The 115,343-nt window shown below is 59.0% G+C and carries 89 protein-coding genes, 1 tRNA gene and 1 riboswitch (2 of these 91 cut by a window edge); of the genes, 50 read left to right on the forward strand and 40 right to left on the reverse strand.

The genetic code is table 11. The features are described from left to right. From LOC68_RS01140 to LOC68_RS01170, 7 genes are all read left to right on the forward strand, one after another. Positions 1-1,489, forward strand: the 3' portion of a protein-coding gene (locus LOC68_RS01140; protein ID WP_230214601.1) for a PrkA family serine protein kinase. It extends 554 nt beyond the left edge of the window; 1,489 of the gene's 2,043 nt are visible here — the last part of the coding sequence; its start codon lies off the left edge, out of view; the stop codon is at positions 1,487-1,489. Positions 1,490-1,569: 80 nt separating this feature from the next. Beyond that, a complete protein-coding gene (locus tag LOC68_RS01145) occupies positions 1,570-2,673 on the forward strand; it encodes a DUF444 family protein (RefSeq protein ID WP_230214603.1) in 1,104 nt (367 codons plus the stop codon). Positions 2,674-2,699: 26 nt separating this feature from the next. Then, entirely contained in the window at positions 2,700-2,897 is a 198-nt protein-coding gene (locus tag LOC68_RS01150) for a hypothetical protein (RefSeq protein WP_230214606.1), read from the forward strand. Between the two features lie 45 nt (positions 2,898-2,942). After that, positions 2,943-4,484, forward strand: coding sequence for a SpoVR family protein (locus tag LOC68_RS01155; RefSeq protein ID WP_230214608.1), 1,542 nt, complete (start codon positions 2,943-2,945; stop codon positions 4,482-4,484). A gap of 32 nt (positions 4,485-4,516) precedes the next feature. Next, the gene (locus tag LOC68_RS01160; protein WP_230214611.1) at positions 4,517-4,975 is read left to right on the forward strand and encodes a hypothetical protein; all 459 of its coding nucleotides are present in this window, start codon (positions 4,517-4,519) and stop codon (positions 4,973-4,975) included. Positions 4,976-5,279: 304 nt separating this feature from the next. Beyond that, positions 5,280-6,122, forward strand: coding sequence for a hydrogen peroxide-dependent heme synthase (hemQ, locus tag LOC68_RS01165; protein WP_230214614.1), 843 nt, complete (start codon positions 5,280-5,282; stop codon positions 6,120-6,122). Positions 6,123-6,156: 34 nt separating this feature from the next. Further along, positions 6,157-6,648, forward strand: a complete 492-nt coding sequence (locus LOC68_RS01170) for a hypothetical protein (RefSeq protein ID WP_230214617.1) — start codon at positions 6,157-6,159, stop codon at positions 6,646-6,648. Between the two features lie 202 nt (positions 6,649-6,850). Here the strand turns inward: LOC68_RS01170 and LOC68_RS01175 are convergent, their stop codons facing one another. Then, positions 6,851-7,744 carry a YdjY domain-containing protein gene (locus LOC68_RS01175; RefSeq protein WP_230214620.1) on the reverse strand — a complete coding sequence of 298 codons (894 nt, stop codon included), beginning with the start codon at positions 7,742-7,744 and terminating at the stop codon, positions 6,851-6,853. A gap of 130 nt (positions 7,745-7,874) precedes the next feature. On the opposite strand from LOC68_RS01175, the gene LOC68_RS01180 reads away from it, so the two are divergent. From LOC68_RS01180 to LOC68_RS01190, 3 genes are read left to right on the forward strand one after another with little or no spacing between them, the layout of a single operon-like run. Next, the gene (locus LOC68_RS01180) at positions 7,875-9,695 is read left to right on the forward strand and encodes a hypothetical protein (RefSeq protein ID WP_230214632.1); all 1,821 of its coding nucleotides are present in this window, start codon (positions 7,875-7,877) and stop codon (positions 9,693-9,695) included. A 13-nt stretch (positions 9,696-9,708) separates the two neighbouring features. Next, the gene (locus tag LOC68_RS01185; RefSeq protein WP_230214641.1) at positions 9,709-10,407 is read left to right on the forward strand and encodes a YggS family pyridoxal phosphate-dependent enzyme; all 699 of its coding nucleotides are present in this window, start codon (positions 9,709-9,711) and stop codon (positions 10,405-10,407) included. A gap of 3 nt (positions 10,408-10,410) precedes the next feature. Further along, positions 10,411-10,713 (forward strand): DUF167 domain-containing protein, encoded by a 303-nt coding sequence (locus LOC68_RS01190; RefSeq protein ID WP_230214643.1) that lies wholly within the window; start codon positions 10,411-10,413, stop codon positions 10,711-10,713. A 64-nt stretch (positions 10,714-10,777) separates the two neighbouring features. Here LOC68_RS01190 and LOC68_RS01195 read toward each other — a convergent pair whose 3' ends face one another. From LOC68_RS01195 to dnaG, 6 genes are all read right to left on the reverse strand, one after another. Continuing rightward, positions 10,778-11,440: a hypothetical protein gene (locus LOC68_RS01195; RefSeq protein WP_230214646.1), complete on the reverse strand. Its 663-nt coding sequence runs from the start codon at positions 11,438-11,440 to the stop codon at positions 10,778-10,780. A gap of 105 nt (positions 11,441-11,545) precedes the next feature. Next, entirely contained in the window at positions 11,546-12,511 is a 966-nt protein-coding gene (locus LOC68_RS01200; protein ID WP_230214649.1) for a DUF6807 domain-containing protein, read from the reverse strand. Positions 12,512-12,651: 140 nt separating this feature from the next. After that, positions 12,652-13,134, reverse strand: a complete 483-nt coding sequence (greA, locus tag LOC68_RS01205; protein ID WP_315858821.1) for a transcription elongation factor GreA — start codon at positions 13,132-13,134, stop codon at positions 12,652-12,654. A gap of 171 nt (positions 13,135-13,305) precedes the next feature. Beyond that, positions 13,306-14,022, reverse strand: coding sequence for a zinc ribbon domain-containing protein (locus tag LOC68_RS01210; protein ID WP_230214656.1), 717 nt, complete (start codon positions 14,020-14,022; stop codon positions 13,306-13,308). A 150-nt stretch (positions 14,023-14,172) separates the two neighbouring features. After that, positions 14,173-15,846 carry a sigma-70 family RNA polymerase sigma factor gene (locus tag LOC68_RS01215; RefSeq protein ID WP_230214659.1) on the reverse strand — a complete coding sequence of 558 codons (1,674 nt, stop codon included), beginning with the start codon at positions 15,844-15,846 and terminating at the stop codon, positions 14,173-14,175. 91 nt (positions 15,847-15,937) lie between these two features. Beyond that, entirely contained in the window at positions 15,938-17,776 is a 1,839-nt protein-coding gene (gene dnaG, locus LOC68_RS01220) for a DNA primase (protein WP_230214660.1), read from the reverse strand. A 287-nt stretch (positions 17,777-18,063) separates the two neighbouring features. Here dnaG and aat point away from each other — a divergent pair, with 287 nt between their 5' ends. Then, positions 18,064-18,771, forward strand: coding sequence for a leucyl/phenylalanyl-tRNA--protein transferase (gene aat, locus LOC68_RS01225; RefSeq protein ID WP_230214662.1), 708 nt, complete (start codon positions 18,064-18,066; stop codon positions 18,769-18,771). A 162-nt stretch (positions 18,772-18,933) separates the two neighbouring features. Here aat and LOC68_RS01230 read toward each other — a convergent pair whose 3' ends face one another. The 5 genes from LOC68_RS01230 to LOC68_RS01250 form a co-directional block, all read right to left on the reverse strand. After that, entirely contained in the window at positions 18,934-20,139 is a 1,206-nt protein-coding gene (locus LOC68_RS01230; protein WP_230214672.1) for a CinA family nicotinamide mononucleotide deamidase-related protein, read from the reverse strand. 284 nt (positions 20,140-20,423) lie between these two features. Beyond that, complete coding sequence (locus LOC68_RS01235) at positions 20,424-20,888, reverse strand: DUF4198 domain-containing protein (protein ID WP_230214675.1); 465 nt, start codon at positions 20,886-20,888, stop codon at positions 20,424-20,426. Next, the gene (locus LOC68_RS01240) at positions 20,888-21,868 is read right to left on the reverse strand and encodes a DUF1559 domain-containing protein (RefSeq protein WP_230214678.1); all 981 of its coding nucleotides are present in this window, start codon (positions 21,866-21,868) and stop codon (positions 20,888-20,890) included. Before LOC68_RS01240 ends, LOC68_RS01235 begins: the two co-directional genes overlap by 1 nt. 180 nt (positions 21,869-22,048) lie before the next feature. Further along, complete coding sequence (locus tag LOC68_RS01245; protein WP_230214681.1) at positions 22,049-23,272, reverse strand: hypothetical protein; 1,224 nt, start codon at positions 23,270-23,272, stop codon at positions 22,049-22,051. Positions 23,273-23,332: 60 nt separating this feature from the next. Then, positions 23,333-24,760: a TlpA family protein disulfide reductase gene (locus LOC68_RS01250; protein WP_230214690.1), complete on the reverse strand. Its 1,428-nt coding sequence runs from the start codon at positions 24,758-24,760 to the stop codon at positions 23,333-23,335. Between the two features lie 528 nt (positions 24,761-25,288). Between LOC68_RS01250 and LOC68_RS01255 the strand changes: the two genes are divergently transcribed. After that, positions 25,289-26,119 (forward strand): YkgJ family cysteine cluster protein, encoded by an 831-nt coding sequence (locus LOC68_RS01255; RefSeq protein WP_230214692.1) that lies wholly within the window; start codon positions 25,289-25,291, stop codon positions 26,117-26,119. Positions 26,120-26,328: 209 nt separating this feature from the next. Here LOC68_RS01255 and LOC68_RS01260 read toward each other — a convergent pair whose 3' ends face one another. Next, positions 26,329-27,252 (reverse strand): hydroxypyruvate isomerase family protein, encoded by a 924-nt coding sequence (locus tag LOC68_RS01260; protein WP_230214695.1) that lies wholly within the window; start codon positions 27,250-27,252, stop codon positions 26,329-26,331. Positions 27,253-27,437: 185 nt separating this feature from the next. Between LOC68_RS01260 and murB the strand changes: the two genes are divergently transcribed. The 3 genes from murB (at position 27,438) to LOC68_RS01275 (ending at position 31,560) form a co-directional block, all read left to right on the forward strand. Then, positions 27,438-28,316 carry a UDP-N-acetylmuramate dehydrogenase gene (gene murB, locus LOC68_RS01265; protein ID WP_230214698.1) on the forward strand — a complete coding sequence of 293 codons (879 nt, stop codon included), beginning with the start codon at positions 27,438-27,440 and terminating at the stop codon, positions 28,314-28,316. Between the two features lie 219 nt (positions 28,317-28,535). Further along, positions 28,536-29,432, forward strand: a complete 897-nt coding sequence (locus LOC68_RS01270; protein ID WP_230214703.1) for a cell division protein FtsQ/DivIB — start codon at positions 28,536-28,538, stop codon at positions 29,430-29,432. A 1,021-nt stretch (positions 29,433-30,453) separates the two neighbouring features. Then, a complete protein-coding gene (locus LOC68_RS01275; RefSeq protein WP_230214706.1) occupies positions 30,454-31,560 on the forward strand; it encodes a hypothetical protein in 1,107 nt (368 codons plus the stop codon). 257 nt (positions 31,561-31,817) lie between these two features. Here LOC68_RS01275 and LOC68_RS01280 read toward each other — a convergent pair whose 3' ends face one another. Then, the gene (locus LOC68_RS01280; RefSeq protein WP_230214708.1) at positions 31,818-33,206 is read right to left on the reverse strand and encodes a hypothetical protein; all 1,389 of its coding nucleotides are present in this window, start codon (positions 33,204-33,206) and stop codon (positions 31,818-31,820) included. Positions 33,207-33,510: 304 nt separating this feature from the next. Here LOC68_RS01280 and LOC68_RS01285 point away from each other — a divergent pair, with 304 nt between their 5' ends. The 3 genes from LOC68_RS01285 to LOC68_RS01300 all read left to right on the forward strand — a co-directional run bounded on the left by LOC68_RS01285 (position 33,511) and on the right by LOC68_RS01300 (position 35,523). Next, positions 33,511-33,723: a hypothetical protein gene (locus tag LOC68_RS01285; RefSeq protein ID WP_230214710.1), complete on the forward strand. Its 213-nt coding sequence runs from the start codon at positions 33,511-33,513 to the stop codon at positions 33,721-33,723. A 390-nt stretch (positions 33,724-34,113) separates the two neighbouring features. Continuing rightward, entirely contained in the window at positions 34,114-35,019 is a 906-nt protein-coding gene (locus LOC68_RS01295) for a DUF1559 domain-containing protein (RefSeq protein WP_315858818.1), read from the forward strand. A gap of 102 nt (positions 35,020-35,121) precedes the next feature. Beyond that, positions 35,122-35,523: a hypothetical protein gene (locus LOC68_RS01300; RefSeq protein WP_230214712.1), complete on the forward strand. Its 402-nt coding sequence runs from the start codon at positions 35,122-35,124 to the stop codon at positions 35,521-35,523. A gap of 75 nt (positions 35,524-35,598) precedes the next feature. Here the strand turns inward: LOC68_RS01300 and LOC68_RS01305 are convergent, their stop codons facing one another. Beyond that, positions 35,599-36,462, reverse strand: coding sequence for a sugar phosphate isomerase/epimerase family protein (locus tag LOC68_RS01305; protein WP_230214714.1), 864 nt, complete (start codon positions 36,460-36,462; stop codon positions 35,599-35,601). Between the two features lie 203 nt (positions 36,463-36,665). On the opposite strand from LOC68_RS01305, the gene LOC68_RS01310 reads away from it, so the two are divergent. Continuing rightward, a complete protein-coding gene (locus LOC68_RS01310) occupies positions 36,666-36,917 on the forward strand; it encodes a hypothetical protein (protein ID WP_230214721.1) in 252 nt (83 codons plus the stop codon). Between the two features lie 25 nt (positions 36,918-36,942). On the opposite strand, the gene LOC68_RS01315 is transcribed toward LOC68_RS01310, so the two are convergent. Continuing rightward, positions 36,943-38,355, reverse strand: a complete 1,413-nt coding sequence (locus tag LOC68_RS01315) for a serine hydrolase (RefSeq protein ID WP_230214724.1) — start codon at positions 38,353-38,355, stop codon at positions 36,943-36,945. Positions 38,356-38,585: 230 nt separating this feature from the next. Between LOC68_RS01315 and LOC68_RS01320 the strand changes: the two genes are divergently transcribed. Next, positions 38,586-38,942: a hypothetical protein gene (locus tag LOC68_RS01320; RefSeq protein ID WP_230214726.1), complete on the forward strand. Its 357-nt coding sequence runs from the start codon at positions 38,586-38,588 to the stop codon at positions 38,940-38,942. An 8-nt stretch (positions 38,943-38,950) separates the two neighbouring features. Here the strand turns inward: LOC68_RS01320 and LOC68_RS01325 are convergent, their stop codons facing one another. The 6 genes from LOC68_RS01325 to LOC68_RS01350 all read right to left on the reverse strand — a co-directional run bounded on the left by LOC68_RS01325 (position 38,951) and on the right by LOC68_RS01350 (position 49,332). Then, a complete protein-coding gene (locus tag LOC68_RS01325; RefSeq protein WP_230214738.1) occupies positions 38,951-39,310 on the reverse strand; it encodes a ribonuclease E inhibitor RraB in 360 nt (119 codons plus the stop codon). 210 nt (positions 39,311-39,520) lie between these two features. After that, complete coding sequence (locus tag LOC68_RS01330; RefSeq protein ID WP_230214742.1) at positions 39,521-40,978, reverse strand: DUF7133 domain-containing protein; 1,458 nt, start codon at positions 40,976-40,978, stop codon at positions 39,521-39,523. Positions 40,979-41,008: 30 nt separating this feature from the next. After that, positions 41,009-43,735, reverse strand: a complete 2,727-nt coding sequence (locus LOC68_RS01335) for a PA14 domain-containing protein (protein ID WP_230214746.1) — start codon at positions 43,733-43,735, stop codon at positions 41,009-41,011. Between the two features lie 121 nt (positions 43,736-43,856). Continuing rightward, on the reverse strand, positions 43,857-45,992 hold the full coding sequence (locus tag LOC68_RS01340; RefSeq protein ID WP_230214749.1) for an ATP-binding protein: 2,136 nt from the start codon (positions 45,990-45,992) through the stop codon (positions 43,857-43,859). 20 nt (positions 45,993-46,012) lie between these two features. Continuing rightward, positions 46,013-47,458 carry a sigma-54-dependent transcriptional regulator gene (locus tag LOC68_RS01345; protein ID WP_230214751.1) on the reverse strand — a complete coding sequence of 482 codons (1,446 nt, stop codon included), beginning with the start codon at positions 47,456-47,458 and terminating at the stop codon, positions 46,013-46,015. 281 nt (positions 47,459-47,739) lie between these two features. Then, a complete protein-coding gene (locus LOC68_RS01350) occupies positions 47,740-49,332 on the reverse strand; it encodes an alginate export family protein (RefSeq protein ID WP_230214753.1) in 1,593 nt (530 codons plus the stop codon). 496 nt (positions 49,333-49,828) lie between these two features. Here LOC68_RS01350 and LOC68_RS01355 point away from each other — a divergent pair, with 496 nt between their 5' ends. The 7 genes from LOC68_RS01355 to LOC68_RS01385 all read left to right on the forward strand — a co-directional run bounded on the left by LOC68_RS01355 (position 49,829) and on the right by LOC68_RS01385 (position 59,403). Then, positions 49,829-51,289 carry a CmpA/NrtA family ABC transporter substrate-binding protein gene (locus LOC68_RS01355; RefSeq protein ID WP_390623332.1) on the forward strand — a complete coding sequence of 487 codons (1,461 nt, stop codon included), beginning with the start codon at positions 49,829-49,831 and terminating at the stop codon, positions 51,287-51,289. 62 nt (positions 51,290-51,351) lie between these two features. Continuing rightward, entirely contained in the window at positions 51,352-52,911 is a 1,560-nt protein-coding gene (locus LOC68_RS01360) for an ABC transporter permease (RefSeq protein WP_230214757.1), read from the forward strand. After that, the gene (locus tag LOC68_RS01365) at positions 52,908-53,789 is read left to right on the forward strand and encodes an ABC transporter ATP-binding protein (RefSeq protein ID WP_230214768.1); all 882 of its coding nucleotides are present in this window, start codon (positions 52,908-52,910) and stop codon (positions 53,787-53,789) included. Before LOC68_RS01360 ends, LOC68_RS01365 begins: the two co-directional genes overlap by 4 nt. 21 nt (positions 53,790-53,810) lie before the next feature. Then, entirely contained in the window at positions 53,811-54,698 is an 888-nt protein-coding gene (locus LOC68_RS01370; protein WP_230214771.1) for an ABC transporter ATP-binding protein, read from the forward strand. Between the two features lie 18 nt (positions 54,699-54,716). After that, positions 54,717-55,541 (forward strand): hypothetical protein, encoded by an 825-nt coding sequence (locus LOC68_RS01375; protein ID WP_230214774.1) that lies wholly within the window; start codon positions 54,717-54,719, stop codon positions 55,539-55,541. 11 nt (positions 55,542-55,552) lie between these two features. Next, positions 55,553-57,163, forward strand: a complete 1,611-nt coding sequence (locus tag LOC68_RS01380) for a DmsC/YnfH family molybdoenzyme membrane anchor subunit (RefSeq protein ID WP_230214784.1) — start codon at positions 55,553-55,555, stop codon at positions 57,161-57,163. A gap of 59 nt (positions 57,164-57,222) precedes the next feature. Next, positions 57,223-59,403, forward strand: coding sequence for a molybdopterin oxidoreductase family protein (locus LOC68_RS01385; RefSeq protein ID WP_390623333.1), 2,181 nt, complete (start codon positions 57,223-57,225; stop codon positions 59,401-59,403). Between the two features lie 149 nt (positions 59,404-59,552). Here LOC68_RS01385 and LOC68_RS01390 read toward each other — a convergent pair whose 3' ends face one another. Both LOC68_RS01390 and LOC68_RS01395 read right to left on the reverse strand, forming a co-directional pair. Beyond that, on the reverse strand, positions 59,553-60,851 hold the full coding sequence (locus tag LOC68_RS01390) for a hypothetical protein (RefSeq protein ID WP_230214787.1): 1,299 nt from the start codon (positions 60,849-60,851) through the stop codon (positions 59,553-59,555). 308 nt (positions 60,852-61,159) lie between these two features. Next, the gene (locus LOC68_RS01395; protein ID WP_230214800.1) at positions 61,160-62,389 is read right to left on the reverse strand and encodes a DUF6666 family protein; all 1,230 of its coding nucleotides are present in this window, start codon (positions 62,387-62,389) and stop codon (positions 61,160-61,162) included. 309 nt (positions 62,390-62,698) lie between these two features. Here LOC68_RS01395 and LOC68_RS01400 point away from each other — a divergent pair, with 309 nt between their 5' ends. Then, a complete protein-coding gene (locus LOC68_RS01400) occupies positions 62,699-63,319 on the forward strand; it encodes a hypothetical protein (RefSeq protein WP_230214802.1) in 621 nt (206 codons plus the stop codon). A gap of 240 nt (positions 63,320-63,559) precedes the next feature. Here LOC68_RS01400 and LOC68_RS01405 read toward each other — a convergent pair whose 3' ends face one another. Together LOC68_RS01405 and LOC68_RS01410 are read right to left on the reverse strand one after the other, a co-directional pair. Next, entirely contained in the window at positions 63,560-64,702 is a 1,143-nt protein-coding gene (locus LOC68_RS01405) for a trans-sulfuration enzyme family protein (RefSeq protein ID WP_230214804.1), read from the reverse strand. Between the two features lie 346 nt (positions 64,703-65,048). Next, positions 65,049-66,257, reverse strand: coding sequence for a trans-sulfuration enzyme family protein (locus tag LOC68_RS01410; RefSeq protein ID WP_230214805.1), 1,209 nt, complete (start codon positions 66,255-66,257; stop codon positions 65,049-65,051). A gap of 317 nt (positions 66,258-66,574) precedes the next feature. On the opposite strand from LOC68_RS01410, the gene LOC68_RS01415 reads away from it, so the two are divergent. From LOC68_RS01415 to LOC68_RS01430, 4 genes are all read left to right on the forward strand, one after another. Next, positions 66,575-67,729 (forward strand): hypothetical protein, encoded by a 1,155-nt coding sequence (locus LOC68_RS01415; RefSeq protein ID WP_230214807.1) that lies wholly within the window; start codon positions 66,575-66,577, stop codon positions 67,727-67,729. A 358-nt stretch (positions 67,730-68,087) separates the two neighbouring features. Beyond that, positions 68,088-68,699, forward strand: coding sequence for a glycine zipper domain-containing protein (locus LOC68_RS01420; protein ID WP_230214809.1), 612 nt, complete (start codon positions 68,088-68,090; stop codon positions 68,697-68,699). Positions 68,700-68,787: 88 nt separating this feature from the next. Next, entirely contained in the window at positions 68,788-72,048 is a 3,261-nt protein-coding gene (locus tag LOC68_RS01425; RefSeq protein WP_230214810.1) for a PVC-type heme-binding CxxCH protein, read from the forward strand. Between the two features lie 20 nt (positions 72,049-72,068). Beyond that, the gene (locus tag LOC68_RS01430; protein ID WP_230214812.1) at positions 72,069-73,775 is read left to right on the forward strand and encodes an outer membrane protein assembly factor BamB family protein; all 1,707 of its coding nucleotides are present in this window, start codon (positions 72,069-72,071) and stop codon (positions 73,773-73,775) included. A 70-nt stretch (positions 73,776-73,845) separates the two neighbouring features. Here LOC68_RS01430 and LOC68_RS01435 read toward each other — a convergent pair whose 3' ends face one another. Further along, positions 73,846-74,982 (reverse strand): hypothetical protein, encoded by a 1,137-nt coding sequence (locus tag LOC68_RS01435; RefSeq protein ID WP_230214814.1) that lies wholly within the window; start codon positions 74,980-74,982, stop codon positions 73,846-73,848. Between the two features lie 166 nt (positions 74,983-75,148). Here LOC68_RS01435 and LOC68_RS01440 point away from each other — a divergent pair, with 166 nt between their 5' ends. From LOC68_RS01440 to LOC68_RS01465, 6 genes are all read left to right on the forward strand, one after another. Beyond that, positions 75,149-75,934: an SDR family NAD(P)-dependent oxidoreductase gene (locus tag LOC68_RS01440; RefSeq protein WP_230214815.1), complete on the forward strand. Its 786-nt coding sequence runs from the start codon at positions 75,149-75,151 to the stop codon at positions 75,932-75,934. Continuing rightward, complete coding sequence (locus LOC68_RS01445) at positions 75,934-77,337, forward strand: DUF6513 domain-containing protein (RefSeq protein WP_230214817.1); 1,404 nt, start codon at positions 75,934-75,936, stop codon at positions 77,335-77,337. Before LOC68_RS01440 ends, LOC68_RS01445 begins: the two co-directional genes overlap by 1 nt. Further along, on the forward strand, positions 77,334-78,740 hold the full coding sequence (locus LOC68_RS01450) for an anthranilate synthase component I family protein (RefSeq protein WP_230214819.1): 1,407 nt from the start codon (positions 77,334-77,336) through the stop codon (positions 78,738-78,740). The genes LOC68_RS01445 and LOC68_RS01450 overlap by 4 nt, the downstream gene beginning before the upstream one ends. Continuing rightward, positions 78,737-79,396, forward strand: a complete 660-nt coding sequence (locus LOC68_RS01455) for an anthranilate synthase component II (protein ID WP_230214821.1) — start codon at positions 78,737-78,739, stop codon at positions 79,394-79,396. The genes LOC68_RS01450 and LOC68_RS01455 overlap by 4 nt, the downstream gene beginning before the upstream one ends. A 9-nt stretch (positions 79,397-79,405) precedes the next feature. Continuing rightward, the gene (locus LOC68_RS01460) at positions 79,406-79,987 is read left to right on the forward strand and encodes a DUF447 domain-containing protein (protein ID WP_230214829.1); all 582 of its coding nucleotides are present in this window, start codon (positions 79,406-79,408) and stop codon (positions 79,985-79,987) included. 295 nt (positions 79,988-80,282) lie between these two features. Beyond that, positions 80,283-81,281 (forward strand): hypothetical protein, encoded by a 999-nt coding sequence (locus LOC68_RS01465; RefSeq protein ID WP_230214831.1) that lies wholly within the window; start codon positions 80,283-80,285, stop codon positions 81,279-81,281. A 16-nt stretch (positions 81,282-81,297) separates the two neighbouring features. Here the strand turns inward: LOC68_RS01465 and LOC68_RS01470 are convergent, their stop codons facing one another. From LOC68_RS01470 to LOC68_RS01480, 3 genes are all read right to left on the reverse strand, one after another. Further along, entirely contained in the window at positions 81,298-84,219 is a 2,922-nt protein-coding gene (locus LOC68_RS01470; protein ID WP_230214833.1) for an Ig-like domain-containing protein, read from the reverse strand. Between the two features lie 59 nt (positions 84,220-84,278). Beyond that, positions 84,279-87,818 carry a protease inhibitor I42 family protein gene (locus tag LOC68_RS01475; RefSeq protein ID WP_230214839.1) on the reverse strand — a complete coding sequence of 1,180 codons (3,540 nt, stop codon included), beginning with the start codon at positions 87,816-87,818 and terminating at the stop codon, positions 84,279-84,281. A gap of 218 nt (positions 87,819-88,036) precedes the next feature. Beyond that, positions 88,037-89,467 carry a hypothetical protein gene (locus tag LOC68_RS01480; RefSeq protein WP_230214840.1) on the reverse strand — a complete coding sequence of 477 codons (1,431 nt, stop codon included), beginning with the start codon at positions 89,465-89,467 and terminating at the stop codon, positions 88,037-88,039. Between the two features lie 292 nt (positions 89,468-89,759). Here LOC68_RS01480 and LOC68_RS01485 point away from each other — a divergent pair, with 292 nt between their 5' ends. Further along, complete coding sequence (locus LOC68_RS01485; protein ID WP_230214841.1) at positions 89,760-90,626, forward strand: poly(ADP-ribose) glycohydrolase domain-containing protein; 867 nt, start codon at positions 89,760-89,762, stop codon at positions 90,624-90,626. Between the two features lie 52 nt (positions 90,627-90,678). Further along, positions 90,679-91,116, forward strand: coding sequence for a hypothetical protein (locus tag LOC68_RS01490; protein WP_230214845.1), 438 nt, complete (start codon positions 90,679-90,681; stop codon positions 91,114-91,116). Positions 91,117-91,138: 22 nt separating this feature from the next. Here LOC68_RS01490 and LOC68_RS01495 read toward each other — a convergent pair whose 3' ends face one another. Both LOC68_RS01495 and LOC68_RS01500 read right to left on the reverse strand, forming a co-directional pair. After that, complete coding sequence (locus LOC68_RS01495; protein WP_230214847.1) at positions 91,139-91,819, reverse strand: DUF2461 domain-containing protein; 681 nt, start codon at positions 91,817-91,819, stop codon at positions 91,139-91,141. Between the two features lie 343 nt (positions 91,820-92,162). Continuing rightward, the gene (locus tag LOC68_RS01500; RefSeq protein ID WP_230214849.1) at positions 92,163-93,161 is read right to left on the reverse strand and encodes a DUF4200 domain-containing protein; all 999 of its coding nucleotides are present in this window, start codon (positions 93,159-93,161) and stop codon (positions 92,163-92,165) included. A gap of 532 nt (positions 93,162-93,693) precedes the next feature. Between LOC68_RS01500 and LOC68_RS01505 the strand changes: the two genes are divergently transcribed. The 4 genes from LOC68_RS01505 (at position 93,694) to LOC68_RS01520 (ending at position 97,473) form a co-directional block, all read left to right on the forward strand. Beyond that, positions 93,694-94,434 carry a pyridoxine 5'-phosphate synthase gene (locus tag LOC68_RS01505; RefSeq protein WP_230214850.1) on the forward strand — a complete coding sequence of 247 codons (741 nt, stop codon included), beginning with the start codon at positions 93,694-93,696 and terminating at the stop codon, positions 94,432-94,434. A 338-nt stretch (positions 94,435-94,772) separates the two neighbouring features. Beyond that, on the forward strand, positions 94,773-95,660 hold the full coding sequence (dapA, locus tag LOC68_RS01510) for a 4-hydroxy-tetrahydrodipicolinate synthase (protein ID WP_230214852.1): 888 nt from the start codon (positions 94,773-94,775) through the stop codon (positions 95,658-95,660). A gap of 216 nt (positions 95,661-95,876) precedes the next feature. After that, positions 95,877-97,004: a glycosyltransferase family 4 protein gene (locus tag LOC68_RS01515; RefSeq protein WP_230214854.1), complete on the forward strand. Its 1,128-nt coding sequence runs from the start codon at positions 95,877-95,879 to the stop codon at positions 97,002-97,004. A gap of 127 nt (positions 97,005-97,131) precedes the next feature. After that, complete coding sequence (locus LOC68_RS01520) at positions 97,132-97,473, forward strand: hypothetical protein (protein WP_230214856.1); 342 nt, start codon at positions 97,132-97,134, stop codon at positions 97,471-97,473. A gap of 263 nt (positions 97,474-97,736) precedes the next feature. Here the strand turns inward: LOC68_RS01520 and mgtE are convergent, their stop codons facing one another. Continuing rightward, the gene (mgtE, locus tag LOC68_RS01525; protein WP_230214858.1) at positions 97,737-99,089 is read right to left on the reverse strand and encodes a magnesium transporter; all 1,353 of its coding nucleotides are present in this window, start codon (positions 99,087-99,089) and stop codon (positions 97,737-97,739) included. Positions 99,090-99,357: 268 nt separating this feature from the next. Between mgtE and rnc the strand changes: the two genes are divergently transcribed. The 3 genes from rnc (at position 99,358) to LOC68_RS01540 (ending at position 101,612) form a co-directional block, all read left to right on the forward strand. Then, positions 99,358-100,089 carry a ribonuclease III gene (gene rnc, locus LOC68_RS01530; RefSeq protein WP_230214860.1) on the forward strand — a complete coding sequence of 244 codons (732 nt, stop codon included), beginning with the start codon at positions 99,358-99,360 and terminating at the stop codon, positions 100,087-100,089. Between the two features lie 21 nt (positions 100,090-100,110). Beyond that, positions 100,111-101,046, forward strand: coding sequence for a hypothetical protein (locus LOC68_RS01535; protein WP_230214862.1), 936 nt, complete (start codon positions 100,111-100,113; stop codon positions 101,044-101,046). Positions 101,047-101,171: 125 nt separating this feature from the next. Further along, positions 101,172-101,612: a response regulator gene (locus LOC68_RS01540; RefSeq protein ID WP_230214864.1), complete on the forward strand. Its 441-nt coding sequence runs from the start codon at positions 101,172-101,174 to the stop codon at positions 101,610-101,612. 103 nt (positions 101,613-101,715) lie between these two features. On the opposite strand, the gene LOC68_RS01545 is transcribed toward LOC68_RS01540, so the two are convergent. Next, complete coding sequence (locus tag LOC68_RS01545) at positions 101,716-102,459, reverse strand: hypothetical protein (protein WP_230214866.1); 744 nt, start codon at positions 102,457-102,459, stop codon at positions 101,716-101,718. 109 nt (positions 102,460-102,568) lie between these two features. On the opposite strand from LOC68_RS01545, the gene LOC68_RS01550 reads away from it, so the two are divergent. Continuing rightward, a complete protein-coding gene (locus LOC68_RS01550) occupies positions 102,569-103,087 on the forward strand; it encodes a methylated-DNA--[protein]-cysteine S-methyltransferase (protein WP_230214868.1) in 519 nt (172 codons plus the stop codon). Between the two features lies 1 nt (position 103,088). Here LOC68_RS01550 and LOC68_RS01555 read toward each other — a convergent pair whose 3' ends face one another. Next, positions 103,089-106,712 (reverse strand): family 16 glycoside hydrolase, encoded by a 3,624-nt coding sequence (locus tag LOC68_RS01555; RefSeq protein WP_230214870.1) that lies wholly within the window; start codon positions 106,710-106,712, stop codon positions 103,089-103,091. A gap of 5 nt (positions 106,713-106,717) precedes the next feature. Further along, positions 106,718-107,326, reverse strand: a complete 609-nt coding sequence (locus LOC68_RS01560) for a sigma-70 family RNA polymerase sigma factor (RefSeq protein ID WP_230214872.1) — start codon at positions 107,324-107,326, stop codon at positions 106,718-106,720. 335 nt (positions 107,327-107,661) lie between these two features. On the opposite strand from LOC68_RS01560, the gene LOC68_RS01565 reads away from it, so the two are divergent. Then, on the forward strand, positions 107,662-108,891 hold the full coding sequence (locus LOC68_RS01565) for a PDZ domain-containing protein (RefSeq protein ID WP_230214874.1): 1,230 nt from the start codon (positions 107,662-107,664) through the stop codon (positions 108,889-108,891). Between the two features lie 287 nt (positions 108,892-109,178). On the opposite strand, the gene metE is transcribed toward LOC68_RS01565, so the two are convergent. Next, a complete protein-coding gene (gene metE / locus LOC68_RS01570) occupies positions 109,179-111,476 on the reverse strand; it encodes a 5-methyltetrahydropteroyltriglutamate--homocysteine S-methyltransferase (RefSeq protein WP_230214876.1) in 2,298 nt (765 codons plus the stop codon). 255 nt (positions 111,477-111,731) lie between these two features. Then, positions 111,732-111,954, reverse strand: a riboswitch (cobalamin riboswitch). 279 nt (positions 111,955-112,233) lie between these two features. On the opposite strand from metE, the gene LOC68_RS01575 reads away from it, so the two are divergent. Then, positions 112,234-112,307 (forward strand) — tRNA-Arg (locus LOC68_RS01575). A gap of 624 nt (positions 112,308-112,931) precedes the next feature. On the opposite strand, the gene LOC68_RS01580 is transcribed toward LOC68_RS01575, so the two are convergent. The 3 genes from LOC68_RS01580 to LOC68_RS01590 form a co-directional block, all read right to left on the reverse strand. Further along, positions 112,932-113,780 (reverse strand): hypothetical protein, encoded by an 849-nt coding sequence (locus tag LOC68_RS01580; protein ID WP_230214878.1) that lies wholly within the window; start codon positions 113,778-113,780, stop codon positions 112,932-112,934. Between the two features lie 69 nt (positions 113,781-113,849). Further along, entirely contained in the window at positions 113,850-114,521 is a 672-nt protein-coding gene (locus tag LOC68_RS01585) for a polysaccharide pyruvyl transferase family protein (RefSeq protein ID WP_230214880.1), read from the reverse strand. A gap of 117 nt (positions 114,522-114,638) precedes the next feature. Then, on the reverse strand, positions 114,639-115,343 hold the 3' portion of the coding sequence (locus LOC68_RS01590) for a glycosyltransferase (protein ID WP_230214883.1). 360 nt of this gene lie beyond the right edge of the window; the window shows 705 of its 1,065 coding nt (coding positions 361-1,065); the start codon falls outside the window, past its right edge; its stop codon occupies positions 114,639-114,641.

A 115,343-nucleotide genomic window follows, 5' to 3' on the forward strand; every position in this document is an offset into this window, starting at 1 on the left:
CACGGACGCGCCGCACCTCCGCTACCCGGTCAAGATCACGGGCGACTTGTGCCCGTTCTGCCGCTTCATGTTCAACGAAGCGCTCCACCAGAAAGGTGGCGACTGGGGAAGCGTCGTTAAAGACGTCCGGGTACGCCGGATCTTGCTCAGTGAGCAGGACCGGGTCGGCATCGGCACCTTCCAGCCGAAGGACGAAAAGAACCAGGACTCGACCGAACTGACCGGCGACATCAACTATCGCAAGATCGCTGAGTACGGTACCGACAGCGATCCCCGGGCCTTCAACTTTGACGGTGAATTCAACGTCGCCAACCGCGGCATCGTGGAGTTTATCGAAGTCTTGAAGCTCGATGTGGCGTTCCTGTACGACCTGCTCGGCGCGAGCCAGGAACATAAGGTCAAGCCGAAGAAATTCGCCCAGACCGACATCGACGAAGTGATTCTCGGTCATACGAACGAGCCGGAATATCGCCGCTTGCAGAATAACGAGTTCATGGAAGCGCTCCGCGATCGTACGGTCAAGATCGACGTTCCGTACGTCACGCGATTGTCGGACGAGATCAAGATCTACGAGAAGGACTACAACAGCGAACGAGTCAAAGGGAAGCATATCGCACCGCACACCATTGAGATGGCGGCAATGTGGGCGATTTTGACTCGGCTGGAAGAGCCGAAAAACGCCAACTTGACGCTCATGCAAAAGCTGAAGCTGTATGACGGCAAGACTTTGCCAGGCTTCACCGAAGAGAACGTCAAAGAGCTGAAGACCCAGACGAAGCGGGAAGGGATGCTTGGCATTTCGCCACGGTACGTCCAGGACAAGATCTCCAACGCCTTGGTGGCTCATCCTGACGCCACTTCGATTAACCCGTTCATGGTGCTCAACGAACTCGAGACAGGGCTGAAGAATCACTCCCTGATTACGAGCGAAGAGCAGCGTGACCACTATCGCGAACTGTTAGAAGTGGTGAAGGAAGAGTACGAGAACATCGTGAAGAACGAAGTTCAGCGTGCCATCGCCGCCGACGAAGACGCGATGCAGCGTTTGTGCGCCAATTACATTGACAACGTCAAGGCGTACACGCAGCGGGAAAAGGTCAAGAACAAGTTTACCGGTCAATACGAAGAGCCTGACGAACGCTTGATGCGGTCGATCGAAGAAAAGATCGACATTCCGGATAGTCGCAAAGACGACTTCCGCCGCGAAATCATGAACTACATCGGCGCTCTCTCGATCGACGGCAAGAAGTTCGACTACAAAACCAACGAACGCTTGTACAAAGCGTTGCAATTGAAACTGTTCGAGGATCAGAAGGACTCGATCAAACTCACTAGTCTCGTCTCGAACGTGATCGACCAAGATACGCAAGAGAAGATTGACGTGGTGAAAGGTCGGCTGATTCGCGATTACGGCTACGACGACGAAAGTGCGACCGACGTGTTGAACTTCGTCGCCAGCATCTTTGCCCGAGGAGACGTCAAGAACTAACGTTCTACTGCGGCTGGGTGCGAAAGAATCCGCTTGTTTAGATTCGTCGGCAAGACTGCTGACGAGAAGGAGCCCTGAACGTGTCGTTAAAGATTGACCGTGATGCGTCTCGTTTCAAGGAGATTGTGCGAGGACGTATTCGCAGCAACCTCCGGAAGTACGTGACGCATGGCGAGATGATCGGCCGCAAGGGGAAGGATCTCGTCAGCATCCCCGTACCGCAGCTCGACGTTCCCCATTTTCGCTACGGCAAAAATGAAGGAGGCGTCGGGCAAGGGGAGGGGAAGGTCGGCGATCCGGTCGGTCGCGGTCAAGATGGCGACGGCGCCGGCGAAGCCGGCTCGGAACCAGGGCGTCACCTTCTGGAAGTCGAAGTATCGCTCGATGAACTCGCGGCGATGCTCGGCGACGAGCTGGAGCTGCCGAAGATCCAGCCCAAAGGGGACGCCAATCTGAAGCAAGAGCGGCATCGCTACGACAGCATCCGCAGCAGCGGTCCTGAATCGCTCCGCCACTTCCGCCGGACGTTCGTCAAAGCGCTTCGCCGGCAAATCGCTTCCGGCGGGTACTCGCCCGACAAGCCGGTCATCATTCCGATCCGGGAGGATACTCGCTATCGCGCCTGGTCGACGATCGAGCAGCCGGAAGCGAACGCGGCGATCATCTACATGATGGACGTCTCCGGTTCGATGACCGACGAGCAAAAGCAAATCGTGCGAACCGAAGCGTTCTGGATCGACACTTGGTTAAAGAGCCAGTACAGCGACGTCGAACGTCGCTACGTGATTCATGACGCGGCGGCCAAGGAAGTGGACGAAGAGACTTTTTATCACACGCGGGAAAGCGGCGGGACGCGGATCAGCACCGCTTACAAAACGGCGGCCGAGATCATCGATCGCGACTTCCCGGCGAGTCAGTGGAACATCTACTGCTTCCAGTTCTCCGATGGAGACAACTGGGGCGAAGATAACCAGCGTTGCATGCGAATGCTGGAAGAGAAGTTTTTACCCATCTGCAACCTGTTTTGTTATGGCCAAGTCGAGAGCCCTTACGGCAGCGGCGAATACATTCGTTCGCTCGCCGGTCACTTCGGCCGCGGTCACGAGAACTTGATCCTTTCCGAGATCGAAGATCGCGCTGCGATCTACGAGTCGATCAAGACATTCTTGGGAAAGGGGAAGTAGTTCGTTAACTCAATAAGGAACCAATGATGGATACCCATGCAGAACGTCACAAATACCAGGTGAGCGTCGGTCACACCTCGGTCATCGTGCAGTCCAACTCGCCGACGGATGCGATTCGGGCCGCGCGAGAAAAAATGTGCCGCGATTTTCCCCGCTTGTGGGACGTGATCTCCAAGCTGGCCGACAGTCGCTTTCAAGTATTGGATCTCTGGCCTGCGGCCTAATTGACCGCAGTCGCCGGCGAAAAATCGTTGGGAGAAAGACGGATCATGCCCATTACCAATCGGACCTTTGCGAATCTTCCCGCGGAGCTGGTCGACGTCCAGCTGCAGATGGAAGAATATGCCGCCGGGTATGGGCTCGACTTTTTCCCGACGATTTTTGAGCTGGTCAACGTCGACCAGTTGAACGCGATCGCCGCTTACGGCGGCTTCCCGACTCGCTATCCGCACTGGCGGTTCGGGATGGAGTACGAAAAGCTGTCGCGCGGCTACCACTACGGCTTGCAGAAGATCTACGAGCTGGTGATCAATAACGATCCCTGCTACGCCTACTTGTTGTCGAGCAACGAGTTTTCCGACCACAAGCTGGTGATGGCCCACGTCTATGGGCACTGCGACTTCTTCAAGTGCAACTATTGGTTCAGCCAGACCAATCGCAAGATGATCGACAACATGGCGAATCACGGCAACCGGATTCGTCGCTACATGGATCGATTTGGGGTCGAAGAGGTCGAGAACTTCATCGACAACTGCCTCAGCATTGAGGACCTGATCGACATCCACTCGCCGTTCATCCGTCGGTACGCGCCCGACGAATCAAGTCAATTCAAGTCGCCGACCGACGCGGGCGAAGCTGAGCTTCCCCAGTCGCGGCGACTACCGGCCAAAGGGTACATGGATTCGTTCATCAATCCCGCGCCGCGCGGCGGAGACGATCTGCCGGCGATGCGCGAGACCAAAGCGATCCATGCGCCCGCCGAGCCGATGAAGGACGTCATGCTGTTTCTGCTGCAATATGCGCCGCTCAGCCAATGGCAACTCGACGTCCTCTCGATCATTCGGGACGAAGCGTACTACTTTGCCCCGCAAGGGCAGACCAAGATCATGAACGAAGGTTGGGCCACCTACTGGCACTCGACCATCATGACGCGGCACGGCCTGAACGCGTCGGAGGTGATCAGCTACGCCGACCATACCTCGGGCACGCTTGCGACCAGCCCGTCACGACTGAATCCGTACAAATTGGGGCTGGAACTCCTCCGCGACGTCGAAGATCGCTGGAACCGCGGCTGCTTTGGTCCCGAGTACGACGACTGCGACGACATGCGGGAGCGAGCCGACTGGGACAAACAACTGGGCCTGGGACGTCAAAAAATCTTCGAGGTCCGCCGGATCCATAACGACCTGACCTTTATTGACGAGTTCCTGACGCTCGACTTCTGTCGGCAGAACAAGCTGTTCCAGTTCGGCTACAACAAGCACGCCGACTATTACGAAATTGAAAGCCGCGAGTTTCCAAAGGTGAAGCAGCAACTGCTCTTCAGCTTGACCAACATGGGGCGGCCCGAAATCTACGTAAAGGATGGAAACTATAAGAACCGAAGCGAACTTTACCTTCAGCATCGTTTCAACGGAGTGGAGCTGAAGCTCAATTACGCACATGACACGCTCAAGAATCTGTACGCCCTGTGGCGTCGGCCGGTCCATATCGAGACCGTCTTGGACGATCATGTGACCATTGTCTCGTTCGACGGAACGAATCACGAGATCAAGAAAACGGATGAGAAAGTGGTCGCGGCGGAAGGCTAACCGCCACGCACGACCCAGAGGGCAAAACCATCATGTCGCAATCCATTCAAAAACAACTCGACGCGCACGGAACAAAACCTCGCGATCTCGACATTTCGCTCCCCGGCGGCAAGCTCCGCTTGAAAGACGCCTCGGTCGAAGCGGTCGGCGTTTCGGCCAGCGGCGCCCACTACGCCCCCAACAAAAACTGGGACGTCGGCGGCGATGCAGGCCAACGCCTGGCCGGCAAGCTGAAGAGCCGCGTCAATTATCTGCTCGAGCCGCTCGAAGTGATCGAGACCGAAGAAGATTCGATCTTGCTGCGTTCCGACAAGCCGCACCAATCGGAGGAAGACCGCAGCTACTACGAAGGTTGGGCCAAGCCCGACGGCTTCGATTTGCACCGCTATGCGGCCGCTCCGAAACAACCGCGGCAATCAACGCCGCTGCGGATGACGCGAGACGTCGTCGAGCGATTAGCCCGCGACCTGGATGGCCTTTCTGGCGAATAGAAGAATAGAACACGGATGCCACGGATAAATCACGGATTTTCACCGTAAGGCAGAAAAAAGGGATCGATTCGTAAGCGTGGGAGATTGCCATTCGTTTCACCCCCTTTTCAAGATTCAAATCCCTACTTTCTTACCGTGGCTTTCCGTGTCGTCAGCTGTGGCTTCCGTGTTCAATTCTTCACGACCTGCCGTAAGGCCAAGTTTGCCCGAAAGCAGGCATCTACTTCTGGAGAGTTGGGCGATTTGCTACGATTGGGGATGTCGTTTTGGACTGCATCCTGTCATCTAGCAAAGCTGTTTTCGCATGAGTCACGGTCGCCCTGGTCAAACGCCTCCCCCCCCGCCGTCGATTATTCCGACCGAAGGTTGGCATTGCGCTCACTTCTTCTACTCGTTCGATCGGGCCCTGTTAGGGGCGTTCGACTTTGACGAAATGGAAGCGGGACGAGCCGAACTGATGCAGATCCTCAATCCCGAGGAAGGCGCCGTCGAGCGACTGCAGACTTCGATCGTCAGCGGACACAAGGCTGACTTCGGCGTGATGATCATGGATCCTGATCCGCTCAAGGTCGACTCGATCCATCAGTCGATTCTGGCGTCGACCCTCGGTCCGGCGATTCAAGCGACTTACTCGTTCATCTCGCTGTCGGAAGTCTCGGAATACGTTCCGTCGGTCGAGCAGTATGGCGAACGTCTGGTGCGCGACGGCGAAGTCGCCGGCAGCGAAGCGTACGAAGCGAAGGTCAACGCCTATCGTCAGCGCGAGCCGATGATGCGGAAGCAGCGGCTGACGCCGGAGTTTCCTCAGTGGCCGGCGACCTGCTTCTATCCGATGAACAAAAAGCGCAAGGTCGGCGAGAACTGGTTCACGCTCCCGTTCAGCGAACGGAACGCGCTGATGGCTGAACATGCGCAAAGCGGCATGCAGTTCGCCGGGCGGGTGTCGCAGTTGATCACGGTCAGCGTCGGACTCGACGATTGGGAATGGGGCGTGACCCTGTGGGCCCGCAATCCCGAATACCTGAAAGAGATCGTCTACAAGATGCGGTTTGATGAAGCGAGCGCCCGCTACGCCGAATTCGGACCGTTTTACACCAGCTACGTCTGCACCGCGGAAGAAATGCTCAACCATTGCCGCGTTCGCTAAAAGCGGGCGGCCTTTTTCGAGTTAGGCGAACGGGATGGCAAAAGACAATCGGCCGCTGCGACTCAGCGATATCGCTCGCCCGGAACTGGGCGAAGGGGAGGCCAACCCGTTTGCCGAACGCCACGATCCCGAGCCGGCGAGCGAACAACAATTCGCAGCTGGCGAAACCTATCGGACCGGCGACTTTGAAACGACGGTCGGTCATCGCGGCGGCTTTTTGCTGGTGCTCGGCCTGGTCGGCGTCGTCGTGGCGATCACTCCCTTGGTCCTGGCCTTCTTCTTCCCCGACGACCGCGTGCTGCTCCTGCTCGTTCAGCCCTTTTTGGGGCTGTTGTTCGGCGGGCCGGCCTGGCTGATGGGGCGCAGCGATTTGAAGGCGATGCAAGTTGGCGCGATGGACAACCGCGGACGGGGCAGAACTCGCGCTGCGATGATCTTCGGCGCCATCGCCACCGCCAGCGTATTCTTGATGCTGCTCGGCGTAGTGACCTGGATCTTCGCCAGCATCTTGGGCGTGAACGTTTAGAAATCGGTTAGCCCAGGTAGCTCCGCTACCTGGGACGACGAAGTCGGCAGGAAGCATCAATCCGACCCGACCTCAATAGCGGCGGAAATTTACCGTTTGAGATTGCAGTACTATTCTTTGCCATGCGCCGCCAATTGATGCTTCCTGCGGCTGCGCCGCCCTGGTAGCAAGAGCTACCACGGCTAACCGTGTAACTGGGACGTTACTCGGTCGCTACTTCCTTCTCTGCCGGCTTTTCCGCTTCGCTTGTTTCGGCTGCCGGTACTTCGGTCTCGGTCTTCGGCTCTTCTTTCGTTTCCGACTTCGGTTCTTCCTTCACCTCTTCCTTCGGCATCGGTTCCGGCTTTTCGATCGGCTGCGGATTCTTTTCGTCGATCGCCGGTTTGGCTTCTTCCTTCTTGAACTTCGGGACGAAGAAGAGTCGGACCTTGGTTCCTTCCGGCGGGATGCGGTCGGTGAACGCTTCGTAGCTCAGGTTGGCGTTTTCCTGGCTGCTTTCGATCGGCAAGTCGAGAGTCGCCGTCGGAAAGTTGCTGACGCAGACCAGGTCGCCCGATTCGGCAGTGTAGACCTTTTCGCCGTTCCGTTCGTCGTTCCAGAAATAACTGCCGGCGAACACCCAGTTCGTGTCGAGGGTATCCTTCGTTCCTGTCTTGCGAACCCAATCCTTGGCGTTGGCGATTTGCGTCTTCCCTTTGTCGTCTTTCCACTGGACGTAGATGGCGATTTCTTCGCCGCTCGCAGGCTTGAATTCCGGCGAGAATTTCACCGGCGTCCCTTGTTGGGCGCCGATCGCGATCAGCCCGGCATGCAACATCATCGCCTTGATCGGGACCGATACGATCGATTCGTGCTCTTTGGTTCCCTGCAGACAGGCGAACATCTCCAGCGTCCCTTTCCGCAGGCAGATTTCGCCGTCGGCGATCACCATTTTTCGTCCCCGGTCAAACCAGATCGGATGCTGGTCCGAGAGTTTGCGGACCTCTGATTTCTCGGGGGGCTGCTCCTTGGCGTCGGAGGCGTCTTTTTGGGCCCAAACGACCGAAACGAGGCCGCAAAAGAGGATGCAAGTCGCCGCAATTTGGCTGGTACGCATGGTGGAGCCCCATTTTCTGAGCTGAAGGGGGAAGGCAATCAATTGGCACACTGTTAAGATAGTGCGGTTCCGCGTTTTGGTCTACGTCGAGCATTATTTCGTTTCCCGGTACGAAAGACGTTAAGAAAAAATGATTCAGTCAACCGCCTCGACCCATTCGATGGGCGTCGCCACGGAAGAATCGGTTGCCGAGAGCAAAAAGTGGGCTGTCTGCGCGTCGAAATTTCGCCGCCGCTGTAAGCTCGACGACTGGAAAAGCTGGGGCGAATATCTGACCGAGCGAAAGCTGCCGACGCCGCTGCAAGAGTTGGTCAGCGGCAAGAAAGAATCGCCGCTCGCGTGGGCTTACTTGCCGGACGAATCGATCGATGCGCGGACCTTTGATTGGATCGAATCGCTCAGCAAAGTCGCTCGCGGCAAATCGGTCAAATGCGATTGGCAAGCGACTGCCGACGAGTGGCTCTCAATCGCCGGCAAGCGAGCCGCCGAGCGGAACCTGGCGATCGAAATGATCGCGTGGGGACACGCATTGCCGAAGCTGACCGGCAAGCTGAGCGAATCAACCTGGTGGAGCCTCTTGAGCTTCCTCTATCAAACGGCTCAAGACGCGCTCGCCGCCAATTTTGAAGACCATGTGCCGGAACAATTTCTCGCCGGCGAACTGCCGCTGACCCTGGCGTATCAATTCCCGGAAATCCAAGCGTGCGCCGAACTGGCCAAGCCAGCCGCGGCGGTGATCAGCGACGGCATCGACAATCTGCTCGACGGCCAAGGGATGCCGTCGGTCGAGAATCTGCCGAGCCTGCGGGGGCTGCTCGCCTGTTGGACCCGCTCTCTGGTCCTCGGAAAAGAGCTGAAGGAAGCGAAGTTCCACAAAGATGCGATCTCGCAATACTCGTGGGCCGTCCGTCAGGCGATTCGCGTTACTCGCGGCGACGGTAGCCAGGTCCTCTCAAGCGGCATCGGCAGCCGTTACGCCAAACATCTGTTCCAAACGGCGCTGCTGTTGGCGGACGACGCCGAAGATCTGCAAATCGCCGAGTTTGCGCTTCCCGGTAAGACGACCAAGGAAAACGTCTCGGAGTGGTCGCTCGACGAGTCGTCGTACGAATCGGAATGGGCTCAATTGGCGATCCTGCGGACTGATTGGTCGCAGCGTTCTCCCCGCCTGGCGATTGATTACTCCGGCGACGACGTGAAGATTGAGCTCGAGTCGGAAGGGGAGATTCTGGCCGCCGGACTTTGGAAGCCGCGGATCTCGCTCGACGGTCAGGAGCTCGCTTGCAAAGACGAGTGGCAGCAAGTTGGTTGGCTCGCCGATGAAGATGGCGATTACCTCGAACTGGAAGTCGACCTGACCGGCGGTCATCGCCTGCAACGGGCGTTTTTCCTGGCTCGCGAAGATCAATTCCTGATCATCGCCGACGCGGTGATGCTGAAAGACCAGTCTGGCGATATCGCCTACGAACTTCCGCTCCCGCTCGCCGGCGCAGTCGAAACGACCGTCGCGGACGAAACGTGCGAGATGGAGCTGAAAAAAGGAAAGGGTTGGAGCCGCGTCCTGCCGCTCGCGCTACCAGAATGGCGAATCGACACCAGCCGCGGCCGCTTTGAGCGAGAAGAAGGACAACCGATCCTGCAAATTCGCTCGCAAGCGAAGAACCTCTACGCGCCGCTCTTGTTCGATCTGAAGCGTGGCCGGCGGATGAAGCATTACACCTGGCGGCAGTTGACCGTCGCCGAGAACCTGGAGATTCAATCGCGGGAAACGGCGGTTGGATATCGGTTCCAGCTGAACGACCAGAACTGGATGCTTTATCGCTCGTTTACCGAAAAGGCGAACCGAACGGTCATGGGGGTCAATCTGACGTCGGAATGCGTCATCGCTCGTTACGACGGCGAGGACGGGATCAACCGCATGTTGGAAATTGAGCACGCCGATACGGAGTAGTGCGAGACCCGTCATGCAAACGGCTCAGCAAAAGCGCTTGGCGGAAAATCTGGCGGAGGTTCGGGGACGCATCGCCGACGCCGCCGATCGCGCCGGTCGATCGGAGAGCGACGTTCGCCTGATCGCCGTCACCAAGTACGTCGACGTCGAAACGGTCGAAGCGCTGCTCGATCTGGACTGCCACGATCTAGGAGAGAGCCGGCCGCAGCAACTTTGGCAGCGGGCCGAGCAGTTCGCCGATCGCGTGGTGCGCTGGCACATGATCGGCCATCTGCAAACCAACAAGGCGAAACGGACCGCCGCGGTCACATCGCTGCTCCATTCGGGCGACAGTTTGCGTCTGTTGGAAGCGCTCGACGCCGCAGCGCCCGAGCGCCCGCTGCAGACCTTGCTCGAAATCAACATCTCTGGCGACGCCGCCAAACATGGGATCGCTCCAGACGAAGCGGCGCAGGTGCTGGAAGCGGCGGCGAAACTGCCGCATCTCTCGATCCGTGGGCTGATGGGCATGGCGGCGCTCGAGGGAGGCGTCGACGTCGCCCGACGGAATTTCGCGGCGCTCCGCGAACTACGCGACAAGTTGGCGATCGACGCCCCAGAGAACGTGCGTCTCGACGAACTTTCGATGGGAATGAGCGGCGATTTTGAAGCGGCGATCGAAGAAGGCGCCACGATGGTTCGCGTCGGATCGTCTCTCTTCGAAGGAATCTAAACGGTGATCGACTTGCAGCCGCATGCCAGCGGCGTCATCTTGCCGGTTCGTGCGCTCCCTGGCGCCAAAAAGAATGAACTGCGGGGAGAGCAGGAGGGGGCGCTGAAGGTTTCGGTCACCGCCGCTCCGGAAGATGGAAAAGCGAACAAGGCGATCGTCGAACTGCTCGCCAAAAAGCTGAAGCTACGCAAGTCGCAGCTCGAAATTATCTCTGGGCAAACGAGCCGGCAAAAGAAGGTGCTGGTCGCCGACGTTGAGCTAACCGACCTGCAAGAGAAGATCGCCGCCGTGCTGGAAAGCGGTTAACGAGAAAAGGGGAGCCGAAATTCGGCTCCCCTTCGTCATTCTGTCGATTTGACGTTGGCGGCGACTACTGGGCCAACGCGTCGTCGATCGATTTCTTCAGTTCGGCGACGATGTCGACCTGGAATTCTTCATCCGGGATGCCATGTTCGTCGCAGATCTTCTTGGTTTCGGCAACGAACTCTTTCAGCTCATCGTCGGAGACGTTCGATTTGATTTCCCAGTTTCCTTCCGGGCCCCGTTCGGCGATCTTTTCCATGGCCGGATCGAGGTTGTCCATGGTGATCGTCTTGTCAAACAAACCATGGGCGGCGCGGTCGAGCTGCTTCTTGGCGTCCGCCTTTTCTTCTTCCGACAGCCCCGAGTTCTTCAGGTAGGTCGATTCGACGACGATCACCGGAATCGCCGAGATGACCGGCGATTCGCCGATGTTCTCGAAGATCTTGCCGAGCTGTTCGTCGCTGATTTCGCCCGACTTGTAGCCCGACGCGATCCGGTCGATCTGCTCCTTCATGCCGATCTTCTGGTCTTCCGGCAGTTCCGACTCGTCGATGGCCTGCGTGACGACGCTGGCGAACAGCCCAACCCCGAGCGACTTGATGTTCGACATGATGTAGTAGCCAACGCCGCAGGCGATGACGACCATCAGAATGATGGCCACCAAGCAGCCGAGCAATACTTTCGGTACGGCGCTACCGCCGCTTTTTTGAGGTGCGTTTCCTGTCGCCATGTTGCTTCTCCCTGAAGTCTTTGTTTTGTGGGGGGGCGGATTGGACTATCGATCAGTTCGTCAGAAGGGACGAAATCTTTCCGACAATTCTCAAATCATAGCACTTTATTGGGGAGCGGTTGAAGCGGACCGAGGTGCGATTTTTCCGAATTTGTCATATTGGGCCGCGATCTCCGTTTGGGAGAGGACGTCTTTATGGATGTAGATGCCGTATCGCGCGGTCACGCTTTCGCCTTTCTTCAGGGTCTGCGGCCGCTCGTGCGAAAAGCACGCGCCCATCCATCCATCATCACGCACATGAAACGGTGCGGTCGGGTCGGCGTTGTCGGCGGCGCTCATCAACGTGATGCCGGCCAACTCATCGCGCGCTGCTGCGCCACTATAGTCGACCCAGTTTGCGCGTTTTCGGAACGCTTCTTTTTCGTCGCGTTCGCCGGCTGAGTTGAGGATGCGTCCGCCGCCATCTTTCACGCCGATCGTCTTCGCCATTCGTACGCCGACCAGACCGAACGGCGTGTCGCCGAGCGTCACTTCGGGCTGCTGAGCGGTCAGCACGCTTTTCAAATCAAGGAGCCACTCGTTCTCTTCAAGCGGATAGAAGGTCATCGTGCGGGTTTCAGTCAGCAGCGTAGCGCCGTTGGATGAGTCGATCCAGTTGGCGACGATTTCGATCGTCGCGTGATCGTCTCCATCTTCATATCTGTTGATTTTCATGCATTGGATCCGTCCTTTACCGGCGTCTCCCCAAAAGTCGACGCCGCTCACGTCATGATGCGAGATCCAGATCGAGTTGTGGTGGCTGTGGCCGTTAGGATCGTGCGGATGTCCCATCCGGGTCAACCGATTGCCTGCCGGGCTGATCACCGGATAGAGAAACGGACGATGCAGATCGCGGCCGAAGTGGAAGCGGGTGATCTCACGACCCGCAACCTGGACCGACGCTTGATCGTACGGAAGGGGAATGATCTGCACGCGCGGGATCGGTTTCGGACGTAGCGGCGGCTCTTCAGCGCGGAGCGAAGTGATCAAACAGGTCGACGACACGAGTAGAGCGAGCAGAAGGCGCGACATGGCAGGAACTCGGCGGGCTTGAGGAAGGGAGAAGAGGCGCTTCCAGAATACCCGTGCCCGCGGCGAATCGCAAATTTACGAAAAAACGCCGCTTGGAGATCCAAGCGGCGCTCGTGGTTCGAACTCTAGCGCGAAAGGCGTTAGTCGAAGTTGTATTCGATCTTCAGGATCTTCAATTCGTACGCGCCCTTGGGAGCTTGAATCTCGACGACATCGCCCACTTTGTGACCAAGCAGGCTTTGGGCCATCGGGCTGTCGATGAGGATCTTGTTGTTCATGAAGTCCTCTTCGCCGTTGCCGACCAAGGTGTAGGTCTCTTCTTCATCGAGATCGAGATCTTCGACCGTGATCGTGGCGAAAAAGCCGACGGTCGTTTGATCAATCGACGCAGGATCGATGATGTAGGCGCGGGAGAGTTTCGACTTGATCGCGTTGATCTTCGCTTGGATCATTCCTTGCGATTCGCGAGCGCCGTGATACTCGGCGTTTTCTTTGAGGTCGCCTTCTTCACGCGCGGCGGCGACTTTTTCGGTGATGCGAGGCATCTCGACCGTTTCGAGATGTTCGAGATCCGCCTTGAGCTTTTCAAAGCCTTTTCTCGACATCGGATTGCGATCTGCCATGCTCGACATTGGAACTCTCCCGCAGCTGAAAAAAAAATGCGACCCTCCAGGAAGGATGGTCGCCGATCGATTCAAGTTTTCCCCATTATCGGTAGTCCAGCGTGAAGTGTAAAGAGAGCTTCACGATATCGCTGGGAAGCCCAGTTTAGGGCATTCGCTACCGAAAGGGCCCTATTCTCCAGGCTTAAGGTAGAGCATGGCTCCACAAGAGGAGCAGTAGACGATCCGCCCCATGAGCAAGTCTTGATACGCCTGGGGTCGCATCGAGACGTAACACTGACCGCATTCTTCGCCGTCGACCATCGCCAGGGCGTCTTCGCCACGGGCCTTGGTCAAACGTTGGTAGTCGGCGCGAACGTCAGCCGGCAGCTTCTTCTCGACTTCGGCGAGTTCGGCTTGAGCGACTGCGACTTCACCTTCCAGCACTTCCCGTTCGGCGTCGGCGGCGTCCTGAACTTTCTTCAGTTCCGCTTCGGCGGCAGCGATGTTCAGCTTTTCGCTTTCGGCTTGCGTGTTGAGCTGGTCGATCTTCTCGAGCGCTTCCAAGATCTCATCCGCCAAGACGCTGTTGGCCATCTCGGCCGCCGCAATCTGATCTTTGAGAATCTGGTACTCTTCGTTCGTCTTGGCCGCGTTCAACTTCCCTTGCGTGTTGACGATCTTCGCTTCGCTTTCTTTCAGCTGCAGCTGTTTGCGATCGGCCGTCATTTTGGTCTTTTGAGTCGCGTCTTTGGTCGCCGCCAAATTGGCTTCGATCGCCGCCAGCTTTTGGCGGGACATCGAGACTCTCGCCGGTCCCCGCGCGAGTCGCGTACGGAGTTCCGAGAGTTGCTGGTGAATGCGATGGAGTCGCGCCAGCGTTTCGCCAAACTCTTTACCTGCCGTCATCGACGGAAACCTCTCTCGGGAAATGAAATCACTTCACTAATGTTAACATTCCCCCCGAAGTCCGAATACCAGAGCGCATGAAAAAGGCCGCCCGGCGAACCAGGCGGCAATTCGTAGTTTTCGGTTTCCAGCGGGGGGAGACTCCGCGAATTAGTCGGCGGCGGCGCCGGCCAAAAAGCCTTCCAGCTGCTGGCTGCGAACCGGGTGTTGCAGCTTGCGAACCGCTTTGGCCTCGATTTGGCGAACGCGTTCGCGGGTCACTTTGAAAATGCGGCCCACTTCTTCGAGGGTGTAGGTATAGCCGTCCCCCAGACCGTAGCGAAGTTTGATGATTTCTCGTTCGCGATAGGTCAAGGTTTTCAAAAGTCCTTGAATTCGGTCACGGAGAATCTGGTTGGTGGCGCTGCGGATCGGCGTTTCTTCGTGGCTATCTTCGATGAACTCGCCGAAGCTACTGTCTTCGCTCTCGCCGATCGGACGATCAAGGCTGACCGGTTGGCGGCCGATGTCCATCACGCGGCGAACTTCTTCGATGTCGATCTCGGCGCGACGCGCGATTTCGTCCATGGTCGGTTCGCGACGGAGCTCTTGCAGCAGACGCTTCTGGACGTTTCGCAGTTTCGACAGGACGTCGATCATGTGGACCGGGATGCGAATGGTGCGAGCCTGATCGGCGATTGCGCGGGTGATCGCCTGGCGAATCCACCACGTCGCGTAGGTCGAGAACTTGAAACCGCGGCGATATTCGTACTTGTCGACCGCACGCATCAGGCCGGTGTTTCCTTCCTGAATCAGGTCGAGGAAGCTCAGACCGCGATTGCGATATTTCTTGGCGATCGAGACGACCAGACGCAAGTTGCCGCTCGACAGTTCGCGCTTCACCTTTTCGTATTCGTCAAACTGGCGACGATAACGTTCGCAGCGTTGACGCAGACCGCGCGGGCTTTCCAGCGTCAGGATCATCAGGTCGCGCAGTTCTTGTCGCAGGTTGGCGCGTTCGTCCTTGCAGGCCGATTGATCTTCGATCACGTCGAGACGACGACGGATTTGCTCCATCCGCGACGCGAAGTCTTCCAGCTGCTTCATGACCGGCAGCACGCGACGCGTACGCAGGCTCATCTCTTCGACCAGCTGCAAGCACTTTTGACGACGACGCATGAAGCGACGCTTGGCGGCGTTACGATCTTCGCGCGAGGTCGACTTGCGGAGCAGGATCTTGAAGTCGCGCTGGTTTTGTTCCAGCAGGTGATTGAGCGTCTTCAGGTTGTGCGGCATGCGGGCCTGGATCTGCTCTTTGGTCAGCTGTTCGGTCAGCGAGACCTTGATGGTCCGGTCGAACGGCAGTTCGCCGCGATGAACCTTGGTCAGAATCTCGACGGTCGTTCGCATCGCGAAGTCGCAAGCCAGGACCGAGCGGCGGAATTGCTTGCGGGTCACTTCGATCTTCTTGGCCAACGCGATTTCCTGCTCGCGGGAGAGCAACGGAATCGAGGCCATCTGCGAGAGATACATCCGGATCGGATCGTCGTTCGACTTCGAGATTTCCTCGGGAACGAAGCAATCGGTTCCTTCTTCGTCTTCCAGCGCTTCGCGAAATTCTTGGGCCGACGGAGCACGCGAGGTGGGAGCGTCGTCAAACTCTTCTTCCGGAGCGGTCGTGACCAGCTCGATCCCCTTGTGTTCCAGTTCGGTCAGAAGCTTGTCGAGCTTCTCCGGAGTGGACGCCTCGTCGGGGAGGTAGTTGTTGACTTCGTCGTAGGTGAGATAACCCTGGGTCTTGCCGCGCTCGATGAGCGCAATCAAATCCTGATCACAGAATTCCACGTGAAAAGCCTCCTTGCCTTTCAAGTTCATCAGGTTGTAAGCCGTCGAAAGAGCGTGCGGGCGCCGATTCAACAGCAGTGCGTCGACAGTTCTACCCGTCCGTGGGAGAAACGATTCCCTGTCGACTTCGTTGACGTTCGATCATTTGTTGCAGGAGATCCATTTCGTCCTGCCCATGCATCGTTTTGTCATCGAGAGCGGCAACGTTGTTGCGATGCTCTCGTTCTTCAAAGCGGCGTTGGTAATCCGCGATGAATGATTTCAGCAGCGTTTCGGGATCGGTGATATTCTTCGCCGCCGCTTGCTCGTCGAGTTCCACCAACAAGCCTTTGAGCGACTCTGATTCGATTCCGGAAAGCAATTGATTGAATTCCACCGGCGAGCCGTCCTGGCACGCAGTGATAAATGTCTGGTAAAGCCGGCGAGCCGGTTCGCTGCTCATCTCGTCGACGCCCACTTCATCGGCCGCCAACAAGGTGAGATCAGGCTGACAGGCCAACACTTCGAGCAAGTTCCGGTCGTACGGATCCAATTCCGCGGCCCGAACTTTCACATCTTCGTCGGACGGCGCGGCCGAGCGATCCGGCGCGGCGTTGGTCGCACGACGAAGCGACGAAAGTCGCTTACGCAGCTCTTGCTCATCGACTTCAAATTTGCGAGCCAAACGGCTCAAAAACTGATGTTCTCGCAAGCGAACTTCCGAGCCGGCGCCATCCTGCAGTCGTGGGGCTCGCGCCATCGTCGACAGCAGGCTTTCCAGCGCTTCGTTCGCCTTGTGCAGATCGCGGCGAACGTCGACTCCGGCGGTCGTGATCCGCAATTTGTGCTCCAGCGCGTCGACCGCCGTGTCCAAGGCGGCGTGAAACGCGTCAACGCCGCGCTGCTGGACGAAGTCGCACGGATCCAACTGATCGGGAAGCGTAACGATTCGCAGGTCCGCTTGTTCTGATACGAAAAGTTCGAGGATATCGTTCGTGCGGCGCTGTCCCGCTTCGTCCCCGTCGAGCAGCAGATAGATGCGATCGGCGTAGCGACGGAGGAGATGAATGTGACGTTGGCCGAGGGCCGTACCAAGGACCGCGATGACGTTGCGAACGCCCGCTTGCTGCAAGGCGATCACGTCGGTGTAGCCTTCGACGACGATGGCCGAACGAGATTCGACGATCGCGTCTCGCGCCAGATCGAGGGCGTAAAGGTTATCGCTCTTCGAGAAGAGCTTCGTTTCGGGGGAATTGACGTACTTGGCCGCTTTCGGATCGTTGTTGCCCGGCAGAATGCGTCCGCCAAAGCCGATCGTTCGTCCCTGCACGTCATGAATCGGGAAGATCACGCGTCCCTTGAAGCGATCGTACGGCTTGCCGGAGGTGCTGCTGCGGCCGATCAGGCCCGTTTTTTCGAGCACGGCGGCGGAGAACTCGGTCGAGCGCGCCTGGTCGACCAGCCATTGCCATTGATCGGGGGCGTAACCCAAATGGAAGCGATTCACCGAATCTTGCGAAATGCCGCGATCGTGGAAATAACGTCGCGCGGCGTCCGCATCGGGAGAATGTGCGAGATATTTTTGGAACAGTCGTTCCGCCCACGCGGTCGCGGCGAACAACGTTCGCTTGTCGTTGGGAGATCCCGGCTGAACCGGCGCCGCTTTGCTGAGCGAAATGTTGGCGCGATCGGCCAGCAGTTCGAGCGCTTCGCGGAAATCGATCCCTTCGCGACGCATGACGAAGCTAAAGACGTCTCCGCCGATGCCGCAGACCCAACAGCGCCAAGATTGGCGTTCTGGGTTGACCTGCAAACTTGGGCGAGAGTCATTGTGCCACGGGCAGAGGGCGACGTAGATGCGACCCTGGCGCGTCAGCGGCAGGTAACCGCCCAGCACATCCGCAATATCGGATGCCTGGCGTACTTGCTCGCGTGAGTCGTCCAGTGTCACGGTGAATTCCCTTTCGGTGGTCCGAGGAAAAAAGTCCTCAGAGTTCGGCTGCGATTGTGGTTCGTCTTCGAGTCAGCTCCTTGCTGGCTCAAAAGCGACGTAAGTCGGTCGCCGTCTTCGCCTTCCATGGCGAGTGGGAGCAATTTATGCTTTTTGGCGATTCCGAGTCAAGTTCATCAAAGCGGCTGCCGACAGGTTTTTTGCCGGAGATTGCCGATTGCTCTTAAGTCTATTGTCCAGCACAATTTGGAAAGAACAAGACCTACGCGGAAACCACGGAACGGATGATGGCGCCAAAGTTTTTTCCCCCCGCCGATTCGGCTGATGAGCAAGGACTCGTCATGATCGGCGGCGATTTATCGGCCGAGCGGCTGCTAGACGCGTACGCTCACGGGATTTTCCCCTGGCCGATGTGGGACGATTGGCTGCCGATGACCTGGTTTTCGCTCGATCCGCGGGCAATTATCGAGCTGAACGGACTGCATGTCTCGCATCGCTTGGCCCGAACCATGCGGAGCGGACAGTTTACCGCGACCTGCGATCGCGCCTTCCCGGAAGTGATGCGGGGCTGCTCGCGCCGCCGCAAAAGTGGAGATGGGACCTGGATTACCCCCCACATGTTCAAAGCTTTCTGCAATCTGTACGAAGAGGGGCACGCACATAGCGTCGAAGTGTGGCAAGGGGAAGAATTGGCCGGTGGGATCTATGGCGTCGGCATCGGCGGAGCGTTCGCCGGCGAATCGATGTTCCACAAAGTCACCGACGCGTCAAAGGTCGCGCTGGCGACGCTGGTCGCCCATCTCAATCTACGCGGCTATCAACTGTTCGACATTCAGCAGTGGACCCCGCATACCGGACGGATGGGAGCGAAAGAGATTCCCCGTCGCGTCTATCTGAAGCGACTCGCCGAAGCGATCCGCCAACCGGTGACGTTTGGGGAAGAGTTGGAATGCGCGGTGACCGACGTTCCGCAGATCCTGGCGAATCTGGAATAATCAAACACTAGCCCGCAGCGCAAGCGAGGGAATGCGGCGTCCATGTAATGAGGAATGTCGAAGCTCGAGTGACGAAGTTTCTTCCATTCGACACTCTGGTTTCGACATTCGTCAGTTAGCCGAACGCATTCCCTCGCTTGCGCTGCGGGCTAGTGTTGCGGCTTATGACATCATCCGTCGGCGAAGCAGATCGAGAACTTGTTTCGCTGCTCGCGGGCGATGGATCTCGGGATGTCCCAGCGTTTGCGACGATTCGCTGACCACACCCTTCGCGTCAGCGACGGCGAAGCTATAGGCGCCGCTCTCGTCGATTGGGCCGATTGCTAAACCGTAGTCGGTACCGAACTCTTCCCGTACTTTGCTGGCCGCCTGTTCGACAACGGCCGTCTCACCAACGGACGCTTCACCGGCGTAGACGCTAAGCGCTTGCAAACTCGGCGTGATTCGTCCTCCGGCGAAAGAGGCATTAGCGGCCGGCGATTCGGTGAGCGACAAAGCGATCAACCCGGCGGTCGCCGATTCGCAGCAAGCGACCGTCTGACCGGCGGCTGTTAACATGCGGCCGACGGCGTCTTGCAGTTCGTCGCCGGTTTCTCCGAAGACGAGCGGCCCCAGAATCGTACGGATCTCATCAAGCGTCGGCTGCGCCTGGGCCAGGCACTCGACGTCATCTTTGCCATTGGTAGTGACGCGCAGCGTAATAGTCGCTTGGTGAACGGTGATGCCGACCTGCGGCTCGCGGCCGCGGCGGATCATATCGGGCAGCATCTCTTCCAGTCGACTTTCGCCGACGCCGAAGCACTTCAGCTCATAGTGACGAATCAAATTGGCCGGCGCCGCCGACGTTCCGCCGATCGCCCCTTTCACCGTCTGCGTCCACATCTCTTTCAGTTCGATCGGCACCCCGGGAAGGGCGAAGAGGCGAACGGTGCGGCCGTTGCGTTCTAAGGTGAGGTCAATACCGGGAGCGGTGCCGTTCGGGTTCGGCACGACCTGGCAGCCAGCCGGGAACATCGCCTGAACGCGGTTTCGCTCTGGCATGGTGACGCCGCGTGATGCAAATCGCCGCTCGATATGGGCCAGGCTTTCGGGGTCCAACTCCAGCGGGCGATCAAAGGCGAGCGAGAAGGCTTCGCGGGTCAGGTCGTCGGCCGTCGGACCCAAACCGCCGCTGACGACGACAATGTCGGCCCGGTCGGCGGCGATCTTCAGGCAGTCGACCAGCGAATCGAGTTCGTCGGCGGCGGTGGTATGAAAACCGACGGCGATGCCGAGATTGCCTAGCTCCTGGCTAAGCCACTGCGAGTTAGTATCGAGACGTTGACCGCTGGTAAGTTCGTCGCCGATCGCCACGATTTCTGCGCGCATGCTGGGGAAGGTCCAAAAGGGCTGGTGGTGTGTGGGGTAGAACAAGTTTCGGTCAGCGGCCCAGTTCTGACAAGTCGCCGTCAAGCGGATCGCGCTAGCTTTCGTGCGCGAAGCGGCGGAGAGAGAAGGGGCGCAATCGCGCCAATAGAGGATTCGTCCAAGGTTGGGCGGCTGCCCCGAACCGCCCAACCTAAGAGCGAAACCGCGACTCGCTTTCGTGAAATCCGCATCCAGCGGATCCCGGCGTCGCCTGAATCTTTCAGGCCCCAGGCGAAAACAAATCGCTATTTTTTCTTATCGCTGGTCAAAGCGAAGTGAGCCTCGTCGGTCCCATAGTCGGGGACGTCGAAGGTCAGCTCTTTACCTCTCCAGTAGCGTGCGGGGAGGTATTCCTTGACGAGAACCAACTCGGGGTTGGCCTCGTCTCGGACTTCTCCGCAAATCGAAACCGAATGAGTACCGATGACGGCGCCTTGCTTGCCATGCGGAGTCGCCAATTGATAGTTGCCGTTTTCGTCGGTAATGCAGTACGAAATCGGCCCGACGATCGCGCTCTTGCCGTCCCCTTGCGGAGAGAAGATGACTCGCGCGGTCGCCAGCGGCTGGCCGTCGAGCGTCACTTGTCCCGAGACCGGCACGCACGCGAACGGATCTCGGCCGCAGCCGGCCAGGCTCGCCGCCAATAACACCAGGCTGCAAACGCCCGCCTTGGAGTAGGACGACGTGGTGGGGTATTTCAACGCTGGCATTACCATTCTCCTACCACTTCGCCATCGGCTCGTCGCGCCAAAGCGGCGACCGTTTCCCAACTGGTGTTCTCGCTGAGGAAATGAACCGAACCGTCGACCAGGGTTACGTTGACGCCGCCGACATGTTGACTGCTCGCGACATCTTGCACTAGCGATTTGCCGGTCGGCAAATTGATCGGACGTGTCGTCGCGGTCGTCGCCGAACTCGCAAAGGAGCAGTGGTTGTGTTGGAACGATCCGCCGGTGGCGATCTTCGGTGCGCCGATCCAGATCGCGCCGCCAGACGGACTGCTGCTGGTCAGCGACGACTTGCGAACGCCGTCTCGCTCCGACAGGTAGATCGTGTTCGACGTACCGTCGGTAAAGTCGCGGAAGCGGAAGCTGGTGTGCAGCGCCGAAGCGCCGTTGCCATAGGAACCGCCAGTGGGACGAGCCAGACCGGTGCCGTGGTTGGCGACGTAGTTCGACTTCGCCATTCGCTGGTCGTCCGGAAGACCGCCGCGCGGCAAATAGAATCCGTCGTAGTAATAAGGATTCAGCGACGGGCTCGGATCAGACGGGCACTCGTAAGCCGAGATCGAAACTTGCGCGTTAGGCGCCGACCAAACTGGAATCGATTCCAGCGCGTCGTGCAGTCCGTTCTGTTCCATGAAAGGAAGAATGAACGTTCCCCAGCCGTAACCGTTGGCCCATTTGCTGAAGGGAAACCACGACGAAGTTGCGCCAGTGGTGGCGGACGAATCGGGATGCAACAAGCCCGGCGGGAAGACTTGATGGGTATCGTGATAGTTGTGCAGGGCCAGACCCATCTGCTTCATGTTGTTGGTGCAGCTCATACGACGAGCCGCTTCGCGGGCCTGTTGGACGGCCGGCAAAAGGAGCGCAATAAGTACGCCGATAATCGCAATCACGACTAATAGTTCGACCAGCGTAAAGCCGAAGCGTTTGCGCCGGGGAGTCGCTAGGACCTGAATCGCCATAGAAGATTCTCCAGTAACGGTAAGGATAAAAGTTCTCGGCGGGGCTTGAGCCAAAGGTAAAAAAGGGGATGGCATGTTTGGGGGCTCAAGTGCACGTAAAACGTTTTGGAATTGCTGAAATGATCCTAAATTTTGGTGACATTGGAACCGCAAACTGCGAATTATGCGGACTGCCGAACGTTAACTGCGCGGTTCCACGAACTCGCTCATAATCGTGCTTCCGTACAAGGGATACTCAACCCGTAAACGCCAACATTGGTAGTCGCTAAGATCGAATCCGGAGTGGTCGGCGACGTGGCGGACCATCTCCGGGTAGTCGGGGAATTCTTTAATCGCCGGCGGCGGACCTTGGCCGAGACATTCGAAGTCCATTCGGCAGGGCAACGTCCGCTCGATGCCTGGCGGCGCAGCGCGATCGCTGGCTGAACTGCCGACCATGGCCGACGCCTGGGCGATCCAGTCGTCGGCGAAGCCCGGCTCAATGAATTCATCCGCAATGTAAACCTTCACCGGCAGGTCGATATGGAGCCGCGTTGCGAATTGACCTTCGCGACCTGCCGGATGCGGAATGTTGTAGTAGCGCGTTCCAAAGTAGTGCGACGATTCGCCGGTAGCGCCGATCGCGCCGTTCAGCAGGTTGCCGTAGATCCAACCAGATTCGCCGTGGATCATTTCGCACTGTGCGTCGCGCGAAGTGCAGAAGTCAGAGAGACGGTACCCGTCGATCTCTTCATTGCCGTAAACGTTCGTTCGCTCGATGTTCGAGTGGTAACTGACCCCATCTTCCAATTGTCGAAAGACGCGCGATTGATAGATGTTGATCCGCTCCGTTTCTCGCAGCAAACGCAGATTGGAGACGCCGCCGATGCAGATCGCTTCGACCTTATCGGGATCGCTGGCCAGGCGTCGCACAAACGAACTGCGCAATAGCAGTCCCGCTTGTACGCCCAGCATGTGGCTCATTCCGCGAAAGACGTTGCGGCGGTGCTGCAACTCTTTGGCGTGCCATTGCTCTCCTTTGCCGGCGGCGGAGACCATGGTGTTAAAACAGACGCGATCGCCGGCATGCCGCGCGACGAGCGATTCAAACTGCTCATGCGCGGCCAACAGCGGCGTAGTAAGGTCGGAGCTAACGCCTAGCGACTGGGCGCCTTGCACAAAGCGTTCGATCGAAACTCGGGAGGGAACGTTGGCGGCGTTTTCCAGCGGATCGGTCGACTCGGCTACTTTCACCAACTGCCAGGCGAGCGTCCGATCAAGACCGAGCATCCGTTCCAAGTCGCCGGACTTCTTGATTCCGCCCAATGCTCGCATCACCCCCGCCAACGGTTGCTGCAACCGCTCCAGAATCTGGGCCGATTCGGAGAGGAAGTCGGGCGACTTTTTGGGGCTGGCGGCTTTCACGACGTTGACTTTGGAAGCTAGACGTTCATCGGATGAAGGATTGGCGATACTCGGTTCGTACTACGGCGTCGGCGATTTCTCTTGGTCGTATTGCTTGCGGATTGACAGCAGTTCAGGAACGAACTTCTTGTCTTCGGGACGCAGGAAATAGGGGTCCGCCATCTTTCCAGCGGGATCAATCAGCGCAAATCGAGGGAAGCCTTTCAGTTGATAGTCAGCGAAGAATTGCCGCGACTTCGCATCGTTGACCCGTAACAAGACGCCTCCCAATCCACGCTCTTTGACGAATTCGCGCCATGTCTCGTGCGCGTCGTCGTAGTCGCAGTTCATCGAAACGATGACGATTCCCGAGTCGGCCAGTTCTTCTTCCGCTTTGTGGAGGTACGGAAACTGCTTGATGCAGGGTCCGCACGCCATGTTCCAAAAGTCGAGCAGGACGAATTTGCCGCGCAGATCCGTGAGCGAAACCAGCTTGCCGTTAACGTCTTCAAACGCAAACTCCGCCGCCGGTTGGCCGACCGCGATCGTAGCGTATGACGCTTCGAGCTCCTCGAATTCCTTCACGATGCGCTCCCAGTTGGCGCGATCGCGCTCGCCGCTCACAAATCGCTCCAGCGGCAGCAGACGTGGTCGCCAAGGAGTGCGAAACCAGCGCCGCATGTTCATCTCGTGGTCGAGGAGGAAGACGACGAACTTGCTCTGCATCCACGCGTCGCTACCCCACGTTACGCGCGCCGTTTCCAGATGGTCGGCGTCGGCGAAGAGTCCCGCCTCGGCGAACGCGGCCGTTAGCGCGAGATATTGGTACTGCCATTCGATTTGACCGGCGAAGGCGCCGCTTCGCGGTGGATTGGCGTAGATCGCTTGCAGCTGTTGCAAATAGGGGGCTCCACCTTCCGCTTCGAGCGCTTTCAGTCGGTTGTAGGCTAGGCCGCGCTGAGCGATTTCGAGGATCAATTGGCGAAACGCCTCAGGAGTCGCTTCCTCGTCGGCGCCCACTTTCAGATCTTCTTGCAGATGGGCGAGGAACGACGCGGCACGCTCCGAATCGCCGCTTTGATTTTTGAGGATAAGTTCCATCCGCAGGAGCGGCATCTGCTTCAACACGATGGAGTTCTCGAGGGCAAGGTCGCCGGTATGCTCCACTTTTCCGCTGGCGACTTCTACGGCCAGCTTCGCCGCCGGCTCCAGATAGATCGGCAGCGTCGCAATTCGCTTGCGACCATCGAAAAAGACGAGCTCCTGCACCATCGGCTGCGGAATCGTCGCTTGCAACTCAAAGCTTCCCGCGGCGCCGGCGTCGCTTTGGGCGAACGGCATCGGGACCGACATGGTCGGCGAACAGAGCAGGACATGCGTGAACGGCTTGGAAAGGCTGCCGGAAATATGAACCGGCTCTGGTTCCGCGGCGAAGCCAGTCGCTTCCATCGTGAGGAGCCCGTAAAGAAAGGCGAACCACAGGGACGTACGGAACAGAAGGGTCGGCATAGCCAGGACTCGAGTTTTCAGGAAGAGAGCGGCGATCGACCCTGGAGGGAATCGAGCCGTGGGAAGCTCAAAAGCGTATCCAGCTCCGCAGAGCGTTGGGCTCAATATCTGTTTTTAAAAACAACTTGTAAATACGCGATTCAAGAAATTGTTCCCCTTTTTTCTGAGAGATCGGGCGGTACGGCTAGAGGGAAGACGCTTCTCCTCAAAGGTCCGATAGCTGCGCGATTTACGGCATCGAACAGCTCTCGGACGTCGGTGCGGCTCACCGCCGTGGGAATGTGTTGAAGCGAGATCGGCCGCTTGTGGATCCCAAAGAGGAGGTAAAGTCGCGTGTGATCTCCCAGGCTTGCCTGCTTCGCCGTCACTCCCAACCGGCAAAGCTTCGCGAGGCGGTAGGATGCTCCGTCCTTCTGGGGAAAGAGAACGTTTGGGCGCTAATTTCGTTTTCTACGCTCTGGTCGGCTGCCGAAGTTAACCCCAAGCGACCATGACGAACCGACCTGACTCTCTCCGCAAGCGACCGGCATGAAGTCACTGATTGAGGAAATCCAAGCTGGCGGCGATGCGCGACGCGCGTTCGATGCGGCGGTCGCACGCGTGAAGGACGACCTGCCGTCTCTCTTAAACAGCTTGCAGCATGGGGAGTCGCTCGATCTGATCGACACCCTGCGGACGCTTCAGCCTGATCCGATGACCGAAGGTTTGACGGCGCCGATGCGAGCTTGCCGGCAAGGTTGTTCGGCCTGTTGTTTCACGGTTGCGATCGACGTCACGCCGGTCGAAGCGATCGCCGCCGCCGAGTACATCCAGCAGTGCCTCTCAACGGCCCAGGTCGACGCGATCCGCGACCGTCTTAAAAAGCTCTCGATGCGCCGCGCGATGATGACTCGCGAGGAGACGCAAACCAAACGCCTCGGTTGCGGGCTGCTCGGGATGGACGGCGCTTGCATGGTCTACCCGGCGCGACCCTTGGTCTGCGCCGGCGTTCATTCGTTCAATCAAGAGGCGTGCGAATCGGCCGCCGAGTTGGTCGCTCTGGAGCAAGCCGACGGCAAGGTGCCGATCGATCGGGCGGCGAAGGCGTCGACGATGGGAGTCTCCGGCGCTTTGCAGCGAGCCCTGGTCGAGCGCGGGCTCGACGGCAATCTGTACGAACTCAATTCCGCCGTGTTGTGTGCGCTGAATGCGCCCAACGCCTGGCAGCGCTACCTGGGGAAGGAAGACCTGTTCGCCTCGGCGCATTGCACCGAGGCGCACTCGTGGCCTCGTTTGGCTCGAACCGACGCAGCCCATAGCAGCGTCGTGAAGAAGCCGAATTTCTTGAAACGATCGCGTCAGCGATCAGCGCGACGTTAGTCGAAATGTTACTCCTTGGTGCCATGCTCTTGCGGCGTCTTCGCCGGATGAGCATGTCTTCAGTGACGTAGGGTGGGTGGAGCAAGCGCGAAAAGCGAGCGATTTACTCGTTCAACATTGCTCGCTTGCGCAACCCACCTTTCGCTTGCAATCGTATTGTTGGGTTTCGCTGCGCTGCACCCAACCTACGACTGACTGACGTTCAATAGCTAAACGTCGCACAGCTGCACCGCCGCTTCCAGCGATGCGACCATGTCTTTGTTCTTCGGAATGAATTCCTGACCGACGAAACCTTGGTAGCCGGTCGCGACGATCGCCTTCATGATCGCCGGGTAGTTCAGCTCTTGCTCGTCGTCCAGTTCGTTGCGCCCCGGCACGCCGGCGGTGTGGTAGTGGCCGACGTAATCTTTGAACTGGTTGATCCGGACGATCACATCCCCTTCCATGATCTGCGTGTGGTAGATGTCGAACAGGATCTTCAGTCGCGGCGAACCAATCGCGTCGCAGATGTCGACCGCCCATTCGATCTTGTCGCATTGATAGCCGGGGTGCCCCTTCATCTCGACGTCAACGCGGGTGTTGAGCGGTTCGATGCAAACGTTGACCCCCCGCTTCTCAGCCAGGCCCATGATCGTCTTCAGCCCGGCGATCATGTTCTTCTTCCCTTCTTCGTCGGTCAGTTCGCCTCGCATGCCGCTGAAGGTAATGACCGCGGGGAAGTTGGCGTCGGCCGTCGCGTTGATGTTCTTGGTCAGGATCTCGCGGCACATCTCATGATTGGCCGGATCGTTCCAACCTTTGACGAAGCCGTGCGAACTGGTGATCGCGCAGACGAGTCCATGTTTCTGCAGCACCGGGAAGTCTTTCGGCTGAACCAACTCGACCGACTTCAGGCCCAGCCGCTTGGCGTGCCCGCACAGTTCGTCCAGCGACATCGGCTTGTAGCACCACGGTACGACCGACTGGTTGATCCGGCCGTTTTTGACGCCGACCGTCTGCTGCGCGTCTTCGGCCTGGGCGCGACCGCCCAGCGAACTGGCGGCGACTCCTGTTACGGCGCCGGCCACGCCGGCGGCCAGTAGTGATCGGCGGGAATAACGTGCTCGCGACTCGTCACTGGAGGGGGAGTTCATAGGAGATGTCCGATGGCTGGGTGGTGGGGTTGCGTACGTTTCTAGCCTAAACCGTTGGCACGTAAGGTGCAATTCCTGCGTCTCGAGGGGGCTTAGCGACATTGTCAACGCCGCCGGAGCCCGGTTTAATGAACCGACGGATATCACTACAGACGGAGCGATTGCAAGCTAAGGAACGACCTCTCATGGATTTTTGCGAAGGATTTGAGCATTTTGTGCGGACGCAGGAACCGTTGGCCTCGTACGCGTGGCTGCGGATCGGCGGCACGGCGGAGTTTTTCGCCGAACCGAACAACACGGCGGAACTGGCCGCGCTGCTCAAACGTTGCCGTGAGCAGGAAAAGCCGGTCCGGTTGCTCGGCGGCGGCTCGAATCTGCTGATCCGCGACGAAGGGATCGCCGGGGTCGTCGTTCGGCTGAGCCATCCCTCCTTCTCGAACATCGAAGTTGACGGCACGAGCGTCAAATGCGGCGGCGGAGCTCGCCTGGCCAATGTCGTCTCGACCACCGTCGGTCTCGGCCTGGCCGGGCTCGAATCGCTGGTCGGCATCCCCGGCACCATGGGTGGCGCCTTGCGGGGAAACGCTGGCAACAATGGCGAAGACGTCGGCCGCTGGGTTTCGAACGTCGACGTGATGTCGGCGGACGGCGAAGTCCGTAAATGGGGCGCCGGCGAACTCCGGTTCTCGTACCGCGAAAGCAATCTCGACGAATTCGCGATCCTCGGCGGCGAGCTGAAGCTCGAAAAAGGGGACGCCGCCGAGTTGACCCGCCGCATGCAAAAGCAGTGGATCGTCAAACGGGCCGCCGAGCCGCTGCCGGAACAAAACATCGCGATCCTCTTCCGCAATCCGGCCGATGTGAGTGCTGCTAGCTTGATCGAGCAAGCAGGCCTTCGCGACGCTTCGGTCGGCGCCGTGAAGCTATCGGAACGGAACGCCAACTTTGTCGTCGCCGGTCCCGGAGCCAAGGCTGCGGACGTGCTGCAACTGATGGAATTGGTCCGCAGCCGCGTCCATGAAGTCTTCGGCATCGAGCTGAATAACGGGCTCACCATCTGGTAGAGTCCTGTTGCGGTTTTTAAGACGATTACGATGACTCTTTCGCTTCCCGCCGGGCGGATCTAAGGGAAACGCTGGCTCCGTTAGATTCTCGTCTGGAAGCTCTAATGTTCGAGAGACCCCGCGGCCGATCTCAATGAGGAAGGTCTATCGTTCGCTCTGGTAGCGACCGACGAGACCGGATGGGCCAGCGGCATCTTTTCGAGCAGGGAGCAACCAGGGGTGAGTCGTCCAACGCGCAACGCCGCGCCAACGCGTTTTGGTCTTGCCGATCCGCTTGGGCGCCAGCTTTGGATCTGCGCCTTGATGGTGGTCCTGTTCATCGGCGGCGCCTACGCTTTGTCGCGCTCGATCGCTTCGAACGAAGCGGAGGATCTCTACGTCGTCACCAAAGAGCGAATCTCCTTCACCGCTCCGCCGGAGTGGATCGCCGAAGGAGTGCTGCAACAAGTCGCCGACGTTCTCTTCGCCGACAAAAAGTCGTTCGACGTCCGTGATCGCGATTTGACCAAGAACATCACTGCGGCGATCGAAGCGGCCGAGAACCCGTGGGTCAAGTCGGTCGACCGCGTCGTGAAGTATTACCCGACCAAGGTCTTGGTCGACATCCAATACCGTCGCCCGGTCGCGATGGTCGAAGTCAAAATGAAGATCGAAGACGCCGATTGGGGTTTGATCCCGGTCGACGCCGACGGAGTCATCTTGCCCGGCCGTGGCAACGACTATCTCGAAACGAATCGCAAACACTTCCCCCGCATCAACCTGGGCGGCGTCGCTCCCGAAGGAACAAAGAAGCCAGGGCACGAGTGGGGCGACACGCGCATCGCCGAAGCGGCTCGTATTGCCGATTCGCTCGGCGGCGTCTGGACCCGCTTGGGCTTCCACCGGATCGTCGCCTCGGCGAGCGAAGAAGGACGCAACGTCTACGAACTCCACACCGCTGAAGGCGCTCATCTGATCTGGGGGAGCGCTCCTGGCGCCGAACGCCCGCATGAAAACAGCGCGGCCCAAAAAGTCGGCATGCTGCTCGCCCTGCAGCAAACCCAAATCGCCGCCGGCGAAATCGACCTGCGAACCCCAGCCGAGCTAACGTCGAACACCGCCCCCGCCGCCCGTTAATTCGCGGCCGAGCCAAGTCTCCGCAGCGTCCGCTCCTCCATTAGTAGCCCGAAGCGCCAGCGAGGGAAATGCGTCCGCAAGTCCACAATCAGGACTGGACCGCGAGCGAACTTTTTTCTTGAGCCCCAACGGGGCGGCACTAAAGCAGCCCGGGGTGGAATCGCCGCAGGCGATGTAGCCCTGGGTTACCTGACGGTAAAGATCGCTGGCGTTGGACTGGACGTTTCTCGGTTTTAGTTCGCCCCGTTGGGGCTTTCGATCGAACCGCGCGAGCCAACCTAGGGCTGCGTCGCCGTGGGCGACTTACCCTAGGCTACTTTAGCTCGCCCCGTTGGGGCGGAAGACGCAGAGACTGGACTGGACCGCCGCGCATTTTTTTCGCGCCGAAAGTGGACTCGACCGACAAACGTCCCCGTTTGCCCACTCAGGTCTCAGCCCATCTTGCCCAGCCTTCTCATCATGTGGACCGCAACCCCCATTTTTTTCATCCGCACTGGACTGGACCGCACGCAATTTCATTTCACACGTCCGAGATTCCCCAACGAACCGATCCCAATCGCATCCATCGCGCCCGATGAGTGGACTGGACCGCGATCATTTTTTTTCGTTGCTGGATCGCAACCCACGTTTGGCAATCTAGGTCGTCGTCCCATCGACCGTGCGCTGGCCCCGACTCTTCTCCCAACCAAATTCCCAAAGAACAAACTGCGGCCTCGCCACCTTGTGGAAACGCCGCAGGACAGAATCATCCGCACCCCGAAATCGACCACGAATGCGTGCGCTTTGTCAACAGACAAAGTTAGCGTTGGGATTTCACAAGCTGGCCGGGTGGCACTGTCGTCAGCGACAGTGTTTTTACGAATAGGAAAGCGTCATCTGAACAACTTGATCTTTGAACAAATCGTCCAAGTACGCTATTAGATTAGACAGCCAAGTAAGAGAACTGTCGCTGACGACAGTGCCACCGGACCGCCGATTAATCGAATGCTGATGGACTTCCTTATAGATTGGAACTGAAGCAATGATGTTTCATCGATCTAGTCGTTTTCGAATCCTGATTCCGGCAGTCTTGCTGCTTACGTTTTTGGCGCTGGCATGCGAGACCCTCGCGGATGAAGACGCCGCAAAGACTCCGCTTAAGAAGACGCAGCTTATCCTGCTGGAACACTACACTCTCGCGTATGACAGGAACGACTATCAGCAGCAGCGGAACGTCATGCAGCAAATTTATGACGTTACCGTCAACAACAAATCCGATCTGAGACTGCTAACGGCAGCCGAGGCTCGCATGATACTTGACGATCATGAAGCGGCGCTCGCCATGCCGGTAGAGTCTCTGCAAAAAGCACGGCAAATGCAAGTCGAATGTCGCCTTGGGAATGCGGCAACGCTTCAAAAAGACTACCCGCGTGCGATTGTCCATCTAGATAAGGCGCTGGAGCTTTCCGAGGTCTACGGCGCCGACTCGTATGAGCAGCTTAGGATAAAGGTGCAAATCGCAGCGGCGAGCGAATACACTGGCGGCGACATCAACCGGGGAATCGCGATTGCAACGGACGTGCGTACTGAACTTGAGCGACGCAATATGGCCGATTGTCATCTCTATAGCGACACGTTGGCCTACCTGTACATCTTGCAACTTGCCGCTGGTAAGGAGCCGGAAGGAATCGAGACCGGCGAAACGCTCATCCAGCTGTTGCAGAAACAGCAAGAGGAGCGAACGCTTCGATTCGTTCAGGTGACGGGCATGATCGCGAGATTTCTCAATATCGCCAAGCGACACGACGAGGCGTATCGTTATGCGGCGCTTGGTCTGAAAACTTGCCCAGAGCTGGTTGGCGAAGACATGAAATACGGGCTGCTTCTCCTGCAAGAGTGTGCAAAGGCATTGGCAAACTTGAACGACTACGAGCAAGTGCCCGTGCTCTACGAAAAGATCCTGTCGACCATTGCGGCAACGCCCGGATACCCGGACCACTTGAAACTCGAGTTTCTCAAAGAATATGCCGCCATCTTGGAAACGATGGGCGAGCAGCAGAGAAACGTGGAGATCAAACGCGAAATCGAAAAGATAAAATATCCGCCGATGCCTCCGAAGAGTCTATATAGCGATTGGTCGATGAAATGAGTACCGCCCGACGCAACTTGGTTCTCTTAAAGTGCCGTAGGCTGGGTCACGCCCCAGCGGATTTGATTGCCGAGCGTCCTATTGCTGGGTCTTGACCCAGCCTACGAAACTGCTTTTTGGCCGAAGACTGATGTGCAATGCGGCGCTGCACTGGCGAAAGAGTGCGCCAGTGGCGCCCGTAGAGCAGAAGGTCGGCAGCGCCACCCGAGCGTCAAATTGTTGGGGCTGGACCCAGCGAACGAAACTGCGAAATTCGCCTAATCCGTCGTTTGCTTCTCGACGCCCCATCGCTCGATTTTTCTCGACAAATCGTTGCGCGACTCAAGATGAGGGGTCACGTCGCGGAGATCGCGTACAACATACGCCAGGTCAGGCCAGCCGATGTTTTGTCGACGACAGTATTCGCTGTAGCGGCCCAAGTCCCCGCACGCACTTTGGGCAATTCGTGCGTTGCCGCCGACGAGCATCGAGGAGAGGATATCCATGCCTTCTGTGCAGACGTGCTTGGAGTATTCACTGTCGGTTTCCATGCCCCTGCGCAAGCCGGCGCAATAGGAAAACCCTAGTTTTTCATCCTGCGGAATGAAGTCGCGATAAAAGCGGAAGACTTCTCTCCGCAGTTCCTCGCTACTGGGATCAAGTAGATTCGACGCGAAGCAAAGCCCGAGCCAACGTAGACGCTCGGGACCATGCGGGCCTACCAACTCGCGAAGTTTATCGATCGCCTCAATTCTTCGTCCCGGCGACATCGGCGGATACGAGAACATGAGTAGATGCCGCAATTCGGGTTCGCGGCTAAAGTATCCGGCGCCTTGCGGAGGATGGGCGATGACGTCCGAGATGCGACGTAAATGACATTCATGGCGAAACTGCTCCATCTCGTCACTGGGAGCTTCCGCAGCCAAGATGTGATCGGCAACTTCGTAAGCGATGCACGGGGACTGCGTATTTTGCAACAAAAGTCGACATTCCTCGACGAACGTTCCTGGAGGAACATGTTTCGAGATCGCATCGTGGATCAGGCAACGCTCGTGCAGCGCCAAACGTTCACTTTCCGCAAGTAGTCTCAAACACCACGCGGCGAATTGACCATCCGCGTCGCCACAGCCGTTTAAAATGCTCGCAGCGGCAGTCGATGGTTCGGCCGTAGCAAGAATCTCGGAGATCCGCTTTAAACGCGTCACTTCCGCTTCGGTGGCCAATCCGATCCGTCCCCCTTTCCACGCAGAGCCTTCCTTCGGCGCGTCTGTCAGTCTCGCCTCAAAAAAGAGACGGTCCCCGCGAGTCGGGTTGCCTGGCGTTCCTTGCCGCTGAAATTGAATTGGCGCGTACCAGACCGGTTGAATGACAAGCGGATTCTCTTGCGGCGCAGGGCCAAAAAGGGTGCGCTCCACCTCCAGGCGAAGGTGAACCTCGATCTTGGAGAATGCGTTCGCGACGGGATCCTCTTGGTTGCCCGTGTATTCAACGCTTAGCAGTTTACCAACGACTAAGAAGGTGTCTTCGCGTAGCCGTTCCGTCAGGTTGCCGTATTGCAGATCAAGAAAGGTCCGTATCGGCTGATCGCTCGCGGATTGCGCTCGACAATTCGATGCGGCAATCAGAACTAGCGAATAACTAAGAAGTAGGAAGAGACGCGATGTCATAGAAATCTACATTGGAACGAAGCGGCGTTCTTTCGTTGTTTGTTCACAATCGTTCCGTCTGGAACGCCAAATTGATTTCCCACTACAGCAAAATCGAAATGTCGGTTGATAGTCAAGCGCTTTTGACTTGCAAACCTTCAAATTGTTGGGGCGAAACCCAGCCTGCGAAACATATTTGGCGAAAAAGAGCTGATCCGCATTTCGCAACCGATCTAACCATGACGTAGAGTTAACGCCGCTCGGACCCCTTCTCGTTTGATCACCGAATTCTCCCGCTTCCGGAAAGACTTGCAGCGACGCAACCATGATTCAAATCGCCGTTATCGTTCTCTCGATTCTGTTGATCGTCATCGGAATCAAAGGATTCACGCCGTCCGGATTGCAGTTCTCCCAGAACACCGTTCTCAAAGGGCGGAGCGGAATGATCGTGGGTGCGATTTGCATTGCCGCGGGAATTGGGCTCATTCCGATGTTGCTGTTGTTCTTCGTGATGTTCTCGTCGTGGCTGGGGAACTAGAGCTGCAGCATTGCATCGTCACCACTTCGGTTGAGTCGAGCTGCAGCGGTAGCGGTTGGAAAAAATCCACATTTTTTCCTATTCAATTCCCGTTGAGCCTATTTTCTGGGTAATTACCCGTTAGCTCACCGCCTAAGGCCTTTAAAAACCAGAACCGACCGGTTCGCATCGGCAATGATGATTGAAAGCGATCTTGAGAAATGTTTCGATTGTGTTTTCCATTAAATGGCCCTTAGTGGCATGTAATGCGTTATAAACTCACTATTGAGGGGGAGGATGTCGGTTGACCTGCTTTGTGTGCAACGTTAGCCTGTTAGTAAATCTGATGCGAAAATATTGGATTTCTCATCTTCTTTTCTCTTCTTATGGATTGAAACTATGACGCATCGAATGAACATTCGCAGAGGATTTACCCTCGTCGAGTTGCTGGTGGTCATCGCGATTATCGGCGTTCTGATCGCCTTGTTGCTGCCGGCCGTCCAGCAGGCCCGGGAAGCGGCGCGACGCATGAGTTGCAGCAACAACCTGAAGCAGATTGGTCTCGCGCTGCACAACTATCACGACACCTATCTCGCCTTCCCGGCCGGCTATCTCTACCGCGGCGGCAATGGGAAGTGCAATTACGGATGGGCCGTCGCAATTCTTCCGTTCGTTGAACAGGGGAACTTCTACGAACAACTTGATCCGGGCAATACTCCGCTCTACACCCGCTATTCGAGCAGCTCGACGGCGGCCGACAAAGCGCTGTTGCAGACGCGACTCGAGGCGTACATCTGTCCTTCCGACGCCGCCCCCAAGCTTGCCGCAAGCCAGAAGTTCAGCAGCACCGATCGCTTTGACGTCGCCGTCTCGAACTACGTCGGCTGTGCCGGCTGGAGCAACACTCCCAACTACCCGATCCGTGACCTCGACGCCGGCGGTTTGCTGTGGGGGAACAGTTTCCTGAACATGGCGGACATTACCGATGGAACCAGCAACACCCTGTTTGTTGCGGAACGAGAGTACCCGAAGGGGCACGCGGCGACTTGGCTGGGTGCTGGCAGGAACGATAGCTACGGAAATGAGTCGACGCTGCGTACGCTTTTCCGCGCCGCGTTTACGATGAACTTCGACTACGCCGCCGCTGGTCAGCCGCAGAATGCCGGGAAGGGGTGGTCAAGTTTGCATCCCGGGGGCGTTCAGGCGCTGACCGCGGACGCTTCGGTCCACTTCATTCCCGAAACGACCAACAAGAACAACGTCTTGCAGCCGCTTAGCCTCCGCGGCGACGGCAAAGCGTTCGACTCGCCCTTCTAAGGCGGTTTGAATCGCTGATTCTCTAGCTGCGTTTCGCAACCAAGCGACAACATGAGCTTCGCATGTTGTCGCTCTCGCATCCGATTTCGTAAGGATCCATCTATGCGTCCGCTTGTTCGCGTCGCTTTAGCTACAACGTTCCTTCCCGTCTTGCTTGGTTTGGTCGGCTGCTCGGGCGACTCCATGGCTCCGGTCAGCGGCGTCGTCACCTTGAATGGAAAGCCGGTGCCCGGTCTTGAAGTCAACTTTGAACCGACCGGGGATCCGGCGGATCGAGCGACGGCCACGGGCTACACCCAGCAGGACGGCAGCTACTCGCTCGCCTACCCGGGATTCAAAACAGGGGCGCCTCTGGGCGACTATATCGTGCGTATTAATGGTGGTGAGTCGCTGGACGACGGTACCACATTGCGGGTTCCGACCAAATACAACAAAGAGTCGAGCCTGAAAGAAACGGTCGCTTCCGGCGCGAACAAGTTCGATTTCGAACTTACGAGCAAGTAGAAGAAAGCGCCGTAGCCGCAGGCTGGGTCAAGACTCAACCTACGGCTACGAAGTTACAAAGCTACCAGGGAATCTTTACTTCGTCGCCAGGGCGGTCCACAGTTTTTGATTTTCGCGCATCGAGCCAACAATATCGGCCGGGACGTTGCCTTCTTCCAGCAGCGTCCAGCCGGTGAACTGGGCGCCGCGGAGCAGCTCCAATAGTTTGGGCCAAGGGTAGGCCTTGCTACGGAGGTCGTGGATGTGGACGGTGGCGATCTTGTCGGCCACTAGCTGGAAGTTGGCTTCCAGCCCTTCGCCATCCATGTCGGTGGGATTGCAGTTCCAGCAGACGCGGGCCTGGGGGTGATCGGCGATCTGCATGATCTGATGAATGACCGGCAGCGCGGCGGTATCTTTGCCGTGGACTTCCAGGCGAATCTCTTGGCCGTAGTTAGCGGCATACTGGGCGACTTCGCGGAGGGAGAGTCCGATCTGCTCGATCGTCTTTTCGACCGGAACGTCCTTCGGCAAGCCGTTCGGGCGGACCTTCACGCCGGAGCCGCCGCAGTCGTGCGACAGCTTGATGAAGGCTTTGGTCTCTTCGATGTTCTTTTTGACGACCGCCGGGTCAGGGGAGTGATACTCGCAGGCGCTCCCCGGTCCAACGAACTCGACCGGCGAATCGGCGAACTGTTTGCGAACCTCCTGTCGCTGCTTGGCGGAGAGGTTGATCTCGACGCCATGCTTGTGCGTGCTCCGCAGTTCGACGCCGGCAAAACCGGTCGCGGCGCAGTTCTTAATGGTCGTCGCGAGATCCCAGTCCTTGCCCCAGTTATACGTGACCAGGCCGAGCTTCATTTCGGTAGCGGCCGGCGCGGCCAAGACGGCCCGCGACAAGACGAGCGGAGCGAGAGCGGCGGCGGAGGCATGCAGGAAGCGACGGCGAGAGATGGTCATGGGTCAACTTTCGGAGGAGGGAGAAGGATTTTGAATCGGCGGGGGTAGCGCAGCTCGCGCGCCTTTGGCAGGGTATTTCATCAGCGACTTGAAGTCAAAAGAATTTGTTGTCAAATCACAACAGCAGGAGAATCGGCCGCAACGGCTCCGGTCCTTGGAGATTCTGTAAAGAAGAAGCTGGCCGATCCGCATGGGAGGGACTGATGACGACGCCGAATGACGAAGAAGAGCGGAAGAAGAGAGCGGCGTTATTCTTGTTGCAGCAAATGCGGGACGCCTCGGAGCGGGACGCTAAGCGTGACGATGATTTGAGATCGTCCGGCGAGGACGACTTGAAGTATCCCTATACCGGCCCCGGACTGTCGAGCAATGACCGGTGGGTGGTCTTCTGGCTCTGGTTGTTGGTGATGATCGGGGTGTTCGTGGCGTCGCAAATCTTCTTAGCGTACCAATAGAAATGGGGTGGGTCGTTCCCTCCCATTATTCAATCCGCTTCGCCATCTGACGCACGCCGTTTTGAAACAGTTCGACGGCGTCGCATTTTCCCTCGTCGTCGACTTGAAACGTCAACGTCGCTTCGACCACGGTGTATTTCCACTCGGTGTCGCTGTGGGGATAGACGCGGAAGGTTGGCTGACCGGAGAGCCCGACCATCAGTTTGTCTCCTTCGACCGAGACGGTGAACACGGCGCCGGGGGCGAGTTGGAACTTGCCGGCGTAGCGTTGCATGTTCTCGGGCGAGACTTTTACATATTGGGCGAACTCACGCGGTTTTTCGTTCACGCCGGCGAGCATTCGCACGATCTGTTCCGCCAACGCGTCGGTCTCGCTGGTGGCGGTATTCGTCAACACGACCACAGCGACGTTCAGTTTGCGGTTGATGTAAATCGACGAATGATAGCCGCCGGTTTGGCCGGTGTGCCAGCGTGTTTCGCCGTCGCGGGCGACATGCCAACCGAGTCCCATCGCGAAGTCTTTGGCCTCGATCGGTTGCTGGTGGATTTTCCAGGCGGTTTCAATCGCTTCTCCTAGTCTTCCCTTCGGCGGATGGAGATACGCCCGCGCGTACTTGAGCATGTCGTTGACGTCGCTCCGAATCGCGCCGGCGCCGGCCAGGGCGTCGATGTTCCAAGTGTGCCCTGGCGCTCCTCCGTCGACGTGGGGCGGAGCTAGACGGTTTTTAAGCTCCTCCTTGAGCGCAATCCCCGTGTCGTGCATCCCGAGCGGTTTCGTGATCCGAGCTGCGAGCAACGATTCGTAGGTTTCCTTTTCGTGAGCGGCCAAAACGTTTCCCAAGAGTCCGGCGCCAAGGTTGGAATAGGCGATCGCTTCGCCGGGGTTCTTGGTCGGCTGATAGCTGCGAAGGAAGTCGGCCAGACGCTGGTCGTCGTAATCGGCGTACGGATTGTTTCCGTCGGCCGGAGCGAAGTTGCCCGGCAAGCGGGGGAGTCCCGAAGCATGCGTCGCCAAATGGACAAGTTCGATGGGAGATTCGTCGTCGTACGCCTTTAGCGATACGCCGTCGGGAAGCAAATCCTGCACCGGCGTCGTAAGAGAGACGTCCCCTTTGGCGACGGCATCCGCCAAGAGGAGCCCGGTGAAGGTCTTGGTGATCGAACCGATTTCGTAGATCGTCTTGCCGTCCGGCTTGCGGGGATCGTCCTGGGATAGTTTTCCGTAGCCGCGGACTAGGGTTTTGTCGCCATAGAGAACGCCGATCGACATCCCGACGACCGTTTCGCTGTCGATATAGGGCTGGGCGAGTTGGTCGATCTGTTTCGCCAGTTGTTTTGCCGGTTCGGCGGCGGCGAGCGAACCAGAAGAAACTGCCGCGAAGGCGAGACTGGCGAAGACAATGGCCAGTGGTCGTGAAGTCGCGTTGCCCGGATTCATAGCCGCCTACCTATTCTTGTCGTTGCGAGTGCCCTGGTCCCGAACGGCAAGTTAGGGGACGAGCGAGTAGATGTCAAATTCTTTGGCCAAAAACGTGCATGTCGTCCATCGCGTTTCTGTTCAGATTAAACTTCGCAGACGACTTGGCGTCCATCGGATAGGATGAATAAGTCCGAGATGAAAACGGCGGAACTGGTTTGAGAGCAACACCGTGTTAGGAGATGTTTCTCATGCAAAACTGGACTCAATACGCGGACGACGAAATCTACGTTATCGACCTGCTGCAAAGGAGGTCCGGCCTGAGGCATATCGCGCCTCGCCATCGTCACGACCAGCGTGACGGTGAAGCGGTGATGACGACGACCGAACATCCTGGAAGCGTCATCAAGCAGTTTCTTCGCGGGAAGCTGCCGTTTGACAGCGTGACGACGACCGACGGAACGCCGTTCGTGCTCGACGCGCATCACCACTGGATTACGCTGGAAGAGTACGAGTATTTCCGGAGTCGGAATTTTTCCAGCGAAGCGCTCGCAGATCAAAACGCGCCGTGGGTGAACGGCATGCCGCCGCTACCGGCGCCGATTTGATCAGTCGCTCAGATGGCGACTTCCCACCCGTCGCACTTTCCGCCGTGGGGCTCGACCAGTTGGTCGAGCTCGTTCTGGATGCGGATGACGTTGTCGTACGTCAGCAGCTCGACCATTTCGACGTAGACGGTCCACATCGGTCCGAATTCCTCGGGGTCGTCCTCCGCCTCGTCAAAGTCGGGCTCTCCTTCGTCAAAATCGATTTCGCCGGGGTAGCCGTTTTGGGCGAGGGCGTGCAGCGAAGCTTCGGCTGAGGATTGATTGGGGACGGCAATCGCGAACCGAATTATGAGAGGCTGCGAAAGATCGACTCCCGCCGCGGCAATCTCGGCGATCGCTTGCCCATCGGCGTCATCAGGGTAGGTCATGGTCATTCCGCCTGCGGGGTGAAGAGTGGCGCCCGAATCATGGACCCGCTCATCGTAGCCCGAGGCGCGAGCCGAGGGAATGCGGCGTCCAGGGAATGACGAATGTCGAAACCAGAATGACGAATGGATGTCGGTTCGTCATTCGAGCTTCGACATTCGGTGGTTGAACGCATTCCCTCGCTTGCGCTGCGGGCTAGTGTTGGCGTTGCGCTATTTCGCTGGGATTTGGTTTAGCGTGTAGTAGGCGACTTCGTGCCAGAGGGGTTGTCCGTCGGCGCTGCGGACGCCGGGGGAGTGGAGCTCGTGGACGTGTCCCTTTTGCAGGCCATCGATGTAGAGCCGGACCGTTTTGTCGTTCACCTTTTCAATCTTGGTGATCTTCGGTTCGGTGTGGTCGACTTCCGGGCTGCCGTAGCTTTCCTGGTAGATGTAGGTGTAGGTGGTCAGCTTGTACGAGTCGGTCGCAGTCGCCGTCTTGGCGTCGCACGGCTCGGTGAATTCCAATTCGAAGCCATCCGGCTTGGCCCGCATCTCTTTGATTTCAAACGGGGTTTTACCGGTCCAGTTGACTCGCTCCAGCGAGAACGGCTTGTTGCCGCGCGAACCCCAACCGCGGTTGGTGCCGCCGACGAACAGGCTGCCTGATTCGCTCATCAACAGCGGCAACGTGCCGGAAGCGATCCCTTCGAGGAACGGGAAGCAGACGCCTTGGTAGCGGCCGTTCACCTTTTCCATGTAGACCCGCATCACGGTGCTGTGCGACTGATCGCCGACCAGCATTTGATTCTCGAACGGACCGAACTTACCGCCGGAGCGATCCAGTTCGACGCCGCTGGCCGATTTCCCCATCGTGTCGTACGGGAAGAGAACCGCGGCCGGAACGTATTCGGGAATCTTTTCCGCTTCGATATGGAAGCGGCTGCCGCTTTGCGGCGTTTGCGGTTCGGGGCCCATGTTAGGAGCGAGCGAGTACCAACGATTGCCGCCGGGGTGCCCGACGAACTTGCCCGGCTCCAGGTGTTTCAGACCGCAGGTGCCGTTCCAGGGACCTTGGTTGTCGGTGTAGAAGACGTCGCCGGCGGCGTTGATGCCGATGCCGCCGGGGCTGCGAATGCCGCTCACCGTCGGGATCACTTTGCCATCGGTCGAGATGCGAAAGCACCAGCCGCGGAAGGGAACCTGGCTGCTGAACGAACCGGTCAAGCACAACGGCGCCCAGATGTAGCCATCTTTGTCGAACTTCGAGCCGAAGGCGTATTCGTGGTAGTCGCCGTTGATTTCCCACGGCACCGCGACCGTTTCAAACAGGTCGGCCTTGCCGTCCCCATCTTCATCTTTCAGGCGCGAGATCTCGCAGCGCTGGGTCGCATAGAGCCAACCGTCGCGATAGGCCAGGCCGAGCACTTCGTGCAAGCCGCTGGCGAACCGCTTGAGCTCCGACTCTTTGGCCGGATCTTTCGAGTAGGGGTTGGTCACCATGTAGATATCTCCGCGGCGGGTGGAGACCGCGAGTTCGCCGTTGGGCATGAACTCGAGACCGCCCGCTTCTAGGACGATATCTTCGGGGATCTCGAAGGTGGTGATCTTGTAGTAGTCGCTTTGCTCGGCGGCGGTCGCGAGGCCAGCGCCCAAGCAAACGGTCAGCAGGGTCAGGAAAATGCGTCGCATAGGATTAGCTCAAAGTTAGATTGCCGGAGATTACCAGACGTACGTTTGGCGGATGGTCGCTGCGCCATCTTTAAAACGAACCGGAATCAGCAAGTCCTTTTTATTGGTACGAACGATGACGTCATCGCTGGGGGATAGCTCAATCGTCAGCAGTTTGTTGATGCGGTAACGACCGCCGCCGAGATCCTCGACGTCGCCGGTCGCCGCGCGGTAATAGAGCGGCTGCTCCGGCTTCCCTTTGAATGTGATCGTGCGGGTAATCGTCGGGAAGGAGTCGGTTTTGGTCACTTCGTAGAAGTCGTTCACGTCGACGCCGTCGTATTGATAGTGGAACGTCGGGCGGCGAATGTCGTCCAAGCGATATCCCTTGAAGGCGATGCCCAGCGGCTTCGCGTCTCCTTGCGGCCAGTCGTCCGTTTCGGAGGCGAGGGCGAAGAAGTCAGGCCCGCTGGCGAACTTGTAAACGTTGTCGCCGAGCGGCGGCTGAAAGCCGGGGCCGCGACCGACCCAATGCTTCGACGCATCCATGAACGCCCCTTGCCAGATCATCGCCAGACGCATTTCGTTGGCGTCGATCGCCAGGTTGCCATGTTCGGCGTAACCGACGCCGATCGCCCGGGGGCCGGCGCCTTCGATGAAGTTGCGATACATGATCGCGTCGCCGTACGAGACCAGTTCAATCGGCTGTCCGCCGAGACCAAACGGTTTGGCGGCGTTACGCCCGTCGCTCAGGAAGACCCAGATCGCTTCCAACTGCTGGTCGGTTTTGCCATCCAGGATGTTCTTCATCACCGACTTGCCGTTCGGCCACGCGGTCGGCATACGCGTACCAGGGCGATAGGCCGGAGGATCGGTGACGTAACGATGGAACCAGGCGTGATCCAGCCGCTGCGTCATCAGCGTCATGTCGATCCCCTGCACGCCGGAGGCTTTGACGCCGTCGAACGTGTGGCACTTGATGCAGCCGAAGACTTTGTCGCCGACCATATTACGGCCGATCGCTTTGATGTGGGCCGGGGTGTCGTCGATCGTTACCTCTAGCTCGGGCAGCGAATCGAGGGTCTCGAATGCGGCGGTCAGCTTGCCGATGTTCTGCCCGCCGAACTTCGGCATGCGAGCCAGCATGTAGGGGCGGTCCTTGGCGCCGTCGTTCATGATGTGGGCGAGCCAAGCTTCTTTCAGCTTGCCGCCGACGCCGTTCAGGTGCGGCGGAATGCGTCCTTCATCCCCCATTTCCTGCTGCGTCGTCGCAAAGAAATGATTGCGGGGCTCTTCGATCCCACCGACGTCGTTGCGCGAATGGCACGCGTAGCAGTTCATCTGGGTCATCGTCCGGCTGATCAGCAGCTCCGGCGCCGGGGCGTCGGTCGACAGATCGGTAAGGGCGGCGCGAATCGCCGACTTCTGCTGCGCGGTCAGATGATAGTCTGCCGACTTCGGCGTGGGGGTTTCGGCCAAACAACCGGCCGTCAGATTCAGGTCGGCCAACTTCTTCGCCGTGAACATCGCCGCCGGGAGATTCTTTTCGTTCGACTTGTGGCAGCTGGCGCAACCCGCTTTGCCGAACCATTCTTTTCCTTGGGCGACCAGCGACGGATCGATTTTGAACGCCGGGGCCTCTGGTTTGCTTTCGTCGCTGTTGGGAATCGAGAGTTCGGCGAAGATTTCGCGGCGCGAGATCTTCGGGCCGCGGTATTCGACGCGGAGCTCGATTTGTCCGCCGCCGTCGAAATATTCAACGACGATCGGGTGCTTGCCGGCGGTCAGGCGAACTTTGCCGCTGCGGGTCGACGTCGGGTGAATGCCGTCGTTGATCACTACCTCTTTGCCGTCGATCAGCAACCGGCTGCCGTCGTCGGAGCTAATGAAGAATTCGTATTCCCCTTCGCGCTGCGCTTCAAACAGCCCTTCATAGCGGATGGCGAAATTCGTTTTGCGGGCGGCGACCTCCAGCGAGAAGCCGTCAACTTCGCCTGACTCGACCGGTTTCAGTTTCGAGAAGTCGGGCAGTTCGCGGGCGCTCAGTTCGTAGTAGTCGTACTTCAGGTTCGAGGGAAACGCCGGATCGAGATCGGGGATCAGGAACTGGGCGATCGCGGTCGCGTCTTCGCCGTTGAGGTTCAGGCTGGGCATCCGGCCGGAGTGGCGGACTTTGAGCGGGTCTTGCAGAAAGTTAGCGAGCGATTCGACCGAGTACTTCTTGCTGAGATCGCCCAGCGGCTTGCTGGTGGCGAGCGATTCCCCTTTGCCTGGTTCCGGGTTATGGCAGCCGACGCAGCCAACTTGCTGGAACAGAACCTTGCCTTGGTTGATCAAAGCGGCGCGGCGGCGGGTTTCGCGGAAGCTGCCGCTGTCGGCCAGGAAGTGAGCGATCGATTCAAAGGCTTTCGCCTGTTGGTCGGCCGGCAGATCACGCAACAGCTGCGGCATCGTCGTGCCAGGCTTGCCGGCGTGAACGTCGGCCAGATATTCGGCGTAGTAGCTGGGACGAACGCGATTGCCAACTTGCGAAAGGTCGGGCGCCGCTTTGCTGTCGAGCGAAGCGAGGGTCTTGCCGTCGGCCGCATGGCAAGCGACGCAGTTCAGCTCGCCGATCAGCAAACGTCCCCCTTCAACATCGCCCTGTAGCGCGTCGCTATGGAAACGTTGATAGCCGGGAATAACCGGGAACGACGCTTGTTCTGCAAGTAGCGGACTGGCGATTGATGCGCTGGCGAAGCTCAGGACCAACAAGGTGCGGATGGAAGCACAAAGCATAGTTGTCACGACTCGTCGCGGAAGGAGTTGGTGAGATGCAGAAGGGCGGTGGGGTAGGCCGCCGCCTATTTCAGTCGGCATCTGCGCAGTTGTCAACTACATTGAGACGATTGACGAAATTCTATGGGCTTTCTGAGAGTTGCGCACCCAGGTCGCGCTGGAGCTGCGCGACAGAAATCTCCAACTCCTGGAGAATGGACTCGATCTGCGGGTCATCGAGCACGAGATCGTCGTCATCCAACGTGGCGAGCAAGCTCGCCGTTTTCCGACTTTCAAAGTACGCGAGCATGCCCCGCAAGCGATGCGCGGTGAAAACGACGTTCTTTTGATCTCTCGATTCGTACGCTTCTCGAAGATTTTCCATGACGCTGGGCGCTTGTTCGAGAAAGAGCGAAATCAATTTTGCTCGCAAACCTTCGGAAATCTGAATCGGGGCCTGATACGGGGCCGGCGCCTGATTGAGGCAAACGCGAAGGTCCTCTGTCGAAAGAGGCTTGGTAAGAAACTTGTTGGCGCCGGCGGCAAGGGCCGATTTTTCGTAGTCGGCGACGGCATGAGCCGTCACGGCGATAATCCACAGGTCGTCGGCCGAGTGCTGTTGGCGAAGCTCGCGCGCAACGTCGAGCCCTGACATGTCGGGGAGCTCCAGGTCGAGCAAGACGACGTCGTAGGTCGTTTCGGCGACCGCGGCGAGCGCGGATTCTCCATCACCTACGAACTGCGCCGAGAGACCGAGTCGAGTGAGAATCTCCTGAACGACCAATTGGTTCGCTTCCAGGTCTTCGACGACCAGGATCTTCAGGTTCGCATCGGGGGTAACAGCGCCTTCTGCCGGCTCTTCGCTGCTGGCGACGCCGCATTTCTCCAGCGGCAACTCCAGGGCGAATTCGCTGCCGACGCCGACTTCGCTGGAGACGGTGAGTCGCCCCCCCAACTCCTGGGCGAGACGCTTGGAAATGTGGAGACCAAGACCGACGCCGCGGGTCGAACTGGTCGTCTCCCCCAGTTGCGAAAAGGCTTCGAAGATCCGTTCGAATTGCTCCGTAGGAATGCCGGGGCCGGAATCGCGAACGGCGAAGCGCGCGGTCAACGAACGTTCGTCTTCAGCCAGGACGGTCGCTTCGATCTCGACGAAACCGGTTTCGACGAACTTCAGGGCGTTCTGGATCAGATTGACCAGGATCTGTCGCGTTCGCAGCTCATCTCCGAGCACGATCGCGTCGAGCGCCGAGTCGATCGAGAGAGGGAAGCGGATCTCTTTTTGTTGCGCTTGGAAAGCGAACATTTCGTGCGTACGCCGTAACAGCGACGCGAGGGGGAACGGCTTGATCGAGACCGCTTTTCGCGATTCGAGTTCCATTGTGCTGACGTCGAGCAGGTCGTTGAGCAGCGACATCAGCGAGCGGGCCGAGTCGTTGACGACGATCGCCTGACGACGATGCCGGTCATCGGGAATCGATTCGCTGAGCGATTCCGAGAGGCCGAGGATCGCGTTCATCGGGGTCCGGATCTCGTGGCTCATCTTGGCCAGAAACTTCGTCTTTACCCGATTGGCCTCTTCGGCGTTTTCCTTTTCGGCTTGCAACTGATCGGTCATCAGCGCTTGCGTGTCCAAGCTGCGACGGATCTCACCGACCGCGGGGCGGAAGATGAAGAACCCTTCGAGCAACAGTACCAATAGCGTGAGCGCGAGCAGCAACGTTTCGATACGGCGGAGACGATTGACGCGGTCAAGCGCTTCGCTTTCGTACTGAAAGACGATTCGATCCATCCCTTCCAGGAACGCTGGCTCGTGCTGAAGGATTTCGTCGACCGCCGTCGCTACTTTCTCTCGATCTTCGGGAGCGTCGAGAATTGTGCGGGCCGACGATTCGATCTGGCGAAAGTCGGGATTAATCGCCGCGTACATCTGCTGGACGTCGTCACTGTTCTTGCCGGCGATATTCAGCGCCGGGTCTCGGTCGAGGAGCGCCTGGTGCGACTTTTCCCAAAGGTGAAGGCTTTCTCGCAGGCCTTGGAGCGCGTCGTCGCGGCCGGCGGAAGGATCGCGCAGGGCGAGTGCGTACTTGGCGATCCGCTGGCTCAGCATGCGCTGACGGCCGGCGATATTGACCAGCGTCGAATCCCCTTGTTGCTGATTGATCGACTGCCGAATGAGCGCCTGACCGACGATCGTCAGGACGGCGACGATGCTAAGCGCCGTGATATAGAGCGAAGTCAGACGGCGAGTGGATGCGGCGGTAGGGGGTTTGGACATGCATTTCCGAGGATTGGCCCCTAGGCTGTGGCGAGAAACTGCTCAATCTCGAGGCCGAGGTAGTTGATCTTTTTTCGCAAGCTAGTGCGGGTAATCCCCAGCAAGCGAGCGGCGTGAGCCTGATTCCCCCCGGTCTGGCGGAGGATCAGCGAGATCAGATGACGTTCCATCTCAATCACCGCCTCAGAATAGATATCATTCGACTTGCTTGAGATCCGTTCGTCAACAAAATGCTCCCAATTCGTGTCGAGCGCGTCGCCATGATTGCGATCGCAACCACTTTCGCGCAGGGCCCGCCGGAGATATTCACTGGCGATCACCGCCCCTTGCGATTCGATCATGGCTCTTCGCAGCACGCTGCGCAGTTCAGAGACGTTACCTGGCCAACTATATTCCGACAGCAGGCGGAGCGCTTCGTCCGACGTCCGGATCGCGCCCATGTTCGTGATTCGTTCGACCCGACTGAACTGACTGACGAAATGATCGACCAACAATCGCAAGTCGTCTTCCCGTTCGCGGAGCGGGGGCAACTTGATGATAAAGCCGCTCAACAGGTAGTAGAGGTCAGGACGTAGTCGCCCTTCGGCGACCAACTCTTCCGCGTCATAGCTGGTGGTGAAAAAGAGGGTCACGTCGCTGTGCAGCGTTTCGTCCCCGCCGAGTCGCTCAAAACGCTTCTCCGAGAGATAGCGGAGCAACTTGCTTTGCAATGCGTGCGGGATCGCGGCGATTTCTTCGAGCAGGATCGTCCCTTTCGAGCATTGCTCGAACTTGCCGATTCGCTGCGACGTCAGACCGGGCATCGCGTTCGGCTCATGGCCGAGAAGTTCGCTTTCGAGCCACTGCGCCGTAAAATCGGTGCACGAGATTTTATGAAAAGGGCGGTCGGCTCGTTGGCCATGTTGATAGATCGCGCGAGCGACTAACTCTTTGCCGGTCCCGTTTTCTCCCTGCAATAATACAGGAATATCGTGGGCGGCGGCGCGACCGATCGCTTTGTAAACGGCCTGCATCGACGGACAGACGCCAACCAGGCGATCACCGCCGTCGCCGATGTCGTTCTGCGAAGGGAGCTGAACCGGCATCAACATCAGATGACGGCTTTCGATCGCTTCGAGCGTTTTCTCGGCGATCGTCTCCGGAGCGAATGGCTTGGTAAGAAAGTCGAACGCGCCGAGCTTCATCGCTTCGATCGCGAGGTCGCTCGACTTGCGCGAAGTGACGAACAGAATCGGCAGACGCGAATCGACCGATTGAATTTTCTTAATGAGATCGACGCCGGTGCAGTCTGGCAGCATCTGATCTAACAGAACGACGTCGGGACGACGCTTCTCTAGCAGTTGCAAGCCGGTCGCTCCGCAATCGGCCGAATGGAATTCCATCGCAAAGCTGCTGAGAGCTTCCTGAACGATAAGGGCGACGCTAGGATCATCGTCGATCACCAGCATTCGCATTGGACGTCGCACTCGTTCCACTCCACTTATGTTTAGGCCCAAGGGCTCCGTCAGGACGTTCTATTTCAATCCCTTCTATTGCAAGTCGCGTGCCGCGTCTGGTGATTGTTTCGGAATCACCGCAATCCCCCTGGATTTCGAGATTTGTCGCCAAATCTGGACCGGCTGGGGGCGCGAAATAGACCGGTTTTTGCCCAAGTTTCGGGCAATGCGTGCGAGAAAATGAAGACGCCCAGGGTTCTCGGAGAAGAACCCTGGGCGTGGATCAAGTGCGAACTTGGGTGAACGTTTCTTTAGAATCGGAGCGAGTACTGAGCCCAGAAGAAGCTGGCATCACCCTTGTAGGGGAAGTCCGGGTTCGCTGGGTTCGTGAAGAATGAGCCAGTGAAGAAGTGGCTGTATCCCAGGATCACATCCGAGTGAGCCGAGATGTTGTACTGCCACATGAAGTCCAATTCCTGGCCCAGGTACTTCGACCCGGCGACGAACGGATTCGCCGGGTTGTTGCCGAGCGGCGTCATGACGACGCTGTAGGCGGCGTCTTCGTCGTTCTGGCGGTGGAAGATATGGTACCACATCAGCAATTGGTGCTTCGGATCGGGCTTCGCCGTCAGCAGGAAGTTGACGTCGGTGATGTTCCGGCGACCGAAGATGTCCATGAAACCGAGGTATTTGTGAGCCAGCGGGAACAAGTGATCGTAGCCGTTGCCGATGACCTGGTCGCCTGACGCCCAGTCATAGTAAGCCCACAAGGTCGGCTTCCAGCAGTGGTCGAACTCGTGACCCAGACCCAAGGTGAAGAACCCGGCGTTGTGGTTGTCGTCCATGAAGTGGCCGAACTGGTAAGCGGCTTCCGCTTCGTACAGCAATTCGCCTTCGCAGCCGAGGTTGCCGTACAGACGCGAACCGAGCGTTTGGTAGTTGAAATCGCGAACGTCGTTCTCGAAGCCGAGCCAGTAGTACTCTTGCTTGTGCTTTTCGTTCGCTTTGTGGGTCGTGTAGACGCCGTAGAACGCCTGGTCGTAGTTCGGCGAATCGAAGGTATCGCGAGTCGGATAAATCGGACGGGTAGCGAAGGCGTCGACGTCCCAATCGGTACCTTTGTAGAAGACCTTGATACCCTCGAAGGTACGACGGGTGTTGGCCCAGTCGAGCGGCGACACGGTACGTTGGGCGCCGTAGAGCAATTCCTGGCGACCGTAGCGGACCCAGTATTCTCCTTCGGCGGTGTCCAGGAACTTGATGTCGGCGAAGCAGTTTTGCAGGTTCCAGTAGTTTTCTTCAATCGGACGCGGATTGAAGTCTTCAAATTCACTGGTCGCGTGCAGCATTTCGGCGTAAACGCGGGACCAATCGTTGATTTCGTAGTTGCCGTAAACGCGGAGACGTTGCAACAGGAAGTTGTCGTCCCGGCCGGTTGGGCCAAGGCCACGGAAATTGTTTTCGTTGTGGTAGCGAGCGCGGTATTCGCCGCCGAGATCAAACACGCCGCAATTGCCGACGCAGATCCGCTTCATGTTCTCGCCCAGGTGCCAGTCGTTGTAGCACGGGTCGCAGAGGTAGTTGAAGTTGTTGTCGAAGTAGACCCCTTTGTAGGCCCCCGCGACCGCCTTGGCCAACTCCTTCTTTTTCTTCTCATCGCAGACGACCGGCTTGGCCTCAGCGTTGTTCATCGAATCCAGGTTGTCGAACGACACCACCGATTCGTGAGTCGCGAGCGTTTCGCTCGAGTCGTCGGAGATGACGTACTCCATGTCGGTCGAAGTCAGGTCAGTCGCGGTCAGGTACGACTGGTGCTCTTGGGCGGAAAGCCCGGTTCCGAGGAGCAGGAGCCCCGCGACGGTCGCGCCTCGCAACGTGAAGGTGGATTTTAAGTCGTGGAACATGAAACAGTCCTGCAGTTCGGATCTATTCTGGACAGCCAAGCCAACTCGGCCCGCGTATGGCAAGCTTCGGAATGCTCATTCAAGAAAATTGACGGAAATCAAGGCTGCCGTTGAACTTTGCCAAGGTTCTCATGAGTTTCGAGGGGACTGGTCTCGACGTGATCAGAAGTGATCAGCGAATGGACAGCTTTCGGCTGGACTAATGCAAATGGCGAGCGCACCCCATGCCGGGTATGAACGCAGAGGAGGTTTGGGTTCGCTCGGGACGCGGGTAACGCGAAATACGGCGCAAGCGTTCTGTTGATAGAGGGTTACGCACAATACGCTCCCTGCTGTCACTTTCCGGCACGCCGCTTGCGATAGAGATTCCGGCAACGTAATCGATCCTATTTTGCGTCCATTAGCGCACGAGTTGCTTGTGGACGAACCCTTCGGCGTTGTTTCTAACCCGGGAACGTATTCCATGCGACGAAATCGACTCTCACCTATTGCGACGATGTTTTGGTTGGTCTTGGCCGGACTAACGATTTGCGGTTGCGGTCAACAGCGTAGCGGTCCCAGTCTGCAGGATCTCGATATCGACGCCCTAGCGGCGGAAGCGACCGCCGCGATGGAAGCTTTAGGGAAAGAACAGCCGCTAGCAGTTGGTACTCCGAAGGGGGATCGTCCTGCGGCGCTCCGCCTGGAGAAGACGAAGCTGAAGTTCGGCTTCATTAAACTGACCGACTGCGCTCCGCTGGTGATTGCCAAGGAGCAGGGATTCTTCGCTGACGAAGGATTGCAGGTCGACGTCGAAGCCCAGCCAAACTGGAAGACGCTTCTCGAACGAGTGATCAGCGGCGAGCTTGACGGCGCTCATATGTTGTCTGGCCAACCGATCGCTTCGACGATCGGCGTCAACGGCGAAGCCCACGTCATCACCGCTTATACGATGGACCTGAACGGTAACGGCATCACGGTCTCCAACGCGATCTGGGAACAGATGCAGAAGGCCGATCCGGCATTGCAGTCGCCGCAGGCGAAGCATCCGATTTCGGCCGACGCGCTGCGTCCGATCGTCGCCGAGCGGAAAGCGTCCGGCGATCTGCTGAAGATGGGGATGGTCTTCCCGGTTTCGACCCATAACTACGAACTACGCTATTGGCTGGCCGCCTCCGGCATTCACCCGGGGATGTATACCGCGTCCGACACGACCGGCGTGACCGACGCCGAAGTGCTCCTCTCGGTTACTCCGCCGCCGATGATGCCGCAGGTGATGGAAGTCGGCACGATCCAAGGTTACTGCGTCGGCGAGCCGTGGAACCAACAAGCGGTGGTCAAGGGAATCGGCGTGCCGGTCACCACCAACTACGACATCTGGAAGAACAACCCGGAAAAGGTGTTCGGCGTCACCAAAGCGTGGAACGACGAGAATCGCAACACCCACATCGCGGTCGTGAAGGCGCTAATTCGAGCCGGCAAGTGGCTCGACGAAACCGACGCCGAAGGAAAGTTCGTCAACCGCGAAGCGGCGGTTCAGTTGTTGTCGAAGGCCAACTACGTTGGCGCCGACGTCGACGTCATCCGTAACTCGATGACCGGCTACTTCTACTTCCAGAAATCGGACAAGCGGGAACTCCCGGACTTCAACGTCTTCTTCAAGTATCACGCAACCTATCCCTGGTATAGCGACGGCGTCTGGTTTTTGACGCAGATGCGCCGCTGGGGGCAGATCACCGAACCGAAGCCGGCCGAGTGGTACGACGAGACGGCGAAAAAGATTTATCGCCCCGATATCTATCGCGAAGCGGCCGATCGGCTGATTGCCGAAGGGAAGCTCGATCGGGCCGACATTCCGGCGGACGATACCGACGGCTACAAGCCGGCGACCTCGGACTTCATCGATGGAATTCCGTACGACGGACATGATCCGATCGCATATCTGAATTCCCACAAGATCGGCAACAAGGACGAATAAGTCCCGCTGCTGGTCCGAAGCGAAGCGTTCCGCGTCCATCCGCATCACCCAAAGAATTTGCGATGAAATACAAGATCATACGTCTGCTCGATATTGCCGGCTTGAACTGTTTCGAGCCGGTCGTCCGGCTCTGCTACGGCGATGAGCCGAAGCAGCAAGTCCGGAAGATCGGCCTCTTTATCGTAGCGCCGGTCGCCGTGTTCCTGTTGTTTATCGGTACGTGGGCGGCGATCGCCCCGCTGATCAAAACCAAAGCGGGACGTCTGCCGTCGCCGACCGACGTCGTCGCATCGCTGGGGGACGTTTATCAGTTCCACTGGCGCGAATACACCAAGAAGGCCGACTTCGCTCGCACCGGCGAAGACCGTGAGCAAACGCTTGCGATGGTCACCGCCGACCTGGAAAAGGCGAATGAGCGGAAAAAGGAAGTCGACGCCGAGTTGACCGAACTGACCGCTTCGCTGGACGCCGAATCGGCCGCCGAACTGAAAAAGTACGAAACGGCGGTCGAAAACCAGGCGATCGTCTACAAGGCGAAACTGGCCGAGCGGGAACAGAAACTGCTGGAAGAAGGGGAGAAACTTGACGTCTCGGGCGAGGACGCGCGACAGCAATATGTCGCCGCCGTTCGTGCGCATCAGGCCGAAACGACTCGCGAGGCGGACCATATCAAGGAGCTCCGTTCCGATCTGTCTGCGATGCGCAAACAGGCGACCCCGGAACTGGCCGCATTGCAGGACGAAAAGAACGCACTCGATCAAGAGACGCAGTTCCTTACCAAACGAATTTCGCTACTGAGCGACGGCAATCGCCGCTGGAAAGTTGCCAACGCCGCGCTTGATCTGAAGAACGCCGACTCGGCGCTCGCCTCCGCGGCGCCCGGCGAACGTTATGATGCGACCCTGCGTTACCTGGGGGCGGAAGAACGAATCTTGTCCAACGCCGGCGCGATTTACGCCAAGCCGCCGACCTTCTTCGACCAGGTCTTTACCAGCATCGAATGCGTCTTCGTCGGCTTCTTGATCGCCACCGCAATTGCGATTCCGATCGGCGTGCTGTGCGGTTTGAACCGCGTGATCATGGCCTCGCTGACGCCGCTGATTTCGCTCTTCAAGCCGGTCTCGCCGATCGTGTGGCTGCCGATCGTCTTTATCGTCGTCGGCGGTTTCATCGAACGGCCCGATGAAGCGTGGGTGAAGCCTGCCTTCTTGAGCTCGGCGATCACGGTCGCCCTTTGCTCCCTCTGGCCAACCTTGGTCAATACGGCGCTCGGCGTCGCATCGATCGACAAAGATCATATGAACGTCGCTCGCGTGCTGCGGCTCAGCTTCTGGGATCGTCTGACGAAGATCGTGATTCCGTCCGCCTTGCCGCTGATCTTTACCGGGCTCCGAATTTCGCTCGGCGTCGGCTGGATGGTGCTGATTGCGGCGGAGTTGCTCTCTTCGAGTCCCGGCCTCGGGAAGTTCGTCTGGGACATGTTCAACAACGGTTCGTCCGACACCTTCTCGCAGATGCTGCTCACCGTGTTTGTGGTCGGTATCGTCGGGCTGTTGCTCGATCGGATCATGATCGTCTTCCAGCGTCTGGTTAGCTTTGACGGAGGAGCGACCGCCATATGATCGCCAACACGAAAATGACGAGCGGCGAGGATGCGCCGGTGATGTTGGAACTGAAGGACGCGACTGTCGCCTTCGGAATGGGATCGGACGCCTACGTGGTGTTGGATCAGGCCAACCTTCAGGTCAAAGAGAACGAATTCGTCGCGGTGATCGGTTACTCCGGCAGCGGCAAGTCGACTTTGATTTCGACCCTGGCCGGGTTGATCACTCCGGTCAGCGGGGCGGTTCAGTATCGGGGAAAGCCGATGCCGCCGCCGGGACCGGATCGCGGGATCGTCTTCCAGAACTACTCGCTGCTTCCATGGCTGACCGTCGTCGGCAACATCGACCTGGCGGTCAAGCGGCTTCGCCGCGATCTGACCCGGAGCGCTCGTCGCGACTACGTGCAAAAGTATATCGACATGGTCAATTTGACCGGGTCGGAAAAGAAGTACCCGAGCGAGCTCTCCGGCGGGATGCGGCAGCGACTTTCGCTGGCCCGCACGTTGTCGATGCAGCCCGAAGTGCTGCTGCTGGACGAACCGCTGAGCGCCCTCGACGCGCTGACGCGGTCGGTTTTGCAGGACGAGATCATCCGTCTTTGGGAAGAGGATCGCCGCACCGTGGTGATGGTGACCAACGACGTCGACGAGGCGGTCTTGATGGCCGACCGGATCGTCCCGCTTACTCCGGGACCTGGCGCCAAGCTGGGACGCGAGTTTGAAGTGACGCTGTCGCGACCGCGCGATCGGACGACGCTTAACTTCGATCCCGAATTCAAACATTTGCGCAACGAAGCGACCCGCTACATGTTGCAGCTGAGCGCCGATTCGAAGACGCGGCGCGAAACGCGTCGCTTTACGCTTCCAGACCTTGAGCCCGCCAACCTGAGCGGTTAATCCAACAGGAAGGGAATCAACATGACCAGCGGCGGTGAACAACGTTACGTCGAACTTTATCGGCTCTCGAAGGCGTATCCCAACCAGTTTGGCGATCCGGTCACGGTAGTCGATGGGTTCAACCTGATCATGCGGCGCGGCGAAGTCGTCAGCTTGATCGGCCACTCCGGTTGCGGCAAGTCGACCGTGTTGACGATGGTGGCGGGCCTCAATTCCATCACTGAAGGCAGCGTCGTCCTGTCGGGGCGCGAAGTTTATGGCGCCGGTCCTGACCGCGCGGTCGTCTTCCAGGCGCCTTGCTTGCTGCCCTGGATGACGGCGATTCAAAACGTCCGTCTCGGCGTCGACCGGGTCTTCTCGCACGGGACGCGCAAACAACGCAACGAGATTTGCGAGTATTACCTCGACGCGGTCGGCCTGGCCGATTCGATGCACAAATATCCGCGCGAGTTGTCAGGCGGCATGCAGCAGCGGGTCGGCATCGCGCGAGCGATCGCCCTGAAACCAAAGATGCTGCTGCTCGACGAACCGTTCGGCCGTCTCGACTCGTTGACGCGGATGGAACTTCAGGACGTCATTCTGAAGATCCTCGATCGCGAAAAGATCTCGACGATGCTGGTTACCCACGACGTCGACGAAGCGATCTACATGGCCGATCGGATCTGCATGATGACGACCGGGCCGCGGGCTCGCGTCGGGCAAGTGCTGGAGCTGCCGTTCGCGCGACCGCGCGTTCGTGAAGAAGTGCTGGAAGATCCGCTCTACTACGATTTGCGCGGTTGTTTGGTTTCGTTCCTCGAAGAGCAGGACAAACGAAAGCATCGCCCAGCCCCGGCGCCGAAAAGCGAAGCGGCGACCGAAGCCGAAACGGAACCAGCGAGCGGCGCGTTAGCTGCCGCCGAAGCGTAACGATCCAAGGAAAGACCGATGCAAGTGGAAGCGATGAGCATGTTGCAAGCGATCCGCGTCACGGCGGTGGACGGCGCCGATCCGGTTGGTTGGACCGTCGACGCAGTAGGAGATTGGTCCGCGCGCAGCGATCGAGACGTCGCCGCTGAGTTCGCGTACGAACGGAGCGTGCGGGTCGAACAGCACGGCGATCAGGTTTACCTGGCGATTCCGTGTGCGACCAGCGAAGCGCTGCGCGGAGTGGTCGAGATGACGTTCCAATTGCCGCCAGAGGCGATCGCCGCATTCGAAATCTGGAAGCGAAATGATCGGGAAGAGCTCAAACTCGAACAAGGAATCTATCGCAGTCTCGACTACATCGAGCGAATCACGCCCTTCGTTCGTTTCCCGCGCCGCTCCGGCTTGCCGGGGGACGTTTGGGAAAACCGCCTGGCCGGTTGCGTGAACAACCTGGGGGCGTCGCCGAACTTTATGCGTTCGGCGGGGGCGCGTTCGGCAGGCCTCGACTTCGGTCTCTGTTTGCCGTTTATGAAGACCGAACATGAACTAGCGAGCGTGCTGCTGGTGATGGGGTCGTATCAACTTCCGCTCGTGTCCGAGGTCGAGATCTGGTTGCTCGATCAGGAGGGGACCGGGCTGGAAAGAAAACATCGGATCGCAATGGAAGGCGCCGCTGAGACGCCGACCAAGATGCGACTGGGAGAAGGCGCGGCCGGTTATGCGGCGGCGGCCCGTATCCCGAAGCTGTTCAAAAGTGAAGACGACGCTTCGCCGGCCTGGCAGGTCGCCTTCCCGCAATTTGTCGGCAACCGCTTGTCGTCGGTCGTATCCGTTTCGCTGTAAGGGAAATTGCAGTGGCGAGCGTCGTTCAACCCAAGAGCCCCGTGCTCACCGAAGGATTCGACCTGGTTCAGTTTCTGCTCGAGGAGCAGCAAGATCTGACGGCGGTCGAACGGTTTTCGCAGCGTCACGCCGACATCTCGTCGCCGCTGATGGCGCCGATGTATCGCGAACTCTTGCCGGCCGAAGCGCCTCGGCCCGGCGAGCAATATGCGTTTGAAGTCGATCTGGACGCTTGCTCCGGCTGCAAAGCGTGCGTCGTCGCGTGTCACAATCGAAACGGCCTGGAGCCGGAAGAGACGTGGCGGAGCGTCGGACTGCTGCAAGGGGAAGGGGAGTGCGCCACTGTTCAACATGTGACGACCGCGTGTCATCACTGCGCGGATCCGGGCTGCTTGCGCGGCTGCCCGGTACGCGCTTATGAAAAAGATCCGGTCACCGGAATCGTGGTCCATTTGGACGATCAATGCATCGGCTGCAAGTATTGCACGATGATGTGCCCCTACGACGTGCCGCAATATAGCGAAGCGAAAGGGATCGTCCGCAAGTGCGACATGTGCCGGCAACGGCTGGATGTCGGCGAAGCCCCCGCTTGCGTGCAGGCATGTCCGAATCAAGCGATCCGGATCACGCTGGTTCGCCAGGACGAAGCTCGCACCGCCGGCGCGAATGGGGAATTCCTCGACGGCGCCGCTCATCCTTCGACCACCAATCCGACCACCCAATTCGTCGGTTCGACGCGCAAGATCAAACTCGCCTCCGGCGATCAATTCTCGATTCGGCAAAACCATGGGCATCTGCCGCTGGTCGCGCTGCTGGTCTTTACGCAGTTGTCGGTCGGCGCGGCGCTGGCCGGCTGTTTGTGGGAAGCGCATCGACTCGCGCTGTTCCTGATTGCGACCGGGTTCTGTGCAATTGGACTGGCCGCATCCGGCGCCCACTTGGGACGACCGTTCTATGGCTACCGCGTCTTCCTGGGGCTGAGAACTTCGTGGCTCAGCCGCGAAGCGATCATCTTCGGCAAGTACTTCCCGGCGATTGCACTTGCCACGGCGTCGTTCTGGTTCCAGATGTACACCCCGATCGGTTTGCTGCTGGGCTGGGCCGGCGTTGCGGTCGGTCTGCTGGGGGTCTTTTGCAGCATCATGATTTATGTCGCGACCCGTCGTCCGGTCTGGGGACCGATCTGGACCGGCGAGCGGTTTGGGGGAACCGTGGTGTTGCTTGGCGCTGCGGCGGCCATGGCTGCCGACAGCGGCGAGCGACTGCTGGTGGTTCCGATCGCAATCGCGGTGATTGCGCTGACGGCGACGCGGGCTCTCTTGGAATACCGTTTCGCCGCCAAGGCCGACGACGACTTCGCCAATCCCTTTACTCGCACCAAGTATCTGCAGAGTCATTCGTTGCTGGCGCTGGTGCGAGCGCGAAACGTGCTGTGGGGACTTGGGGGCGTTCTCTTTCCGATCGCTTGGATGCTCGAAAATCACCAGGTTCCCTCGATCATCATCGCGGCGACCGGCTTCTTGTTGCTGACGGGGGCCGAACTGCTCGATCGCTTCGTCTATTTCGCATCAGAATCGACGCCCAGCATGCCTGGGGTCGCCCGTTCGGGAGAACACGGATGAGCATCACGACCGATAACAAGCTGATCGCCAAGTCGGGCCCACTGAAATTGGTGGGAGACATGATCTTGGCCCGCGACGGTCATTTGACTCGCGAGCTGCTGCTGGAACCGGCCAAGTTCGGGCTCGGCAAAACGCGCGAAGCGGAATCGCCCGACGCGACCACCACCGCGGTCTGCGGATTCTGCTCGACCGGGTGCGGACTCGAAATCCATTTGAAAGAAGGTCGCGCCGTCACGTTGACCCCGGCGACTGATTGGCCGGTCAACCTGGGAATGGCCTGTCCCAAGGGTTGGGAAGCGCTAACGGTCCTCAACTCGCCTGACCGCGCGACGCGCCCGCTGAAGAAGAATGCGAACGGAAAACTGGAGCCAACCAGCTGGGACGACGCCCTCAAGACGTTCTGCGATCAGCTGAAGGGAGTGCAGTCGCGGCATGGCAATGACTCCGTCGCGTTTTTGAGCACCGGGCAGATCGCCACCGAAGAGATGGCGTTTCTTGGCTCGCTTGCCAAGTTTGGAATGGGGATGTTGCACGGCGACGGGAATACCCGCCAGTGCATGGCGACCGCCGCGACCGCTTACAAAGAGTCATTCGGCTTCGATGCGCCGCCGTTCTCCTACGCCGACTTCGAAGAGTCCGATACGCTCGTCTTCATCGGTTCGAACCTTTGCATCGCGCATCCGATCCTGTGGGAACGGGTGCTCCGTAATCCGCACAAGCCGGAAATCATCGTCATCGACCCACGGTTGACCGAAACGGCCCAAGCGGCGACGACCCACCTGCAGATCCAGCCGAAGTCGGACCTGACGCTCCTTTACACGGTCGCCAACCTGCTGATCCAGAACGATTGGATCGATCGCGACTTTATCGCGCAGCATACGAATCACTTCGACGAGTTCGCGCAGCATGTCGCCGCCTACACGCTGGAGCGAGCGGTCGAGCGAACCGGTCTGCCGGAGCAAACGATCATCGACTTCGCCGAGAAGATCCATCGCGGCGAGCGAGTCTCGTTCTGGTGGACGATGGGAGTCAATCAGAGCCACGAAGGGGTGCGCACCGCGCAGGCGATGATCAACTTGGCGCTGATGACCGGCAACATCGGACGACCAGGAACGGGCGCCAATTCGGTCACCGGGCAGTGCAACGCGATGGGCTCGCGACTCTTCAGCAACACGACCAATCTGCTCGGTGGGCACAGCTTCACCAATCCAGCCGATCGGCAAAAGGTGGCCGACATCCTGGAGATCCCGGTCGAACGGATCCCGACCGAAAACAGCTGGGCCTACGATCAAATCATCGAAGGGATCAAAGAAGACAAAGTCAAAGGGCTGTGGGTAATCGCCACCAACCCGGCTCACTCTTGGATTCACCAGAACGGCCTGCACGAGATTCTGCAGAAGCTGGAGTTTCTGGTGGTTCAGGACATGTACACGACGACCGAGACCGCGCAGTTGGCCGACCTGGTTCTGCCGGCGGCCGGTTGGGGAGAAAAAGAAGGCTCGTTCATTAACTCGGAGCGACGGTTTGGCCTGCACAAGAAGGTCTCGCCGGCGCCGGGGGAAGCGCTCGCCGACTTCCAGATCTTCCGCGCGATCGCCGGCTATTGGGGCTGCGGCGACATGTTCAGCAAGTGGACGGCGCCGGAGCGGGTCTTCGAGACGATGCAGCAGCTCTCGCAAGGCCAGCCGTGCGACATTAGCGGCATCGGCGGCTATCAGGACCTCGACGATCGTCGCGGCGTCCAGTGGCCGTTTGCGGCCGGTGAAACCGACATCGCGTCGGAGCGGCGGCTCTTCGCCGATGGGCAGTTCTTTCACGCCGATCAGAAGGCGAAGTTCCGCTTTGAAGAAACGCGGCTTCCGGGCGAAACGGCCAGCGAAGAGTATCCGTTCACGCTACTAACCGGTCGCGGCACCGCCGCCCAATGGCATACGCAGACGCGGACCGCCAAGAGCGGCGTGCTGCGAAAGCTTTATCCCAACATGCTGCAAGTCGACCTGCACCCGGCCGACGCGAAAGAGTTGGGGATCGCGCCGCATGAAGAGATCTTCGTCGAATCGAAGCGGGGCGTCATCAAGGCGCACGCCAATCTGACCGCCGCGGTGCAGCGCGGGCACGTCTTCATGCCGATGCACTGGGAAACGGTCAATCAACTGACCTTCGCCGAGTTCGATCCCTACTCGCGGCAGCCATCCTACAAAAATGCCGCCGTGCGCTTACGCCGGCGGCAGGATGGTTAGACCTGTTGTAGGTTGGGTGCAGCGAAATGAAACCCAACAATGCGGACGCAAGTGGAAGGTGGGTTACGTAAGCGAGTAACGACTCTGCGCGAAACTGCTTTGGATCGCGCTTACTCCACCCACGCTACAATCTCGGCGTGCGACAAGCGTTAGTTGTTCGCCGCAGGGCGTCGTCCGCCTCCACGTCGACGACGTCCGCCGCCACCACCGCCGCCGCTGCGACGTTCTACGTGCGCCGGCGCCGTCTTGTGGCGTTCGATGTTCATGTCGACGATCGAGGTCACCGCGTCGAGCCACGACGGGATGTTGCGATGACGACGCAGGTCTTGGTCGTCTTCGTCGTCGTAGACATCATCCAGCGACGCGTCTTCGTCGTCCGGGAAGTCGACGTCGGTCAGTTCGCGTTCGCGCTTCGGCGCTGGCGATTCGGAGGAGGACTTGCGAGCTTCGCCTTCGTCCGCCTTGCGGCTGCGACGGCGACGACGGCGGCGACGCGGGGCGCCGCTCGATTCCGAGCCTTCTTCCCCTTCGGCCGCTTCTTTGTCGCCGGCTTCTTTCGCGGCCGGTTCCAGTTCGGCGGAGACTTCCAGCGCTTCGGACGAGTCTTCGTCGCTCGCGTCTTCTTCGGCGGTCGTTTCGCCGCGGCTGTCGCGACGACGTCCGCGACGGCGACGTCGACGACGGCGCGGAGCGCCCGATTCGTCGGACGCTTCTTCGCGAGCGACCGGAGCTTCGTCGTCTTCTTCGTCGATCGGCTCCGGTTCGTCCTGGATGTCTTCGATCAGGTCGTAATCGCCGGTGTCGAAGAAGATCTCGTCGCCGGGGATCAAATTGCGAGTCGGTTCCGGAGTCGGCTCTTCCGATTTCTTCGAGCTCGAATCGATCTGAATGAAGAGGCTGGCGGCCCGCTTTTCGGTTTCGGGCGAATCTTCCTGCTCGCTGAACAAGCTGCGAGCGGTCGACTCGGCGCGGGTCGGCGGCGCCTTCTTGGTCAGCTCTTCTTCGATCGGGCTCGGCTTCGCCGGCTTAGGGGCCTCCACGACCGGCGGTTTCGGGGCGGGCGGCGTCGGGGCCGGAGCTTCCGCCGCCGGTTCCGACTTGCCGAACAGGCGTTCGACCGGCAGTCCGAGCGACTGAGCCAGGCCGGCCCAATGACGCTTGGTCGGCGGAGCTGCGACGACCGGTTCAGCCGGGGCCGCTTCTTCTTCCGCCGGTTCTTCGGCGACCGGTTCCACAGCCGGCGGAACTTCTTCCGCCACGGTTTCCGAGATTTCGACCGTTTCCGAAGTTTCGACGACTTCTACGATCTCGGCCGACGGTTCCGAAATTTCCTGCGTTTGTTCTTCCACCGGAGCTTCGCTCGACGGTTCTTCGTTCAGATTTTCAGCAGGCGCGGCGCCCAGGGCCGCTGCCAGCGACGCCCAGTGGCTCTTTTTGGGTTGAGTCATAAACCTAATAACGACAGTAAGTTAGTTTCGTGTGCAGCTCGACGCGGTCGAACTTGGCGACTGCGGAGCAGGCCGAATCTCTACGGTGAAGTTCGGCGTTTCACCCGGTCTGCATGCAACTTTGTCTAGTAAACGCGCAAGTATATCGGCGCCATCATGATTTGTGAAGTCATGATACTGGGCAGAGTTACGTCCAACGGAACAAACCGAACCCACATCGAGAGACTTGAAAATGGAGCGAGCCGCCGCAGATCTAGACGCGTTCTAGACCGGCGGCGGCTCGACTCCTCCCCTCGAAATGACTCGTTTTACTGGCGACGGAGGATGAAGTCGCCGTTGTTGGCCACGTTAAACAGCGGCCGATAGTAGCTCGTGCTGCCGCACTTCGACCCGCTGAACGGGTACCAGACCAGGTTGATCCCAATATTCCAGGCTTCTTCCTCGTTGCGAGTCCGGTCGTCCTGGGCGTCGGGCAGCAGGAAGGTGAAGCCCGAATCCAAGGCCAGGCACTGGGTCAGCGGCAAGTGAGCGTCGGCGCCCAAGATCCCTTGGCTGTCGCCGGTCCAACCGCCGAACAGCCGGAACGATTTGCCGCAATTATCCAGGCGATGCCGCCAGAAGAAGGTGTACAAGTTGGTGGCGCCGACCGTTTCGTCGACGTCGATATTGACGTCGGCCGTGCCCGGAACGGTAATCGTGGTGCTGCCGGAACCTTCCTTGTCGCTGGCCGAGAACTGGAAGCCGATCTCGTTGCAGCCCGGGAAAACCCAGCTCAGCTGACCGCGGACCTGGCTCACTTCGACGTCATAGTACCACTGATCTTTGAGGTGATCGAAGACGACGCCGCCTTGCCAACCCCAGTCGACGCGGCGGAACAAACCGACCGTGAAGAAGGTCTGATCGCGGGTCGATTCGGTAAAGCTGGCGCCATACAGGTTGGCGTTCGAGCCGGACATGCCGATCTGGAAGCCAAGGCCCGACTTCGGGAGAAAGCCGATCGGCATCCCCCAGTTGAACCCATAGTTATAGCCGAAGCTGCCGTCCATGCCGCGGTTCAGGCCATTCTTGAAGCCTTGAACGCCGGCGTTGACCGAAAAGTCGTCCCAGTTCAGCTTAAAGCAGAGCGGGATGCAGGTCATGCAGCAGGTGTCGCACTGACCGCAGCCGCCGCAGGTTGGGCCGCAATCGCCGGTTCCGCAGCTGTCGCAGCCGCCGCCGTGCACGTGGCCAGGGTGCATTCCTTCTTCGACGATCATGCCTCCTTCGTCCATGTATTGGACGCCGGGCTCGACCATCTCCACGCTCGGCTGAGCGTCTAGCACCGAGTAGTCGACCTGTTCGACTTCGGTGTTGGTTTCGATCTGAGTCGCGATGCGACTCGCTTTGGCGGCACGTTGCCGAGCTTGATAGATGCGGTCCTGCGAGGTGGGAAAGAGTCGACCAACTCGCGGCTCTTGGGTCTGAGCGTAACCGGCGGTAGTGAGCATGCTGGCCATCACAAGGACAGCAGCTAGCGCCATGCGGGTAGAAAACAACATTACTAGATTTCCTTCATTCCGGGGGGGGACGGATGGAGCGGTGAAATCTTCCGCTTCCACCGATGTAATCGTCACGACCGTTAAGCGACCTGAAGGAAAAGTCGGGATAATCGAAAAAGTTTTTCCAGATTGACGCGTGTGGAAATGGGTTAAATGGCGGGCTGTGGTTGAGATTGGCGGTTGTTCGGAAAGTTCTGCTTTTTTGCATCGTGCGGGTTCGATTAACTATTCCGGCGATCGAATATCTCGCCTGGATCGTTCATGAACGCCTGACCCAGGGCGGACGCATCAGTGAAGGAAGAAAGAACAATGGTCAAAAACTTGGTTTGCGGAGCGATTGTCGCCTGCCTGCTAGCGGTTAACGTGGCGTCGGCTCAGAGCTGCGGATGCTCCGCTCCTGAACCTTCGTGCGGTTGCTCTTCGTGCCAGCACCACACGTGTTGCGACCCTTGTTGTTGCAACCCGCTTGGAACCGCGCTGAAGAATCTCGGCTGCGGAATCAAGACGGGGCTGTGTCATATCAAGGGTGGCGTCGAGCGGCTGCTCTGCCCGATTCGTTACAACGGTTGCTGCCATAGCTGCGGCGGTTGTGGAAGCAGCGTCGGCTGCGGCGATTGCGTTTCGTGCGGCGCCGGGGTTCCGCCGGTCAGCCACTACGGTTCGCCGATGATCGAAGACGCTCCGGTCTGGAACGGCAAGGGCGCCCCGACTCCTCCGACCCCGCACGTTGACGAACCGACCTCGGTCGTGCCGGAACCGGCTCGTTTCCAACCGCCGGGAAGCTGGAAGTCGGCTCAGGTTGGCGACGTCAAACCGGCCGGCAAGCAAAACTTGTACTACAGCAAAGTCATTGCTGAGAAGAGCGGCGTGTCGCGGGTCAGCCACACGACGAAATCGGGCGTCTACTTTGCGGCGCCCAAATCGAAGTAATTCCCGTGCTTCGAGAGCTTACCCCACATGCAAAACGCCTCGCATTGCGAGGCGTTTTTTTATGCGCAAATACTAGCCCGAGGCGCGAGCCGAGGGAAAGCGTTCGATCATTTTCGCAGAGATCATGTGCGCATCACGGCCGCAACTGGAGCGGCGTCTCTTTAATGCATCCAAGTCCACTCCCTCGGCTCGCGCCTCGGGCTAGTATTGGATTGGGCGTCAGAGCGCAGAATGTTGCTGCTACGCGTTCAGCGCTTGATCCAGATCATCGCGCAGATCTTCAAACGCTTCCAGGCCGACCGAGATGCGGATCAGTTCGTCTTTGATGCCGTGGGCCAGTCGCGCTTCGCGATCGTAGCTCGCGTGCGACATCGAGGCCGGTTGTTCGATCAGCGATTCGACGGCGCCCAAACTGACCGCGAGTTGGAACAAGTGGGTCGATTCGGCGACGCGCTTCGCTTTGGCGTAGTCACCTTTGACTTCAAAGCTGAGCATCGCCCCGAAGCCCCCCTCCATCTGCCGCGCGGCGATCGCATGGCCGGGATGGGTATTCAGGCCTGGATAAAGGACCCGAGCGATGCGCGAATCGGCGTCGAGAAATTCGGCGATCTTCTGCGCGGTGCGGCATTGTTCGAGGACCCGCAGTTCCAAGGTCTTCAAGCCGCGACTGACCAGGAACGACTCGAACGGCCCCATCACGGCGCCGGTGGCGTTTTGGACGAAGTACAGCCGATCGTATAGCATCTTATCTTTGACGATCAGCGCTCCGCCGAGGACGTCGCTGTGCCCGCCGAAGTACTTGGTGGCCGAGTGCATGACGATATCGGCGCCCAGTTCGAGCGGACGGGTCAAAACCGGCGTCGCAAAGGTGCTGTCGACGCCGAGGAGCAAATGATGCCGCTTGGCGATCTCGGCACAAGCGGCGATGTCGGTGATCGACATCTGCGGATTGCCGGGGCTTTCGATCCAGAGCATCTTCGTCTGCGGGGTGATCGCCGCTTCCAAGGCGCCCAGATCGCTCGAGTTGGCCAGCGTCGTGGTGATTCCCGAGCGATTGCAGATCTTGTGGAGGAGCCGATAGGCGCCGCCGTAGATGTCCGATCCGGCGACGACATGATCGCCGGCTTCGAGCAACATCATCGCGCCGTGAATCGCCGCCATCCCGGAAGCGTAGGCGAGGGCGCCGGTTCCGCTTTCCAGCGCGGCGAGCGTCGTCTCCAGGTTCTTCCGGGTCGGATTGCCGCTCCGCGAATAGTCGAACTCTCCCCATTCTCCAGCGCCAGGCTGCACGTAGGTGCTGGCGACATGAATCGGCGGCACGACCGCTCCGGTCTGCGGGTCACGGGCATTGCCGACATGAATCGCCTTGGTACGGAACTGCATCGGTCTCTACTTTCTGCTTAGTGGATCGCGAGGAAGAGAAGAATGGAACGCGGATGACACGGATGGGCCGCGGTAGGAAACATGGTGAAGATAGAAAGACATTGGGTGGCACTGCTGGCTTGTCCAGCAGTGGGTAAGCAGCGAGTGGTTTCCAACGAAGGTCGTGTCGTTAAGCACCGCCGTTCGATAACACTAACTGATCCCTAATTACTCACTTGGAGGCCGAACACTGCTGGACAAGCCAGCAGTGCCACCCCAGGGAACTCACGCTATTCTTATTCTCTCTTAACCGCGTCTCTGGCCGTGTACTTCCGCGGCCTCCGTGTTCTATCTCTTCGTTCTTCTCTTAGATCGAGTCGAGGGCTTGTTTCAGGTCGGCGATCAGGTCTTCGGCGTCTTCGATGCCGCACGACATCCGGATCATGTTGTCGTAGATGCCGAACTTGGCCCGTTCTTCCGGCTTCAGCTGGAAGTAGCTCATCACCAGCGGCTGCTCGATCAGCGATTCGACGCCGCCGAGGCTCGGACCGATGCGGGGGATCTTCACCGCGTCGATCACGTCGGCCGTCTTGCGCCAGTCGGCGTCTTTGATCAGGAAGGTGATCAAACCGCCGAAGCCGCTCATCGTCTTCTTGGCGACGTCATAATACTTGTGCGACGGCAGGCCAGGGTAGTAAACCTTTTCGACCTTCGGGTGCGATTCGAGGAATTCGGCGATCGCCTGGCCGTTCTTGTTATGGCGTTCCATCCGTAGGCTGAAGGTCTTCAAGCCGCGCAGGAGCAAGTAAATGTTGTGAGGCGAGTTGATCCCGCCCATGATGCCGCGCAGTTTGCGGACCGATTCCATCTGCGCCTTCGAGCCGATAATCACGCCGGCCAACAGGTCGTTGTGCCCGGCCAGGTACTTGGTCGCCGAGTGCAAAACGTAGTCGACGCCGTAATCAAGCGGACGCACGTTGTACGGAGTCGCCAGCGTCGCGTCGATCAGCGTTTCGACCCCATGCTTTTTGCCGATCGCGGCGAACTTCTCGAGATCGACGACGCTCAGGTGCGGGTTGGTCGGCGATTCGCTGACCAGCAGCTTGGTGCTCGGGTTGATCGCCGCTTCCATCGCTTCGTAGTCGCACGCTTTCACCTGACGAGTGACGACGCCGAATCGGGACATGTGCTTCGAGCAGAACTCGCGGCTGCGATGGTAACACTCGTCGAAGAAGATCACTTCGTCGCCGGCGTTGAGCTTCGCCATCAGCAGACCGACGATCGCCGCCATGCCGCTGGCGTACAGAACCGCGTCTTCGCCCCCTTCGAGCGCCGCCAGCTTCTTCTCAGCCACCTTTTCGCCAGGATTGCCGTAGCGGCCGTACTCTTCGCGCTCTTGGTCTTCTTCGATGTAGCGAATGACCGAAGCGGTGTCGGTGAAGGTGTAGGTCGATGCGCAGAAGATCGGGTCGGTGATCGCGCTTTCCGGCTTTTGACGCGCTTCGCCGGCCTGGACGGAGGCGGTCGAGAAACCAAGGTCAGTGACGTCGAGCGGAACGCGGTTGGGGTCGTTCATAATGGCGGCTTAAAAATGGGCCGCCAGAGTCGCCAGACGGGGGAACCCGTGGGGCGCGAAGAAGGCGGCTTTTGACAAAATACATCGGCCGCAGCAGAAACGACTGTTTCTTTTGCTCGCCATTAGCGAGAACTTCTCGCTGACGAGGGCACTTTAGCAGTAAAGCTGCAAGCGGCCACAAATCCCTGGAAGACATCACTTTACTTGCCGCCGCCCTTGGCGGCAAGCGGGTCCATTTCCAGGTTTTTCGTGGACGTTTCCCTAACTCCGCGTCTAAAATGGGTTTCGCTGTCCCCTCCTATTCTTCCGGCGCCTGCATGATGACCTACCTCCGACACTTGGCTCTCGCCATCGCTTTGGCTCTTCCGGCGGCGTCGATCGTGCTGGCCGAAGAAGCGAAAACGGTGGAAGAGCTGATCGTCGATCTCGGTTCGGACGACTTTCAGACCCGCAAGCGAGCGGCGGAAGTGCTGTTGGAACGGGGAATGGCGGCTCATCCCGCTTTGGTGACCGCTTCGGTTTCTCCCGATCCGACCGTCAAAATGCAGGCGGTCAATCTGCTGGACGAAATCGTCGCCAAAGATCGTCGCGAGCGGATCGCCGCATTTCGCGCTGCGGAAAAAGACGTATCTCTTCCTTGCTGGGAGCAGTTTCGCGAAGTAACCGGGGATGATGCGGTCGCTCGGCGGATTTTCGCTCGCATGGCCGAAAGCGAATGGGAACTGTTCGATCTGGCGAGCAACCATCCGGAAGAGATCGACTACGCGGTCTATCGCCGGGCTCTCGAGATGCGGATGCGGCTTTACAACACGCAATCTCCCCCCAGTATGGCCAGCGTCGCGTCGCTGCTCCTTTTGACCGGCAGCAACGAGTTTGACGTGACGGGGCCTGCTTTTGCGGAACTACAGTATTCTCTCTCGTCGCGGCCGATCACCCAGGCGCTCAACAATCCGGAAGAAGCGGATGTGGTCCGCAAGCTGTTTAACCACTGGATCACCCACAGCGTCGATAGTCCCTATTTGTCGATGCAGCATCGCTTCTCGGTTTTGCTGCTCGCGATTCGAGAAGATTTGCAGGCCGGCGTGCTGTTGGCCCGGGCGATCGTTGAAGATCCAAGCCCCTCCTCAATCCAAGCGATTCAGAACAATCTTCACATGGCCTACTCGATCCTGGCGATCGCCAAGCTCGGCTCGACCGAGGATATCCCGTTTCTCGAAAAGCTGTTCGAAAACGATAGCGACATCGTCCCGGTCAATCAGCGAGAACCATTCGAGAGCCAGGTCCGCGACATCGCCTTGGCCGCCGCGATCCACCTCAGCGGCCGCAACCCCCGCGAATTCGGCTTCGACCGGATCACGGCCGACGCCAACTATCTGTTCAGCTATCGCACGGTCGGCTTCGCCAGCGACGTCGAACGCTCGGCCGCTTTTGAGAAGTGGCACAAGGTCTCGCCGGCTCTCTCCGGCGGTTAGGCGATCGCCAGTCTCACACCAACCCGAGGCGCGAGCCGAGGGAATGCGTGTGGATTCATCCAAATAGTCGCCTGGGCCTTTGCGGCTGGAACTGGAAGGGGATCCGCGATCCGATTCTGACTCCATTCCCTCGGCTCGTGCCTCGGATTAGTGTCGGAGAGGTTACGCCGACCGCTAGTACCACTTCCGGCCGGTTAACCTACATCCCCTCGGACTCCCAAGCTTACCCCAATTCAAAAGTCAGCTTGACCGATATAACCGACGCTGCCATTATTCCGCATCGCTCGCATGCGTTATCAGCGCCTGGTCGCCGATAACGAGTACAACGGATTTGCGTGCGCGGCTGGAGAAGGATCGGATGACGAAACACGGATTGTACTTGGCGATTGCGGCTTTGGTTGTCGCCGCAGTTGGCTGTCGCTCTCCTTATGCCCAAGATCGTTTGGCCGCCGCCGGCGGTTTGACCGGCGCTGTGGCTGGCGCCGCCATCGGCAGCGCGACCGGCAACGCTGGAGCAGGCGCACTGATTGGCGCCGGCGTGGGCGCGGTCGCCGGTAGCGCGACTGGCGCGGCGATCGACGAATCGGAAGCTCGCAATCAGGCGATCATTCAGGAACGACTCGGACGCCAACTCGCCGGCGCGACCACCTTCCAGGACGTCGTCGCGATGTCCCAAGCCGGACTGGGTGACCAGGTCATTATCGCCCACATTAATAAGCATGGCGTTGCGACCCCGCCGACGCCTCAGGACTTGATTGGTCTGAAGAACTCCGGCGTCAGCGACGCGGTCCTCGCGACGCTGCAAAATCCCCCTCCGATCATCCAGCCGGTCCGTTATGTCGATCGTCGCCCCGTTGTGGTCGAAGAGGTCGTCTACGATCCGTGGTGCTATGGCCCTCCGTACCGCTACCGCCACCATCACCACCACCATCCGCCGGGCGTATCGTGGTCGATTGGGGTGCATCACTAGAAAGCGGCGGGATTTGAGCGACAGGGCCCTGGCGTTTAGGATGGGAGGACCGTCCCACCTACCCGCCCCACCTGATTGGTTCTGACGTATGCCCCGACTACGCCTGTTGCTGCTCACGCTCGCCCTCCAGACTTCGCTCGCCGCGGCGTGCTTTGCGGTGGAAGAAGCGGCCGGAATCTCGGTTCCGGAAGGGTTCCGTGCGACGTTGTTCGCCGATGACGATCTGGCGCACGACATCTACTCGATGACGCTCGACGCTGAAGGACGCGTCGTTGTGGCCGGGGCCGGCTATGTGAAGACGCTGCATGATGACGACGGCGACGGCGTGGCTGATCGGGCGACCTTGTTCTCTGACGTTCCCCGCAGCGGCGCCCATGGCATGGCGTTCCGCGGGACTGATTTGTATTGCACCGGCGACCTCGGCCTCTTGAAGTTGAGCGACGCCGATGGGGACGGCAAAGCGGATGGCGAGCCGGAAGTCCTCGCCCAAGGTCGTCATCCCGAACATGGCGTCAACGGCGTTGTTTTTGGGGCCGACGGTTGGATCTATGTGATCTGCGGCAACGACGCGAACATTTTCGAGCGTCACGTCACGTCGCCTCACTCGCCGGTCGAACATCCCAAGACCGGCACGATCTTCCGCGTCGATCCGAAGACGAACATGTCGGAAGTGGTCGCCCACGGCTTCCGCAATCCGTACGACTTCGCCTTTGACGCCGCGGGCCGCATGTTCACCGTTGACGCGGACGGCGAACGAGATCAGCACCTGCCGTGGTACGCGCCAAATCGGCTCTTCGACATCGGCGTCGCCCAGCATCATGGTTGGGTGCTGCATGGTTGGCAGCGGAGCTGGAATCGCCCGCAGTCGTTCTTCGACAGCCGCGCTCGCGCGGTCGAAGTGGGCCGCGGTTCGCCGACCGGGGTCGAGACCTATCGTCACTACGCGTTTCCCGAAAAGTACAACCACGGCGTCTTCAGCCAATGCTGGACCCTCGGCCGCGTCTACTTCTTTCCGCTGCAGGAAAACGGCGGAGGTTACGAAGCGACGCAAGAAACCTTCCTGGCGACGACCGGCGCCGCGGGTCTTGCTCCGGTCGATATGGTCATCGGCAAAAGCGGCGAAATGTACGTCGCGATCGGCGGTCGCGGTACCCGCGGCAGCGTCTTTAAAATCGAATACGTCGCCGAACAGGCCAAACGCCAACTGCCGACCGAGCCGCTTGATCAGGTCCTGACCGCGCCGCAGCCGCAAATGGCCTGGTCGTACGCCGAGTGGGCGCCCAAGGCGAAAGCGCTGGGACGCGAAGCGTTTGTCGCCGCTGCGCTTGACGAACACCGCGCAACCGCCCAGCGCGTTCGCGCGATCGAAGTGATCACCGAATTCCTCGGCGGACTGCAGGATGGCGCCGAAGTCGACAAGCTGCTGGGCGCCAAAGACGACGCCGTCGCCGCGCGAGCGATTTGGAGCGTCGCATGCCGCCGTGACGAGGTTTGCCCGCCGAAGTTCTACCGTTTGACCTATCACCAGTCGCCGCGCGTGCGCCGCGCCGCCTGGGAAGCGATCGCATCGGCTGCAAAGTTTGACGCTGCGGTCGAGCGCTGCAATTGGGACTCGCTGCAAGATCCAGATCGCAACGTCCGCAGCGCGGCGCTCTATGCGGCGGAACGCGTGCTTGAAAAACAGCCGGCAGCCAAGATCAACGTCGAACCGTCGATCGCTGCGATCTGGACGAAGGCCTCCGTCGGGAACGCTACCTCCGACGAGATCGTCGCCGTGATTCATCAAGCGGTCGATCGGCTCGAAACGGCGAAGACCGAGCACGAACAAGAGGACGCCATCCGCGTGGTGCAGATCGCGCTGGGGGACATCACCGCCGAACAGGTCGACCCGGACGTCTACGCCGGCTATTCGCCAGGACGTCCGCGGACGGCGCCGCTGACGATGTGGGACCAGCTGGCCAGCAAGCTCGATCCGATCTTCCCGGTCGGTAAGCCAACCGTCGATACCGAAATTGCCCGTACGCTGGCGATGATCGAACAACCGGCGCCCAACTTCGTCGCCGAGGTCGGGCAGTTCTGGACCGAGGATTCGACCGTCGAAGAAGATTTGCACTACCTCTTCTGCTTGTCGCGGATCCCTGGCGAGCGTTCGCCGGAAGTCGTCGCCGCCGAAGCGAAAGCGTGGCTCGCGCTGCACGAAAAGATCGCCGACCAGCGCATGACGATCAGCCAGAACTGGTCGCTCCGCGTCGGCGAAGCTTTTTCGGCCGAACTGCAGCAAACGCCGCAACTGGCCGCGGCGATGCTCGCCAGCGACAACTTTGGCATGCTCGAACATTCCCTCTTCGCATCGTACTTTACGCCGGAGCAGCAAACGGCCGCGGCGACCAAGATCGTCGACGAGAACGACATCGAAGACATCACCGAAAGCTGGCCCGACGCGATGATGCCGCTGGTCGACAAGCTGCCGGAAGCAGAGCGGCTGGAAGTATTGCGTATTCGCTGGGACGACTTCAACATGCGGCATGCGGTGTTGGCTCGCTTGGGCGCGGCCCGCAAGGAAGAGGATCGTCCGCGGTTCATCGAGTCGCTGTTGTCGGCCAGCCCGCAGTCGGTTCTGCTCGCCGCCCAGATCCTGGCCGAGATGCCGAAGGAGAACGTCTCGGAAGACGAACTGCTCGCCGCGATGAAGGGGCTTCGCTCGGCTTGCATGCCGGGACAACCGCCGGAACAAAGTGCGGCGATCGCCAAGCTGCTCGCCTATTGGACCAACGACGCGTCGACCAACCCGAACGATCCGATGGGGAACCTGGCCGAAGCGTATCAAGGTTGGTTCGATTGGTTCGCCGCCAAGTATCCGGCGCGGAATAAAGAGCTGTTCGCCTACGCCGCCGACGAAGCGAGCTGGAAAACCCGCCTGGCCGACGTCGATTGGGCTTCCGGCAGCGCCCAGCGCGGGGAAGCGATCTTCGCCGCGCGCGGCTGCAAACAGTGCCATGCGTCGACCGGCCGACTAGGTCCGGGCCTCGACAACATCACCGGCCGATTCCGCCAATTCGACTTGTTCATGGCGATCGTCGACCCGAATCGGGACGTTTCTCCCTTGTTCCATACGACGCAGTTCATGACCCGCTCCGGCAAGAGCTTTATCGGAACGGTCGTCTACGAATCGCCGGCCGGCACGCTGATTCAGACCGGTCCTGGCGTCACCGAACGGATCCTGGAAGACGAAATCGTCGTTCGCCGCCCCAGCCGCCAATCGATGATGCCGGTCGGTTTGCTGAACGGGGTCGACGACCAGGGGTTGGCCGATTTGTACGCCTATCTACAATCATTGCGTACCAAGTAAGAAAATATCGGGAGCTGCTGATGACCGAACCGGTCGACACAAGTCAAGGAAGCGAAGATTCGACCACCCCGGATCGGGCGCCACGGATGATTCCGCCGCTACGAACCTGGCTGCTGTGCGGCTTGTTCCTGCTGCTCGCCATTTTCGGCCAGTCGGTCACGGAACTGGGAGACGGTCCGCTCGCCGGCCTGCGCGGCGCCGCGCCGATTGTGTTTGACGGCGCGGTCGGCAACGTGATGACCTTGATCGGCGCCTTTTTCTTCGTCGCCACGCCGATGATCTGGTTCGCCCTTTTCAGCGGTTACGACATCTACGTCCGCATCGCGCCGATTATCTTCTCGCTCACCGTGGTCGGCATCTTCTTCATCTTCTTCAAGATCCAGCATGTCGACGGCGAGATGAAGCCGAAGTTCGCCTATCGCTTTGCGCCAGTCGCCGACCAAAGGCTGGGCGAGCTGGAAGGGGATGGCGGCGGCGAAGGGCTCAGCACGAAGACGACCGAGCATGACTTTCCGCAGTTCCTGGGCCCCGATCGCAACCTGGTCGTGGCCGGTCCGAATCTGAGCGATTGGAACGCCAATCCGCCGCAGGAAGTTTGGCGACGTCCGATTGGCGCCGGTTGGTCGAGCTTTTCCGTGGTCGGCGATCTCGCCTACACGATGGAACAGCGCGGCCCGAGCGAATATGTCTCCTGCTACCGCGTTGCTGATGGGGAGCCGGTTTGGACCTTCAAGCATGACGCGCGGCATGAGACGGTCCTCGGCTACGTCGGACCGCGGGCGACTCCTCTGATCCACAACGGCAAGGTCTACGCCGTCGGCGCGACCGCCAAGTTCTTCTGTCTGGATGCGGCGACCGGCAAGCTGCAGTGGGAGCATGACCTGCTTGCCGAGTTTGACGCGACCGTTGCGCAGGCCGAAGCGATTACGAATTGGGGACGATCGAGTTCACCGCTGCTCTACCCAGGGAAAGAACGCGAGTTGATCATCCTGCCGGCCGGCGGTCCGACGCGTGAAGAGTCGACGTCGCTCGTCGCCTACGACGCCGAGAGCGGCGAAAAAGTCTGGACCGGCGGCAAGGAGCCGATCAGCTACGCCTCGGTGAATCTGTTCCAGCTGGGTGACGAAACGGAAGCGATCATCGTCAACGAAAGCAGCGTCGCAGGGCACAATCCGGAAACCGGCGAGCAGCTCTGGATCACCCCGTGGCCTGGCAGTTCGGCCGGCGCCGCGAGTTGCTCGCAAGCGGTCGACATCGGCGACGGCAAGATCTTGGTGACCAAAGGTTACGCGATCGGCGCGAAAGTCTTTTTGATCGAAAAGGGCGCCGACGGCAAGTACGCGGTCAACGACATCTGGGAAGATAATCGTCTGTTGAAAACGAAGTTCACCAACGTCGCGATCAAAGATGGCTACATCTACGGCCTGAACGACGGCATCCTCGAATGCGTCACGGCCGAAGATGGCGATCGCCAATGGCGCGAGCGCGGCTTTGGTCACGGCCAGCTGCTGATGGTCGGCGACAAGCTATTGGTGATGACCGAAGATGGCGAACTGGTCCTGGTCGATGCGACCCCGGACGGTTATCACGAAGCAGGACGCATCCAGGCGCTGGAAAGCGAGATCTCGCCGAACTGGAACAACCTCTGCATCACCGGCGATTTGCTGCTGGTCCGCAACGCGGAGCAAGCGGCCTGTTATCGGTTGGCGACCGAAGAAAAACCGTAGGGCAGGCCGTGCCTGCCGAATGCAAAACGCCCGCAGTAAGAGCGGCAGGCACGGCCTGCCCTACGATGCATCAAAACTTCTGCGCCAACAACCACTCTTCAATCATCACATGCTGAATCATCGGCGCCCTTAACAGCGCCGCTCGCTCCGGCAGTAGATTCTTCAGCCAGGGACGATTCACGAAGGTCGAGAGCGTGCGCGAGCCCAAGCTGCCCTTGGTTTGAATCTGCACGTTGTCGGCCAGACGGTGATAGGTGGCTGGGATGATGTTCGGGCCGGGGCCGATGTGGATGATCGTTTCGGTCCCGCTGCGCAAGGTCTCGTAGACGACCGCCCAGAGTAGCTGCGGTTGATCGACCCAGCGGTAGATCGTGTCGCGGAGGTTGATTTCGTCATAGCTCCGCTTGCCGGTCACGAGCGACAAGACCGGCGGCTGCGGCGGCTTCAGGCCGCTTTTCATCTTCGCCATGAACATCGCCGCGCGGGTGTTGATGCTGTTGCGCCAGATCAGCGGCGTGTGCATCGGGGGCCAGCGATGTTCGTTCACTTTGAAGAAGACGCGACACGGCAGCCGCTCGGCTAACTTCTCGCGACAGCGATCGAGCGCCGTCCCTTCGCCGATCAGCAGCACTGAGTTCGGAGAGAGGACCGCCGAGACCCCGATCAGCTCGTCCCCTTCTTGATTCGTTTCGATGCAGCACTGCTGCACCAGCTTGAGCGGCAGCTCTTGCTTGCGGCAGAAGACGACCGCCAGTTGGCAGCCATGGGCCAGACTGGCCGTATCGTCCGCCATGGCGGTGGTGATGCCGACGGCGTCTTCCACGCTCAATGCGCCCGAAGCGCAAAGGGCGACGATCTCGCCCAGGCTATAGCCGAAGAAGTACTGCGACTGTTCGATCTCGACATAAAAGAGCTCACGCAGGATATCGAGATGCGCCAGTTCGGCGCCGATAATCAGCGCGATCGCATCGGCATAGGCGTTCAGGCCAACTTCCTCACGAGCTTCGACGCGGCGGATTAGATCGATCTTTCGCCCGACGTTCTGGCTGGCGATCTCCCCGCACTCAACCAGACGGCGGCGCATGATCGGGCCATATTCCGGGTGCGCCAGCAACTCGGGCGTGCTGCCGAGGTTTTCAAAGTTGTAGCCGCGAAACGCGAAACAGGTCGTGCTCAAGCGGTTAAACGGCGGCGGGGAGTTCGGCATGCGGGCTAGTGCTGGTTGTCGAGGAAGCGGCGGCGTATCAGAATGAGATATTAGCCGCGTTGCGGTCGGCGCTGATGGGGCTGCGCCAACCTCTTTTGCAACCATACTATACAGCTGACCCCGTTGTTGGCGCCCCCCAGGGACATTCGACTTGCCGCTGAGGCCTATGCCCGATTTGACCGGAAAAATCGCCGTCGTTACCGGCTCGTCCAGCGGAATTGGACGTGCTACGGCGCTACGTCTGGCGGCCTGTGGCGCCAGCGTCGTAGTTCACGCGGCGAAAAACCGGTCCGGCGCGAGTGAGGTCTGCGACGAGATTCGCCGCTTGGGGGGGAATGCCGAGGCGATTTTCTGCGACTTCCGCGACGCCGCCGACCGCTTGCGGTTTGTCGAAGCGGCATGGAACGTTTGGGGCGGCGTTGACTGTTGGGTGAACAATGCCGGCGCCGACGTCCTGACCGGCGCAGACAAAGAGCTCTCCTTCGCCGACAAGCTAAAGCTGCTCTGGCAGGTCGACGTCGAGTCGACGATCGAGCTGTCGCGCGAAGTAGGACGACGGATGATCGACCAGCAGCGCGCTGGCGCGGCGATCGTCAACATCGGCTGGGATCAGTCGGAGCGCGGCATGGAAGGGGAGAGCGGCGAGATGTTCGCCGCCACCAAGTCGGCGATCACGGCCTTCAGCCGGAGTCTGGCTCGTTCGCTCGCGCCGCAGGTGCGCGTCAATGTGGTGGCGCCGGGCTGGATTAAAACCTCGTGGGGCGAAACGGCGAGCGACGTGTGGAGTCGCCGCGCGATCGCCGAGTCGCTGCTGCAGCGGTGGGGAACGCCGGACGATGTCGCGGCGGCGATTGCGTTTCTCGTTTCGCCGGAGAGCGCGTTCATCACCGGGCACGTGCTGCCGGTTAACGGCGGGCTGAACCATTCGCATCTTCCCGAGCGGGGCCAGTAATGTCGGCCGCGCAAATTCATTTCGTCACCGGTCGTCTGGCCGAGCCAGCGCTGCGCTCGATCCTGGCCGATCTCGCGCCGCGGATCGGTTTTGGCTATAGCGTCCAGACGATGAACATCACCGTCGCCGCCCTGATGACCGCCGATTGGGTCGCCGCGCGGCTGGAAGTTCCCCCAGGCTCGACGCAAGTGATGGTGACCGGCTATTGCCTGGGAGATCTGGCGGTGATCGCCGCGAAGGCCGGCGTCCCGGTCGAGCGCGGGCCGAAAGATCTGCGTTTGCTCCCTGCTTACTTTGGCGAAAGCAACCGCGGCGAAGACTACGGCGCCTATGACATCCAGATCGTCGCCGAGATCAATCACGCCGCCAGCTTCTCGCTCGAAGACTTGCAGGCCGAAGGTTTGCGGCTCGCGAAAGATGGCGCCGACCTGATCGACGTCGGCTGCGATCCTGGCGCCACTTGGGAGGGCGTTGCTGACGCCGTAAAGGCGCTGCGTGACGCGGGACTGCGCGTTTCAATCGACAGTCTCAACCCGGTCGAGATCGCCGCCGCGGTAAAGGCAGGCGCCGAACTGGTTCTCTCAGTCAATTCCTCCAACGTCGCTCACGCCGCCGAGTGGGGCTGCGAAGTGGTCGTCATCCCGGACGATCCAAAAACGCTCGCCGGTTTGGACGAGACGATCGCGTGGCTCGAACAACATGGCGTTCGCTATCGCATCGATCCGATTCTGGAGCCGATCTCATTCGGGTTCGCGGAAAGTCTGGCGCGGTATGTCGATGTTCGCCGTCGTTATCCCGCGGCCGAGATCTTCATGGGAATCGGCAATCTGACCGAACTGACTGACGTCGACTCGGCCGGCGTCAACACGCTGCTCCTTGGTTTTTGCCAGGAACTGGGAATCCGGGGCGTGCTGACGACGCAGGTGATCAACTGGGCCCGGACCAGCGTGAAAGAATGCGATCTGGCCCGGCGACTGATGCATTACGCCGTTCAGCAAAAGGTATTGCCGAAGCGGATCGAACCGCAACTGGTAACGCTGCGGGACGAGCGAGTCGTCTACGAGTCGAACGAAGATCTCGAGCGACTTGCTGCGACAATCCGCGACAACAACTACCGGCTGTTCGCCGACGGCGAGTCGCTCCACTTGGTGAGTCGCGATCTGCATCTCACCTCCACCGATCCGTTTGAGCTGTTCGCCCAGCTGATGGTAACGGCGCCGACCAACGTCGACCCGTCGCACGCGTTTTACCTTGGCTTTGAGCTCTGCAAGGCGCTGACCGCCAACCAACTGAGCAAACAATATCGCCAGGACGAATCGCTCGATTGGGGCTATCTGACGCAAGCGGAAAAGCTCCACCGCTTGGCTCGCGGTAAGAAGAGTGCGCCGGAGGAAGAGTCATGAACGACCCTGCGCCGGTGATCGTGCCGCTCCCCAATTTCGACGTCGTCGCCGCGTGGGAAAAGCTGCGCGAAGCGCCCCGCTGTTTGTTCCTCGACAGCGCGCTGCAGCATGTACGCCTTGGCCGGTATAGCTTTCTAACGGCTGATCCCTGGGCGTGGTTTGTCGAGCAGGAAGGTAGCCTGCCAGAGATCGCCGCACTGCTCAAACAGTTCGAGACGCCGACGATCGCCGGCTTGCCGCCGTTTCAGGGTGGCGCCGCAGGCTTGTTCGGCTACGAGTTTGGCGCCGCCTTTGAAGGGGTTGCGCCCGCGGAGTACGACGAGTTCTCGCTACCGCAGTTGGCGATCGGCTTTTACGACGTGGTGATCGGCGTGGATCATGCCAGCGGCGACGCCTGGTTGATCTCGCAAGGGTTTCCCGAGACGAACAAAAAGAAGCGGAAAGTACGGGCTCAACAGCGGGCCGATCAGTTCCTCCATTGGCTACAAGTGGGCGTTTCGCCGGAAGAAGCGAAGCGAACCAAAACGCCGTCGCCGCTCTCGGCCGATAAGCTGGCGCCGCAGTTCGCCACGCCGCACGCCGGGGTGACCAGCAGCTTTTCGCAATCGGCGTATCTCGCCGCGGTCGAGCGGTCGGTCGAATATGTCCGGGCCGGCGACATCTTTCAGGTCAATCTGTCGCAGCGGTTGTTGCACCCGGCCGTGACTGATCCGGCGACGCTATATCGCAGCTTGCGAACCTGCAACGCGGCGCCGTTCGCCTCGTACTTTGACATGGACGATGCGACCTTGCTGAGCGCATCGCCGGAGCGATTCGTCCAGGTCCGCGGCCGGAAGGTCGAAACGCGGCCGATCAAAGGAACCCGGCGCCGCAGCGGACGCCCCGAGTGGGATATGTACGCCGGGGGCGATTTGCTGGCGAGCGAGAAAGATCGGGCCGAAAACATTATGATCGTCGACCTGATGCGCAACGACCTGTCGCGGGTTTGTCAGGACGAGAGCGTCGCGGTGACCGAGTTGTGCGTGCTGGAGCAATACGCGACGGTGCAGCATCTGGTCTCGACGATCGTCGCCAACCTGCGCGACGATGCGAGCCCGATCGATCTGCTGCCAGCCGCGTTCCCCGGCGGTTCGATCACCGGCGCCCCCAAGATCCGCGCGATGCAGATCATCGCCGAGCTCGAACCAACCGTTCGCGGCCCTTACTGCGGTTCGTTAGGATACATGGGGCTGGACGGGACGATCGACCTGAACATCCTCATTCGGACCGTCACCGCGGCTCGCGGGTGGTGGCAATTCCCAGTTGGCGGCGGACTGGTCGTCCAAAGCGATCCGCAGCGCGAATACGAAGAAACCTGGCACAAAGCGGCCGGCATCCTGCAAGCGATCGCCGCACTTTCATGATCCTGGTCATCGACAACTACGACAGCTTCGTCAACAACCTGGCTCGGTATTTTCGCCTCTGGAGCCAGGAGACGATCGTCGTGCGCAATGATGCGATCGACCTGGAAAGCATCCGCGAGTTGGATCCCGACGCGATCGTCTTGTCGCCGGGACCATGTACTCCGGACGAAGCCGGCGTTTCGCTCGAAGTGGTCCGCGAGTTCGTCTGCACGACGCCGATGCTGGGAGTTTGCCTTGGCCATCAAACGATCGCGCAGGCGCTCGGCGGCAAGGTAGTACGCTCGTTTGAGCCGATGCACGGCCGCGCGTCGATCATCCGGCATGATCATGATCCGCTGTTTGCCGGAATGCCCGACTCGATTCGCGTCGGGCGGTATCATTCGCTGATCGTCGAACAAAAGACGCTGCCGACCTGCCTTCGAACGATCGCCGCGGCCGAAGATCGCTCGATCATGGCGTTTCGGCATTTGACGCGACCGGTCTACGGCGTGCAGTTTCATCCCGAGTCGATCCTGACCGAGCAGGGCTTCGCGATGATCGGCAACTTTTTGAAGACGGTCGAGATCGAAGCTCGCATGCGGAGTAACGTTCCGAGTGATGCGGCGCCGAGTACGCCCCCGGATCAGTTTTCGACCGACGTTCCTTTCTACTACTAGGCGAGATCGATGGAACGTTTGGTGCTGGAGAGCCTGGTGACGACGATCGGCGATGATGGCGCGGTTAACGTCGCGCCGATGGGACCGCTGGTCGATCGCGCCTTGACGCAGTTCACGCTTCGCCCGTTTCAGACGTCGCGCACCTTTGAGAACCTCCACCGCGGTTCGCCGGTGGTGGTGCATGTGACCGACGACGTCGAATTGCTCGCGGCCGCCGCGATTGGCGCTTCGACCGCAGCGCTGGTCGGTCCGATGACGCGGTGCGCGGTAACCGGCGGCGTCATCCTGCAAAACGCGTGTCGCTGGTATGCGTTGAAAGTGGTGAAGCTGGACGACTCGCAAGATCGGGCGACGATCGAGTGCGAAGTCGCCGCGAGCGGGCGGCTGCGGGACTTTTTCGGTTTGAATCGGGCGAAGCACGCGGTGGTCGAAGCGGCGATCCTGGCGACCCGCGTCGATTTATTGCCGATTCCAGAAATTGAGGCCGACCTAGAGCAGCTTCGCCCTTTGATCCAAAAGACCGGCGGCGCCGCCGAAACGCGGGCCTTTCAGCAGATTTGCGACTACGTCGCAGCCGCGAAAGCGAGATAAAAGAGTGGAACAGGCGCCACGTCCGACACTCGCCCGAGGCGCGAGCCGAGGGAATGAGGTCGCAATTGCCGGAAAAGCGCCGTTTCGATTCTAGCCGTAGCGCTTCGTTCCCTATTTTCCGGCGAATCCGAACGCTTTCCCTCGGCTTGCGCCTCGGGTTGGTGTTGAGCGCGCTCCCTGCAGTTCGCCCGAACTTGTTCGCGTTTTCGTAGCAGAGCCCGTTTTTCCTCCGCCGGGGGAAACGTTACACTACGGGTAGCTTCCCCCTCATGCATCTCCCCGCCTGGTCAGAACGTTGCTCGAAATCCGCACGCCAAGTCGCCTTCATTTCGGACTGTTGTCGTTCGGCAATCCGTCGGTGGCGAAATATGGGGGCTGCGGCGTGATGATCGAGCGGCCGGCGCTCCATCTGACGCTCGACCCTGCGGATCGCTTCTCAGCTCACGGACCAACGGCCGGACGGATTCGGGAATTCGCCGATCGCTGGAGCCGCTCGCATCGCCGTGAGCTGCCAGCCGTTTCGATTTCTGCCACCCACACGCCGCGCCAGCATGTCGGGCTCGGCCTCGGTACGCAATTGGGACTCGGCGTCGCGACGCTACTGAACTGCGCTTGCCAGATCGGACACGAATCGATCGAGGCCCTCGCCGCTTCGGTCGGCCGGGGCGCTCGCTCGGCGGTCGGCTGTTATGGTTTCCGCCAAGGAGGCTTCATCGCCGAGCGCGGGATTGAAACGCCGGGGCATTTGTCGCCGCTGCAGACGCGGATTGAAGTGCCGGCCGATTGGACCTTTCTGCTCGTCTTCCAGACGAAGCGAAGCGGCATTTCCGGCACGGCTGAAACGACCGCTTTCCGGCAACTGCCGCCGGTCCCGGTCGAAGTGACCGAAGAGTTGAAACGGATTCTGTACGAAGAGATGACCCCGGCGCTAGAAGCCGCCGAATTCGATCGTTTCTCGGACGGCCTCTTCCGCTACGGCGAACTGGCCGGCAACTGCTTCGTGAAAGTGCAGGGGGGCGCCTATCTCAATCAGCTGAGCCAACGGACCGTCGACACGCTGCAACAATTCGGCGTCCGCGGCGTCGGGCAAAGCTCGTGGGGCCCGACCATCTTCGCCCTCTGCACCGGCCGCGAGCAAGCCGAAGCTGCCCGCGAGTATCTGAGCGAAGCGCTTGCCGGCGAAGAATTGGAAATGGAGATCACCACCACCGACAACCAAGGCGCCCATCTCATCGCCGACGCCGGTTGCGAGTGGTATGGAACGCTGGAAGATTCCGGCGTGACGTTGGGTTAACGCTAACCTGCCTCCGTCATTCAATTCGGAACTTGGCGCTATGCGCCGCTTCGGGTTGGCTATCGTCATCGGACGGGAACATTCGGAACTCGTATTCGCCAGGCGGCGTGTTGGCTGGGATCTTCATGTTGACGATCCCGTTGCCTTTGCCGTTGAGCGTGACGTAGGCGATGTCGGCGTCGTCATTGGGGCGTTGATCGCCGTGGGGAACGTCCGCCGGAATGATGCCGATCCAAGCGTTTTTCTGGTAGCCTTTTCCGGCGACAAACTTGACGACTGCCTGCTCGCCCGGCTTCGCCGTTTCGAACAACAGGGTCAATCCGACAGGCTGGTTGATCAGATAGTCCGGCTTTAGGTAGTGATTTTCAACTTGGGAGCGATAGTACGGCCATCCTTGGTACTCCATCGTTCCATCTTTGTATTTGCGGATACTGACCGTGATGGGCCAGCTGATCGTCACGTTGAAGTCCGTTAGTTGCGAGAGGGGGAGTTTGGCTACCGTGTTGATGTTGTATACGTGCTTACAGGCCAATAGTACCAGATCTTTGAAGTAGGTCGTCGCTTCCAGGTCCATTCGATCCTTGAAATGGCAGTTCAGTCGATAGTCGACCTGTTGGTAGAGATCGGTCTCGTGATAGATCGCGTTCCCCACCATCTCAAATCCTGGTCCTTCCAGCACCCCGTCATCATTCCAGTCGGAGTTGCTGCCATGTATCAGGTCCCAGCCGGTCTCATATCCGTTGTCCGCCACGACGATCCGGTCGATGCGAATATCAACGAAGCCTGACTGCGCAGCGGCGAATCGCCGCCGCGCATCGCGGTCGAGTTCCAACTGGGGACTGGGAAACTCATTCGCGTAGAAGTTTCCCTGATCCAATGCGGAATTTACAGGAAACGTTTGGTTGGCCATCATATATTCGCCGAGCCACGGCTGATCCCAAATGGCGTCGACGCCATATCCGTAGAGCCATTGCATGAGGGTCAATATCCACAAGTTGTCGTACTTGCCGATCGGATCTGGGAGTTGCGAATTCTTTACGACTACCACGTGAAACGCCATCCTCCCAGTCTTTTGATCGACCGCGAAGAGATGAGGCTGAAGTTTGATAAAGGTTTGCTGGTGCGCCGCCTTTAACTCTTGGTGGGAAGGGCCGATATAGTCGAAGCTCAGCTGGCCAAGGTCGTCCGTCTGCGCGAGGATGCAGTAGGAGGTCGTCGTCGCTTGCCCTTTTACCTGATGTCCGACGTCGACTTCCAAGTCTCCGCTGATCGGCTTGTAAAGCATGATCTTTTCGCCGGCTTTCTTAACCGGTTTTCCCTTTTCATCCAACAGCCTTACGAGCATCTTGGTGGTGCGGTCGACTAATCTGTCTGGTCCCGTTGAGATGACGGACTTGCCGAGAGGATGCACTCCAATCTCGATGCGGCGCATGTCGCGCTTCGTTGTGATCGTGAGATAATCGGTAGCGCCGCTCCCGGGCTCCACGGCCCGCAGCATCTCGTCATGCGCTCGCTTGTCTTGTCGCGTCATCTCGTCGAATGTGGGCGAGGTGTAGGTCACTTCCGCCTTACCCGCGGCGTCGGTAACGACAACGCGGTCCGACAGACTTCCCATTTCCGGCTTTTTGAACGCAACACGGGCCTGCGAGACCGGCTTGCCGTCTTTGCCCACCAGGAACGCTTCCACGCGGCACTCCGCGGGCTTATCGATCGTCGGAGTCAGCTCGACGTCATCGAGCGCCGTCAGCGTTAGCTCGGCCGATCCCACCTCCGCTGGATCGAACGGTTCGGCGGGGATGTCGCCGGCGAGAAGATCGATCAGCTCTTTGGCGGCCGCATAATGGATCTGGTTTTGAACCTTGCCGCGTTGGTCGCTGTCGAGCCCGGTCGGCATGCTGCTATGGATCCACAAATAGAAGTAGCCGTAGGGAGTTCGAATGAAGAGGAGCTCGATTCCCGGCGGTCTGGACAACGAAAGATCATCGCGGACGAACATCGCCCAGTTGCGTCCCGAGAGAACCTTCAGTTTAGGAAAGTTTTGCAAATCGCTCTCGGCGCTTTCCAAGTCGCTACGGATGTATTCGATTGCGGAACTGCTGGCATAGAGACCGCACATCGATACGCCGAGATAACCTTTCTCGGGATAGTGCTTGTGGGGCGGTCGCACGATATCCCAGTGAAAATTCCGTGGAGACCAGTCGAGATAAGGAGGGTACTCGGTAAGCGAGGTCGCAGAGTCGACGTTGGCGTAATATCGTCGCCATTCGGCGACATTGGCGACGTCGGACGGACTGACCGCTGCGGCCGGAGCGGCGAACTTGATGGTAACGGGGACGACGCCTTCCGCTTTCGTCGAAGCCTTGCAGGGCCAGCTTTTCGCCGCCATGCGCTGTGCGAACGTCGCCATGCGACTAGTGACGTACTCGTCAGCCGCAAGATAGGCGGCGTAGTCGAGTTTGAGCGCTTGTCGCTTTCGCTCCAGGAATTTTTCGACCGGGACCATTCGCTTCTCTTCCGCAGACCAATAGCTGTCCGGCATGAAGGTGATATAGCTGCGAGCGTAGGTGAAGTTGCGGGCGGCGATCGCCTGTTTGGCGAGTTCCAGGTTTTTGACGCTCTGACGCTCCAAAAACTGGAGATTTAGCTGCTTGATCGCCTCCGCACGCTCGGGAGATTCCGGGGTCGCGAGCAATCGCTTCACTTGCTCGCGGTGACGCGCCTGATCGCTAAAGTAGGGAAGATTAGCGACGTCGTTGTAGGGTTGCCAGGAAAGCTGCTCAATCCGCGGCAGGTAGAGTTTGTTGGCTCGATTGATTAGCGCTTCGACCTGGGCCGCTCGGGCTGGATCCTTTTCCTCAGCGGCGGCGGGGCGAACCATCACCGTTAACCCTGCCGTGAAACAGCACGTCGCAATCAGCCAGCTTCGTCCGGTGATCATCGTTTCACCCACCATGCGCCCCCTGAAAGCGAAGTTTCCGGGGGCGTCCTTACGAATCGTTAGCGAGTTCGGAAACCGCCGCCGCTGGCCGGGCCGACCGTCACGGAGACGTTCGCCTGCGATGCGGCCGAGGCCTCCCACGGCCGTTTCAGTTGAAACGCCAGGTGGAAGCCCCGTTGCGCTTGCGAGTTGACGCGGAAGACGTACTTCGTGTAGCCGCCGGCGCCGATGGAATAGCCACTGCTTTTCACCCACTCGGGACCGCTGACCAGCGTCACTTCACGCGACAGTCTTGAGACCATTCCCCATTGATAGCCGGTACCAGCGCTCAAGTTGAGCCGCACCTCCAACGTTCCTCCCGGGGCGACGCACAAGTTGGCCTGGGTGTTATGACTGTCGAGCGTCACAACGCCGTTCAAGACGCAAACCTGCGGAGTTGGATGGGGCGTCGGCTCGGGGTGCGGATGCGGCCATGGCATCGGCGGATGAGGCGAGGGTTCCGGGTGCGGCGTCGGCTCCGGATGCGGTTCGGGTATCGGTTCCGGCGCCGGTACGCGCTTCAGTTCGATCTTGGGCCGCTCCATCCCTTGCGTGACGTCGATTTTCACGTTGCGGCTATAGAACCCGGCTGGAGCGTGTACGTCAACGGAATAGGGGAATTCTTTGTTCTCCATCACCTTCACGGTAAAGCGCCCGCCGGAGTCGGTCACGTCCGACGCAGCCGCCCTGCGACTTGGGCTTTTCGGCGCGAACCACTCGACTCTGGCGCCTTCGACGGCGACCAGCTTTCTGGAATCGACTTGCGAGCGGGTCAGGACGTAACCTTGCACCGTCACCAGGCTCGGCTGCTTCGGCTCTACCTTCAGGAAGATGGGATCCATCTCCGGGTAGACTCGGTAGAACTGCTCGGGCAAGGGCTCGAACTTCTCTAGGTCGAGATCGGCCGACGGCGAGTAACTTCCTTCACGCATTTCCAGCGAAAAGGCGCCGTTGCTCTTGGTTGCCGTAACGTAGGTTTCGACCGGCACGTTCGCCGCTGGCAACGCCGGCGTAAAGGTAAGCTTTACGTCCGGAAGGCCGGAATATCCGGTCCGACTCTTTTCATTCTTGTAGACGAGCCAGCCGGTCACTTTCACCAGCTTGGGCGGTTCGACCAGCGGCACGAGGGTCACTTCAATTTCGTGCGTTGGGCCGGGAAGGTCGATCGTATCGCCGCCCGAACGATAGCCTTCTTTCTGCACGAGGACCGTATACGTGCCGGGCTCTTGCAGATTTTCAAACTTGGCGACGCCATCGGGAAGGGTCGGCTTGTTGGGCGCGTCGGCCAGCGATTGCTTTTCGTGGCGGACCGTCACCTTGGCGCCTTCCAACAATAGGTCCTCTGGATCAGCTTTCCCTTTGACCGTTACCTTCAAATCGAAGCCGGTCGGTCCCGATTCAGGGAGGAGCACGATATTCACTTCGGTGTACGCGCCGGTCAGAACCTCGTGAACGAGGCTGGGCGAATCATGATAGCCGGCGGCGACCGCTTTGACGAAGTATCTGCCTGGGCTCAGGTTCTGCTGATAGCTGCCGTCGGCTTCGAGTTTGATCGGGCCGTAGACCAGGGCGGGATCGGTTTGCGAAGTAATGGTCAGCTTCAAGTCGGCCGGCGGCGGCAGGACGTTGTAACCTCGCGGAACCGCCACCCGCACCTTGCCCCGAATCCCTTGTCCCGCCGGCGGCTCGGCGCGAACCAGCGTAAAGTCGCGGACAAGCTGATCGCCGGGGTTGATCACGAGCGGCTGCGGATCTTGCAGTTGTTGAAAACCGGTCGCCGTCACCGACGCTTGCCACGTGCCGGGAAGCATCGTCGTTTGGTAGCTCCCATCTTCCAGGCTGCCCGCGCCGGCAGGGGTTCCGCTGTTTTCTCGCAGCACGATCGCCGCGCTGGCAATGCCGCGTACGCTCCCGTCCGGAAGCTGCTCGACGACGCGTCCGGATAGATCAGCGGTCTGCGGGGTCGGCGTGATTGGATCCGGAACCGGGAACGGGGTTGGGTTGGGGTTCGGATTTGGATTGGGGTCTGGCTGCGGGTTGGGATCTGGATTCGGATTCGGGTCTGGCGGCAACGGGTCTTCATCCGGAAACGGGTCAAAGTCGTCGTCCGCGGGAGTTACGTCATCATCGGGCGTCACATCATCGTCCGGGGTGACGTCGTCGTCAGGAGTAACGTTGTCATCCGGCGTTACATCGTTATCGGGGGTAACGTTGTCCGGCGTTACATTGTCGGGGGTGACGTTGTTGTCTGGCGACAGGTCATTGGCGCCTGGTTCCGGCTGAGGATAGTCAGGCGCGGTTGGATCAGTTGGCAGCGGCAGCGGCGTCCCGTCGGCGGGATTCAAGCCTTGTCCGGTTCCCGCGGTCCAAGCGGCCGTCTCGCGCTGCGAGTGGGTCTCGTCCGAAACCAACTCCCCTTTGTCGTTAAGGTGGGCCGGGGGAATCAATCGGATCGCCGCCAAGGAGCGCTTGTCGAGGAAGTTCAGTTCGCTGTCGTAAATCACTACGCCGTCCGCTTCCACACGCAGTCGTTCCGGATGCCAACGGTCTGGCGCGGCGGCGTAAGGAATTGGACTCGCAATCATGCCGAGCGCGAACTTCCGCAGATCGAGCGGCATCAGCGGGCCGGTCGCCAGGTCGATATCGAACTCTTGCGCCCCATTGACCGAGGTCAACGGATGATCGGCGTCGCTCAGCGCGTACTTGCGAGCCCCTGCCTGAAAGTAGACGATGTTCCGCGTGTCGGCGCCGGTATGAGCGAACGTTACGACCGTCACCTTGAGCGATTTAATCGCTCCATAACCGTAGCCAAGCGGTTCAAATCCAACCTCCTCGTACCACGGATAGCGTCCTTCCGTTTGCGCGACGGCTTGATGCAGTCGCGCTTTCAGCGGCGTCAGCTCCCGTTCCTTCTGCGCCAGCGCCTGGCGATCGGCGTCAGTCGCCAGGTTGGCGGAGACAAGCGCGTTCAGGTCAGAAATTTGAATTTCCAGCGGCGTTACTTTCGGCTCGAGTTCAGCGATCGTGGCGCGGGCCTTCTCCAGCGCAATACTCGGCTGTTGATAAAGGGCGTCATTGGCGGCCAGCAGCTTGCCGTTCACCTTGACTTCGTACCCTTTCAGCTCCCATTCGCCGGCGCCGGTCGTCATCAAACCAATCCGGGCGATGTCGCCGACGCGCACGCCATCAAGCAGCAGCGGCGTTGCGCGGAAGCGATCTTGCCCCGGCTCGCCGCTACGCAGGAAGGTGAAGGTCGCCTGGGAATCGGCCGCGAGCGATTTTTGGTCGGCGGTCGTTTGCTGGGGCACGGCGCCAAAGGGGGCCGATTCGTCATCGTCACGTCCGAGCGGAGTAAGCCACAGAGGAAAGCCAAGTCCCAGATCTAGCGCGATCGGATCTTCGAGGCTCGCTCCCTTGCTGACCGAAATCGTCACTTCCAGCGACGCAATTTCGTCGCCGGCCGTTAGCTCCGTTCCTTGTTGGAAGTCGGCCATCGCCGGAACGGACAAGATCAGCAGCGTAAACCCCGCCGCCATGATTCGGAAGAATGAAGCGTTCATCTCCGTAGCCTCCGTGTGAGAGTCGCCCCCCTCGCGACGCCCAGCGGAACTGCTTTGAATGGTCGCTTCTTGGGGAACCGATCAAGATTTGAAATGCAGTTTGACAAGAATGGCGCGCGGCAATAATCAGGGAACAATCCAATCGCGGATGGCGGATTCCCCTAGGGAGCGTTGATGCGTTCGAGCGTTGGACGCCGGGCAGAAAATCTATGTCAGATCTAGTGAGTCGCCGTTTTGCGTTGGGCTACGTTATTTGCGGCCGGTTGCAGAAGATTGGTAACCCAGGCGACCACCGCAGTTGTCACGATCGAAGCGACCAACAGGCCGACCGCGGTGAAGATCGAATGCAACAGGCTCGGCGCCACGATGATGATCGCTCCCAGATAGAGCATCATCACTCCCGACAATAGTTTGAGGACGCGTCCTTCATGCTCCTGCAACTTGCGCGATCCGAGCGTATAGGTGAAGACGATGACGATCACCGCCAGGGGAACGACGTAGATCAAGTTGTAAATGACGAGATACGTGTAGTAGCTGGGGAGCGACAACTCGCGGAGGGTCAACACGCGCGTGAAGACCATCGGAAAGCCGGCTGTGCACAACAGTTCATAGGTGTTGGCGGCCGCGGCGAGCGCGATCGTTCCTAAAAGCATCGGCCAGATGCGGGTTGCGTCGAGCAGCCCGCGCATCCGCTGAAAGAGTCCCGGCTTGGCGCTATCGGGAATCGAGAGGGAAATTCCTTGTCGCCCGGCGAAATAGTCCTTGATATTGATCGCCGCGACCAGAATCGCCGCGATGCCGGCCCCGGTGGTGATCCAGGTCAAATGGCCGGCCAGGAAGAAGACGTTCAGCCAGGCCGCCATAAACAGGAAATAGAACAAGCCGGAAAAGAGGACGAAAATCCCGCCGACCAACAACATCCGCGTCCGACTTCGCGCGTGAATCAGTAGACTGAGCAGCGATAGCAGGATGAAAAACGCACAGGGATTAAACGCGTCGCAGCCCGCCAGGATTAAGGTGAAGAGGGGGAGCGAGAGCTCGTTGACGTCGACTTCGCCGGCGAGCGGAAGATCGACCGTCTCTTCGGCCGCCTCGTCTTCGAGCGCCATATCGAGATCCAACTCGGGAATCGCTTCTTCCTTGGTCGCTTCCTCCGGTTCGGGCTGGAAGTTCGCCAGAATGAACTGCCACCGCGGCGGCGATCCAGATGTCTTGTCGGTCGTAGCGTCGAGTTGGGCCTGGAGCTTTTCATGGCATGTGGTCAGCCCCTTTTCCAATTGTTTGCCGGTCGTCGCTTCGCCGTAGTAACCAATCGACATCTTTTTGCAGTAGAAGAACGCCGGAACGGTGCCGGCCGTTCTTTTTACGTCTTTCGCCATGCGGCGATAGAGTTCGAGATTGCCGGAGTGATGGCCAACCTCGTACTTGTGAACGTCGAGCCACGGATATTTCGGCTCTAACGTATTGATATGCTTGAGCGCCTCTTGGCAGTGGGAGCAGTCGCTGCGGAAGAAGACGTACAAGTGGACCGTCACCTGGCGGCTCTCGCTCACCTCGTACCATTTCCAGGCGAGAGGATCGTCGGCGGCGAAGCTGACGGCGGAGAGGCCGAGCAGCAGAAGGAGGCTGCAGAAGAGCTTGGACTTCATTACACAGTCCTTTCAAGGTCGAACAGCCTTGTCGGCGAAGGCTTGCCATCGAAGTGCGATTGCAATTGCGATTTTGTTCGTCTTCTTGACGGGGCCGACTCGCGGTCCTATCGCTAGTATCGCCGAAATTTGCCCTGGCCGTCTATCGGGTCAACACCCAGTATCCGCATGGTTGAAGCCGCCATACGCGCAAGGATCGCGACTTCGCGGAAACGCTGCGGTAGAATCACTGAGTTGTTGGGCGCGTGCGTCACCCACACTTCACCTATCACAACCAGCTGAAGCCCACCCCATGCCAGGTCGCCCGTTCTGCTCTGACATCGAAGCGATGTATCGCGGCTTTCTCGGCTGGGAATGCACGCGGCGGCGTGAAGTGTTGCAGGAGACGATCGCGGCGCTGGAAAAAGCCGATCCGTCCGACCACTATCATCGCTTGGCGCAGCAAAACTTGAAGCGTTGGCGAGCGAGCCGCGCTGATGCCGATGGGACGCTGCGTGTTGAAGTGATCTCCGGCGACTGGGGAGACGTCGTCGCTCAACTGACGCGCGAGTATGGCGAATGTTTCGCCGCGCTCAACATGGCGAACTCCTACGTCCCCGGCGGCGCCTATGTCGAAGGCGCTGCGGCGCAGGAAGAAAACATGTTCCGCCGCACCGATTGTCACTTTCGGATTCGCGACGATCAGTACGACCCGAAGCTCGATCAATACTTCCCCGAGATGACCCGGCTGCTGACGGCGCACGACGGCGAAGTCTATCTCGATACGCTGCAGCCGCGAGTCTGCATTCGAGGCAGCGAAGATCGCGGGCTCGACGATCTCGGCTACCCGTGGCTGGCGGACGAAGCGATTTTTCCGTTCTACGAACTGCGCGCCGCGGCCTGCGATCTGCGCGACGGCAGCCCGTTCGAGCCGGAAGAAATGCGGCGGAGAATCGTCGCCCAACTTGATACGCTGCAAAGCCAGGGAGTCCGCCACGCGGTCCTCGGGGCGTTCGGCTGCGGCGCCTTCATGAACCCAGCGACCGAAGTGGCGAAGATCTACCAGGAAGAAATCGCCAAGCGAGCCGACGATTTTGCCGTGATCGCATTCGCGATCTATTCGGCCGGATATGGACCGGACAACTACAAACTGTTTGCCAATGTCTTCGGCGTCGAATAATACCTTTTCCGGAATCCCGAGTTGGCGGAATTCTCATCTCAAGGAAAACAGCATGTTGCGCGCACGTTTTTTCGAGGGGGCGAAACCTGGGAGACTGGTAATCGCGGAATTGGCGATCGTCACAGCACTGTTATCCGTCGGGTGCGACGGCGGCGGTACGACGACGGATGCCGTCACGATCCTCATGGAATTTCAAGGGGACAGCAGTGCAGCCACGAAGAAGTACGCAGGAAAGACCGTTCGGCTGCAGGTGGAGAAGGTCATTTCCTCGGGCAAAGCGGGAAAGGAATTGGAGTTTGTCACGATTCAGGGTCAAGTCGGCTATGTCGTCGTCGACGCAACCGTCAAAGACCCTGCAGAAATGGAAAAGGCCTTGGCGATCAAGTTGGGAGAACCCGCGATCTTCGAGGGGGAGCCAGTTGCTGGAATGGGAGAAGTACGCGGGATGGGTGCGCTCTTTCTGAAGTCGGCGAAGGTCATGCCCAAGTAGCAATCGCGCCCAGGCTCAATCGCTACCCGTGGTTGATCAACCACGCGTGCAGCGGCAGCATTATTTTCCACTGCGCGACGCAGCGGTCGACCAGGTCCGTTGACTGAGCCAGCGCGACCGGCTCTTCCTTCACCACATAGATCGAATTGTGCAGCAGAAACTCGGCGGCGGGACCGTCGGTCGGAAAGTCGCTGGGAAACCGCTTGTAATGTTTGCCGTGAATCTCCAGGCCCCCTTTGCGTAGCTTTTTGGCGATCCCCGCCAGTTCTTTCCCAAAGATCTCGTGGGTGATCGCCGGCCGCAACTTCTTCAGCAAGTCGGGGCACGCATAGGCCCCGGCGCCAATCAACACTCCGTCCGGACTGACGCGAAAGAAGAGGGCCGAAGGACTCGACTTCTTGTCCTCTTCCCAGAAGAGACAATCGAGATGATCCTTGTACGGCGTCTTGTCTTTGCTGAAGCGGATGTCGCGGTTGATGCGATAGATCGAGCCGTTGATCCGCGGCTGGGCGACCAGCGCTTTCGATAGACGCGCAAGCTTCTTGCCGACCGCTTCGACAAACGCCTTGGCCGGCGTGACGTAGTACTGGTCATAGTCGCCGCGATGTTCGTCGAACCAGGCCTTCGAGTTGTTCGCCCGCAGGTTACGGAGGAACGTGACGGTCTGTTTGGGAAAGCCGGCGAAGTGGTCAAGTTGCTTCATGGAAGTAGCCGTAGGTCAGGCCTTGGCCTGACGAACCATCATTTGGGGTTGGAAAATCAATCTCGCCTTTAGTGGGCTCGAGACGCGAAGATCACGCGGACTCTTAGTCGCAAGGACTGCTAGATCGAAACAGCGCGTCCCGATTTCGCGATGCAAGATTTAGGGGACTATGCGATTCCCTACTTGGTTACGATGGACGGAGAGATGGTCGACACATTCGAACTACGCAGTCGCAAAGGATCTCTGCACGAGATAGCTCATCACAGCGTTATTTGGAAGGAGCAAGGTTTATATGGTCTTTGCATCAGCGAACAGTCGACATGTGTAAATTTGCGCCGAATCATTAGGGCGCGACTTTAATGGTGATCGGAGTTGAATCCTCGTCTGGATCGTAGGGGAAAGAGTAAGTGGACCGTTGTTCCACGCCGTCTGGAGACGTGATCATTAGTGATTTCTGCGCCACGGATCCATTTACAACCTCTTGGATGCCGATTGTCGTCGCTTGAAATGGCAATTTGGAGCCCCGCACTTCCATGTTTCTTCGCAGAGCGAATTGGACCCAATTAGAGCTTCCAACTCGGCCCTGCGGTTCCCAGTGGCAGAACTCCCTATAGCATCCGATAGCTAGATGGGAGTTGCTTCCGGTTGGGGCGTAAATCATGCCGGTCTCTTCCTTAATCTCGTAATTAATCGGCTGCGACTGAATTGCAAAAGGAAGCTGAACATAGCCGATGTTTAACTGAAACTCACCACCGACGTTGGATCCAATTTCATCAAGTTTCTTTTTCAGTAGGGCATTGAGTACATTAGCGTGATCGAGCTTTTGGTTTGCGGCGACCAATGCATCATTTTGAAGCGATAGCTTCGTCTTAAGGTCGTCGTTCTCCATCGTCAATTTAGCTAAGGACGAGTCGACTTTCCCGCGGGACTCTTCAGCCGATGACCGTTCTTTGAGAGCAAGTTCTCGCTCTGCAAAATTTGCTTGCCTTTCCATCGTCAAGTCGCGTGACATCTTCTTCAGTTCCTGTTCGGAGGCAGTCAGTTTTTCTGATGTTACTTTTGCCCCTTCTTTGAGCTCGGCCATCTGTTTGTTGAACTCGATCGTCTTTTGCTCGTCCAAGTTCTTGGCGGTCGCGCGGGAGTGGCTTCCGTTTGCGGCGAAGCCAAGTCCGCAAAACATCGCAAGCAAAAGCAAGCTGGCGGAAAGCTTGGTTTCCCAAGTGAAAGGGGCGTTGGGGTCTCGAAAAAAGCAGAGAGTAAGAAGGGTTCCTAGCAAGGGGCTCACGTAGAAGAAAGCTTCAAAGATGAACCAAGGATCGATCAATATTGCAAGCCAACTCATCGTTGCGTTCCTTAACCACGGAAGGGGATTGGCAAATCGCCAATATCCTATTCGATTGCATGTCAGGGTTATTGGCAAGAAAATAGATTGACGAAATTGCCTTCATCAGCAAGCGAGTTATGTTTGCCGCTGGAGGCGAGTCACGGCGTGCTTTTTTCCATCCGACAAAATGTCGTCTTAGGGATCCACGATCGCCAGCGATTGATTTCACCAATGTGCCGCCGAGCGGATCAACCGCCTCGGGAACTGCGTTACCGATCTTGGCGCAATGCCAGCGTTTCTTTGGCCTGTGTAAAGAGGTGAAACCGGCGATGAATTCCCTGGCGAACGACCTGGAAGTCGTTTTCGACAAGCTACCCAGGTACCATGTCGATGTCGTCGGATGACCTGCGGCATCTCCTAATGCCCCCGCCTTTTTTGCTGAACCTAACCCCCGGCGCCGATGTCCTGCTGGCGCAAACCGCCAAACGCCGTAAAATTAGCGTTTCTACTAGTTCAACCTGTTCTCGGCTAACTGCGAGGTAAGTCCCCCATGCCCAATCTGGGAGTCAATATTGACCATGTCGCCACGGTCCGTCAGGCACGTCGGACCAATGAGCCTGATCCGGTTTGGGCCGCCGCTTTGGCGGAGATCGGGGGCGCCGATTGCATCACGCTCCACCTGCGTGAAGATCGCCGCCATATCCAGGATCGCGACCTGCGAATCATTCGCGAGACCGCCAAGGTCAAAGTGAACCTGGAACTGGCGACCGCCGAGGACGTGCTGAAGCTCGCTTGCGAGGTGAAGCCTGATCAGGCGACCCTGGTTCCCGAGCGGCGCGAAGAAGTGACGACCGAAGGGGGGCTCGACCTGCTGCGGAATCCCGACAAGGTCAAAGCGGCGATCGAACGTTTGCAGGAAGCAGGCATCGCGGTCAGTCTCTTCCTCGATCCCGAGCCGGCCCAGTTGGTGATGGCTCGCAAACTAGGGGCGACTGCCGTTGAGCTTCACACGGGACAATATGCTCTGACGCAAGGCGCCGCTCGCGAGGCCGAACTCCAAAAGCTGACCCATGCCGGTCAACATATCTGCGATCTCGGAATGGAACTGCTCGCCGGGCATGGTTTGACCTACAGCAACGTCCTGCCGATCGCCGCGATTCCCAAGATGAGCGAGCTAAACATCGGCCACAGCATCATTTCGCGAGCGATGATGGTCGGCATGGAACAAGCCGTCCACGACATGAAACGCCTGGTCACGGGCGCCATTTTGAACAGTCGAGTGGAACACTAAGGGGAACGGTAAGAGACAAAGCGTAGGGTGGGCGGAGCAAGCGGATAATGGATGGTTTGGCCGCTTTGGTTCAAATCGCTTGCGTAACCCACCTTCCCTTGGACGCAATTGGTGGGTTACGCAAGCGATTTCGACAAAACGACATAGCTTGACGTTTTCGCGCTTGCTCCACTCACCCTACAAAAGATCTCTCTCTTCACCGCGTCTCCTGCCGTGCTCCCCTCCGTGGTATCCGTGTTCCATTCTTAGTACCCGCCCCCCGGTTGTCGAAGCGGCCGGGCTCGGCCATATTTGTAGCACGTATTTTTGTTGTTTCCGTTGGTATCGGTGGAAGTGTAATGTCGCGAAAAGGTTCTGAATTTGCTGGCGTGTGGACCGCAATTGTTACTCCGTTGAAGGACGGCAATGTGGATTACGCCCGCTTGAAAGAGCAAGTCGATTTCCAAATCGCGGCAGGGGTCACCGGCTTGTGCCCGGTCGGCACTACCGGCGAATCGCCCACCCTCTCGCACGAAGAGCATGAGCGGGTCATCAGCTCGGTCATCGAAACGGCCGCTGGCCGCGTCAAAGTGATGCCGGGTACCGGGTCGAACAGCACGGCCGAAGCGCTACGCCTGACCAAGTGGGCCGCCAAAGAAGGCGCCGACGCGGCCCTGATGGTCGCTCCCTATTACAACAAGCCGACCCAACGCGGCTTCTACGAACATTTCAAAGCGGTCGCCGAAGCGGTCGACGTGCCGATCTGCGTTTACAACATCCCGGGCCGCGCCGCCAAGAACATTGAGCCGGAAACGATCGCCAAGCTGGCCGAGCTGAAAAACATCGCGCTGGTCAAAGACGCGACCGGTTCGCTCGATCAGACGTCGCAAGTACTGGAACGGACCAACCTGACCGTGCTGAGCGGCGACGATAGCCTGACGATTCCGATGATGTCGGTCGGCGGCGAAGGGGTGATCTCGGTCGTCGGCAACATCCTGCCGCAAGACATGGTGGCGATGGTCGCCGCGATGGCGGCCGGCAAGCTGGAAGAAGCCCGCGAGCGGCACTTCAAGCTGTTCGGTCTCTGCCGCGAAATGCTCGGCCTGGCGACCAACCCGATTCCGATCAAAGCGGCGATGAAGATGCTCGGCCGCGACACCGGCGAAATGCGTCTGCCGATGACGAACCTGGAAGCGAGCGAAGAAGCGCAATTGCGCTCGACCCTGACGAAGTACGGGCTGCTGTAAGGCGACTCGGGCGACGCTCCCAATCGACGCAACACTAACCCGAGGCGCAAGCCGAGGGAATGCGTTGCGCGAAATGACGAATGCCGAAACCAGAATGACGATCGGAGGAGCGATCTCCCTTCTGGTTTTCCGTTTTTTTTCGTCATTCGAGCTTCGACCTTCGTCATTAACTTCCGTCCGCATTCCCTCGGCTTGCGCCTCGGGCTAGTGTTTGTCGTGACGAAGGACAACGGGGCGGTGATGCGGTCGATCCTTTATCTTTGCGAATATGGGACTCTCAACGGTGGAGAGAATTCGCTCCTCTCCATCCTGCCCCATGTGATCGCCGCCGGTTGGCGCCCGACGGTGCTTGGGCCGTCGGAAGGGAATCTGGCGGCGGCCGTTCAAGCGACCGGCGCCTCATTCGCCGTTTGGGACGTAACGGACGCGGAAGGTCGCAAACGCCCGCTTGAGCAATTGCGGGCTGAACTTCAGCAGTTGATCGAGCGGCATCGCCCCGCGATGGTGCACGCCAACAGTCTCTCGATGAGCCGCGTGCTCGGACCGGTCGAAACGCCCGGCGTGATCAAGGTCGGCCATCTGCGCGACATCATCAAGCTCAACCGTCAGGTGATAACCGATCTGAACCAACTTGACGCGCGGATCGCCGTCTCGAACGCCACTCGCGACTTTCATGTGGCGCAAGGTTTGGACGAGGCGACTACGCACGTCATCTACAACGGCGTCGACCCGAACAAGTTCTTCCCTGGGGAGCCGACCGGTTATCTGCATCGGGAACTGGGACTTCCCCTCGAGAAGAAGCTAGTTGCGTTCATCGGCCAGATCGGCATGCGGAAGGGGATCGAAGTCGCGCTCCGTGCTTTTTCCGATCACGGCGACGCCCACTTGCTGGTGATCGGCGATCGCTTCTCGCAAAAGGAAGAGGCGGTTGAATATGAAGCGTCGTTGCGAGAGATCGTCGCCGCGCGGAATCTCGCCGCCGCCGTGACGTTTCTTCCGTTTCGGACCGACATGCCGGAGCTGCTCCGCGAGCTGACCCTGCTGGTTCACCCCGCACGGCAAGAACCGCTCGGCCGCGTCCTGTTGGAAGCGGCTGCAACGGGCTTGGCGGTTGTAGCGACCGACGCCGGTGGAACTCGCGAGATCTTTGGAGACGATGCGGCGGAGATCGTGTCGATTGACGACGTCAGCGCGATGGCTGCGGCGATCGATCGGCTGATATTCGACCCCGCTTATCGGTCTCAGCTTGGCGGAAAGTCGCACCAGCGGAGCCGGTTATTCACGCCAACTCTATCCGCGCTGCATATTCTCGCACTCTACGACGAACTGTTGGCGCGGTCGTAACGATTGCGCCGGCCCGCTTGCGTTCGGCGGCGAAATTTCTGAGAACTGCGCTGCAGACTGAGCTAAAGTTTGTTAAGCCCGACTGCGGGCAGGTCGCATTCTCATCTGAACGGCTGGATGAATAGCCATGAACGTATCTTGTCATGAACTTGCGGAACGGATCCAAACCTTGCAACCGACGGCGGACGTCAAAGACGTCGCCCGACTTTGCTTGTTGTTGTCGAACTCGGTGAAAGATCCAGAGCAACTGGCGAGCGACGAAACGCTGACCACCGTCTGGAAAGAGGTTGGTTTGAAGTTGCAAGCCGCGACCGATCAGCACGCCGCGATGACGGCCGAGCTGGATGAGCTCTCGACCTCCGACCCGCGGGCCTTCACGTCGGACCAAATCTGGGTCTTGATCCGCGCGATTAAAGTGCAGAGCCAGATTTTGCAGTTGTATGTTGGGCAACCGGCGCTGAACGTCTAGCGTTTAGCGTAGGCTGGGTCGAGACCCAGCATTCCTCGAGGACGCAATGTGCTGGGACTTGGCCCAGCCTTCGGCGGCTTGTCCGCTTTATCGACTTGCGGCCGCATTTCCCTCGCTTGCGCTTCGGGCTACTATTGGGCGGGCAGGCAACTGCCGCCTTTCTCTTGCCGTGTTCCTACCGCGATTTATCCGCGGCTTCCGTGTTCTATTTCTTTTTGCGGCCGCATTCCCTCGGCTCGCGCCTCGGGCTACTATTCTGCGCGCTATTCGCCGAGCAGCAGGATCGTGACCGACATATAGATCAAAATCCCCACCAGGTCGATGATGCCGGCGACGAAGGGGTTGCTCATCAGCGCCGGGTCGAGACTCAGGCTCTTGAACAGCAGCGGCAGCATCGAGCCGACCAGCGTGCCGGCTAACACCACCGCGATGACGGTGATCGGGACGACCATCGCCGCCCAGAGGGATGGCGCCTCCATTATCGCGATGCCGAAGCCGAAGACGCAGAGCAAGCTCCCGAGGATCAGCCCCATCAGCACCTCGCGGCGGATGACGGTAAACCAATCGCGGACCGAGACGTCTCCCTTGTTCAGCGCCATGATGATCAGCGTCGCCGACTGATTGCCGGTGTTGCCGCCGGTCGAAATCACCAGCGGAATGAACGGCACCAACCAGGCGTACTTGTTCAGTTCTCCCTGGAAATGGCTGAGCGTCATCACGGTGAAGAGAGCCCCGACGAACAGGATCGTCAGCCAGACTCCCCGTTTCCAGCTGAGGGTCAAAATCGGCGTCTGCAAGTACGACTCTTCGAGCGGTTCGACCGCCGCCGCGCGGTAGGCGTCTTCTTCCGCTTCTTCGAGCACGACGTCGAGAATATCGTCGTGCGTAATAATCCCGACCAGTTGCAGCGTGTCGTCGACCACCGGAATCGCCAACAAGTCGTAGTCGGCCATCTTCCGCAAGACCTGCTCCTGGTCTTCGCTCACCTGGGCGTGAATCACCTCCGGCTCCATCAACTCGGCCAGCTTTCGGTCGGGCTTGCCGAGGGACGACACCAGTTGCCGCGTCGAGACGACGCCATGCAGCCGATCGTTGTCGTCGGTGACGTAGATGTAGTAGATCGTTTCGAGGTTTTCGGCCTGGCGCATGATCTCTTCGAGCGCCTGACGGACCGTCAGGTTCTCGGCCAGCTGGGCCACTTCGGTCGTCATGATCGCGCCGGCGGTCCCTTCCGGATAGTTCGCCAGGCGATGAAAATCGCGGCGTTCTTCCAGCGGCAACAGCGAGAGAATCGCGCTGACGCGCTCTTCATCGACCCCGGACAGCAAGTCGACCCGGTCGTCCGCCGACATGCACGCGATCATCTCGGCCACTTCGGCCGGGTCGCGCGACTCGATGATCTCGACCTGAAACTGGTGTTCGAAATAGGCGAAAATCTCGCTGGCCAACTGGGTATCGGCGTGGCGGAGGACGTTCCAAACCTCTTCCGCCGTAAGGGCTTCCATGAACTCCGCCGTCCGCGCAGGGTGAAGCGCAGTGCAGAACTCCAGCAGGCCCTGATGGTCGTTTTCGGCCAGCATTTCGCGGAGTTCCGGCAGGTAAAGCAAGTTCATCATGGCGCGGTTTCACCGATGTAGGAGGTCAGGAACTACTAATCTACCTTGCTCCATCCAATTCGTTTACCCGGTGGAGAGCCAAAAAAGGGGGGTGGTTCGACATTTTGCGTGGATGTAATCGCAATTGACGCTATCATTTAGGACAACTAGACTGGCGGTGCTGATAGCACTTATCGACGCGTTCTCTGCGTTCCGCCCACGAGTCCCTCAAACCGACGTCGTGGTCGCAACGGAGGAAACGCCAAAACTGGCGAAAACTAGGTCCGCAATGAGCGAATCCTCCGAAGCGCCGAGCCGATCGGACGACCCCATCGCACGATGTGAGGCGACCATTGGCTACGTGTTTCAAGAAAAATCACTGCTGAAATCGGCGTTAACCCACGCCTCGGGCGCCAGTCATCGACTGGAGAGCAACGAGCGTCTGGAGTTTCTCGGCGACGCCATTCTCGGCCGAGTCGTCTGCGAAGCCCTCTTTCTGCGCTATCCCCATTTCCTGGAAGGGGACCTGACCCGCATCAAATCGGTCGTCGTCAGCCGGCTGACCTGTGCGAAGTTGAGCCGCGTGTTGGGGCTCGAAGAGTTCCTGATCGTCGGCAAAGGGATGTCCTCCAGTCCCTCGGTTCCGCCGTCGCTGTTGGCCGACGTCTTTGAAGCGATCATCGCTGCGATCTACCTGGACGGTGGACCGAAAGCGGCGGAAGACTTCGTGATGCGGAACGTCGAGGACGAGATCGAAGCGGCCGTTTCCGGCGAAGCCGGGGCGAACTTCAAGTCGGCTCTTCAGCAATACGCGCAGCGCGAACATGGCGCGACCCCCAGCTATTTGCTGCTCGATGAAAAGGGGCCGGACCATAGCAAGTGCTTTCAGGTCGCCGCCCAAGTTGCCGGCGTTCGCTACGGCGCCGCTTGGGGACGGAACAAAAAGGAAGCGGAACAGCGCGCCGCCGAAAACGCCCTCTGCGAAATCGATGGTCGCCCTGTGGAACATCTGGCCGAGTAACCGGCCAGCGGAAATCGCTTGATGTCGCGCTGCGTCGCATTACTTTCCGGCGATCTCGACGGCGCTGTCGCCGCCGCATTGGTTCAAGTGCAAGGGATCGAAGTCCACACGCTCGCCTACGCGACGCAGTTCTCTCCGGTCGAAGAGGCGGCGCGGCAATCGGCCGAGCAACTGCAAGTTCCGATTCGGATCGTTCAGCCGGAGCCGACCGAGTATCTGCAACTGGTCGCTCGGCCTCGCTTCGGCTACGGCAAAGGGGCGAACCCGTGCTGCGACTGTCGACTCGCGATGCTCCGCGCGGCGGTTGCCTGGATGAACGAGCTGGAAGCGGAGTTCATCGTTACCGGTGATGTGCTCGGGCAGAAAATGATGGGGCAGAAGCGGTCTCATCTCGAAATGATGGAACACCATGCCGGGATTCCGGGCCGATTGGTTCGTCCGCTGTCCGCCAAACTGCTAACGCCAACGTTGCCCGAAACGACCGGGCTGCTCGATCGGGAACGATTCCACGCGATTCACGGCAGCGGTCGCCGCAAGATCCGAGATCTGGCGAAGCGATTCGGGCTGACCGGCAGCGAAAAGGGCGCCTCGCGATGTCGCCTGGTCGATCCGGCCTATGGCGCGCGGCTCCAGGCGGGGCTCGCCTCGAAGTTGCCGAAGACCTGGCTCCTGCCGGAACTGTTCGACTTTCCGCGGCAACGGTGGATCGACCAGCGCGGGCTGATCGTATCAGGGCGCAATCAGGCCGAAAATGAAAAGCTGACTCTTCTATTCGGGCGGTTGCCGGCCGATCCGACGATCTTGTTGGCGACGCCGCTTGGTTTTCCTGGGCCGACGGTATTGTCCGTAGGTCTTTCGCGGGCCGAAGCGGAGCGGCAAATCCTCGCTGGCTTGCGCGATAAGGGCATCAACATCGGGGGGGAGCGACTCCGAATTACCGACAAGTTGACCGAATAGGAGCTACCTGGGGATGAATCGATTCCGGTTTAGCGCAGCTTAGGTAAATCGAGTTGCGGAATGGCGCAATCCGGGGGGGACTTGGATTTTGCGTACTAGATTAAATCAACGGACTCAACCGATCGTTGCTCTTCAATCTGGTCAAAGTGATGCACGCCGAATTTTCCAACGCGAGTTTGCTGGCGGGGCTCCGCATTCTGATTGCGGAAGATGACGAGCTGAACCGTCAGCTCCTGCAGATCATTCTGACGAGCGCCGGCGCCGAAGTGACGCAGGTGTGCGACGGGGAAGCTGCGATGTCGGTATTCGAACCTGGTCGTTACGATCTGGCGATTCTTGATCTTCGTATGCCGCGACAAGATGGCATCGCCACGATGATGAAGATGCGCGAACTGGACTGCGACTTTCCGGTCGCCGCGCTGACCGCCTGCGCCCGGTGCGAAGATCGCGCCGCTTGCCACGACGCAGGCTTCCAGCTTTACCTGACCAAACCGATTATGCCTGCGGACCTGCTGCGGGCGATTACCCTGTTGACCGAAACTCGCGTCGTCAGCAGCATCGAATAGATGCCGCTGGCATGCGGTCGGAGAAAGCCCGCCGCGATTCCGTTTAGTCAAACGCATTCCCTCGCTTGCGCTGCGGGCTATTGTTGCGCTTGTTTGGCGTCGCTTACCGCAGCGTGATCGCTTGGCGCAGCGGTTCCAAAATGTTGCCGATCACGTACTCATCCATGATCCGGCTGGCCGCCGCGTGCAGCGCGTCGAGCGTTTCGACGTAGGACTGCCCTGGGTCGAGACTGCCGTAGTTGCGCATCGTGACGTAGACGCTTAGCTGCTCTTCCGGAAACTCGCCGGTCCGAACATGGTAGGCGCTCGTGCGGGTCTCAATGCTGATCCGGCATTGCATGCGGCAATCGTCGTCAAGCGCGAACTGAATCGATGGTTCGCAGCTGACCATCCGGTGGTTGCCGACTCGGCCTAGTCTTTCAAACGCCGGCGAAAGGCCGAGCGCTTCGGCGACCAGTTGGTTGTGGTTGCCCCGATAGGTGAAGTCGAACCCATACATCAGGTTCAGCGACTCGCAATCGAGCGGACTCACCGACAACAAATAGGGAACCAGGTCCAAAACGAAGCGATGCTGCTCGATCGCGTCGTCCAGGTTCTCGATGTTGACGCAACCAGAAAGAACCCGCTTCGCCTCGACCGAAGCCCAGCGATAGTTCCCTTGATCCTTGTCCTCTTCAAGCACAAATTCTGAACGTTCGCGCGCGTAGAAATTCCGCATTAGCGGATACTTCTTACGGATTTGTTCAAAAAAGTGCAGGACCGTTTCGCGACTGCTCGGGAGGTCCATCTCCGTGTTGAGATTCATGTTGACGTAGCAGTCGTCACTCAGCGATCGGTAACCGGCCATCCGTTTTTCCTTATCGAGCGCTAGAGATGAGAGATATTCGGATAGACTAGAAAATTGTTTATCCGCTGAACCTTAGTATAGCTTTCCGCCGCATTTGGGAAAGTCCGAGATGCCTCCGTCCACTGCCCGACGAGCCGCAATTTCCCCCCTTACGTCGACTATTTTCACGATAGCAACCGAGCTGGGACCGCTGGAAATCGAAATGCTGGGAGACGTGGTCTACCGACTCCAATTTTGCGCCGATCGTCGCCGGAAGCCGAGCCGCATTTCGCTGACTCCGCGGCAGGATCAAATTGTCCAAACGCTGCAGCAATACGCCGCCGGCGAACCGGTCGATTTGTCGGCGATCGAAGTCGATCTGTCCGGCTACCCGCCGTTCGCAACGAAAGTTTATCGCGAGTGCCGCAAGATCCGCCCCGGCACGACTCTTAGCTATGGACAACTGGCCGCCAAAGCCGGTTCGCCCGGCGCGGCCAGAGCCGTCGGCAGCGCGATGGCCAAGAACCGCATCACCCTGCTGATTCCGTGCCACCGCGTGGTGGCCAGCGGCGGCAAACTGGGAGGCTACTCCGGCCCGCAAGGTTTGAAGCTGAAAGAGAAGCTGCTGCAACTCGAACAACGCTCGTAGGCTACTTGTCGAGGTCCTGAAACTCCAGAGTCCGCACTTCAAGTCCAGCCCGTCCCGCCGCAATCCCGAGCAGGCCGGCGTCGCGTCGAGCGTCTTCAAAGTCATAGGCGAATTTACCATCGAAATTGACCGTGAACTTGTTGCCGATGCCGGTCACTTCGAGCGTGTGCCACTCGTTTTCCGAGACCGACGGGAGCGAGCCGAACGTTGGGAACTTTTGCGTCCGCCCTGACTTGTAGACGACATGCCGCGGCGTGTTGATATCGAGGCGCGTCAGCGGGACCTCATAAGCCACGGGAGGATCCTTCGTCGGAAATGCGGAGCGAAACCAGATGCCGCCGCCGACGTCGCTCGTGGTAATGCGATATTCGCAGCGGAGTCGAAAATCCTTCACCGGCGTTTGCGTCAGCATCAACCGGTCCCCCCCGCTGTCCGATACCAACAGGCCGTCGACCGTTTTGAAGAACGGCTTATTGCGATCGCTGATGCGGTAGCGAACCGCCGATCCGGTCGCTCCATCCCGAAAGATCGGAGTCCAGGGGACGTTGCTCGCGGCGGGCGGTTGCGGCTTTAGTTCGCGTACGCGAATATTACGCAAATCAATCCGTTCGTAGTTGCGCTGGAATCCGATGTAGCCTGGCTCGACCGGGCTGGTCAACCGGTAATTCAGCACTTCCCGTTCGTCGATCGTCACTTTGACCAGCGGCTTTTCGTAGCGGATCAGCATCTTGTGCCACCCCGGGCTATTCGACGCCGGCAACTGCAGCGCGGAGGCGACGTTGAATAAACTGCCCGTTCGCCTGATCGGGGGCTCCTTGTCGTATTTCGGCGAATAGTCGTGCTGAAGTTGCACTTCCAGAAACGTGGAGCCGATTAGCGGTTCCCCTGGGCGACAATTCAGAAAGACGCCGCTATTGGTGTTCTCGTACAGTTGATACTCGAACTCCAGCTCGAAGTCGTCGTACTTGGTGTCGTACATGATGTAGCCCGCCTCACGCGGTCCGGTTCCCAAGCCGACGATCGCCCCATTCTCGACGATCCACTTGAGCGGCCCCTGAATCGACCAGCCGCGCATGTCCTTGCCGTTGAGGATCGAAACCCAATCCGCTGGAGCGACCGGGCTTGTTGCCGACGGTGAAGAGGGGGGTGGCGAAGCAGGGGGAGGAGTCGCCGTTCCGCTGGCGGTCGTCGCGGCCGCAGGAACTGCACCGCCAGTCTCCGTCGGCGGATTGAGCCCGTTTGGAGTCGACAGATCACGCAGGCGGATATTCTTGAGGTCGATTTGCCCTTGGTAGCGCTGAAATGCGACGTAGCCTGGCTCGCGCGCTTTTGCCAAGCGATGACTAAGAACTTGCGTGCCGTCGATTGCGACTTCGACCAGCGGCGGCTCATAGCGAATATGCATCTTGTGCCAACGATGGCTCTTCGTCGAATCTAGCTGCTCCGCCGCGGCGACGCCGAAGAGACTGCCGGTCTGCTGAATCTGTTTGAACTGCGCATTCATTGGAGCGTCATCGTCCTGCAACTGCACTTCCAGAAACGACAACCCAATCAAAGGCTCATCCGGATCTGCATTCAGAAAGACGCCGCTATTGGAATTCTCAGCCAGAAGGTAGTCGAATTCCAATTCGTACGCTGCAAACGTCGTGTTGTAGCGAATGTAGCCGGCGTCGTTCCAGCCAGCTCCTGGCCCGACGAGTACGCCATTCGCGACGCTCCACTTCTGCGGTCCTTCCACAGTCCATCCCTGCAAGTCGCGCCCGTTGAAGATCGTCACCCACGGCGCTATGGTCGTCGGAGTCGCAGGAGAAGAAGCGCCGCCCGTTGCGCCGCTGGCGACTTTGACTGCACTCGGCGATTCCCAATAGACCTCGACCGTTGACGATTCCCCACTATGAATCGTCAGTTCCGAAACGCTAGTCTTGATCCCCCCGCTCGTTTCAATCGCAAACTTGTATGGCCCCGGCGCCAGCGGTTTCGTCTGCTTTTCGCTTTCCAGAGGGATCGTCACCGTCTCGTTGGTCTTCGTGTTGACTAACTGGATCTCTTGATCGCGGAGGTGTGCGACAAAGTCGTCCCCGGTCATCGAGATAACCAGGTTGCCGTTGGGCGTCGAGATGGAGAAGATCGCACTAAGTCCAAAGTAGCCGAGCAGCGCCAGCAGCAAGGCCCCGCCGATCGCCCCGCCGTAATACATGCCGTTGCCGGAACCAGCGGCCGATCGTCTGCGACGTCCAGGCGTTGCCGGCGCAACTTGCAAGCCAGGCGCCGCCAGCGGCGGACTAACGATTTGCTGCTGCGTTTCAAAAAACGACGTGGGGGAAGTGTCGAGGATGGCTTCCGCCGCCGGAATTTGCAGCGCTACCTTGCCGTCATCGCGAAGCAGGGGGCGTACCTTTTCCAGCTCGGCGATCAGTTCGGTAGCCGACGCATAGCGTTCTTCCGGCGTTTTCGCCAAACACTTTTGATAGATCGCATCAAGCTGCGGCGGAACGTCGCTCCGAAGCTGCGACAGCGATGGGGGAGTTTTCTCGCGATGGGCGAGCAGCTTGACCATCAGCTCCTGACCCTCAAACGGCGGTCGCCCCGTCAGCATGTAAAAGAACGCGCACCCCAGGCTATAGAGATCGGCCTGCGGCTTCACTCCCTTCGAGTTCACCGCTTGCTCCGGCGACATGAAGTCGACCGTCCCCATGACCGAGCCTTCTTGGGTCAGCCCGGTTCGCTCGCCATCGTCCGACGTCAGCCGCGCGATCCCCATGTCCAGGATTTTCAGCATGCCGGTTTCTGAGACCAGCAAGTTGGCCGGCTTGATGTCGCGATGCAAGACGCCGACGCTATGGGCGTACTCCAGACCGCGAGCCGCCTGAATGAAATAGTCGACCGCCAGCGTCACCGGCAAGGGACCGCGCTTGCCGACGATCTTGTTGAGGTCTTCGCCGGGCACATATTCCATGACCAGAAAGTGAACCCCATCCGCTTCGTCGGCGTCGAACGCGGTGACGATGTTGGGGTGGCGCAATTGGGCCGAAGCTTGCACTTCCTGATAAAAGCGGGCCAGCGCTTTGTCCTGGTTCTTCGCCCGGCTATGAATCACCTTCAGCGCCACCTCGCGATCCATCTTGCTGTGCCACGCCTTGAAGACTTGTCCCATCCCGCCGGCGCCGATCCGATCTTGCACGACGTAGCGTCCCAGCCTCAAGCCGCGGGTTTGCCCGCGGGCGATCGCCCGCAGTTGGAACCGGGTCAGCAGGTTCGCTTCCAACAGCCGATTGCAGAATTGGTAGACGTTCTTCGGCGGTGCGTCATTCAGCAACTTTTGCAATTCGTCGGCGTCGACGACGTCCGCTTTGCTCAAATGCGTTTGCAGCGTCCCCATTTCCAGCCCTTCGGGGAGCAACAGCGAACTGCGGAGCTCTTGCGGCGTGGGAACGTTCAGTTTGCACTCCACCCGATCGTTCTGCCGCAGCCGGGCAAGCTTTTCGAGCGACCCGGCATAGCGGCGCAGCTGGTCCGCCAGGGCGGCGTCTCCTGCGGCCAGCACGGTAAAGTCCACCGGGGCGCCGTCGGCGACGGTCTCTTCCCACTTCTCCAGCAAGTCCAATACACGGTTATCGACGGTCATGTTTCCTAGGACTCCGACGATAGGAAGAGGTCAGGCGCCAAATCGGCAAGTAACACCCGAGCATGCAGATAGCGGCGCTGGACCGTCTTTTGCGAAACGCCCAACAGCTTTGCGGCCTCGACGTGCGTCACGTCCGAATACCAGATCAGCGAAAACGTCTCTCCCAATTCATCCGGCAACTTGTCGACCGCTTCGTGAAACTCGGCCCACTGAGCGAGCGTCACGGGCGCGTCAATGTCGCCTTGATCGGGCAACTCATCCAGGGCGAAGTTCGACGCATGATTGGCCGCCATCGAGAGGGGACCGAGATGCTTCCGCGCCAAGTCGATCAGCGTTCGCCGGATTTGCAGATTCGCCAGATTGAAAAAGTGGCGAGCCGATTGCGGCTTCACCGCTTTCAAACTGCGATAGAGTCGAATCGACGCCTCCTGAAAGACGTCGTCGGTCTGCTCCCAGCGAGCCAATTGGGGATAGGCCTGCATCATTGACTTAGTCAGACCTTGCAAACGGACGAGCGAACGGGCCAGGACCATCTCGTAGGCGACGGCCGGTCGCTGGCTCGCGGTCGCCAGGATTTCGTCAATCTGACGCTCTGTCGCTGATGTCGATTCCACCAACCGTCGATCCCTTGCCGAGTCGAGCCTAATCCCGATTTTTCCTGGCGACGCCAACAGGAAAACGAAATACCTTCCCCGCTACGTATATATGCGAGTGCGCCGCGGCTAACTGGCCAGGAATTCCTCTAAGAATGGAGAAACGTCAAGCTGGCGCCTCATTTTCGGCGACTAGTCCCATATTGCAAACCAAATAAGGGGAGATGGCAACTAGATAACGGCCCTTAGCGTCGCTCCGACAGAACTTTCAATTGCGTCCCATTTCGTCCAGCGGATAGAATCAAACCCGACCGCGACATTAACGGCGAGAATCGATCGACCAGGGAGGGGATACGATGCGGGCGCGAATCACGATTCTGTCTCTGTTGCTCCTCGCATTGGGCGTCTTGCGCGGTCTGGATGCGGCCGAACCGAAGACCCTCCTCTGCTCCAAAGCGGCCAGCGACGGCGACTTCGTCACGCTGCCGGTCGAGATCGGCGATGAGCGGTTCGTCTTTGTCGTCGACACGGGGTGCGTCACTTCGCTCTTTGACAAAAGCCTGGAAGCGAAGCTGACCGTCCATGACGAAGCGATCCTTCCCAAAGAAGTTCTTCCCGGCCGTTTCTCGGTCCAGTTTCGCCCGCCGGCAATGAATGTATTGGGAACCGAGGAAGGCTCGCTGCCGTTTCCGGCCGAATCGTCGCTCGTTCGCTGCATCGATCTTTCGGACGTGAGCGAGGCTTGCGATCAGCCCATTGCCGGCATCCTGGGGATGGATTTCCTGAGCCGATATGTGTTGCAGCTCAACCTGTCGGAAGGCGAGATCCGCTTGCTCGAAAATGTGAGTTTCACGGGAGTCGAACATGACGCGGTCGTCGACCTGGTCATGTACACGAGGCGACCATTTGCCGTCGTCTGGGCCGGCGACATTCCCTTTCCGGCGCTGGTCGATACCGGAGCGATCGGCGCAACGCTTTATCTCACTCCGAAGCACTACGAGTACTTAAGGGAGCGAGAACGCTTGTTGCTGTTGCCCCTTAAACATCTGGTCGACGGCGAAACGCAAATTCATGGTGAGGAACCTGCCTTGATTCCGGTCTTCCAGCTTGGGCCGTTTAAACACTACGGCGTGCAGGCCAATGGCGATGATGATTTAGCGCTGTTGGGGCTTCCTTATTTCCTCCGCTACAAGGCGACCTTCGACTTTTCAGGGCGGCGACTCTACCTGCAAAAGAGCCCGCACTTTGAAATGGTCGACGAATCGTTTCACTCCGGCATTTATCTCCGCGTGGAGGAAGCGGTCGAACGAAGGGCCTTCGTCGAAGTGATCTGCAGCGGAACCTACGCCGACAAAAACGGGGTCCAAATCGGCGACCGATTGTTGTCGATCAACGACGTCAGCATCGCCAAGATGTCGCAGTGCCACATCACCCGCCGACTCTCCCAACGCCGCTTCGGCGACTGCCGATTGGAACTAGAACGCGACGGCGAAAAGTTTGTCGTCACGCTTCCAAAAGTCGGCGACCAAACGCCGCCAAAGATGGAAGAAGAGGGCGAAGAAGAAACGCCCGCCGATGGCCAGTAGTCGATCTCCAAACTAGCCCGCAGCGCGAGCAAGGGAATTTTTACGCAAGCCACCGACGAGGTGCAATTAGCCGATCGATTGACCTCGTTTTCCTTCGTGCGTAATTGGGATCGACCCCGCTTTTCCCTCGCTTGCGCTTCGGGCTACTATTGGGCGCGCGCATGCTATCCGGGGCTTTCTCTTGCCGTGTTCTTACCGTGATTCGTCCGTGGCATCCGTGTTCCATTCTAAAAAAAGGAACCGCCGCCAAACGGGTTCGGCGGCGGTTCTGCTTCCTGGGCGGCGCGTCAGGTAGCCAAACTTTGGCGCGCCGCTTCGGCTGCTTTCACCATGTTGGTTAGCGCCGGTCGCACTTCCTCCCATTTGCGGGTTTTGAGGCCGCAGTCCGGGTTCACCCAGATTTGCGAGGGATTCAAGACTTCCGCCGCCTTCGTTAACAGACGGAACATTGATTCCGACGTCGGCGCTTGCGGCGAATGGATGTCGAAGACGCCCGGTCCGATTTCGTTCGGGTAGCGGAAGTCGACGAACGCGTCGAGCAGTTCCATGTCGCTGCGCGACGTTTCGATCGAAATGACGTCGGCGTCGAGTCCGGCGATCGCTTCGATGATGTCGTTGAATTCGCAGTAGCACATGTGAGTGTGAATCTGCGTTTCGTCGGCGACGACGCTGCTCGCCAAACGGAAGCTGTCGCCGGCCCATTCGAGATAGGCGTTCCAGTCCCGTTTACGGAGCGGCAAACCTTCGCGCAGGGCTGGTTCGTCAATTTGAATGACGCGGACGCCAGCCTTTTCGAGGTCTTCCACTTCGTCTCGAATCGCCAGGGCGATTTGCCGGGCAGTTTCGCTCCGCGGTTGATCGTCGCGGACGAACGACCAGCAGAGGATCGTCACCGGTCCGGTCAGCATCCCTTTGACCGGCTTCGTGGAGCAGGACTGCGCAAATTCGATCCACTCGACCGTCATCGGCCGCGGGCGAGAAACGTCGCCGTAAATGATCGGCGGCTTCACGCAGCGACTGCCGTAACTTTGCACCCAGCCGTTGCGGGTGATCGCGAAACCGGCGAGCGACTCGCCGAAATATTCGACCATATCGTTCCGCTCCGGTTCGCCGTGCACCAGCAAGTCGAGCCCGACTTCTTCCTGAAACGCGATCACTTCGCGAATTTGGGCCTGCATCGTGGCGACGTACGTCTCGTGCGAGAGTTCACCCTTGCGGCGTTTCGCTCGGGCCTGGCGAATCTCGGCCGTCTGCGGAAACGATCCGATCGTGGTGGTCGGAAACGCCGGCAAGCCGAGCGACGCTTGTTGCACCGACCGGCGCTGCGGGAAGGAACTGCGGCGGCGCTGCATATGTTCGTCAACGAAGGCGACGCGACCTTGCACTTGGGGCGAAATGACCCGCTCGGAGGTTTGACGGCTGATCATCGCCTGGCGATTCGCTTCGAGCGCTGCCCGAGTAGCGTCATCGGGCCCAAGAATCGCGGTGGCGATCAACTTCACTTCGGCCAGCTTTTGCTTGCCGAACGCGAGCCAACTTTTCAGTTCGTCGTCGAGGTCGGTTTCGGCGTCGAGATCGACCGGGGCATGCAACAGCGAGCAGCTCGGCGCGATCTGCACCCGATCGGCGCCCAACTGGTCGACCAACGGTTGCGCGAAGGCAAGCGCCGCGATGGCGTTGGTTCTCCAGATGTTCCGTCCTTCGACCAGGCCAAGAGAGACGACTTTGCCGGCGGGAATGACGTCGACCAAGGAGGCCGCGTCTTCCTTGCCGCGGACGAGATCAACATGCAGACCGGCGGTCGACAGGTTGGCCGCCAGCGACAGATTCTCGGCCAGCGGACCAAAGTAGGTCGCCAGCATCACGTTCAACTGCGGCAGTTCAGCGGCGATCGTGCGATAGGCGGCGACCAGCGACTCGCGCTGTTTGTCGCTCAAATCGGTCGCGAGGATCGGTTCGTCGATCTGCACCCAAGTCGCCCCGGCGGTCGAGATCTGCCGCAGCAGTTCGACATAGGCAGGCAGCAGCGCGTCGAGCAGATCAAGTCGATCGCCGGTCGCACTGCGCAGCTTGCCGAGCGAAAGGTAGGTGACCGGGCCGATCACGACCGGCCGGGTAGCGATGCCGAGAGCTTGCGCTTCGCGCAGTTCGGCGAGCGGTTTCGTCGCATCGGGCGTGAAGGTTTGGTTCGGTTCAAACTCCGGCGTCAGGTAGTGATAGTTGGTGTCGAACCACTTGGTCATCTCGAGCGCTTTGATCTCGTGCGGCAGTTGCACGCCGGGCGCCTGACCGCGGGCCATCAGGAAATAGCGCTGAAGATGCGTGACATCGAGTGTCGCAAACCGCGGCGGGATGACGCCGAGGGCGACCGACATGTCGAGCATCTGGTCATAGAGGGAAAAATCGTTGCTGGGGATCGAGTCGATGCCGGCCGCGAGTTGCAGCCGCCAGTGTTCGGCCCGCAGGTGAGCGGCGACTTCCAAAAGTTGTGCTTCCGACGTGGCGCCGGACCAATACGACTCGACCGCTTTTTTCAGTTCGCGGTCTTTACCGATACGAGGAAAACCTAAATTGGCGGATAGCATGTACGCTTACCTTTGCAAATGCGCATTCGTAGCGCAGCAGGAGCGGAGTCCGACAGTCGAAGCTGGGACGAGGCCTGCGCGCGGAAACGGAAAGAAAACGGCAGTAAACTTGCTCAGTCGCTACAAAGCGTGGGAGCGACGATTGGGCGAGCGAGTTCGCCGTAGCGCAGCAGGAGCGCGCACATCAAGAAATGATGTCATCGTAGGGATCTCCATGTCGCCTCCATCCCCGAAGGCGTATGACGAAACTGCACCTTGCGGCGCAGGCGACTGGCAGGTCTTCGGACTTCCAGACTGGGGCAGGGCGGTGAGCCTTGCTGTTCCTACTGGCCGTTGCTTTCCAATCCAACGAGGATCAGTGCTTACCGACGGCGTTCGTTTCTGGTTACCGCAGCGGGGGCTGTCCCGGTCTCTCACCGGAGTTCCCTCTTTCGACGCTCCACAAAAATGGGAGCGAACCAATCACGCCGCCAAGCTATCCGATGAAGAAGGACCTCGTCAACCGGCGGTTGCAAACCACTCGCCAGCGGCCGGCAAAACGGTGCGTTCGGCAAGCCGCCGTAGAAAGCAGGCCTGCATAACCGCCGCGACCCGTAAACCCGGCGAAGTAGATAAGGCGAATGCCAGCAATCGTTTACGCCGACGAGATTTTTTTCCAAATGACCCCGGAGAACCGCCAACGGCCCCTTTACGCATCGGGGTAGGACGGCTAAACTTTGTGATCTGCCGAGGGACGCTGACGTCCTCAGGTAAGGTTGCGGATGTAGCTCAGCTGGATAGAGCGTCGGTCTACGAAACCGAAGGTCGCAGGTTCGAATCCTGCCATCCGCACTCACGAAAGCCGCGAGTCTTCAAGGACTTGCGGCTTTTTTCATGCGCATTTCTGAACGCTTGGATCTTTCCAGAACGGTCAATTTTGGTCTCTTTTAGGCCCCATTCGCGCACACAGTGCGCACAAGCTTTTTCGGCGGGACTAGTTTGGCTGACGTTGATTAGGGCCGTGTCGGTTGAGCCCCATCCGACGTTGCGTCGCCGATGTGAACTTCTTGATACAGGGACGGGCAGTCTTGTTGCTCTCATCGATGGAACTATTGGCTGCCTGAGAGCTGAATTCTAATTACGTAATTACGGTTCTTGGGGCGAACCGTCGTCGGATTGGTCAAATCAGTTTCACGCTGCATCGTAGCTGCCAGGTGTCAATTATCAACTCCGCGATGAGTGACCTAGTAGCCGCATTCGTAAGTCCATACCGAGGGCTAGACAGTTCGCAGGAGGGCATGACGCATCGACCTCTGCGACTCCGTACTGTTGAAAGCGGCACAGCAAGCTCCCTCAAGCATCCCAAAACCATGAATACGACGGCTGCTCCGTTCAGACGTGGAGGTAATCATGCGACTTGCTGCGAATCGCTCGGTCCATGTGAGAATCGTTAGACCGAAATAACTCTAGAATCCGCTAAGCCGTAACTTGAAAGCATCCTAGTGATGCGGCGAGTCCGTTCATGTGGTTGGCGCTTGCGCCATCCTTTTCGTAACGGCAGGGTTCGGAAAACATTTCCAGAAGGTAACGTTTCAAGTCCGGGCCGAAGCCTGCGTCGTCGAAGTTGAGGAATCGCTTGCCGCGACATTGCGCTTGGATGGAATCGTATTGGGGATGTTTCCCCCAGAAACCGATGCGTAGTCTCTCATCCCGAATGGAAACTGGCTTCACACCTTGTTTTGCGATGGCGTGGTTCAGAATGGCCGTCTCGGCAAGCAGACCGAAATACCGATCATTGGTAACGAAGTCTTTCAGGTCGACGTAGGCGTCGAAGACCCATTTGCGGCGGAAATAGGCGGGGCAGTGGGTTTCAAAATTGAAACGCGGGTAGCCAAGACGCTTTAGTTGTTCGTACGTTCGCCACAATGATTCCATCCAGATTCCGCGTCCGCGCTTCGTGATTTTGTCCATATCTTCGAGGTAGTAGGACTTACGAGCTTCCTCTAAGGTAAGCCTGTCTAGCAGAACGTAGTCGTCGCAAAAATAGAGAAACTCGTGCGTTAGTTCCGGAAGCAGGGACGAGGCGAAGAGAAGTTGGAATTGATTGACGATCGGCGTTTGAAATCGGATTGGCGCCGCCAGGTAGTCGTGCGGAATATGTTCGACAATCGTAGTGTCGTCCGTGAGGAATGTCGGTCGATCCCCCACGATCCAAACTTTGCCGACGTCAGAAAAATGCTTGGCGACGCTGCGGAGCGAAATCAGGATCTCAAGGTCGTTCGCGGAACTGTGTTTGAGGAAATAGACGATATCCACTGATTTCACCGCGTAACGCGAATTGAAGAGCAAGACAACTTGTCGAAAAGGAAGGGGCGAGTCGATATTCGCAATCGACTACCAGAACTCGGTATGACTTGGCGATTCCGCCCATCGGCAGCCCAAGTCGCCAAGCCAGGTTTCCCACATTCCGCGATTCTTAGGCGTGCGATTGGGAATTAACGTCGTGGGAACGCCATTCATCATCGCGGCAATCGCAAAATGAAGTCGGTCCGTGACAATGTACTCGTAACTTCCTGCCAGTCCAACATAATCTTCGGGGCTGCGGGCGAACTGAATCGGATCCCCGACGCTGCGACTTTGCCAATCGGCTGTGCGAAATCGGCCTTCGCTATCCTGGCGCAGAAAAAAGGCGCCGGCTCGATTGGGGACGAATGGCGCATGCAGATACGCCAAGGCCATGTCAGGGGCAAGTCTCGCTTCTGGAAAGAATCGTTTGCCGCTTGGTTCTCGAAGATAGACGATCGCCTCGCAAACCGCTTCCTGCCCGTAGGCCGATTGAGGAAGTATGATCGTCGGCTTCCTTTGTGCGATTGCGGCCTGTCGTCGCTTTACTTCCGCGTGATATCCGCTTCCCAGGTTGCCTCCGCCGAACAGCAAGAGTAAGTCGTCGTCGCTTGGTTCATAGGGATCATGAATATGCCAATCGACTTTGAAATGGTCGAGCAATTGTCGGGTCGCCGCGTAGATCAGGCGGTCGCCGACATTCGCTGCAACTCCATCGACCAACCCAACTTTTCTTCCCGCCAAGGGGGCGAAGATATCGGCGAAGCATTGTGCCGGTAAAAGGCGTCGAGGCGTGGATGTGGTCATACCAAATTTGAGAATCGAGTTGTGGAGATTGAATCAGCCGAGCATTTCACTCAACCGTGAGCAAAGTCGTTCGATACCGATTTCAGGTGAGAATTGGCGATATTTGGCGGCGAACGCTTTCGCGCGGTTCCGTTTTTCGTCACTTGCAAGCAACGAACTGAGTTGGCCGATCATTTGACGCCCATTTTCCGGCGACGCGAACATCGCGGCGCCTGTTTCCAGGATTCGTCGCGTGAGAATGCCTTGTTCATAGGTAATCGGCAGCTGCAAAGTTGGAACGCCGGCAAGTAGGAATTCGCAAGCGGCGCCATGATTTCCGTTCATAATGGCGACGTCCGCCTCTTGGCGGATCCGCTCCAGTTGCAGTGGACGCGTGACGAATCGAACGCTGCCGCCGCCCCATTCACGGTAGGGCGTGAAGTCGATCCGATCGCCGACGAGAATGGTCGGATGTTTCTGCCCATAGAGCCAGCGAATGAGTTCACCGAGCCCCTTCATCGGCTTCAAATAAGCGAAGATCCTCTTACCCGTTCCCGTCGGCCAGTTGGTGAATTCTTCGCGCGGCAAGTCAGCTGACCAGCAACCGTAATATGTCGCTGCGACGCGCTGCGGATAGTGATCAAGTTCTTGGAACGTACAAAAGAGGTTGTCGTCGACGTCGTGAAAGAGACGGCCGAGGTGCGATAGTTCCGGCTGTCGATGTTCGGCCAAAACGGCATTGATCGTCTGCACTAGTTC

This window comes from Blastopirellula sediminis (assembly GCF_020966755.1).
Lineage (GTDB): Bacteria > Planctomycetota > Planctomycetia > Pirellulales > Pirellulaceae > Blastopirellula > Blastopirellula sediminis.

Bases quoted from the DNA above. Each gene is read 5' to 3' on its own strand.
- LOC68_RS01150 (WP_230214606.1), top strand. From the start codon at position 2,700: ATGGATACCCATGCAGAACGTCACAAATACCAGGTGAGCGTCGGTCAC.
- LOC68_RS01155 (WP_230214608.1), top strand. From the start codon at position 2,943: ATGCCCATTACCAATCGGACCTTTGCGAATCTTCCCGCGGAGCTGGTC.
- LOC68_RS01160 (WP_230214611.1), top strand. From the start codon at position 4,517: ATGTCGCAATCCATTCAAAAACAACTCGACGCGCACGGAACAAAACCT.
- hemQ (WP_230214614.1), top strand. From the start codon at position 5,280: ATGAGTCACGGTCGCCCTGGTCAAACGCCTCCCCCCCCGCCGTCGATT.
- LOC68_RS01170 (WP_230214617.1), top strand. From the start codon at position 6,157: ATGGCAAAAGACAATCGGCCGCTGCGACTCAGCGATATCGCTCGCCCG.
- LOC68_RS01175 (WP_230214620.1), bottom strand. From the start codon at position 7,744: ATGCGTACCAGCCAAATTGCGGCGACTTGCATCCTCTTTTGCGGCCTC.
- LOC68_RS01180 (WP_230214632.1), top strand. From the start codon at position 7,875: ATGATTCAGTCAACCGCCTCGACCCATTCGATGGGCGTCGCCACGGAA.
- LOC68_RS01185 (WP_230214641.1), top strand. From the start codon at position 9,709: ATGCAAACGGCTCAGCAAAAGCGCTTGGCGGAAAATCTGGCGGAGGTT.
- LOC68_RS01195 (WP_230214646.1), bottom strand. From the start codon at position 11,440: ATGGCGACAGGAAACGCACCTCAAAAAAGCGGCGGTAGCGCCGTACCG.
- LOC68_RS01200 (WP_230214649.1), bottom strand. From the start codon at position 12,511: ATGTCGCGCCTTCTGCTCGCTCTACTCGTGTCGTCGACCTGTTTGATC.
- greA (WP_315858821.1), bottom strand. From the start codon at position 13,134: ATGGCAGATCGCAATCCGATGTCGAGAAAAGGCTTTGAAAAGCTCAAG.
- LOC68_RS01210 (WP_230214656.1), bottom strand. From the start codon at position 14,022: ATGACGGCAGGTAAAGAGTTTGGCGAAACGCTGGCGCGACTCCATCGC.
- aat (WP_230214662.1), top strand. From the start codon at position 18,064: ATGGCGCCAAAGTTTTTTCCCCCCGCCGATTCGGCTGATGAGCAAGGA.
- LOC68_RS01230 (WP_230214672.1), bottom strand. From the start codon at position 20,139: ATGCGCGCAGAAATCGTGGCGATCGGCGACGAACTTACCAGCGGTCAA.
- LOC68_RS01235 (WP_230214675.1), bottom strand. From the start codon at position 20,888: ATGCCAGCGTTGAAATACCCCACCACGTCGTCCTACTCCAAGGCGGGC.
- LOC68_RS01240 (WP_230214678.1), bottom strand. From the start codon at position 21,868: ATGGCGATTCAGGTCCTAGCGACTCCCCGGCGCAAACGCTTCGGCTTT.
- LOC68_RS01250 (WP_230214690.1), bottom strand. From the start codon at position 24,760: ATGCCGACCCTTCTGTTCCGTACGTCCCTGTGGTTCGCCTTTCTTTAC.
- LOC68_RS01255 (WP_230214692.1), top strand. From the start codon at position 25,289: ATGAAGTCACTGATTGAGGAAATCCAAGCTGGCGGCGATGCGCGACGC.
- LOC68_RS01260 (WP_230214695.1), bottom strand. From the start codon at position 27,252: ATGAACTCCCCCTCCAGTGACGAGTCGCGAGCACGTTATTCCCGCCGA.
- murB (WP_230214698.1), top strand. From the start codon at position 27,438: ATGGATTTTTGCGAAGGATTTGAGCATTTTGTGCGGACGCAGGAACCG.
- LOC68_RS01275 (WP_230214706.1), top strand. From the start codon at position 30,454: ATGATGTTTCATCGATCTAGTCGTTTTCGAATCCTGATTCCGGCAGTC.
- LOC68_RS01280 (WP_230214708.1), bottom strand. From the start codon at position 33,206: ATGACATCGCGTCTCTTCCTACTTCTTAGTTATTCGCTAGTTCTGATT.
- LOC68_RS01285 (WP_230214710.1), top strand. From the start codon at position 33,511: ATGATTCAAATCGCCGTTATCGTTCTCTCGATTCTGTTGATCGTCATC.
- LOC68_RS01295 (WP_315858818.1), top strand. From the start codon at position 34,114: ATGAACATTCGCAGAGGATTTACCCTCGTCGAGTTGCTGGTGGTCATC.
- LOC68_RS01300 (WP_230214712.1), top strand. From the start codon at position 35,122: ATGCGTCCGCTTGTTCGCGTCGCTTTAGCTACAACGTTCCTTCCCGTC.
- LOC68_RS01305 (WP_230214714.1), bottom strand. From the start codon at position 36,462: ATGACCATCTCTCGCCGTCGCTTCCTGCATGCCTCCGCCGCCGCTCTC.
- LOC68_RS01310 (WP_230214721.1), top strand. From the start codon at position 36,666: ATGACGACGCCGAATGACGAAGAAGAGCGGAAGAAGAGAGCGGCGTTA.
- LOC68_RS01315 (WP_230214724.1), bottom strand. From the start codon at position 38,355: ATGAATCCGGGCAACGCGACTTCACGACCACTGGCCATTGTCTTCGCC.
- LOC68_RS01320 (WP_230214726.1), top strand. From the start codon at position 38,586: ATGCAAAACTGGACTCAATACGCGGACGACGAAATCTACGTTATCGAC.
- LOC68_RS01325 (WP_230214738.1), bottom strand. From the start codon at position 39,310: ATGACCTACCCTGATGACGCCGATGGGCAAGCGATCGCCGAGATTGCC.
- LOC68_RS01330 (WP_230214742.1), bottom strand. From the start codon at position 40,978: ATGCGACGCATTTTCCTGACCCTGCTGACCGTTTGCTTGGGCGCTGGC.
- LOC68_RS01335 (WP_230214746.1), bottom strand. From the start codon at position 43,735: ATGCTTTGTGCTTCCATCCGCACCTTGTTGGTCCTGAGCTTCGCCAGC.
- LOC68_RS01340 (WP_230214749.1), bottom strand. From the start codon at position 45,992: ATGTCCAAACCCCCTACCGCCGCATCCACTCGCCGTCTGACTTCGCTC.
- LOC68_RS01350 (WP_230214753.1), bottom strand. From the start codon at position 49,332: ATGTTCCACGACTTAAAATCCACCTTCACGTTGCGAGGCGCGACCGTC.
- LOC68_RS01355 (WP_390623332.1), top strand. From the start codon at position 49,829: ATGTTTTGGTTGGTCTTGGCCGGACTAACGATTTGCGGTTGCGGTCAA.
- LOC68_RS01360 (WP_230214757.1), top strand. From the start codon at position 51,352: ATGAAATACAAGATCATACGTCTGCTCGATATTGCCGGCTTGAACTGT.
- LOC68_RS01365 (WP_230214768.1), top strand. From the start codon at position 52,908: ATGATCGCCAACACGAAAATGACGAGCGGCGAGGATGCGCCGGTGATG.
- LOC68_RS01370 (WP_230214771.1), top strand. From the start codon at position 53,811: ATGACCAGCGGCGGTGAACAACGTTACGTCGAACTTTATCGGCTCTCG.
- LOC68_RS01375 (WP_230214774.1), top strand. From the start codon at position 54,717: ATGCAAGTGGAAGCGATGAGCATGTTGCAAGCGATCCGCGTCACGGCG.
- LOC68_RS01385 (WP_390623333.1), top strand. From the start codon at position 57,223: ATGATCTTGGCCCGCGACGGTCATTTGACTCGCGAGCTGCTGCTGGAA.
- LOC68_RS01390 (WP_230214787.1), bottom strand. From the start codon at position 60,851: ATGACTCAACCCAAAAAGAGCCACTGGGCGTCGCTGGCAGCGGCCCTG.
- LOC68_RS01395 (WP_230214800.1), bottom strand. From the start codon at position 62,389: ATGTTGTTTTCTACCCGCATGGCGCTAGCTGCTGTCCTTGTGATGGCC.
- LOC68_RS01400 (WP_230214802.1), top strand. From the start codon at position 62,699: ATGGTCAAAAACTTGGTTTGCGGAGCGATTGTCGCCTGCCTGCTAGCG.
- LOC68_RS01405 (WP_230214804.1), bottom strand. From the start codon at position 64,702: ATGCAGTTCCGTACCAAGGCGATTCATGTCGGCAATGCCCGTGACCCG.
- LOC68_RS01410 (WP_230214805.1), bottom strand. From the start codon at position 66,257: ATGAACGACCCCAACCGCGTTCCGCTCGACGTCACTGACCTTGGTTTC.
- LOC68_RS01415 (WP_230214807.1), top strand. From the start codon at position 66,575: ATGATGACCTACCTCCGACACTTGGCTCTCGCCATCGCTTTGGCTCTT.
- LOC68_RS01420 (WP_230214809.1), top strand. From the start codon at position 68,088: ATGACGAAACACGGATTGTACTTGGCGATTGCGGCTTTGGTTGTCGCC.
- LOC68_RS01425 (WP_230214810.1), top strand. From the start codon at position 68,788: ATGCCCCGACTACGCCTGTTGCTGCTCACGCTCGCCCTCCAGACTTCG.
- LOC68_RS01430 (WP_230214812.1), top strand. From the start codon at position 72,069: ATGACCGAACCGGTCGACACAAGTCAAGGAAGCGAAGATTCGACCACC.
- LOC68_RS01435 (WP_230214814.1), bottom strand. From the start codon at position 74,982: ATGCCGAACTCCCCGCCGCCGTTTAACCGCTTGAGCACGACCTGTTTC.
- LOC68_RS01440 (WP_230214815.1), top strand. From the start codon at position 75,149: ATGCCCGATTTGACCGGAAAAATCGCCGTCGTTACCGGCTCGTCCAGC.
- LOC68_RS01445 (WP_230214817.1), top strand. From the start codon at position 75,934: ATGTCGGCCGCGCAAATTCATTTCGTCACCGGTCGTCTGGCCGAGCCA.
- LOC68_RS01450 (WP_230214819.1), top strand. From the start codon at position 77,334: ATGAACGACCCTGCGCCGGTGATCGTGCCGCTCCCCAATTTCGACGTC.
- LOC68_RS01455 (WP_230214821.1), top strand. From the start codon at position 78,737: ATGATCCTGGTCATCGACAACTACGACAGCTTCGTCAACAACCTGGCT.
- LOC68_RS01460 (WP_230214829.1), top strand. From the start codon at position 79,406: ATGGAACGTTTGGTGCTGGAGAGCCTGGTGACGACGATCGGCGATGAT.
- LOC68_RS01470 (WP_230214833.1), bottom strand. From the start codon at position 84,219: ATGATCACCGGACGAAGCTGGCTGATTGCGACGTGCTGTTTCACGGCA.
- LOC68_RS01475 (WP_230214839.1), bottom strand. From the start codon at position 87,818: ATGAACGCTTCATTCTTCCGAATCATGGCGGCGGGGTTTACGCTGCTG.
- LOC68_RS01480 (WP_230214840.1), bottom strand. From the start codon at position 89,467: ATGAAGTCCAAGCTCTTCTGCAGCCTCCTTCTGCTGCTCGGCCTCTCC.
- LOC68_RS01485 (WP_230214841.1), top strand. From the start codon at position 89,760: ATGCCAGGTCGCCCGTTCTGCTCTGACATCGAAGCGATGTATCGCGGC.
- LOC68_RS01490 (WP_230214845.1), top strand. From the start codon at position 90,679: ATGTTGCGCGCACGTTTTTTCGAGGGGGCGAAACCTGGGAGACTGGTA.
- LOC68_RS01495 (WP_230214847.1), bottom strand. From the start codon at position 91,819: ATGAAGCAACTTGACCACTTCGCCGGCTTTCCCAAACAGACCGTCACG.
- LOC68_RS01500 (WP_230214849.1), bottom strand. From the start codon at position 93,161: ATGAGTTGGCTTGCAATATTGATCGATCCTTGGTTCATCTTTGAAGCT.
- LOC68_RS01505 (WP_230214850.1), top strand. From the start codon at position 93,694: ATGCCCAATCTGGGAGTCAATATTGACCATGTCGCCACGGTCCGTCAG.
- dapA (WP_230214852.1), top strand. From the start codon at position 94,773: ATGTCGCGAAAAGGTTCTGAATTTGCTGGCGTGTGGACCGCAATTGTT.
- LOC68_RS01520 (WP_230214856.1), top strand. From the start codon at position 97,132: ATGAACGTATCTTGTCATGAACTTGCGGAACGGATCCAAACCTTGCAA.
- mgtE (WP_230214858.1), bottom strand. From the start codon at position 99,089: ATGATGAACTTGCTTTACCTGCCGGAACTCCGCGAAATGCTGGCCGAA.
- rnc (WP_230214860.1), top strand. From the start codon at position 99,358: ATGAGCGAATCCTCCGAAGCGCCGAGCCGATCGGACGACCCCATCGCA.
- LOC68_RS01535 (WP_230214862.1), top strand. From the start codon at position 100,111: ATGTCGCGCTGCGTCGCATTACTTTCCGGCGATCTCGACGGCGCTGTC.
- LOC68_RS01545 (WP_230214866.1), bottom strand. From the start codon at position 102,459: ATGGCCGGTTACCGATCGCTGAGTGACGACTGCTACGTCAACATGAAT.
- LOC68_RS01550 (WP_230214868.1), top strand. From the start codon at position 102,569: ATGCCTCCGTCCACTGCCCGACGAGCCGCAATTTCCCCCCTTACGTCG.
- LOC68_RS01555 (WP_230214870.1), bottom strand. From the start codon at position 106,712: ATGACCGTCGATAACCGTGTATTGGACTTGCTGGAGAAGTGGGAAGAG.
- LOC68_RS01565 (WP_230214874.1), top strand. From the start codon at position 107,662: ATGCGGGCGCGAATCACGATTCTGTCTCTGTTGCTCCTCGCATTGGGC.
- metE (WP_230214876.1), bottom strand. From the start codon at position 111,476: ATGCTATCCGCCAATTTAGGTTTTCCTCGTATCGGTAAAGACCGCGAA.